At 71.4% G+C, this 114,168-nt stretch carries 100 protein-coding genes and 6 pseudogenes (2 of these 106 only partly in view); 41 read left to right on the top strand and 65 right to left on the bottom strand.

All coding sequences use genetic code 11. The features are described from left to right. The 11 genes from OG842_RS41290 to OG842_RS41240 all read right to left on the bottom strand — a co-directional run. Positions 1-1,910: the 5' portion of an FtsX-like permease family protein gene (locus OG842_RS41290; RefSeq protein ID WP_328512722.1), read on the bottom strand. The gene continues 658 nt to the left of window position 1, outside the view; 1,910 of the gene's 2,568 nt are visible here — the first part of the coding sequence; the start codon lies at positions 1,908-1,910; its stop codon lies off the left edge, out of view. Then, positions 1,910-2,695, bottom strand: a complete 786-nt coding sequence (locus OG842_RS41285; protein ID WP_266737799.1) for an ABC transporter ATP-binding protein — start codon at positions 2,693-2,695, stop codon at positions 1,910-1,912. The genes OG842_RS41290 and OG842_RS41285 overlap by 1 nt, the downstream gene beginning before the upstream one ends. A gap of 298 nt (positions 2,696-2,993) precedes the next feature. Beyond that, positions 2,994-3,782: a 4'-phosphopantetheinyl transferase family protein gene (locus OG842_RS41280; protein WP_328512721.1), complete on the bottom strand. Its 789-nt coding sequence runs from the start codon at positions 3,780-3,782 to the stop codon at positions 2,994-2,996. Between the two features lie 35 nt (positions 3,783-3,817). Continuing rightward, positions 3,818-5,194 (bottom strand): nucleotide pyrophosphatase/phosphodiesterase family protein, encoded by a 1,377-nt coding sequence (locus tag OG842_RS41275; RefSeq protein WP_328512720.1) that lies wholly within the window; start codon positions 5,192-5,194, stop codon positions 3,818-3,820. Beyond that, positions 5,191-6,372, bottom strand: coding sequence for a metabolite traffic protein EboE (eboE, locus tag OG842_RS41270; RefSeq protein WP_328512719.1), 1,182 nt, complete (start codon positions 6,370-6,372; stop codon positions 5,191-5,193). The genes OG842_RS41275 and eboE overlap by 4 nt, the downstream gene beginning before the upstream one ends. 12 nt (positions 6,373-6,384) lie before the next feature. After that, a complete protein-coding gene (locus OG842_RS41265) occupies positions 6,385-7,242 on the bottom strand; it encodes a TatD family hydrolase (RefSeq protein WP_266737803.1) in 858 nt (285 codons plus the stop codon). A 55-nt stretch (positions 7,243-7,297) separates the two neighbouring features. After that, on the bottom strand, positions 7,298-7,957 hold the full coding sequence (locus OG842_RS41260; protein WP_266737805.1) for an EboA domain-containing protein: 660 nt from the start codon (positions 7,955-7,957) through the stop codon (positions 7,298-7,300). Next, positions 7,954-8,844: a sugar phosphate isomerase/epimerase family protein gene (locus OG842_RS41255; RefSeq protein ID WP_266737807.1), complete on the bottom strand. Its 891-nt coding sequence runs from the start codon at positions 8,842-8,844 to the stop codon at positions 7,954-7,956. Before OG842_RS41255 ends, OG842_RS41260 begins: the two co-directional genes overlap by 4 nt. Continuing rightward, positions 8,841-9,872, bottom strand: a complete 1,032-nt coding sequence (locus OG842_RS41250) for an SCO3242 family prenyltransferase (protein WP_266737808.1) — start codon at positions 9,870-9,872, stop codon at positions 8,841-8,843. The genes OG842_RS41255 and OG842_RS41250 overlap by 4 nt, the downstream gene beginning before the upstream one ends. Beyond that, positions 9,869-11,056, bottom strand: a complete 1,188-nt coding sequence (locus tag OG842_RS41245) for an inositol-3-phosphate synthase (RefSeq protein WP_266737809.1) — start codon at positions 11,054-11,056, stop codon at positions 9,869-9,871. The genes OG842_RS41250 and OG842_RS41245 overlap by 4 nt, the downstream gene beginning before the upstream one ends. A gap of 79 nt (positions 11,057-11,135) precedes the next feature. Then, the gene (locus tag OG842_RS41240) at positions 11,136-11,927 is read right to left on the bottom strand and encodes a Tat pathway signal sequence domain protein (RefSeq protein WP_328512718.1); all 792 of its coding nucleotides are present in this window, start codon (positions 11,925-11,927) and stop codon (positions 11,136-11,138) included. Positions 11,928-12,195: 268 nt separating this feature from the next. On the opposite strand from OG842_RS41240, the gene OG842_RS41235 reads away from it, so the two are divergent. Next, the gene (locus OG842_RS41235) at positions 12,196-13,197 is read left to right on the top strand and encodes a hypothetical protein (RefSeq protein WP_266737811.1); all 1,002 of its coding nucleotides are present in this window, start codon (positions 12,196-12,198) and stop codon (positions 13,195-13,197) included. A gap of 83 nt (positions 13,198-13,280) precedes the next feature. On the opposite strand, the gene OG842_RS41230 is transcribed toward OG842_RS41235, so the two are convergent. The 6 genes from OG842_RS41230 to OG842_RS41205 form a co-directional block, all read right to left on the bottom strand. Further along, positions 13,281-14,681 (bottom strand): MFS transporter, encoded by a 1,401-nt coding sequence (locus tag OG842_RS41230; RefSeq protein WP_266737813.1) that lies wholly within the window; start codon positions 14,679-14,681, stop codon positions 13,281-13,283. Continuing rightward, a complete protein-coding gene (locus OG842_RS41225; protein ID WP_266737814.1) occupies positions 14,678-15,691 on the bottom strand; it encodes an ornithine carbamoyltransferase in 1,014 nt (337 codons plus the stop codon). Before OG842_RS41225 ends, OG842_RS41230 begins: the two co-directional genes overlap by 4 nt. Positions 15,692-15,695: 4 nt before the next feature. Continuing rightward, positions 15,696-22,316: a non-ribosomal peptide synthetase gene (locus tag OG842_RS41220; protein WP_328512717.1), complete on the bottom strand. Its 6,621-nt coding sequence runs from the start codon at positions 22,314-22,316 to the stop codon at positions 15,696-15,698. Further along, positions 22,313-27,388, bottom strand: coding sequence for a non-ribosomal peptide synthetase (locus OG842_RS41215; RefSeq protein WP_266737817.1), 5,076 nt, complete (start codon positions 27,386-27,388; stop codon positions 22,313-22,315). The genes OG842_RS41220 and OG842_RS41215 overlap by 4 nt, the downstream gene beginning before the upstream one ends. 72 nt (positions 27,389-27,460) lie before the next feature. Next, on the bottom strand, positions 27,461-27,679 hold the full coding sequence (locus OG842_RS41210) for an MbtH family protein (protein WP_266737818.1): 219 nt from the start codon (positions 27,677-27,679) through the stop codon (positions 27,461-27,463). A 349-nt stretch (positions 27,680-28,028) separates the two neighbouring features. Continuing rightward, complete coding sequence (locus OG842_RS41205) at positions 28,029-28,802, bottom strand: ferritin family protein (RefSeq protein ID WP_328512716.1); 774 nt, start codon at positions 28,800-28,802, stop codon at positions 28,029-28,031. A 3-nt stretch (positions 28,803-28,805) separates the two neighbouring features. On the opposite strand from OG842_RS41205, the gene OG842_RS41200 reads away from it, so the two are divergent. Beyond that, positions 28,806-28,967 (top strand): hypothetical protein, encoded by a 162-nt coding sequence (locus OG842_RS41200; protein WP_266737820.1) that lies wholly within the window; start codon positions 28,806-28,808, stop codon positions 28,965-28,967. Between the two features lie 11 nt (positions 28,968-28,978). On the opposite strand, the gene OG842_RS41195 is transcribed toward OG842_RS41200, so the two are convergent. Further along, positions 28,979-29,398, bottom strand: a complete 420-nt coding sequence (locus OG842_RS41195) for a hypothetical protein (protein ID WP_266737821.1) — start codon at positions 29,396-29,398, stop codon at positions 28,979-28,981. Here OG842_RS41195 and OG842_RS41190 point away from each other — a divergent pair. Next, positions 29,397-29,669 carry a hypothetical protein gene (locus OG842_RS41190; protein WP_266737822.1) on the top strand — a complete coding sequence of 91 codons (273 nt, stop codon included), beginning with the start codon at positions 29,397-29,399 and terminating at the stop codon, positions 29,667-29,669. The genes OG842_RS41195 and OG842_RS41190 overlap by 2 nt on opposite strands. Before the next feature lie 111 nt (positions 29,670-29,780). Next, a pseudogene (locus OG842_RS41185) lies at positions 29,781-30,086 on the top strand (PadR family transcriptional regulator). A gap of 15 nt (positions 30,087-30,101) precedes the next feature. On the opposite strand, the pseudogene OG842_RS41180 reads toward OG842_RS41185, so the two are convergent. After that, positions 30,102-30,338: pseudogene (locus OG842_RS41180) on the bottom strand (amino acid permease); the annotation flags it as partial. A gap of 405 nt (positions 30,339-30,743) precedes the next feature. Further along, positions 30,744-31,448: a pyridoxamine 5'-phosphate oxidase family protein gene (locus OG842_RS41175; protein WP_266737825.1), complete on the bottom strand. Its 705-nt coding sequence runs from the start codon at positions 31,446-31,448 to the stop codon at positions 30,744-30,746. 466 nt (positions 31,449-31,914) lie between these two features. Here OG842_RS41175 and OG842_RS41170 point away from each other — a divergent pair, with 466 nt between their 5' ends. From OG842_RS41170 to OG842_RS41140, 7 genes and pseudogenes are all read left to right on the top strand, one after another. Beyond that, complete coding sequence (locus tag OG842_RS41170; RefSeq protein WP_266737827.1) at positions 31,915-35,655, top strand: WD40 repeat domain-containing serine/threonine protein kinase; 3,741 nt, start codon at positions 31,915-31,917, stop codon at positions 35,653-35,655. 88 nt (positions 35,656-35,743) lie between these two features. Further along, positions 35,744-36,399 (top strand): annotated as a pseudogene (locus OG842_RS41165) (IS5 family transposase); the annotation flags it as partial. A 195-nt stretch (positions 36,400-36,594) separates the two neighbouring features. Further along, the gene (locus OG842_RS41160) at positions 36,595-36,951 is read left to right on the top strand and encodes a Pepco domain-containing protein (protein WP_266737829.1); all 357 of its coding nucleotides are present in this window, start codon (positions 36,595-36,597) and stop codon (positions 36,949-36,951) included. A gap of 10 nt (positions 36,952-36,961) precedes the next feature. Further along, positions 36,962-38,545, top strand: coding sequence for a caspase family protein (locus OG842_RS41155; RefSeq protein WP_266738127.1), 1,584 nt, complete (start codon positions 36,962-36,964; stop codon positions 38,543-38,545). 368 nt (positions 38,546-38,913) lie between these two features. After that, entirely contained in the window at positions 38,914-39,681 is a 768-nt protein-coding gene (locus OG842_RS41150) for an NPP1 family protein (RefSeq protein ID WP_266737831.1), read from the top strand. A gap of 115 nt (positions 39,682-39,796) precedes the next feature. Then, positions 39,797-39,905 (top strand): annotated as a pseudogene (locus OG842_RS41145) (GNAT family N-acetyltransferase); the annotation flags it as partial. A gap of 356 nt (positions 39,906-40,261) precedes the next feature. Further along, on the top strand, positions 40,262-41,467 hold the full coding sequence (locus OG842_RS41140) for an IS256 family transposase (RefSeq protein ID WP_266738129.1): 1,206 nt from the start codon (positions 40,262-40,264) through the stop codon (positions 41,465-41,467). A 201-nt stretch (positions 41,468-41,668) separates the two neighbouring features. On the opposite strand, the gene OG842_RS41135 is transcribed toward OG842_RS41140, so the two are convergent. The 8 genes from OG842_RS41135 to sbnA all read right to left on the bottom strand — a co-directional run bounded on the left by OG842_RS41135 (position 41,669) and on the right by sbnA (position 49,775). Continuing rightward, positions 41,669-42,844 carry an FAD-dependent monooxygenase gene (locus OG842_RS41135; protein WP_266737832.1) on the bottom strand — a complete coding sequence of 392 codons (1,176 nt, stop codon included), beginning with the start codon at positions 42,842-42,844 and terminating at the stop codon, positions 41,669-41,671. Further along, complete coding sequence (locus OG842_RS41130) at positions 42,841-44,304, bottom strand: condensation domain-containing protein (RefSeq protein ID WP_266737834.1); 1,464 nt, start codon at positions 44,302-44,304, stop codon at positions 42,841-42,843. Before OG842_RS41130 ends, OG842_RS41135 begins: the two co-directional genes overlap by 4 nt. Further along, entirely contained in the window at positions 44,301-45,017 is a 717-nt protein-coding gene (locus tag OG842_RS41125) for a 2-hydroxychromene-2-carboxylate isomerase (RefSeq protein ID WP_266737836.1), read from the bottom strand. Before OG842_RS41125 ends, OG842_RS41130 begins: the two co-directional genes overlap by 4 nt. A gap of 35 nt (positions 45,018-45,052) precedes the next feature. Then, positions 45,053-45,796: a 3-oxoacyl-ACP reductase FabG gene (fabG, locus tag OG842_RS41120; RefSeq protein ID WP_266737837.1), complete on the bottom strand. Its 744-nt coding sequence runs from the start codon at positions 45,794-45,796 to the stop codon at positions 45,053-45,055. Between the two features lie 57 nt (positions 45,797-45,853). After that, complete coding sequence (locus OG842_RS41115) at positions 45,854-46,948, bottom strand: beta-ketoacyl synthase N-terminal-like domain-containing protein (protein ID WP_266737839.1); 1,095 nt, start codon at positions 46,946-46,948, stop codon at positions 45,854-45,856. Between the two features lie 35 nt (positions 46,949-46,983). Beyond that, positions 46,984-48,276 carry a beta-ketoacyl-[acyl-carrier-protein] synthase family protein gene (locus tag OG842_RS41110; RefSeq protein ID WP_266737841.1) on the bottom strand — a complete coding sequence of 431 codons (1,293 nt, stop codon included), beginning with the start codon at positions 48,274-48,276 and terminating at the stop codon, positions 46,984-46,986. Beyond that, positions 48,273-48,536: an acyl carrier protein gene (locus OG842_RS41105; protein ID WP_189544967.1), complete on the bottom strand. Its 264-nt coding sequence runs from the start codon at positions 48,534-48,536 to the stop codon at positions 48,273-48,275. The genes OG842_RS41110 and OG842_RS41105 overlap by 4 nt, the downstream gene beginning before the upstream one ends. A 189-nt stretch (positions 48,537-48,725) precedes the next feature. After that, complete coding sequence (gene sbnA, locus OG842_RS41100) at positions 48,726-49,775, bottom strand: 2,3-diaminopropionate biosynthesis protein SbnA (RefSeq protein WP_266737844.1); 1,050 nt, start codon at positions 49,773-49,775, stop codon at positions 48,726-48,728. Between the two features lie 211 nt (positions 49,776-49,986). Between sbnA and OG842_RS41095 the strand changes: the two genes are divergently transcribed. The 3 genes from OG842_RS41095 (at position 49,987) to OG842_RS41085 (ending at position 53,550) form a co-directional block, all read left to right on the top strand. Then, a complete protein-coding gene (locus OG842_RS41095; protein ID WP_266737846.1) occupies positions 49,987-51,600 on the top strand; it encodes a tryptophan halogenase family protein in 1,614 nt (537 codons plus the stop codon). 86 nt (positions 51,601-51,686) lie between these two features. Further along, a complete protein-coding gene (locus OG842_RS41090) occupies positions 51,687-52,223 on the top strand; it encodes a flavin reductase family protein (RefSeq protein ID WP_266737848.1) in 537 nt (178 codons plus the stop codon). Further along, on the top strand, positions 52,210-53,550 hold the full coding sequence (locus OG842_RS41085; protein WP_266737850.1) for a cation:proton antiporter: 1,341 nt from the start codon (positions 52,210-52,212) through the stop codon (positions 53,548-53,550). The genes OG842_RS41090 and OG842_RS41085 overlap by 14 nt, the downstream gene beginning before the upstream one ends. Positions 53,551-53,641: 91 nt before the next feature. Here OG842_RS41085 and trpD read toward each other — a convergent pair whose 3' ends face one another. From trpD to OG842_RS41045, 8 genes are all read right to left on the bottom strand, one after another. Next, positions 53,642-54,769 carry an anthranilate phosphoribosyltransferase gene (gene trpD, locus OG842_RS41080; RefSeq protein WP_266737851.1) on the bottom strand — a complete coding sequence of 376 codons (1,128 nt, stop codon included), beginning with the start codon at positions 54,767-54,769 and terminating at the stop codon, positions 53,642-53,644. 19 nt (positions 54,770-54,788) lie between these two features. Next, positions 54,789-55,211 carry a hypothetical protein gene (locus OG842_RS41075; protein WP_266737853.1) on the bottom strand — a complete coding sequence of 141 codons (423 nt, stop codon included), beginning with the start codon at positions 55,209-55,211 and terminating at the stop codon, positions 54,789-54,791. A gap of 199 nt (positions 55,212-55,410) precedes the next feature. Next, the gene (locus OG842_RS41070; RefSeq protein WP_266737855.1) at positions 55,411-56,001 is read right to left on the bottom strand and encodes an anthranilate synthase component II; all 591 of its coding nucleotides are present in this window, start codon (positions 55,999-56,001) and stop codon (positions 55,411-55,413) included. After that, complete coding sequence (locus OG842_RS41065) at positions 55,998-57,533, bottom strand: anthranilate synthase component I family protein (protein ID WP_266737857.1); 1,536 nt, start codon at positions 57,531-57,533, stop codon at positions 55,998-56,000. Before OG842_RS41065 ends, OG842_RS41070 begins: the two co-directional genes overlap by 4 nt. A gap of 12 nt (positions 57,534-57,545) precedes the next feature. Continuing rightward, on the bottom strand, positions 57,546-58,580 hold the full coding sequence (sbnB, locus tag OG842_RS41060) for a 2,3-diaminopropionate biosynthesis protein SbnB (RefSeq protein ID WP_266737858.1): 1,035 nt from the start codon (positions 58,578-58,580) through the stop codon (positions 57,546-57,548). A 154-nt stretch (positions 58,581-58,734) separates the two neighbouring features. Beyond that, positions 58,735-61,743 carry an AfsR/SARP family transcriptional regulator gene (locus OG842_RS41055; RefSeq protein WP_266737860.1) on the bottom strand — a complete coding sequence of 1,003 codons (3,009 nt, stop codon included), beginning with the start codon at positions 61,741-61,743 and terminating at the stop codon, positions 58,735-58,737. A 345-nt stretch (positions 61,744-62,088) separates the two neighbouring features. After that, on the bottom strand, positions 62,089-63,708 hold the full coding sequence (locus OG842_RS41050) for an acyl-CoA carboxylase subunit beta (RefSeq protein ID WP_266737862.1): 1,620 nt from the start codon (positions 63,706-63,708) through the stop codon (positions 62,089-62,091). A 10-nt stretch (positions 63,709-63,718) separates the two neighbouring features. Then, entirely contained in the window at positions 63,719-63,916 is a 198-nt protein-coding gene (locus OG842_RS41045) for an acyl-CoA carboxylase subunit epsilon (RefSeq protein WP_266737863.1), read from the bottom strand. Between the two features lie 452 nt (positions 63,917-64,368). On the opposite strand from OG842_RS41045, the gene OG842_RS41040 reads away from it, so the two are divergent. The 3 genes from OG842_RS41040 to OG842_RS41030 all read left to right on the top strand — a co-directional run bounded on the left by OG842_RS41040 (position 64,369) and on the right by OG842_RS41030 (position 67,102). Next, the gene (locus OG842_RS41040) at positions 64,369-64,590 is read left to right on the top strand and encodes a hypothetical protein (protein ID WP_266737865.1); all 222 of its coding nucleotides are present in this window, start codon (positions 64,369-64,371) and stop codon (positions 64,588-64,590) included. Positions 64,591-64,764: 174 nt separating this feature from the next. Continuing rightward, positions 64,765-65,421: an acyl-CoA-like ligand-binding transcription factor gene (locus OG842_RS41035; RefSeq protein ID WP_266737867.1), complete on the top strand. Its 657-nt coding sequence runs from the start codon at positions 64,765-64,767 to the stop codon at positions 65,419-65,421. 136 nt (positions 65,422-65,557) lie between these two features. Beyond that, positions 65,558-67,102 (top strand): FAD-dependent monooxygenase, encoded by a 1,545-nt coding sequence (locus OG842_RS41030; RefSeq protein WP_266737869.1) that lies wholly within the window; start codon positions 65,558-65,560, stop codon positions 67,100-67,102. A 10-nt stretch (positions 67,103-67,112) separates the two neighbouring features. Here the strand turns inward: OG842_RS41030 and OG842_RS41025 are convergent, their stop codons facing one another. Both OG842_RS41025 and OG842_RS41020 read right to left on the bottom strand, forming a co-directional pair. Next, positions 67,113-68,012, bottom strand: a complete 900-nt coding sequence (locus OG842_RS41025) for an alpha/beta fold hydrolase (RefSeq protein ID WP_266737871.1) — start codon at positions 68,010-68,012, stop codon at positions 67,113-67,115. Between the two features lie 59 nt (positions 68,013-68,071). Next, positions 68,072-68,512, bottom strand: a complete 441-nt coding sequence (locus OG842_RS41020; protein WP_266737873.1) for a nuclear transport factor 2 family protein — start codon at positions 68,510-68,512, stop codon at positions 68,072-68,074. 96 nt (positions 68,513-68,608) lie between these two features. On the opposite strand from OG842_RS41020, the gene OG842_RS41015 reads away from it, so the two are divergent. Together OG842_RS41015 and OG842_RS41010 are read left to right on the top strand one after the other, a co-directional pair. After that, a complete protein-coding gene (locus tag OG842_RS41015) occupies positions 68,609-69,178 on the top strand; it encodes a PadR family transcriptional regulator (RefSeq protein WP_266737875.1) in 570 nt (189 codons plus the stop codon). Then, on the top strand, positions 69,165-69,980 hold the full coding sequence (locus OG842_RS41010) for an SGNH/GDSL hydrolase family protein (protein WP_266737877.1): 816 nt from the start codon (positions 69,165-69,167) through the stop codon (positions 69,978-69,980). Before OG842_RS41015 ends, OG842_RS41010 begins: the two co-directional genes overlap by 14 nt. On the opposite strand, the gene OG842_RS41005 is transcribed toward OG842_RS41010, so the two are convergent. From OG842_RS41005 to OG842_RS40995, 3 genes are all read right to left on the bottom strand, one after another. Next, positions 69,977-70,927 (bottom strand): peptidoglycan recognition protein family protein, encoded by a 951-nt coding sequence (locus OG842_RS41005; protein WP_266737879.1) that lies wholly within the window; start codon positions 70,925-70,927, stop codon positions 69,977-69,979. The genes OG842_RS41010 and OG842_RS41005 overlap by 4 nt on opposite strands. Before the next feature lie 178 nt (positions 70,928-71,105). Continuing rightward, complete coding sequence (locus tag OG842_RS41000) at positions 71,106-71,324, bottom strand: DUF4287 domain-containing protein (protein ID WP_266737881.1); 219 nt, start codon at positions 71,322-71,324, stop codon at positions 71,106-71,108. 78 nt (positions 71,325-71,402) lie between these two features. Next, positions 71,403-72,203 carry an alpha/beta fold hydrolase gene (locus OG842_RS40995; RefSeq protein ID WP_266737882.1) on the bottom strand — a complete coding sequence of 267 codons (801 nt, stop codon included), beginning with the start codon at positions 72,201-72,203 and terminating at the stop codon, positions 71,403-71,405. Positions 72,204-72,358: 155 nt separating this feature from the next. Here OG842_RS40995 and OG842_RS40990 point away from each other — a divergent pair, with 155 nt between their 5' ends. The 4 genes and pseudogenes from OG842_RS40990 to OG842_RS40980 all read left to right on the top strand — a co-directional run. After that, on the top strand, positions 72,359-72,967 hold the full coding sequence (locus tag OG842_RS40990; RefSeq protein ID WP_266737883.1) for a TetR/AcrR family transcriptional regulator: 609 nt from the start codon (positions 72,359-72,361) through the stop codon (positions 72,965-72,967). A gap of 47 nt (positions 72,968-73,014) precedes the next feature. After that, the gene (locus OG842_RS40985; protein ID WP_266737884.1) at positions 73,015-73,854 is read left to right on the top strand and encodes an alpha/beta fold hydrolase; all 840 of its coding nucleotides are present in this window, start codon (positions 73,015-73,017) and stop codon (positions 73,852-73,854) included. 26 nt (positions 73,855-73,880) lie between these two features. Continuing rightward, a pseudogene (locus OG842_RS45460) lies at positions 73,881-73,997 on the top strand (epoxide hydrolase); the annotation flags it as partial. Further along, positions 73,961-74,067, top strand: a pseudogene (locus OG842_RS40980) (arginine deiminase family protein); the annotation flags it as partial. The pseudogenes OG842_RS45460 and OG842_RS40980, both read left to right, overlap by 37 nt. A gap of 47 nt (positions 74,068-74,114) precedes the next feature. Here the strand turns inward: OG842_RS40980 and OG842_RS40975 are convergent. Continuing rightward, on the bottom strand, positions 74,115-74,699 hold the full coding sequence (locus OG842_RS40975; protein WP_266737885.1) for a GNAT family N-acetyltransferase: 585 nt from the start codon (positions 74,697-74,699) through the stop codon (positions 74,115-74,117). A gap of 163 nt (positions 74,700-74,862) precedes the next feature. Between OG842_RS40975 and OG842_RS40970 the strand changes: the two genes are divergently transcribed. The 5 genes from OG842_RS40970 to OG842_RS40950 all read left to right on the top strand — a co-directional run bounded on the left by OG842_RS40970 (position 74,863) and on the right by OG842_RS40950 (position 81,771). After that, entirely contained in the window at positions 74,863-75,333 is a 471-nt protein-coding gene (locus tag OG842_RS40970) for a hypothetical protein (RefSeq protein WP_266737886.1), read from the top strand. Between the two features lie 157 nt (positions 75,334-75,490). After that, a complete protein-coding gene (locus OG842_RS40965; protein WP_266737887.1) occupies positions 75,491-78,424 on the top strand; it encodes an AfsR/SARP family transcriptional regulator in 2,934 nt (977 codons plus the stop codon). Positions 78,425-78,612: 188 nt separating this feature from the next. Next, positions 78,613-79,677, top strand: a complete 1,065-nt coding sequence (locus tag OG842_RS40960) for a HesA/MoeB/ThiF family protein (RefSeq protein ID WP_266737889.1) — start codon at positions 78,613-78,615, stop codon at positions 79,675-79,677. Then, a complete protein-coding gene (locus tag OG842_RS40955; RefSeq protein ID WP_266737891.1) occupies positions 79,674-80,903 on the top strand; it encodes a hypothetical protein in 1,230 nt (409 codons plus the stop codon). The genes OG842_RS40960 and OG842_RS40955 overlap by 4 nt, the downstream gene beginning before the upstream one ends. A gap of 262 nt (positions 80,904-81,165) precedes the next feature. Next, complete coding sequence (locus OG842_RS40950) at positions 81,166-81,771, top strand: amidase family protein (protein ID WP_266737893.1); 606 nt, start codon at positions 81,166-81,168, stop codon at positions 81,769-81,771. 8 nt (positions 81,772-81,779) lie between these two features. Here the strand turns inward: OG842_RS40950 and OG842_RS40945 are convergent, their stop codons facing one another. Further along, positions 81,780-82,451, bottom strand: coding sequence for a TetR/AcrR family transcriptional regulator (locus tag OG842_RS40945; RefSeq protein WP_266737895.1), 672 nt, complete (start codon positions 82,449-82,451; stop codon positions 81,780-81,782). A 189-nt stretch (positions 82,452-82,640) separates the two neighbouring features. Between OG842_RS40945 and OG842_RS40940 the strand changes: the two genes are divergently transcribed. Then, positions 82,641-83,276 carry an SRPBCC family protein gene (locus OG842_RS40940; protein ID WP_266737897.1) on the top strand — a complete coding sequence of 212 codons (636 nt, stop codon included), beginning with the start codon at positions 82,641-82,643 and terminating at the stop codon, positions 83,274-83,276. On the opposite strand, the gene OG842_RS40935 is transcribed toward OG842_RS40940, so the two are convergent. The 6 genes from OG842_RS40935 to OG842_RS40910 form a co-directional block, all read right to left on the bottom strand. After that, a complete protein-coding gene (locus tag OG842_RS40935; protein WP_266737899.1) occupies positions 83,261-83,932 on the bottom strand; it encodes a hypothetical protein in 672 nt (223 codons plus the stop codon). The two genes, OG842_RS40940 and OG842_RS40935, sit on opposite strands and share 16 nt — an antisense overlap. A gap of 98 nt (positions 83,933-84,030) precedes the next feature. Continuing rightward, on the bottom strand, positions 84,031-85,068 hold the full coding sequence (locus OG842_RS40930; protein ID WP_266737901.1) for an aminoglycoside phosphotransferase family protein: 1,038 nt from the start codon (positions 85,066-85,068) through the stop codon (positions 84,031-84,033). Between the two features lie 55 nt (positions 85,069-85,123). Next, positions 85,124-85,780 carry a glyoxalase gene (locus tag OG842_RS40925; protein WP_266737903.1) on the bottom strand — a complete coding sequence of 219 codons (657 nt, stop codon included), beginning with the start codon at positions 85,778-85,780 and terminating at the stop codon, positions 85,124-85,126. A 79-nt stretch (positions 85,781-85,859) separates the two neighbouring features. Next, entirely contained in the window at positions 85,860-86,270 is a 411-nt protein-coding gene (locus OG842_RS40920) for a VOC family protein (protein ID WP_266737905.1), read from the bottom strand. An 86-nt stretch (positions 86,271-86,356) separates the two neighbouring features. Continuing rightward, complete coding sequence (locus OG842_RS40915) at positions 86,357-87,106, bottom strand: dienelactone hydrolase family protein (protein WP_266737906.1); 750 nt, start codon at positions 87,104-87,106, stop codon at positions 86,357-86,359. A 24-nt stretch (positions 87,107-87,130) separates the two neighbouring features. After that, positions 87,131-89,263 carry a serine/threonine-protein kinase gene (locus OG842_RS40910; RefSeq protein ID WP_266737907.1) on the bottom strand — a complete coding sequence of 711 codons (2,133 nt, stop codon included), beginning with the start codon at positions 89,261-89,263 and terminating at the stop codon, positions 87,131-87,133. A gap of 272 nt (positions 89,264-89,535) precedes the next feature. Here OG842_RS40910 and OG842_RS45455 point away from each other — a divergent pair, with 272 nt between their 5' ends. The 4 genes from OG842_RS45455 (at position 89,536) to OG842_RS40900 (ending at position 93,008) form a co-directional block, all read left to right on the top strand. Continuing rightward, the gene (locus OG842_RS45455) at positions 89,536-90,300 is read left to right on the top strand and encodes a L,D-transpeptidase family protein (RefSeq protein ID WP_443064089.1); all 765 of its coding nucleotides are present in this window, start codon (positions 89,536-89,538) and stop codon (positions 90,298-90,300) included. Positions 90,301-90,622: 322 nt separating this feature from the next. Next, positions 90,623-91,081 carry a hypothetical protein gene (locus tag OG842_RS45450; RefSeq protein WP_353962617.1) on the top strand — a complete coding sequence of 153 codons (459 nt, stop codon included), beginning with the start codon at positions 90,623-90,625 and terminating at the stop codon, positions 91,079-91,081. A gap of 6 nt (positions 91,082-91,087) precedes the next feature. Next, positions 91,088-91,330: a hypothetical protein gene (locus OG842_RS45445; RefSeq protein WP_353962618.1), complete on the top strand. Its 243-nt coding sequence runs from the start codon at positions 91,088-91,090 to the stop codon at positions 91,328-91,330. A gap of 565 nt (positions 91,331-91,895) precedes the next feature. After that, positions 91,896-93,008: a magnesium transporter CorA family protein gene (locus OG842_RS40900; protein WP_266737911.1), complete on the top strand. Its 1,113-nt coding sequence runs from the start codon at positions 91,896-91,898 to the stop codon at positions 93,006-93,008. 35 nt (positions 93,009-93,043) lie between these two features. Here the strand turns inward: OG842_RS40900 and OG842_RS40895 are convergent, their stop codons facing one another. Next, positions 93,044-93,652: a TetR/AcrR family transcriptional regulator gene (locus tag OG842_RS40895; RefSeq protein ID WP_266737913.1), complete on the bottom strand. Its 609-nt coding sequence runs from the start codon at positions 93,650-93,652 to the stop codon at positions 93,044-93,046. A gap of 52 nt (positions 93,653-93,704) precedes the next feature. Here OG842_RS40895 and OG842_RS40890 point away from each other — a divergent pair, with 52 nt between their 5' ends. Next, on the top strand, positions 93,705-94,691 hold the full coding sequence (locus OG842_RS40890; RefSeq protein ID WP_266737914.1) for a GNAT family N-acetyltransferase: 987 nt from the start codon (positions 93,705-93,707) through the stop codon (positions 94,689-94,691). 54 nt (positions 94,692-94,745) lie between these two features. Here the strand turns inward: OG842_RS40890 and OG842_RS40885 are convergent, their stop codons facing one another. The 3 genes from OG842_RS40885 to OG842_RS40875 all read right to left on the bottom strand — a co-directional run bounded on the left by OG842_RS40885 (position 94,746) and on the right by OG842_RS40875 (position 97,646). After that, positions 94,746-95,975 (bottom strand): PQQ-binding-like beta-propeller repeat protein, encoded by a 1,230-nt coding sequence (locus OG842_RS40885; RefSeq protein WP_266737915.1) that lies wholly within the window; start codon positions 95,973-95,975, stop codon positions 94,746-94,748. Between the two features lie 128 nt (positions 95,976-96,103). Next, positions 96,104-96,976, bottom strand: a complete 873-nt coding sequence (locus OG842_RS40880) for a DUF3626 domain-containing protein (RefSeq protein ID WP_266737917.1) — start codon at positions 96,974-96,976, stop codon at positions 96,104-96,106. A gap of 79 nt (positions 96,977-97,055) precedes the next feature. Then, positions 97,056-97,646, bottom strand: a complete 591-nt coding sequence (locus OG842_RS40875) for a cysteine hydrolase family protein (RefSeq protein WP_266737919.1) — start codon at positions 97,644-97,646, stop codon at positions 97,056-97,058. A gap of 213 nt (positions 97,647-97,859) precedes the next feature. Here OG842_RS40875 and OG842_RS40870 point away from each other — a divergent pair, with 213 nt between their 5' ends. Further along, positions 97,860-98,888 carry a GlxA family transcriptional regulator gene (locus OG842_RS40870; RefSeq protein WP_266737920.1) on the top strand — a complete coding sequence of 343 codons (1,029 nt, stop codon included), beginning with the start codon at positions 97,860-97,862 and terminating at the stop codon, positions 98,886-98,888. A 95-nt stretch (positions 98,889-98,983) separates the two neighbouring features. Here the strand turns inward: OG842_RS40870 and OG842_RS40865 are convergent, their stop codons facing one another. The 4 genes from OG842_RS40865 to OG842_RS40850 form a co-directional block, all read right to left on the bottom strand. After that, positions 98,984-99,715, bottom strand: coding sequence for a GntR family transcriptional regulator (locus OG842_RS40865; RefSeq protein ID WP_266737922.1), 732 nt, complete (start codon positions 99,713-99,715; stop codon positions 98,984-98,986). Positions 99,716-99,860: 145 nt separating this feature from the next. Next, a complete protein-coding gene (locus tag OG842_RS40860; RefSeq protein WP_266737924.1) occupies positions 99,861-101,177 on the bottom strand; it encodes an amidohydrolase family protein in 1,317 nt (438 codons plus the stop codon). A gap of 257 nt (positions 101,178-101,434) precedes the next feature. Beyond that, on the bottom strand, positions 101,435-102,244 hold the full coding sequence (locus tag OG842_RS40855; RefSeq protein WP_266737925.1) for an alpha/beta fold hydrolase: 810 nt from the start codon (positions 102,242-102,244) through the stop codon (positions 101,435-101,437). Between the two features lie 44 nt (positions 102,245-102,288). After that, positions 102,289-102,957, bottom strand: coding sequence for a DUF4097 family beta strand repeat-containing protein (locus tag OG842_RS40850; protein ID WP_266737927.1), 669 nt, complete (start codon positions 102,955-102,957; stop codon positions 102,289-102,291). Positions 102,958-103,183: 226 nt separating this feature from the next. On the opposite strand from OG842_RS40850, the gene OG842_RS40845 reads away from it, so the two are divergent. After that, positions 103,184-103,939: a helix-turn-helix domain-containing protein gene (locus OG842_RS40845; protein ID WP_266737928.1), complete on the top strand. Its 756-nt coding sequence runs from the start codon at positions 103,184-103,186 to the stop codon at positions 103,937-103,939. A gap of 62 nt (positions 103,940-104,001) precedes the next feature. Here OG842_RS40845 and OG842_RS40840 read toward each other — a convergent pair whose 3' ends face one another. Beyond that, a complete protein-coding gene (locus OG842_RS40840; protein WP_266737929.1) occupies positions 104,002-104,382 on the bottom strand; it encodes a winged helix-turn-helix transcriptional regulator in 381 nt (126 codons plus the stop codon). Between the two features lie 123 nt (positions 104,383-104,505). Here OG842_RS40840 and OG842_RS40835 point away from each other — a divergent pair, with 123 nt between their 5' ends. Then, on the top strand, positions 104,506-105,441 hold the full coding sequence (locus OG842_RS40835; protein ID WP_266737931.1) for an NADP-dependent oxidoreductase: 936 nt from the start codon (positions 104,506-104,508) through the stop codon (positions 105,439-105,441). A gap of 38 nt (positions 105,442-105,479) precedes the next feature. Here OG842_RS40835 and OG842_RS40830 read toward each other — a convergent pair whose 3' ends face one another. Beyond that, entirely contained in the window at positions 105,480-106,859 is a 1,380-nt protein-coding gene (locus OG842_RS40830; protein WP_266737933.1) for an MFS transporter, read from the bottom strand. A gap of 317 nt (positions 106,860-107,176) precedes the next feature. Between OG842_RS40830 and OG842_RS40825 the strand changes: the two genes are divergently transcribed. The 3 genes from OG842_RS40825 to OG842_RS40815 all read left to right on the top strand — a co-directional run bounded on the left by OG842_RS40825 (position 107,177) and on the right by OG842_RS40815 (position 109,058). After that, on the top strand, positions 107,177-107,755 hold the full coding sequence (locus OG842_RS40825) for a YdeI/OmpD-associated family protein (protein WP_266737935.1): 579 nt from the start codon (positions 107,177-107,179) through the stop codon (positions 107,753-107,755). 48 nt (positions 107,756-107,803) lie between these two features. Then, a complete protein-coding gene (locus tag OG842_RS40820) occupies positions 107,804-108,202 on the top strand; it encodes a hypothetical protein (protein ID WP_266737936.1) in 399 nt (132 codons plus the stop codon). Between the two features lie 82 nt (positions 108,203-108,284). Next, positions 108,285-109,058, top strand: a complete 774-nt coding sequence (locus OG842_RS40815) for a class I SAM-dependent methyltransferase (protein WP_266737937.1) — start codon at positions 108,285-108,287, stop codon at positions 109,056-109,058. Between the two features lie 40 nt (positions 109,059-109,098). Here the strand turns inward: OG842_RS40815 and OG842_RS40810 are convergent, their stop codons facing one another. The 3 genes from OG842_RS40810 to OG842_RS40800 are packed head-to-tail and all read right to left on the bottom strand — an operon-like array spanning position 109,099 to position 111,612. Then, positions 109,099-109,668, bottom strand: coding sequence for a transcriptional regulator (locus tag OG842_RS40810; protein ID WP_266737939.1), 570 nt, complete (start codon positions 109,666-109,668; stop codon positions 109,099-109,101). Beyond that, positions 109,669-111,228 (bottom strand): helix-turn-helix transcriptional regulator, encoded by a 1,560-nt coding sequence (locus OG842_RS40805; RefSeq protein WP_266737940.1) that lies wholly within the window; start codon positions 111,226-111,228, stop codon positions 109,669-109,671. Between the two features lie 51 nt (positions 111,229-111,279). Beyond that, positions 111,280-111,612: a hypothetical protein gene (locus OG842_RS40800; protein ID WP_266737941.1), complete on the bottom strand. Its 333-nt coding sequence runs from the start codon at positions 111,610-111,612 to the stop codon at positions 111,280-111,282. Positions 111,613-111,751: 139 nt separating this feature from the next. On the opposite strand from OG842_RS40800, the gene OG842_RS40795 reads away from it, so the two are divergent. Further along, entirely contained in the window at positions 111,752-111,958 is a 207-nt protein-coding gene (locus OG842_RS40795; RefSeq protein WP_266737942.1) for a DUF5988 family protein, read from the top strand. Positions 111,959-111,986: 28 nt separating this feature from the next. Here OG842_RS40795 and OG842_RS40790 read toward each other — a convergent pair whose 3' ends face one another. From OG842_RS40790 to OG842_RS40780, 3 genes are all read right to left on the bottom strand, one after another. Beyond that, positions 111,987-112,982 (bottom strand): AraC family transcriptional regulator, encoded by a 996-nt coding sequence (locus OG842_RS40790; RefSeq protein ID WP_266737944.1) that lies wholly within the window; start codon positions 112,980-112,982, stop codon positions 111,987-111,989. 89 nt (positions 112,983-113,071) lie between these two features. Further along, positions 113,072-113,863, bottom strand: a complete 792-nt coding sequence (locus OG842_RS40785; protein WP_266738131.1) for an NAD(P)H-binding protein — start codon at positions 113,861-113,863, stop codon at positions 113,072-113,074. Between the two features lie 172 nt (positions 113,864-114,035). Beyond that, positions 114,036-114,168: the 3' end of a sigma-70 family RNA polymerase sigma factor gene (locus OG842_RS40780; RefSeq protein WP_266737945.1), read on the bottom strand. The gene runs 491 nt beyond the window's last position; only the last 133 of its 624 coding nucleotides appear in the window; its start codon lies off the right edge, out of view — the gene reads right to left on this strand; it ends in the stop codon at positions 114,036-114,038.

Here is a 114,168-nt window from a genome sequence, read left to right as displayed (position 1 = left end):
TTGAGCGTGTCGCCGGGCTTCTTGCCGAGGTGGTCGGCGGAGACGTCGCTCATCGCGACGCTCTTGTCCCCGAAGCCCTTGAGGCTGCCCTGCGAGACGTCGGGGTCCCAGTTCGTGGTGAGGCCCTGCGCGGAGATGCCCTGCGCCGGGTACTTGTCGAGGCCTATGCGGACCTGGGTCCGGACGATCTCGGTGACCTGGGTGACGCCCGGTACGGCGCGCAGCGCGTCCGTCGCCTCGGCGGGGACGCCGGGGCCGTTCGAGGCGACCACCCAGTCGGCCTTGTTGCCCGCCTTGGCCTGGGCCGAGGCGGCGTCGCCCATGGTGGTCTGCACGAACAGGACGGTGCAGGCCATGCCGATGAGCAGGACCAGCGGGGTGACGGCCGCGGCCATCCGCTTGGCGTTGGCGCGGGCGTTGGCGGTCGCGAGGTGGCCGCCGACGCGCGAGAACTTCAGCGGGATCCCGAGGATCGCAACGGCGATGCGGGCGATGACCGGGCCGAGCAGCGAGACCGCGACGGCGAGGACCACGACGGACAGGAACGTGACGGGCTGCGAGGCCGGCTCGGTGCGCAGGAAGCCCAGCAGGACGACCACACCGATGCCGAGGGCCAGGACGAGCATCCCCACGCCGAGCCGCCCCCATGCGAAGTGGCGCTGTTCCATGGACGCCTCGGACAGGGCCTCGGCCGGGCGGATGCGGGCGGTGCGGCGGGCGGAGATGCGGGCCGCGACCCACGCCCCGAGCAGTGCGGCGCCGACGGCGGCGGTGAACGGCACGAAGCTGAAGGTGAGTTCGAGGGTGTCGGGGATGGCCTTGAAGTCGATGAACTTGCTGTGCAGCCAGTACGCGATGGGCAGGCCCACGACCGAGCCGAGGCCGCCCGCGAGGCCGCCGATGATCAGGGCCTCGCGGCCGATCAGCTGACGGACCTGCTTGGGGGTCGCGGCGATGGCGCGCAGCAGGGCGAGTTCGCGGTAGCGCTGCTGGATGGAGAGCGCGAAGGTGCCGACGACGACGAGGATCGCGACGAGCAGCGACGTACCGCCCATGGCGCCGCCCATGGAGACGAGCTTGACCCGGGCCTTGCCCGCGTCGAGGAACTCGATGGGGCCGCGCTCGCCACCGGTGGCGATGGCGTACTTGCGGCCGTCGCCGTCGAGGGCCTTCTCGGCCTGGTCGGCGAGTTCGCTCGTGGAGACGCCGGGCTTGGGCAGCAGGCCGATGGTCGCGACCTGGCCGGCCCGTCCGGAGAGCTCGCGGGCGGTCTCGTCGGAGAAGAACAGCGAGGTCTGCTGGTGCAGGTCACCGCCCTGGGCCGCGGCGATGCCGCTGACCTTGTACGTCGTCGGGGCGCCGGTCGACTGGACGACGACGCTGCTGCCGGTCTTGAGGCCGGTACGGGCCGCGAGTTCCCGGTCGAGGACGACCTCGTCGGCGCCCGCGGGTGCCTTGCCGTCGGTCAGCTCGAACGGGGTCAGCGCGGCGGAGGTCCAGGCGTGGCCGTAGGACGGCTTGCCGTCGATGCCCGGCACGATCTGGCCCTGGGGGCCGACCGCGTACGCCGGGAAGTTCGTCTCGGGGACCGCCTTGCGGACACCGGGTAAGGCGGCGAGTTTCGTGGTGGTGCCCTCGGGCAGCCAGACCCGCTCGGCCAGCGGCTTCGCCTTGTGCTTCTCCTTGACCTTGCCCTTCTTCTTCTTGATGGTGGTCTGGTGGACGTTCTGGTCGGCGCCGACGACGACCGGGGCGGCGGCGTAGCGCTCGGTGGCGATGGTGCCGCGCAGCCCGGTCTCCAGGAGGATGCCGCAGGCCGTGACCAGGGCGGCGGCGCAGAACAGGGCGAGGAAGGCGCCGATGAAGCCGCCCTTCCTGGCCTTGAGCGTCTGCAGTGCGTAGCGCAGCATCAGGCCCACGCTCCCAGGTGTGTCATGCGCTCGGCGACGCGGTCGGCGGTCGGGGAGTCCATCTTTCCGGCGATCTTGCCGTCGGCCAGGAAGAGGACGGTGTCGGCGTACGAGGCGGCGACCGGGTCGTGGGTGACCATGACGACGGTCTGGCCGGTCTCGTTCACGCAGTCGCGCAGCAGGGAGAGGATCTCCTTGGCGGTCACGGTGTCGAGGGCGCCGGTCGGCTCGTCGCCGAAGATGACGTCGGGCCGGGTGATGAGGGCTCGGGCGATGGCGACGCGCTGCTGCTGGCCGCCGGAGAGCTCGGCGGGCCGGTGGGCGGCCCGGCCGCCCAGGCCGACGCGGCCGAGGATCTCGTCGAGCCAGTTGTTGTCGAGGCTCTCGCCCGCGAGGCGCAGGGGCAGCTCGACGTTCTGGCGGACCGACAGGGACGGGATGAGGTTGAACGCCTGGAAGACGAAGCCGATGCGCTGGCGGCGCAGCTTCGTCAGCTGGGTCTCGTTCATGTCGTTGAGCTGGGTGTCACCGATGTAGGACTGGCCGGTGGTCGGCTTGTCGAGGCCGGCCGCGCAGTGCAGGAACGTCGACTTGCCGGAACCCGACGGGCCCATCACAGCGGTGAAGGAGCCGCGCTCGATCCCCACGGAGACCCCGTCCAGGGCACGCACGCCGCGGCCGTTCTTGCCGTACACCTTGGTCACGTCGGCCAGACGAAGGGCGTGCCCCCGGTTGACCGTGTTGTAGCCGTTGTCGAGGGAAGGGCGGCTCGTCTCGGTCACCATGTTGCGACCTGTCCTCTCCGTAGTGCGGTTCCGGGTCTCAAGGGGATGATTTTCGAGCGTATATGGCATCGGGTCGAGCGTGGCCCGTAGTTCTATATTCGATCTACTTAGTGTCTTTTTCGGCCAGTTGACCAGGCAATCGTCGCCGGGCCGGGGCCGCCGCGCCGGCCCGCGACGCCGGTGCGAGTGTGTTGTGTCCGGTGCGGGCCACCGGGACTCCGGGGGCGGGGAGGGCGCGGCGGGGTCCGGGCATGGCTTCGCGCCGCAAGAAGGGGATCTTGCGGCGCGAAGCCCGTCGTCACGCCGGGGCGTGGGTGTGGACCGGGCCCGGGGGGCTGGTCTCCGGGCGGGCCACGGAGGCCGCCCAGCGGTCGCCGATGTCGACGTCCGTCACCTGCCACCGCGTTTCCTCACCGCGGTAGCGGTGCACCACCCGCACGGGGCCGTCCTGCGCCGGAGCGACGTCCAGCGTGTTGAGCGGCATGCCCAGCAGGCCGAGGCCGACGGCCTTGACCACCGCCTCCTTGCGGGTCCAGGCCCGGTGGAAGGCGGCGTCCCTGGCCGGGCCCGGGGGCAGGCCGAGGACGTACGCGCTCTCCGGGTCGGTGAGGACCACCTCGGCCAGGCCGGCCGGTTCGACCGGCCGCAGGGCCTCCACGTCGACGCCCACCCAGTTGCCCGCCCGTACCGCGAGGGCTCCGGCCCCCGCCGTGCGGGACAGGCTGACCGCGAGCGGGACCGGCGGGTCGGTGACGGCCGGCGGGCCGTGCTCCCGGTCGCCGCAGCCGGGGCAGATCCGCCGGCCGAAGCCGACCTCTCCCGGTTCGACGCCGAGCAGCCCGGCCACGGCCCGCCGGGCACCGGCCCGGGTGGCGGTGAACGCGGCGGCGTCCGCCTCGGCGTGGAAGCGCTGGGCCCGGCCCCGCTCCACCTCGTCGAGAACGGCGTAGTCCGCCGGGTCGGTCCGTGCGCCGAGCGGCCACCACCACACGTGGATCTCGCCCGACTCCTGCATCCGGCGAACCGCTTCGAGCGCCGGTCGGGGTATGCGCACCTCGCTGATCGCGGTACTCCGCCGAGGTGTCATCTGGCCTCCTCTCGATCCTTTCGATACGGCCGGTCTCAGGCCAGTCCGTTGAGGCGCAGGAGCAAGTCCTTCACCTCGGTGGCGTGGTAGCGGTCCCGTTCCTGCCCCGGGTCGGAGCACAGCAGCAGCGGCCCGTCCCGGTGGTCCTGGGGCAGCCGTCCGTGGCTGCCTCTGACATGGGCCGGGTCGAGCGGCACCACGGTGAGCGGTGCGCGCATCCCGGCCTTCTTGCGCAACAGGGTGAGTGCTGCCTTCGCCTTCACCGCCTTGTCGGCGGGGTCGAAGAAGAGTTCGGCCGGGTCGTAGCCCGGTTTGCGGTGGATCTCGACGCCGCGGGCGAAGTCGGGGGCGCGGGTGTCGTCGAGCCAGTAGTAGTACGTGAACCAGGCGTCCGGTTCGGCGACGGCGACCAGCTCGCCCGCGTTGGGGTGGTCGATGCCGTACGTGGCCTGCTCGGTGCGGTCCCAGATCTCGTCGACGCCCTCGGTGCGCTTCAGCACGTCGCGGACGCGCGGTATGTCGGCGGGGTCGGCGACGTACACATGGGCGGCCTGGTGGTCGGCCACGGCGAACGCGCGGGAGGTGCAGGGGTCCAGGTACTCCATGCCGCGCTGGCTGTAGACGGAGAGGAGCCCCTCGCGGCGCAGGGCGCGGTTGATGTCGACGGGCCTGGAGACGGGGCTGATGCCGTACTCGCTGAGGGCGACGACGGTGGTCCCCCGGTCGCGCAGGTCGCCGAGGAGCGGGGCGAGCGCGGCGTCGGCCTCGCGGGCGGCGCGCACCGCCTGGGGGCTGTCGGGGCCGTAGCGCTGGAGGTCGTAGTCGAGGTGGGGCACGTAGATGAACGACAGGTCGGGGCGGCGGGTGTCGACGACATGGCGGGCGGCGCCGGCGATCCACCGGGTGGAGGCGATGGAGGCGGTCGGCCCCCAGTAGTTGAAGAGGGGGAACTCGCCCTGGCGGGCGGTGAGTTCATCGCGCAGCCCGGCGGGTTTGGTGTAGCAGTCGGGGGACTTGCGGCCGTCGTAGTGGTAGACGGGTCGCGGCGTCAGCACGGTGTCGACGTCCGCGCCCATGGCCCACCACCAGCACAGGTAGGCGGTGCTGTGTCCGGGGTCCTGCTTCCGGGCGGCCTGCCACACCTTCTCGCCCTGGACCAGGGCGTTGTGCTGGCGCCACATCATGACCTCGCCGTGGTCGCGGTGGTACCAGCCGTTGGCGACGGCCCCGTGGTCGCGGGGTAGCAGGCCGGTGGTGAGGGTGGCCTGGACGGTGGCGGTGACCGCGGGGAAGACGGTGTCGAGCCGGGCGGTGAAGCCCTCCTGGCCGATGGCCGCGACGTGCGGCATCTCGCCGATGAGGCGGGGGGTGAGGCCGACGGTGCACAGGACCGCGACCTGGCGGTCGGTCATGGGGTGCCTCCCCCGTGCTCGGTGAGGCCGAGCCGGATCAACTCGCCGTGTGTCCATTCGAGTTCGGTGGCGATCCCGGCGGCTATGCCGGCCGCCCCGGTGGGCCGGAGCCCGGCGGGCAGGACGTCCCAGGTGTATGTCTCGACCTCGACGTGGTCGGTGAGGGGGTGTTCCCCGCCGAACGTCGCCCGCAGGGTCTCCTGGAGGGAGTCGCTGGTGTTGCGCAGCGGCGGCTCGGGCTGGTCGTGCAGGGGTACGTGGTAGTGGATGCGCCAGGGCGCGTCGCCGGGCAGGGCGCCCGCGAGGGCGGGGGCGAGGTCGTCGGAGCCGTGCAGGGTGCCGTCGGGGCGCTGTTCGCGGACCTGGTGCAGGAAGCGGGGTTCGGCGAAGGGGCGCAGCGCCTCGCGGGACTCGGCGTCGGCGGGTGTGTCGGCGACGAGGGCGGAGGACGCCTGGAGCTTGACGATGGGCACGCCTTCGGCGACGAGGGCGGCGACGGCGCTCGACGGGTCCTCGTGCTGGACGGCGAGGTGGCAGGCGTCCAGGCACAGGCCGATCCAGTCGTGGTCGGCGCCGGCGATGGCCCGGGATGCCTGGGCGGTGGTCTCGGCGACGCAGCCGGGTTCGGGTTCCAGGCCGACGCGGATGGTGCGGCCGGTCTCGGCCTCGATCTGCTTGAGTCCGGCGGCGAGGTCGTCGAGGTGCCGGGCGGCGGTGGAGCGCTGCACGCCGGTCCAGGGGGTGCGCCAGGCCAGCGGCAGGGTGGATATGGAGCCGCGGGCGGCGTCGTCGGGGAGCAGTCCGGCGAGCACCTTGGCGAGGTTGAGGGTGTAGGTCAGGCGGGACGGCTCGGACCAGTCGGGGAAGTACACGCCGCGTTTGACGACGGGGGTGTGGAAGCCTCGGTAGGGGAAGCCGTTGAGGGTGACGGTCTCCAGGCCCCGGGTGGTCAGGGCCCGGCGCAGCGCGGCGGTGTCGGCGGGGTGGTCGGCGAGGTGGTGGGCCACGTCGGCGGGGAGCCAGAGGCCGAGGCCCACGAGGTCGGTGCCGAGGTGCTGGCGCACCTGTTCCGCGTGGTCGGTGAGCTGGGCCGTGATTCCGTCGAGGGTCTCCGCCGGATGCACGTTGGTGCAGTAGGCGAGGTGGATGGTGGTGGAGTCCGAGTGGTGCAGACGCATGATGTATCGACCTCAACTGCCGCCGCGGGCGATCGAATTTCCGGCGTACAGCCCCGCGGCCTGCACATCGTTGTAACCGTCCAGGTCAAGCCTGCCCGACTGCCCGTAGAACGTGACCGGGTTGCGCCACATGACACGGTCGACATCATCCTCGTCGAAACCGGCTTCGAGCATGGCTTCCGCGGTGATCCTCGTGAGCAGGGGATCGCTGTGTCCCCAGTCCGCCGCCGAGTTCACCAGCATGTGCTCCGTTCCGTACTTTTTGAGGATGTCGACCATCCGCTGCGGGGTCATCTTGGTGTCCGGATATATGGAGAACCCCATCCAGCAGCCGGTTCCGACGACCTCGGTGACGGTGACCTCGTTGAGGTGGTCGAGGACGACGTGGCCGGGTTCGATCCCGGACTCCTCGATGACGGCCAGGGAGCGGGCGGTGCCGCCGGCCTTGTCGCGGTGCGGGGTGTGGACGAGTGCGGGCAGCCCGAACTCGACGGCGAGGTCGAGCTGCGCGGCGAACGCGTGCTCCTCCGCGTCGGTCATGGTGTCGTAGCCGATCTCCCCGACCGCTACGACGGAGTCCTTGGCGAGGTAGCGCGGCAGCAGGTCGAGCACGGGGGTGCAGCGCGGGTCGTTGGCCTCCTTCGGGTTGAGTCCGATGGTGCAGTGGTGCCGGATGCCGAACTGGGCGGCGCGGTAGGGCTCCCAGCCGAGCAGGGCGTCGAAGTAGTCGGCGAAGCTGGCCGGGTGGGTACGTGGCTGGCCGAGCCAGAAGGCCGGTTCCACCAGGGCGCGTACACCTGCGTCGTACATGGCCCGGTAGTCGTCGGTGGTCCGGGACGTCATGTGGATGTGCGGGTCGAATATACGCATGGCCAATCTCCGTCGGGGTGTGTGGCCCGGCTCCGTCGCGGGCCGGGGGCGGTGCTCAGCTGTCGTGGGTGGCGACCAGCCACAGGTCGGCGGGTACGGTGCGGCCGGCCGCGCGGCGCTCGGTCGCGAAGCCGACGGCCATCCGGGCCAGTTCGGCGTCCCGGCGTTCGTGCAGTCCGGCCACCTTGGCCAGCGGGATTCCGGTGAAGAGGCACTTGAGGACGGCCTGGCGCCAGCGGTACTGGTCGAGGTGGACCCGTGCGTAGGGGCCGAGTGCGGCGGCGATGAGCCGGTTGTCGTTGGTGCGCAGGGCGTCGTCGGTGAGGTGGACGGCGTGCGGTCCCAGCGGCAGGAAGGGCAGGGCGCACAGGACGCCGCGCCGCTCCGCCGCGTCGCCGTTGCGGTAGCGCTCCGTGATCTCCTGCGCCAACTCCTCGCCTTCGGCCTTCAGTTGGGCGAGGAGCCTGGTGCGTACACCGTCCTCGACGCTCCAGCCCGCCCAGCCGGGCAGCCTGCCCCGGCCGTAGACGCGGCCGGCGGCGGGGAAGCGGCTGTCGAGGGCGGCCGGGCCTTGTTCGGCGACGGCCGCGAGGTCCTGGGCGAGACGGGCGCGGTGCTCGTGGCCGAGGGCGGAGCCCAGCCCCTCGGTGAGGGCGCGCAGGGTGAGGGTGTGGTGCACGGTGGTCGGTGCCGCCGTGACGGTCGGTGCTGTCATACGGGTTCGGCCTCCTTCGACAGGGCTGCTGCGGTACGCAGGAATTCGATGCTGTGGCGGGCGGTCGCGGTTGCCGCGTGGCTGTGCCGGGGCAGTTCCACGGAGACCAGTCCCTGGTACCCGGCCGCACCGAGGGCGCGCAGTACCGGCGGGAAATAGATCTCGCCCTCGCCGAACGGCAGGTGTTCGTGGACGCCGCGCCGCATGTCCTCGATCTGGACATGGGCGAGGCGGTCGGATGCCAGTTCGACGCAGCGGGGAACGCTGTGGGGTTCGAGGCACCGGCAGTGGCCGATGTCGAGGGTGAGGCGGAAGCGGTCGGGGAGGCCGAGTTCGCGGTGGAGCCTGCGGTAGCCGGCGAGGTCGGCGACGAGCATGCCGGGCTCGGGTTCGAAGGCGAGGTCGATCCCGGTGGCGTCGGCGTGCGCGACGGTCTCGGCGCAGCCGTCGACCAGCCGCTGCCAGGCCTGTTCCGGGGTGGTGCCGGGGTCCGGGGTGCCGCTCCAGAAGTGGACGGCCCCGGCGCCGAGTTCGGCGCCTATGCCGATGGCGCGGCGCAGCAGCCCGAGGCGCAGCTCACGGCCCTCGGGCTCGGCGGAGAGCAGGGTGGGGCGGTGCTTGCGCCAGGGGTCGAGGAGGTAGCGGGCGCCGGTCTCGACGACGACGGCGAGGCCGGTGGCGGCCAGGGCGCGCCGGGTCTCGGCGATCCGCCGGGGCAGGTCGTGGGCGTAGGGGTCGAGGTGCTGGTGGTCCAGGGTGAGGGAGACGCCCTGGTAGCCGAGGTCGGCGAGGACGCGCAGCGCGTCGGGCAGCCGGTGGTCGGCGAAGCCGTTCGTGCCGTACGCGAAGCGCAGTCCGGGGGGCGGGGCGTCCGGGCGGTGGCTCATGTCGAGGACACCTTCCGGGCGAGCCGGCCCACCAGGGGCAGGGCGGCGACGAGCGGCAGGGCGAGCAGGGGTGCTCCGGCGCGGGCCACCAGGGTGGCCTGGAGGGGCAGCAGGGCGTGGATGCCCGCGCCGACGGCGGCGCGGACGCGCGGGGCGGAGGGGTCGCGGACGACGGCGGTCTGGGCGCGGGTGCAGGTGCCCGCGTAGGTGGCGAGGGCCGCTCCGGTGACCAGGGCGCGGGCGGACTTGCGGGCGGCGGGGGCGTCCGGTGTCCCGGCGGCGGCGAGCAGTGCGGCGACGGAGGACGCGGCGGGGGCGCCGAGGTGGGCGCCGTCCGCCGCGGCGGAGAACAACCGGGCGGGGGTGGGCAGTTGGGCGGTGTTGGCGGTTGCGGCGCGCGGGCCGGCGGTGGCCAGCAGGTGGGCCGCGCCCGCTCCGGCGATCGCGGTCGTCGTCGCGAGGGACAGCTTCGGCTCGCTCGTGGGCGCGCCGTCGACCTCGTGGCGGCTGAGGCGGGTCACCGCGAAGGTGTGCGCGGCGACCGCGGTGGCGGCCGGGAGGGCGGCGGCCACGCGTCCGGGACCGGTGCCGTGCAGGACGTCCAGGGCGCGGGCGGCGGCCATGGCGGCCGGGCCGAGCGGGGTCGACTTGAGGCCGAGGTCGTACGCCCAGACGGCGGCGGCCAGCGGCAGGGTGCGGCGCAGCAGGGTGCGCCGGCCACCGGCGAGGGCGGCGAGGCCGAGGCCCGCGCCGGTGAGGCCGATGGCGGTGGCGAGGGCGGCGCGCGGGGTGAGGCGGCCGGACGGGATGGGGCGTTCGGGGCGTTCGGTGGCATCCTCGGCACGGTCCGCCCAGTCGTTGAGGGCCATGCCCGCCCAGTACAGGGCGACGGAGGACGCGGCGAGGCCGGTGGTGCGGCGGATGCCGGGGCGGCCCGCCGCGAGTGCCCCGGCGACGACGTCGCCGGGGACCGTGATCGCGGCCGGGGCCCGGACCAGTTCCGCGTAGGTGCGCAGGGTGGTGTTCATCGCGGGATGCCGATCGCGGCCGGGACCGGGGTGTTCGCCCAGGCGGTCAGGGCCTCGTACTGGAGGGTGAGGTTGTGCTCGCGGGAGCCGGCCGGGTCCTTGAAGAAGAAGCCGAGCGCGGTGAGCGCCCCGGATTCCCCGCGGCGGCGGCCGTGGGCGGCCAGCCGTACGAGGTCGAGGACGAGCGGGGCGGCGAGGGCGGAGTCGCAGCCCTGCCAGGTGAACTGCATGGACATCCGGACGCCGAGGAAACCCTCGAAGGAGATGTGGTCCCAGGCGGTCTTCCACTCCCCCATCTCGGGGACGTTGTCGATGTGGACCTGGCCCTGGACGGGGTGGCCGACGGTCTCCTCCAGGCTGCGCTGCTTGGACTCGGTCTTGCTGCGGGCGGCCTCGGGGTCCTGGAGGGTGGCGCCGTCGCCGCCGCCGAGCAGGTTGGTGCCGGACCAGGAGCGCAGGCGCAGGGCGCGCTGCGTGAACATCGGGGCGAGCGCGCTCTTGACGAGGGTCTCGCCGGTCTTGCCGTCGCGCCCGGCGTGCGGGACGCCGCAGGCGCGGGCGAGCTGTTCCAGGGCGGGCAGCGAAGCGCCCGCGGACGGGGTGAAGTTGACGTAGGCGCAGCCGGCGCGGAAGGCGGCGTACGCGTACAGGGAGCTGGGCGGCAGCAGGTCGGTGCTGGTGGCCAGGACCTCGTCGAGCTCCGTGAGGTCGAGGAAGGCCGGGTCGGGGTCGGGCAGCGGCTCGGTGGAGGAGACGTTGACGACGACGACCTGTTCCAGGGCGTGCCGTTCGCGGAAGGAGACGATGTCCGCCGCGAAGCGCGCCGCGGCCTCGGCCTGGGGCTCGCCGGGCCGCTGCGAGCCGTCGCGGATCTCGCGGTCGGTGGCCTCCAGGGCGCCGCGCACGCCGTCGAGGAGGTTGGCGGGCAGGACGCCCGCCAGGGCGAGTTGCCCGGCCCTCGCCGTCAGTGGGACGGACACGATGTCGTGCCCGCCGAACACGAGGTCGGCGAGGGCCGGGAGCGATGCGTCACGGAACGGGGGAAGGTCCGTCACGCATCCGTCACAGGAGGCGCTGCCCGCGGCGATCGCGGTGGCGCCGACGGTCGCGGCCGTGGCGACCGAGCCTCGTGCGCCGATCATCCAGACGCCGATGCGGGGTGAAGTTCCGGTCGTGGCTCGCATGATGGGCTGTGCCTCCTGAGTCTTACGGGGGTGAGCTGCGGTCCTGTGGCCTGTCCGGCGGATCAGGGTCGGGCAGGCTCTAGAACTTGCCCAGGTCGACCGGGTACGGGTAGGTGTCGAAGGCCTTGTCGAGCTGGTCCGGGCTGCGGTGCAGCCACTTGCGGGTGACACCGCGCACGGTCCGCGGGGCCAGGCGCTTGTTGTCGTTCGCGTCGATGGCCGGCTGGCCGATGGACTGGAGCTCCCAGGAGACGCCCGCGAGCCGGTTGATGTGCGTCCACCACTTCACGTCGATGTCCAGGAGCCGGAAGCCGGCCAGGAAGGGGTGCCAGCGGTGGTAGGCGTGGGTGAAGTCCGGCGGCGTGAAGTTCATCATGTGGACCTTGTTGCCGTCCGAGCGGCGCGGGTCGAACAGGACGCCCTGGCCGAAGTCCTGGAAGGCGCGGACAAGTCCCACCGGGTCGTTGCCGTAGAACTCGCGGTAGACGTCGCGCTGGGCGTCGGAGAGCAGTACGAAGGCGTCGCGGTTGGGCTGGATGAGCTCCAGGAAGCTGCGCGGGTAGCGTCCGCCGGAGCGGGTGGCGGCCCAGGCCGAGTCGACCTTGGTGAAGCCGCCGAACGGCTTGACGATGACGTCGACGGCCTCGACGAGTTCGGGCGTCGGGTTGAAGTAGAAGCGCTCGTCGTACTCGTACCAGAACTCGTTGGCGCGACGGTCGCCGACCATGCCCGGGATCTCGGGGAACTCGCTGCGGGACCGGCCGTGGGCGGCCGCCGGCAGAGCGCCGGCCACCGTCACCGCGGCCGCCGCCCCGGCGATACCGGCGGCGGCCCTGAGGACGCCCCGGCGGTCCATGGTGTTCTGCGGCATCGGTGGATCTCCTTCGTCAGTGGCGGTGCGGAGGACTTCGGTGATGGGACGACTCTCGCGGCCCGGACTATGTGCGTCCTATAACGCCGCTTGCAGGGCGTATTGCCTGGTCAAAGGGGATGCGAGAGGCACCGAAACCGCTGCGATGCCGGGACGATATGGCAACGGATTACGTTCTTCCGGAAACGGATGTACGAATCCCTACATCGTTTTTCGGCCATACAGGCGGCCGGTACCGGTCACTGCCCCCACCAGTGAAGGAGTCACTGTGGTCACGATCACAAGCGCCCGGGTCGAACGGAAGGACACCAACGACAACGGGGGCATCCCCCGATTACACGGCCCCCTCACCTGGTGCGCGGGGGCCATGGCACTGCTCGCGGTGACAGCCGCGGGCGGCCTGTTCCTCGACGGACGCACCGTGCTGGGTGAGGGGGTGTGGCTCAAACCCCTGAAGTTCGCGGTCTCCTTCGGCCTGTACACGATCACCCTGGCGTGGATGATCGGCCGGACGGAGCGCTGGCAGCGCACCTTGCGCAGACTCGGCACCGTCACCGTGGTGCTGTTCATCGTCCCGGAGATATCGATCATCACGTTCCAGGCCGTACGGGGCGAACGCAGCCACTTCAACGTGTCGTCCACGTTCAACGACGTACTGGTCAAGGCGATGGGCGGCGCGGCGTACATCGGCTGGACCATGACGCTGCTGCTCGGGGTCTTCCTCCTGTGGCAGCGCAAGGTGGACCGGCCGCTGGCCTGGGCCATCCCGATCGGACTGTTCGTCTCCCTGGCGGGCATGTCGATCGGCTATCTGATGACCACCCCCACGGCCGCGCAGCAGCGGGCCATGGACGCCGGGGAGCATCCGTCCACGCTCGGCGCGCACAGCGTCGGGGTGCTGGACGGTGGTGCAGGTCTGCCGCTGACCGACTGGGCGACCGGTGGCGGGGACCTGCGGGTGGCGCACTTCGTGGGCCTGCACGCGCTGCAGCTGCTGCCGCTCGCCGCACTGGGCCTCGGGATGCTCGCGGGACGGCTGCCGCTGCTGCGCGGCGAGGGTACGCGTACGGCCCTGATCGTCGTCGGCGGTGCCGGCCATGCCGGGCTCACCGCCCTGCTGCTGTGGCAGGCGGAGCGGGGTCAGCCGCTGCTCGAACCCGACCGGCTCACGCTCACCACCGCCGCCTGGCTCGTCGGCGCGGTCGCGGTGGCCATCGCCGTGGTGCTCGCGACCGCGTCGCGCGACCGGCGTGACTCACCCGGGGGCTGATGCTCCCGACGCACACGGAGGAGGGGGTCACCGCGGCTGCGGTGACCCCCTCCTTCGTATGCCGGACGCCCGGGAGCGTAACGTCAGTCGGCCGCCGGGAACGGGCCACGGCGCAGGGCCGGGGAGATCAGCGCGGCGAGGGCCGTCAGGGCCATCGCGAGGCTGAGCCCGAGGACCGTACGGGTCGGGCCGAGGCCCTCCAGGGCGAAGCCGGCCGCGACCGGGCCGGCGGCCATCGCACCGCCACCGACCAGCATGGCCAGGGAGTTGGCCCGGCCCCGCATGCTGTCCGGTGCGATCCGGACGAGATAGACGCCGCCCGCCACGTTGAACACACCGCCCACGTAGCCGCTCAGCGCGAAGATCGCACCCAGCGCGTAGGGGTCGCGGAGCACGGCGACGGGCACCATCAGCACCGCCCACACCGCCAGCCCGCCGATCACCAGGGCACGCATCGACAGGCGTTCGGTCCACCGCCCGCCGCTGAGCGCCCCGACCAGGCCGCCCGCCCCGCTGAGCGAGAGCACGACGCCCACCTGGAACTCGGTGCCGCCCGCGGACTGGATGCCGGACATCACCGCCAGGTTCAGGCCCTGGAAGAGGATGTTGGAGACGGCGACGGCGGCCATCACGGCCCGCAGGAAGTGCTGGCGCCACATCCAGACGAGACCGGCGCGGACCTCGGCGGCGAGCGCCGTCCGGGGCGCGTCCTTCCGGTCCTGCTGAAGCTTCCCACGTACCCCGAACAGGCAGGCCACAGCAGCGAGTTGACCGGCTGCCGCCGCCACGAACGGCAGCGCGGAGCCGAGCGTGACCAGTCCGCTGCCCAGCGGCTGGCCCGCGATGGCGGCACCACGGGTACGGGCCTCGTTGCCGGTCATCGCGGCGCCGATCTGCTCGGACGGCACCACGGCGGGCACGGCGGCCCGCTCGGCCAGCTGGAACAGCACGCCGAGGGTGCCCTCGACGAACGCGGCGGCCAGCAGCGCCCACAGCCAGATGTGGCCGCTCAGCAGGAGCGCGGCGATCACACCGGCCACCACCGCCTGGCCGAGTCCGGTCCCCAGCATGACGCGCCGCCGGTCCCAGCGGTCGACGAGCGCGCCGCCGGGCAGCTGCACCACGAGCTGCGGGAGCAGCAGCGCGGTCCCGACGAGCCCGGCGTCGCTGGGTGACCTGGTCGCCCACAGGACGGCGAGCGGATACGCGACGGCGGTGGCGCGCCCGGCGAGCAGCGAGAGGCCGGCGCCGCCCCAGAGCAGGCGGTAGTCACGGTTGCGCCGCAGCGGCACGGGCGGCGCCGCGGCCTCGCCCTCAGGATCCGTCACCGGTTCGGCCACCGGTTCGGGTTGCGCGGTCGTCCGGTGCGTCTCCTCCGGTACGGCGTCGTCCCGTTGCTCGGCGGCCAGCAGCCACGGCAGTGCCGCCGGGTCGGTCACCGAGTCGGGCGCGGAGTCTGTCGCGGTATCGGTCGCGGGTCTCATCGCGCGGCCACCAGGGTGCGGTCCCCGGACGGGGTCGCCCCGAGCTCCGCGGACTCCGCGGGCTCCTCGGCCTTCGCGGGCTCCTCGGCCTTCGCGGCGGTGCGGACGAACTCCAGTACCGCCATCGCGCTGTGCATCTTGTTGGTGGCCTGGGCGAAGGCGATGCTGTGCGGTCCGTCCAGCACCTCGGCCACGACCTCCTCGCCCCGGTGGGCGGGCAGGTCGTGCATGAACACGGCGTCCGGGCTGGTCTCCCACAGAGCGGGCGTGATCCGGAACGGGGCGAAGACGTTCCGCCAGTCGGGGTCGGGCTTGCTGGTGCCGGTGGTCTGCCAGCGGGTCGTGTAGATCACGTCGTAGCCGCCAGTCAGCCCGTCCATGTCGTGCCGCTCGACCAGGGTGGCGCCGGTGCGGGCGGCCTGGGCGCGGGCCCGGTGGGCGATGGATTCGCCGAGGCCGTAGCCGGGCGGGGTGCGGACCTCGAAGTGGACGCCGGGGAAGCGGGTGAGGGCGAGCGCGAGCGCCGCCGCCGTGTTGTTGCCCTCGCCCGCGTACAGGATGCGCAGCCCGTCGATGCGGCCGAAGTGACGTACCAGTGTGGTGAGGTCGGTGAGCGCCTGGGTGGGGTGTTCCTCGGCGGTCATGGCGTTGACCACGGACATGGTCCCCTGCTGTGCCCAGCCGCGCAGTTCGGCCTCGGGCCCGGCGGTCCGGGCGACGAGGACGTCGAGCATCCCGGACAGCACCCGGCCGGTGTCCTCGGTGGTCTCGCCGGTGTTGAGCTGGAGGTCGCCGGGTCCGTAGGCGATGAGGGAGCCGCCCAGCCGCAGCGAGCCGGAGGAGAAGGCGGTACGGGTGCGGGTGGAGGTCTTGGCGAAGTAGACGCCGACCACCTGGCCGTCCAGCGGTGCGGGCCGCCGGGCGAGACCGGCGGAGAACTCGGCACCGCGGTCCACGATCCGCCGCAGCTCCGCGTCGGTGAGGTCGTCGATGGAGATCAGATGACGCATGGGGTCAGCCTTCCTGGGCCGGTTCGTGGGCCGTACGGACGTCGAGTGCGGCGGCCAGTTGCTCCACCGTGTGGTGGCGCAGCGCGGTCGCGAGGTCGAGCGGGAGCCCGGCCCTGCGGGCGGCGAGCAGCAGGGGCGGTACGAGCAGGGAGTCGCCGCCGAGGTCCCTGAAGTCGTCGTGCACGCCGACCTGTTCGAGGCCGAGCACCTCGGCCCAGACGGCGGCGAGCCGTCGTTCGGTGTCGGTGCGCGGCTCCACGTAGGGGGCGTCGGCGGCGGTGGCGGCGCGGGCCACGAGGGCGAACCGGTCGCGTTTGCCGTTCTCGCCGAGCGGGAGCGCGGGCAGGGCCGTGACGGTCGCCGGGATGACGGCGGCGGGCACCACCGCGCGCAGGCGGTCGCGCAGGGCGGGCACGGAGACGGTGTGCCCCTCGGCGGGCACCACCCAGGCCGCGAGGCGCTTGCCGCCGTCGGCGGCGTCGACGGCCGCCACGAGGGCTTCGCGTACGGAGGGGTCGGCGGCGAGCACGGCCTCGGCCTCGCCGGGTTCGACGCGGTGTCCCCGGATCTTGACCTGGTCGTCGGCGCGGCCGAGGAACTCCAGGGCGCCGCCGGGGAGCCGGCGGGCCAGGTCCCCGGTGCGGTAGAGGCGGGCGCCCGGCAGTCCGTAGGGGTCGGGCAGGAACGCGGCGGCGGTCAGGTCGGGGCGTCCGGCGTAGCCGCGGGCGAGCCCGTCGCCGCCGAGGTACACCTCACCGGCGATGCCGTCGGGGACCGGCCGCAGCGCGCTGTCCAGGAGCCGCAGGGTGACGCCCGGAAGCGGGGAGCCGAGGGCCACGAGGGTGCGCGGGGCGCGGGGCCGTTCGGGGGCGTGCAGGGTGTCGGCGTGCTGGAGTCCGGCCCGGACGCCGGCCGCTGCCGCGACGGGGCGCGGTGCGCTGCGGTGCCTGGGCAGGACGCGCAGGGCGGTGGCGGCGACGGTGGCCTCGGTGGGGCCGTACTCGGCGGCGAGGACCATGCCGCCGGACCCGATGCGGGCGGCGACGCGGTCGGCCTGGGCGGCCGGGTAGGCGTCGCCCGCGCAGACGGCGAGCGCGGCCAGGGAGCCGAGTTCGGCGTCGGTCAACTGGGCTTCCAGGAGCGTCAGATGGCCGGGGGTGAGCCCGACGAAGGAGTAGGGCGCGCCCTTGAGGAGTTCGGCGCCGAACTCCCCCGGTCCGTACGACTGCGGGAGCAGCCGCACGGTCTGCCCGGTCATCAGGGGTGCGTACAGCGCGGGGATTCCGAGGTCGAAGCCGACGGAGGTGAACCACGGCGCGCCGCCGGTGCCCGCCGCCGCGTACTGCTCGACCGCCCAGTGCAGGTAGTGGGAGAGGGAGCGGTGGCTGATCTCGACGCCCTTGGGAGTGCCGGTGGAACCGGAGGTGTGCAGGACGTACGCGAGCCGGTCCGGATCGTGGACGGTGGCGGGCCGGGCGGGTACGGGGGCGTCGGTGAGGTCCTCGGCGACCACGAGCGGGACGTCGCCCAGGCGGGCGGCGTGACGGCGTTCGGTGACCGCGAGCGTGAAGTCGGTGCCGGCGATCCGGGCGTCGGGGGTGCAGGGGTCCACGGGCACCTGCGCGGCGCCCGCCTTCCAGACGCCCAGGAGCGCGGCCACCAGGTCGGGGCCCCGGTCAAGGAGCACGGCGACACGGGTCTCGGGCCCGGCGCCGAGGGCGCGCAGCCGGTGGGCGACGGCCTCGGCGCGGGCGTCGAGCGCGGCGTAGGAGAGGGTGGTGGAGGAGTGGGTGGTGGATCCGAAGGAGAGGGCGGGGGCCGTCGGGGTGCGGGCGGCCTGTGCCTCGAACGCGCCGAGCACGTCGGTGGGGGTGTCGGAGTGCGGCAGGGCGGGTGCGGCGAGGGCGCCGCGCTCGTACGCGTCGGGGTAGGCACCGCGGGTGTCGCCGTCGGCGCCGGTGCGCGCCATGTCGGCGAAGACGGCGGTGTAGAGCGCGGCGAGGCGCTTGGCCCGGCCCCGGGAGAGGGTGCGGGTGCGGGAGGCGATGGACAGGTGGCCGCGCACGGGGGTGCCGACGACGAGCCGGAACTCGTTGGGGCTGTCGTCGCGGCTGGCCATGATGTCGATGAGCTCGGTGTCGACCTGGTGGAAGTCCAGGTAGTGGAAGAGGACGTCGATGAGGTGGGATTCGCCGCCGGGTCTGCGCATGGCGGGCATCGGGTAGCGGCGGTGCGGCCACAGCTCGACCTCGCGGGCGAAGACCTGCTGGGCGAGTTCGCCCCAGGTCGCGGCGGTGCGCTCGTAGGGGAAGGGCACCGAGTTGAGGTACATGCCGGAGACGCGTTCGGCGCCCGCCTCCTCGGGGCGCGCGTCGGCGACCATGCCGCCGCGGAACCGCTCGGCGCGGGTGAGCAGCGAGAGGACCTTGCTGTGCGCGGCGTGCAGGACGCTCTTGTAGGGGACCTCGGCGGCGGTGGCGAGGGCGCGCAGGCCCGGTTCGACGTCGCCGAGCGGGATGTCGATGCGGTAGCGCTCGTCGCCCTCGTCGTCGCCCTGCCATCCGGCGGGGACGCTGAACCGCTCGTAGGTGTCGACGATGTGGCGCCAGTGCTCGCGGTCGGCCGGGTCGTCCAGGGAGCGCAGTTCGCCGGCGACGAAGTCGGCGTAGCGGACGGCGGGCACGGGCGGTGCGGGCTCGGGCTCGGCGCCGGAGCGCAGCGCGCGGTAGGCGCGGAGCATCTCCATCAGCTGGGAGTGGTAGCTCCAGCCCTCGATGACGGGGTGGCACTCGGTGATGGAAAGCCACCAGCTCTCGTCGTCGAGGAGGTGGACGGCCATCCGCATGAGCGGTGCGCGGGTGAGGTCGAAGAGCTCTTCGCGGTCGCGGTCGGCGAACTCCCAGAGGGCCAGTTCGCGGCGGGCGGCCGGCAGGTGGCGCAGGTCGTCGAAGACGCAGGGCATCCGCGAGGCGGCGTGGACGAGCTGGAGCGGCCGGGAGTAGCCGTCGAGGGCGAAGGAGGTCCGCATGACCTCGTGGCGTTCGACGATCAGGTCGGCTGCCCGCTGGAACGCCTCCTGGTCGAAGGGGAGTTCGTCGCGGATCCGGAAGGACGTGATGTTGTGGTAGCGGTTCTCGGTGCTCTCGCCGTACATCTCGACGAGCATCCCGGCCTGGGTGAGCGAGACGGGGTAGGCGTCGGTGACGTCGGCGGGCAGCGCGGCCCGGTCCGCCTCGCCGATGAGGGCGAACCGGGCGACGGTGCCGCCCGGTCCGGCCCCGTCGGCGTCGCCGAGTGCGGCGCGCAGCCGGGCCACGGTGCGGTGGGCGAAGATGTCGCGGACGCTGGTCTCCCAGCCGGCCTCGCGCAGCGCGCCGACGAGGGTGACGGCGCGGATGGAGTCGCCGCCGAGTTCGAAGAAGTTGTCGTGGACGCCGACGGTGTCGCGGCCCAGGACGGTGGCCCAGATCCCGGCGATGGCGCCCTCGGTGGCGTCGCGGGCCTCGACGTACGCGCCAACGGCGGTGGCGTCGCGGCCCGGGGCGGGCAGCGCGCGCCGGTCGAGCTTGCCGTTGGCGGTCAGCGGCAGGGCGTCGAGGGTGAGGTAGGCGGCGGGCACCATGTACGACGGGAGGGTCTCGCCGACGCGGGCGCGCAGCGCGGCCGGGGTGAGGTCGTCGGGGCCGGCGCCTTCGGCGGGGACGACGTAGGCGACGAGTTCCTTGGCGCCGGGGCTGTCCTCGCGGACCAGGACGACGGCTTCGGCGACGGCCGGGTCCGCGGTGAGCGCGGACTCGATCTCGCCGGGCTCTATGCGGTAACCGCGGAGTTTGACCTGGTGGTCGGCGCGGGCGACGAAATCGAGGTTGCCGTCGGGCAGTACGCGGGCGATGTCGCCGGTGCGGTAGAGCCGGGCGCCGGCCGGGCCGTAGGGGTCGGGCACGAAGCGCTCGGCGGTCAGGTCGGGGCGGCCCGCGTAGCCCCGGGCGACACCGATGCCGCCGATCCACACCTCGCCGGGCACGCCGACCGGCAGCGGGCGCAGGTGCTCGTCGAGGACGTACATGGTGGTGTGCGGGACGGCGCGGCCGATGGGGACGAGTTCGGTGGTGACGGGCCCGTCGAGGAAGTACGCGGAGTTGCCGACGGTGATCTCGGTGGGTCCGTACTCGGCGGCGAGGCGGGTGCCGTCGGGGCCCGCCGAGGTCGTCCAGCGCTCGGCGAGCCGGGCGGTGAAGGAGTCCCCGGCGGCAATGACGAGACCGGCCAGGCCCTTGATCTGCTCGTCCGTCAACTGCTGCTGGAGCAGGTCGAGATGGCCCGGGGTGAGTTTGATGAAGGCGTACGGGGCGCCTGCGGCGAGCAGGGCGCCGAGGTCGGCGGTGTCGAAGTCCTGCGGGAGCAGGTCGACGCTCCGGCCGGTCATCAGCGGCGCGTACAGGTCGGGTACGCCGAGGTCGAAGGCGACCGACGAGAACAGCGGGGCGCCGCCGGGGCCGGCGCCCGCGTAGGCCTGGACGGTCCAGCCGAGGTAGTTGGCCAGACCGCGGTGGGTGACGAGGACGCCCTTGGGGCGGCCGGTGGAGCCGGAGGTGTAGATGACGTAGGCGAGCGCGTCGAGGTCGTGGCCGGTGGGCAGGGCAGCGGTGGCGGCCGCGCGGGCGGCCTGCTCGGCCGAGTCGTCGGTGACCAGGACGGTGGGGCCGTTCTCGTCGGCGACCAGGGAGGCGGAGCCGTCTCCGTCGGTGCCCAGGACGGCGGTGCCGTCGAAGCGGTCGGCGTAGCGGGTCTCGGTGAGGACGGTCCTGGTGTCGGTGGTGGCCAGCATGTGGCCGATGCGCTCGTCCGGGTAGCCGGGGTCGATGGGTACGTACGCGGCGCCCGCGCGCCAGATGCCGAGCAGGGCGGCGACCAGTTGCGGCGAGCGGTCCAGGAGGACGGCGACGGTGTCCTCGGGTCCGACGCCGAGTCCGGCGAGCCGGCGGGCGTGGCGCTCCGACTCCTCGACGAGCCGGCGGTAGGTGTACGCGGTGTCGCCGTGGCGCAGGGCGGTGGCGTCGGGGGTGGCCGCGGCCTGTTCCAGGATGGTCTCCAGGACGGGGCGCAGGGCGGTGGCGTCAAGGGCGTGGTCGGTGCCGACGGGGGTGGCCGGCCCGTCGAGGAGCAGGGCGCGCTCCTCGGGGCCGATCGGGTCGAGGGTGGAGAGCGGGGCGTCGGGGGCGGCGGCGATCTGGGCGAGGAGCCGGGTGTAGTGCCCGGCGATCCGGGCGGCGGTGGCCGCGTCGAAGAGGGCCGTGGCGTATTCGAGGCTGCCGTGCAGGGTGCCGTCGGCCCGTTCGGTGAGGTGCAGCGTGAGGTCGAAGCGGGCGATGGCACCGGCGGCCGGGACGGGCTCCGCGGTGATGCCGGGCAGATCGGGTCCGTCCGCCCCCTCGCCGGACGCGAGGTCGAACATGACCTGGAAGAGCGGTGTGGTGGACAGGTCGCGCTCGGGCTCCAGCTCATCGGCGATCCGGTCGAACGGCGTCTCCTGGTGGTCGAAGGCGTCCAGCACGGTGGTGCGGTTGGCGGCGAGGACGTCCCGGAAGTCCGGGTCGGCGCCCCAGCGGGCCCGCAGCACCAGGGTGTTGTACGCGTATCCGGCCATCTGCCGCAGTTCGGGGCGGGTGCGTCCGGAGACGGCGGTGCCGACCGAGACGTCCCGCTTGCCGGTGTATCGGCCGAGCAGGGTCTGGTAGGCGGTGAGCAGGACCATGAAGAGCGTGGCGTCGCCGTCGCGGGCGACCCCGCGCAGGGCGGTGGCAGTGGCGGCGGGGACGTCGAAGCCGTGCGTGGCACCGCCCCAGGTGCGTACGGCGGGGCGGGGCCGGTCGGTGGGCAGGGCGAGCGGTTCGACGCCGGCGAGCTCCCGTCGCCAGTGGTCGAGGCCGCGGTCGGCTTCGGGGCCGCTCTGCCGGCGGGCGGCCCAGGCCGCGTAGTCGGCGTACTGGACGGGCAGTTCGGGCAGTTCCTCGCCCCGGTGGAGGGCGGCGAGGTCGGCCAGGAGCAGCGGGCGGGTCAGCGCGTCGCAGGCGATGTGGTGCATGACGACGAACAGGACGTGGTCGTCGGGGGCGAAGCGCAGCAGCCGTACCCGCAGCGGGTGGTCGGCGGCCAGGTCGAAGGTCTCGGCGGCGCGGGCCTCGGTGAAGGCGACGGCGGCCGCGTCGCGGGCGGCGGCGTCCAGGCCGGGCCGGTCGGTGACGGCGAGGTCGACGGGCCCGGCCGGGTCGACGACCTGGCGGGGGTCGGCCGCGTCCAGGACGTAGCGGGTGCGCAGGATCTCGTGGCGGGCGGCGAGCGAGTCGAAGGCCTGCTGGAGAGTGCCCGGCGAGAGCGGGCCGCGCAGCCGGTACGCCATCGGCAGCAGGTACTCGGGGCTCTGCGGGTCGAGCTGGTGCAGGAACCACAACTGGCGCTGTCCGGCCGAGAGTTCGAGGGGCTTCGTACGGTCGGCGCGCGGGATCGCGGCGCTGCGGACGGGGGTTTCGGCGCCTCGCCCGGCGCGCCCGGCGAGGCGGCGGCGCAGGAGCTCGGCGCGCAGCTCCTCCTGCGTGGGCTGCGTCGGCGCGGTGGGTGCGGTCACGACTGGTACTCCCTGTGGGCGAGGGCGAGTTCGGCTTCGGTGAGCGTCTCTATCTCGGCCGTCACGGCCTCTTCCACGGCTTCGGCGAGCCGGGCGACGGTGGGGCGTTCGAAGACGGCGCGCAGGGGCAGTTCGACGTCGAACTCCTCCTGGATGCGGGCGATGACCTGGGCGGCGCGCACGGAGTTCCCGCCGCTGCGGAAGAATCCCTGGCGGGAGCCGATCCGGTGGCCCGCGACGGCGTCGGGTCCGAGCAGCACCTCGGCCCAGATCCCGGCGATGATCTCCTCGACGGGGCCTTCGGGCGCGGTGTACGGCTCGTCGGCGAGCGCGGCGGCGAGGTCGGGCGTGGGCAGGGCCGCGGTGTCGACCTTGCCGTGCCGGGTGATCGGCACGGTGGTGATCGGCACGAGCAGCGCGGGGACCATGTAGTCGGGCAGGCTGCGGGCGCAGTGGTCCAGGAGTGCGCTGTCGCCGGGTACGGGCATGTCGTCGGCGGCCACCCAGTAGGCGACGAGCGCGGCGTCGGGGCCGGTGCCGTGGACGGTGACCACGGCCTGGGCGACGGCGGGGTGCTCGGCCAGGACGCCCTGGACCTCGCCGGTCTCCACTCGCCTGCCGCGGATCTTGACCTGGCCGTCGGCGCGCCCGGCGAACTCCAGTGTGCCGTCGGGCAGCATGCGGGCCATGTCGCCGCTGCGGTAGAGGCGGGCGCCGGGCTCGCCGTACGGGTCGGGCACGAACACGGCGGCGGTCAGGTCGGGCCTGCCGTGGTAGCCGCGGGCGAGGGCCGTCCCGCCGATGCACAGCTCGCCGGTCACCCCGTACGGCACGGGCGTGAGGTTCTCGTCCAGGACCCGGACCGTGCAGTGCGGGTAGGGGCGGCCGATCGGGGTGGACTGCGCGGTGTCGTGCGCGTCCCACCGGGTGGAGGCGATGGTCGTCTCGGTGAGCCCGTACTCGTTGATGAACCGTCGCAGTCGGCGCGAGAGCTCGCGGGCAAGGGCGGGCGGGCAGTCCTCGCCACCGGTCTTGCCGACCAGCGGGCGGCGGCCGAATCCGGCGTCGATCAGCATCTGCCAGTGCGCGGGGGCGGCCTGGAGGTGGCTGACGCCGTGCTGGTCGAGCAGGGCCAGCTGGGCGCGGTGGTCGCGCAGTTCGTGGTCCTGGGCGAGGACGACCCGGCCGCCCGCGACGAGCGGCATGACGAGCTCGGTCCAGGAGATGTCGAACGTGGGCTGGGCCAGGGCGAGGTAGGCGTCGTCGGGGCCCTGCCCGAAGTCCAGGTGGGCCTGGAAGGCGCGCAGCGTCGGCAGCAGGGTGCGGTGCTCGACGGCGACCCCCTTGGGCCGGCCGGTGGAGCCGGAGGTGTACATCAGGTAGGCGAGGCGGGTGCCGTCCCCGGCGGGCAGCGGCTCGGCGTCCGCCGACGGTGCGGCGTCCGGTTCGGTGTCCAGGGTGAGGACGGCGCCGCGGTGGATCCCGGCGAGGCGTGCGGCGCCCGCCGTGTCGGTGACGAGGACGCCCGCCCCCGAGTCGGCGAGCACATGGGCGATCCGGTCGTCGGGGGCGCCAGGGTCGAGCGGCACATGGGCGGCGCCGGCGTGCCAGCTGCCGAGGATCGTGGCGAGCAGGTCGGGGGTGCGGCCGAGCAGCACGGCGACGGTGGTCTCCGGGCCGGCGCCGAGGTCGCGCAGCCGGTGGCCGAGGAATTCGGCGCGGCGGGTCAGCCGTTCGTACGTCCAGGTCTCGTCGCCGCAGACGACGGCCGGGTCCTGCGGGGAGCGCCGGGCCACCTCCGCGATCGCGGTGTGCACGCCGCCTTCGGACGTTCCGGTGATCGTGTCCCCCGCACCGGCGGGGCCGGGGCCGTGGGCGACGAGTTCGGCGCGCAGCGCGGCGGGCAGGATGTCGGCGGTGCCCAGCCGTACCCACGGGTCGTCGGTGACCGCCTCCAGCAGGCGGGTCCAGCAGTCGGCGAACCGTTCGACGGTGGCCGGGTCGAACAGGGCGGTGGCGTACTCGGCCATCCCGAGCAGGGAGCCGTCGCCCTGGCGCTGCACGACGAACGTGAGGTCGGTGCGGGCGGCCTGCCAGGCGCCCCGGAAGGCGTCGAGGTCGCCGGAGGAGGTCGCGGTGCCGGTGCGGCCCTCCTCGTGCAGGTCGAACATCACCTGGTAGAGCGGGGTGCGGGCGGCGTCGCGGCTCTCGTCGAGCTCGGCGACGAGCCGGTCGAACGGCAGCTCCTGGTGGGCGAAGGCCTCGCGGGCGGTGTCGCGGACGCGGACGACGGCGTCGCGGAAGGTGTCGTCGGCGGCGGCGTCGCAGCGCAGCACGAGGGTGTTGAGGAAGAACCCGACGACATCGGCGGTCTCGGGCCGCTCACGGCCGGCCACCGGGATGCCGACCGGGACGTCCCAGCGGCCGGTGAGGCGGGCGACGAGCGCGGAGAACGCGGTGAGCAGGGTCTGCTGGAGGGTCGCCCCGCAGCTGCGGCCGAGGGCCGCGACTCGCACGGTGAGCGCGGCCGGGACGGTGAAGAGGTGGACGGCGCCGTGCGCGTCGCGCACCGGGGGCCGGGGCCGGTCGGTGGGCAGGTCGAGCGGGACGATGCCGTCCAGCACCCGCTTCCAGTGGTCGAGTTCGCGCGAGAGGAACGTGTCGGTGAGCCGGGCGCGCCGGTGGGCGGCGTGGTCGGCGTACTGCACCGGGAGCTCGGGCAGCCGGGCGTCGGTGCCGGTGTGCGCGGCCTCGGCGAGCGCCTTGAGGTCGCGCTCCAGGACGACGGAGGACCAGCCGTCGCAGGCGATGTGGTGCAGCGAGAGGATCACGTGCAGGTGCTCGGTCCCCCGGCGTACGGTCAGGGCCCGCCAGACGGGGCCGTTCTCCAGGTCGAAGGGGCGGGCGAACTCCTCCTGCACCAGTACGTTCAGCTCGTCGGCACTCGCGGCGAGCGCGGTGCGCAGCCGGGGCGGTCGGGTGCCGGGCGCATCGGCTATCTGAACGGGCTCGGTGCCGTGCAGGACGTAGCGGGTGCGCAGGATCTCGTGCCGGTCGGCGAGTGCGCCGAGGGCGGCGGCGACGGTGGCGTCGCTGTACTCGGCGGGCAGGGTGAGGAAGGCGGGGGCGTTCCACTCGCTGCTGCCGGGGCGCAGCCGGTCGAGCAGCCACATGCCCTGCTGGCCGGGCGAGAGCGGCAGCCCCTCGGGCTTGCGGGGTACGGGAAGGACCGTTTCGGCAATGTGCTCGTCGCCGGTCGGGTCGACGGGGCGGCCGACCAGCGCGGCCTGGGTCTCGACGGTGGTCGCGGTGAACAGGGCGCGCAGCGGTACTCGGGTGCCCGCCGTCGCGGACAGCAGCTCGGAGAGCCGGGTCAGCATCAGGGAGGAGCCGCCGAGCTGGAAGAAGTCGTGGGTGGCGCCGATCTCCCCGGCGGGGATGCCGATCAGCCGCGCCCAGATCTCGGCGACGGCCCGCTCGGTGGCGTCGCGCACCGGTACGTACGCGGTCTCGGTGCGGCTCTCGGCCGGGTCGGGCAGCGCGCCCCGGTCGATCTTCCCGCTGGCGGTGAGCGGCCACTCGTCGACGGTCACGAACACCGAGGGCACCAGGACGTCGGGCAGGGTGCGGCGCAGGAAGGCGCGCAGCTCGTCGGGGCGGGGCGCCTCGCCGCGCGGCTGCACCCAGGCGGCGAGGCGGTGGCCGCCGCCGGCGGGGTCGGGCACGGCGGCGGCGACGGCGGTGCGCACCCAGGGGTGGGCGGCGAGCGCGGCCTCGACCTCCCCGGGCTCGATCCGTACGCCGTTGACCTTGACCTGCTGGTCGAGGCGGCCGAGGTATTCGAGGACGCCGTCGGCGCGCCAGCGCACCTTGTCGCCGGTGCGGTAGAGCCGCTGTCCCTCGTTGTGCGGGTCGGGCACGAAGCGTTCGGCGGTCAGGTCGGGGCGGCCGAGGTAGCCGAGGGCGAGCCCGATGCCGCCCGCGTGGAGTTCGCCGGGGACGCCGACGGGCACGGGCCGTCCCGCCGGGTCGAGGACGACCACGCGCATGTTGCCGATGGGGCGTCCGATCGGGACGGCGCCGGTGTCCTGGGCCGGGTCCCACTGGTGCTCGGTGATGTCGACGGACGCCTCGGTGGGTCCGTAGGTGTTCCAGATCCGTACGCCGGGGGCGCGTTCGAGGATGCGACGGCACAGGTCGGCGTGGAGGGGTTCGCCAGCGCTGAAGACCAGGCGCAGGGCGGTGGCACGCTCCCAGCCGGGTTCGTCGACGAGGCGCCGGTAGACGGAGGGGACGCCCTGCAGGACGGTGACGCCGTGGTCGGCGACGGCGGCGAGCAGGGTCGCGGGGTCGCGCTCGGCGCCTTCGGGGGCGAGCACGAGGGCGGCGCCGCTGATGAGCGGGGAGAACAGCTCCAGTCCGGCGGCGTCGAAGCCGACGGTCGTCTTGAGCAGCACCCGGTCGGCGGGGCCGAGCCGGTGGCGGTGGGCCAGCCAGCGCACCCGGTTGGCGATGCCCTCGTGCGGGACGAGGACGCCCTTGGGGCGGCCGGTGGAGCCGGAGGTGTGCAGGACGTAGGCGGGCCGGGCCGGTTCGGCGACGAACTCCGGTGCTGCTGCGGTCTGTTCGCCGGTGACGTCCTCGGCGAGCAGTACCCGGGTGGCCGCGGGCAGCTTGTCGGCGGTGGACCGCTCGGCGAGGGCCACCGGCGCCCGCGCGTCGTCGAGGACGAGGGCGATGCGGCTCTCGGGGTGGTTGGGGTCGAGCGGTACGTAGGCGCCGCCCGCCAGCCAGACGCCGAGGAGCCCGGCGACCAGGTCGGGCCCTCGGCGCAGGCACACGCCCACGAAGTCGCCGGGGCGCACGCCCAGGGCGTGCAGCCGGGTGGCGAACAGGGCGGCGCGCGCGCCGAGTCCGGCGTACGTGACCACGCTTCCATCGGCGCCGATCACGGCGGGCGCGTCGGGCGTACGGGTGCGCTGGGCGGCGAACAGCGCGGGCAGCAGGGGCGCGGTCCTGGGCCGGGCAGTGGTCGCACCGGCGTACGAACCCGACAGCGTGCGGTCGTTCACAGTCTCTCCTCCATCGGGATCGGGCGGCGCGGTGGGGGTCGGGCCCGGCCTCGGATCCGGCGGCCAGTTCGGTCAGGCGGCGGTGGCGTCCATGCGGCGGCGCAGGCTCAGCGGGCGCAGGTCGGTCCAGATCTCGGTGATGCGCGCGAGGCACTCCTCGCGGGTGCCCTCGGTGCCCTCGGCGTGCCAGCCGGCCGGCAGGGCGCGGTCGGCCCACCAGATCGAGTACTGCTCCTCGTCGTTGAGCACGACGCGGTACAGGGTCTCTTCAGCCCGTTGCTGCTCGCTCATCAGTTCGACGCCCCTTCGTGTGGTCGGTTATGGCCATGTTTGAAGGGCGGCCTATCCGGGCCCTATGCCGGTCATGTATTCACCGGGCCCGGGGCATGGGGCCCGTCCGTCCGGCGAAACGACCGCCGCCCCGTGCCTCCCACTTGGATGCCGTGCGCGTCGGCGTCGGCCCGCCGCGCGGATGCGCCCTGCACGGCAAAGCGAGCAATGCTCGGAACCTGTGGATCGGCTGGGGAGGACGTGCCGTCCCTGGTGATCGTCAACGCCTGCATGGCCGAGTCAGCCGACCAGCGGGACGAGAGCGGCCGCCGTCTGGTGGTGCGCATCGGCTGCCACCGGCCGCGGAAGATCACCACCGCGGCCGGATCGGTGCCGTGCCTCTTGCCGGCAGGCCCAGCCGGGATCTGCGGTGGTCCGGGAAGCGATCGGCGTTTGGGTCGAGGAAGTCGATCAAGTCCATGAGTGCAGCCTGAAGTCGCACGAGCCTGGGATGTGGCCGCGTCGAGGAAGCCAGTTCGCGGATGCCGTCCGATAGCGGCTCGAACCACCCGGCGAAGTCAGCGTCGGTGTCCAGACGCCGGCAGAACTCCGACGGTGACGCGGCAGCGGTGTTGCGCCAGTAGCGAGCGGCGGCGGTGTCGCCGACGGCGGTGGCCCGCTTGGCGAACCCCGGGTACGCGGTGGTCGCCTCGTTGTGCTCCCCGATGATGGCCCTGCGCAGGTTCTCCCTCGTCGTGCGGACCAGTCCGGCCAGGACCGCCTCGCCGGCAAAGTGCTCGTTCAGTTCGACCTTGGCCGCGCCCTCCCACAGGCGGGCCAGCGGGGTGTTGCCGGTCTGCCGGGCGTGGGCGTGCGCCTCGCCGTGCAGGGCGGTGTCCAGGTTGGCCTTGGTGCGGGCGGCCTTCACCTTCGGCAGCCCGGCGGGCACCGGCACCACGTCGGCCTTCGGCGGCGCCGGGATGGCGCCGTGGCCGGTGGTCACGGCCGTGAGGGCGGTGCGGAAGGCGTCGCGGTGGCGGCCCTCGTCCGCGGCGATCTCGCTGAAGAGTTTCGCAGCCCGAAGGTCCCCGTCGGCGCGGGCCTGCTCGGCGAAGCGGCGGTACATCTCGCCGCCGAGGGCCACATCGTGGGCCCCGACGACCTGGCCACCATCAGCCCGCTGATCACACGCACGATACGCCGCTTCGGCGACTGGCACCTGGACCTCACCCCGCCCAAGGACGTCATCGCCACCAAGCTGGACCTGGCCCCCGGAGCGCTGATTCCCACCACGCCGGTGGTCGCGTGACCCGGCATCGATCAGACCACAGAGCGCCGCCGCGTCCTCATGCCGAACTCAGGGCGGACTGGTGGTCCCAGCCGCAGAGGAAGAGGATTGTGCAGCCTGGCCACGTACCGCCGGTACGCCCGCGCCTCGGCCGAGGTGCCCTCGACCTCGTCATCACGGTCAGGGAACGCCACGCTTCCCGCGTCCAGTACACGGGCGTTCGTCCCGAACTGGTTGCCCTGCAGGCGGCCGGTTACCAGTCGGTGCCGGTTCGAGGGAATCAACTTGGACCGGCCGGTTACCACGGGGCCGCGGTTGACCTGGAACCGGGCCTCGCGGTCGTTGCGGAACAGCACGACGCTCTCACGGAGATCACGCACGTGGGTGTACACGTCGAAGGCCCAGTCACCCGGAGCTCCCCCCGAGGCGTAGTGCGCACGGAAGTAATGCATGAACCGGGCGGGCGCAGGCCGCCGGGCAGTTCGGGGAGCCGGAAGGAGTACCGGCCGAGCATGCAAGGCCCGGGGCGAGGCCGCGGGCTACCGCACCCGGCTGCGCGACGCGGAGACGCGCCTCGATGGCGCCAAGAGCGCCGAGGAGTCCGAGGACTCCACGCACGAACTCGGCATCCAGCCCGAGGCGTACGACCCCAAGCTGGACGTCGACTTCACCCCGCTGCGCGGGCAGGACCCGGCCGCCGGCGGCTTCGTCGCGGCGGCCTGATCCCCGCCCCTGGGCGGGGTGATGGTCACGTCGGCTGGACGAGGCGGCATCCGGCACGGGCGCAGGATCGGATGCCGATATCGGTTTCGTCACTGCCGGAGGTGGGCCAGAATGCGGGAGTTCCAGCGGGGTGCGGTGCGGCTGCACATCCTGCACCACGCGGCCGAGGAGGAGATCCAGGGCGCGTGAATGGCCGAGGAGCTCGCCCGCCACGGCTACCAGATCAGCCCCGGCACCCTGTACCCGACGCTGCACCGGCTGGAGACCGACGGGCTGCCGGTCTCCGAGCAGCAGGTGGTCGATGGCCGTACCCGGCGTGTCTACACGGCGACGGAGGCGGGGAGGAAGGCCCTGGCCGAGGACCGCAGGGCGCTCGTGGAGCTGGCTCGCGAAGTCCTCGGTGACGACGCCCCGTAGCGGCAGCCGCGGGGGTTACGGCCTGCGGGCGGTCAGAGCGCGGCGGAGTCCGTAGGCGGCGGCGCCGAAGGCCAGCACCGCGGCCCCGGAGACCACCGAGGACAGGGGCAGGGCGAAGACCAACACCAAACATCCGGCCAGCCCACCGGCCGGGATCAGCCGGTTCGACCGTCCTTCGTCCTCGGTGAGCGTCCAGGCGGAGGCGTTGGCGTAGTACGCCAGGACGCCGAAGGAGGAGAACTCGATGGCCCCGAGTGAAGGTGAGCAGGCGCGGCTTGTCGGCGCTGACCGTGGTGCGGGACCTGCGCGAGTGCAGGGAGCCGGTCTCGGCGGAGGAGCTGGAGCAGTTCGAGACCGACGTGCTGGCCGGGTTCGTCTGGCCAGGGCCCCGGCCGGGCTACGGACGGCACGATCACGGTGACGTCGGGCATGGGAACCGTTCGAATGCCAGCGGTTCTGAGTCATTGTGCCGCTCCGAACCTGGAGTCAGCCGCCGTGTTCATGTTGACGTTCCTCGTTCGTGGATCCGATGTTGCGGCCCTTGATGAAGCAGGCGGAGGACTGAGCGACTGCGAAGAGGATGCACTCTGCGAGCGACTGCGCCATGAAGGCATCCCTGGCCTCGCGCGGTGTGGCCTCCCACTCTCGGAGAGCGGATCAGCGTGAAGTGCGGCGGCTGACGAGCGGGACGGCTTGAGTGGCGAGATGGACGATGTGGGGCGGTACGGGGACGTGCTCCGAGAGCGCCGGGTCCGGTTCCGGCTCTCCCCATTCCGTACGCATGGGGAGAACGCCCGCCCACAGGCCCAGTTCGGCATCGGGTCCGTCGCCGTCGTCCGGCGGGCCGGTGCGCACCTTGACGGAGGCCTCGTCGAGAGGGAGTGCCAGCAGTGCAGTCGCCGCAAGTTCCTTGCGGTTGGGGAGGCGTGTGTAGCCCCACTGGCCCGCGGCGACGTGCTCGGTGAGGCACCGCAAGCCGTAAAGCTTCTCCTCAGGGTCGGTCACGGCTCGCGGTATGCCGTAGATCATCGCGCTGCGATAGTTGACCCCGTGCTCGAACACCGAGCGCGCCAGGACGAGGCCGTCGACGTGCGTGACGGTCAGGCACACCGACTCGTTCGGTGCGGCAAGCAGGCTCCGGCTTGCCACCGAGCCATGAAAATAGACCGTGCTCTCATCCGCTCCGTACACGGTTGGGACCACCATCGGGCCGCCGTCGACGACCACGCCGAGATGGCACAGGAACCCCGTGTCCAGGATGGCGTCGAGATCCGCCCGGCTCCGGCTGCCCTGCTCCCGCAGGCGTCGATGACGGGTGCGCTCCGTGACGGGCAGGAAGGTGCCTGGTGTCTCCTCAGTCATGCTGGCAGACGCTATCGATGTTGGCGATTTCAAGCTACTGATCTGACGATATTCGTTGGAAGTGACGTGTTTCGCAACGGATACTGTTGCCCGGGATAGGTCCGGCGTCGACCCCTTGGCCGCGGCCGGGGGTTGAGGAACGCGCGAAGCCTTCGCGCGGGCCCGTACTCCTGTTCGCAGGACGCCACTGGCTGCTCGCTGCTCGCCTGACGTGGATGCTCCTCGACCCCCAGTCCGCGCTCGTGAGCGCGTTCGACCCGGGCCTACCGCTCCTCGACAGTGCGGGCCTGGTAGCCGGTCCGCTCGCTGATCTCCGCCCGGTCGACCCCGGCCGCCAGGGCCTGGACCAACGATCCCATCCCGACCCGGCAACCGAACCCACGCCCTCAGGCGTCTCACAGGCACGGCCGAGTTGATCTCACCGGTCTCACGGTCCGGACCATCAACAGTCAAGGAGGCATCCGAGTTGACGACTCCACTCACGCCGGAGGACCCGGATCGGCTCGGCAACTACTGGATCGCCGCGCGGCTCGGCTCCGGCGGGCAGGGCGTGGTGTACGAGGCGTATGACCGGGACGGTACACGGGTCGCCATCAAGGCGCTGCGCCGCGACGCCGAGTCGCTCGTGCGGGAGCGGTTCGCCAAGGAGGTCGAGGCGGCGCGGAAGGTCGCCCCCTTCTGCACGGCCCGGATCCTGGACGCGTCCGTCACTGCGGCGAATGATGCGGGCCCCGAGAACACCGTGCCGTACATCGTCAGCGAGTACATATCCGGGCCAACCCTCGCCGCCCAAGTCCACGGGCACAGGCCGCTCGACCCCGATGCCGTACTGCGCCTGGCGATCGGCGCGGCAACGGCTCTCGCCGCGATCCACAACGCCGGCATCATTCACCGCGACCTGAAGCCCGGCAACATCCTCCTGGGTCCCGACGGGCCGCGCATCATCGACTTCGGCATCGCCCGTGCCCCCGACATGTCCCTCACGGCCACCGGCGCACTTATGGGCACCCTCGGCTACATGGCGCCCGAGGTCCTGTCCGGCCGGCGTGCAACCACCGCATCCGACATATTCGCGTGGGGCGCGGTCGTGCTGTTCGCGGCGAGCGGCGACGAACCGTTCCGTGGCACCCACATCGGTGAGGTCGCCCACCGCACCGCGTCTGTCAACCCCGAACTCAGCACGATTCCCGCCCGGGTCCGCCCACTGATCGCTGCGGCCCTCGCCAAGGACCCCGAATTACGGCCTGACGCACAGGCGTTGCTCACTGCCCTGGTCGGCGGGCCGAGCGAGGCCGCCGATCCGCGCCGCGCCCTGCTCCGAGCGGGCGCCCGCCGCGCCACCGCGCCCGAGGACGCGCACCCGCCGACCGAGACCGTCGCCCCGCTGGGCGAGCGCGCGGAGGCCGCGTTCACCTCGCTCCCACCAGCATCCCAACTCGCCGCGCACGAACTGTTATTGCGCCTCGTCCACCCTGGTGAAGCGGTCGACGGCACTCAGGACGCCGTGCGCACCGCGAGCCATGACGAGCTGTACGCCGGGCGCCCGGACAGTGAGCGGCAAGCCATCGACGCTGCCGTCACGACACTGGCCGAGGCCGGGATCCTGGAGTTCACGTCGGACGACGGTTCCGTACGACCCGTCAGCTCCGCGCTCGTCCCCGCCTGGCGCAGGCTGCGCGACGCCGTCGACGCCGACCGGCCTCGCCTCCTGGTCCACCGCGACCTGGGCCGCGCCGCCCTCCAGTGGCAAGCACATGGTGAACGGCCCGAAGACCTGCCACATGGCACTGCCCTGCGCACCTTCATGGACTGGCTGGCCGTGGCACCCTTCCAGTCACGGCCTAGTCCCCTGGAGATCCGCTTTCTGGGCGCGGCCCGGGAAGCGTCTGCCCGCGCCGGCCGCCGCAGACGTCACCTGCTTCTCTCTGTCGCTGTGCTGATGGTCTTCGCACTGCTGGCCGGAACGATCGCCTGGTTCCAGAGCAGGGAGAGCGCACGGCGTGGCGCCGAGGTGGAACTCCGTCGCGACCAGGCCACTTCCCGCTCCGTGGCACAGGCGGCCGACAATCTTCGCGGCAGCAGTCCGGACACCGCGCTGCTGCTGAGTCTCGCCGCGTGGCGTATCGCGCGGACACCGGAAGCGCGGTCGTCGCTGAGCGTCGCGGCGACGCAGCAGGAGACGGGCGTGCTCGACGCCCCCTCGCCCAGCTCGTCCGCGGACAACGGTGAGGCGCTCCTCGAACGCGGGCGCACGTTCATGACCTATACCGAGGACAAGACCATGTTCTGGGATCTGACCAAAGGCCAGGAGGGGGTCGCGATGCCTCGGCTCACCGTGGCCGGCGCCATGGTGAATCCACCCACTCCGCCTCTGGTCAGCACGGACAGCGGGCTGCTGCTGAAAGAGGGCGCGTCCGGCACCTACCAGCTCGTGTCCACCCGCGACGGCAATCCGTTCGGCAAGCCGATCCCCCGTCAGCCCGGCTTCCGCCCGGACCAGCTGTCGAACCAGGGACACGTTCTGTTCAGCCAGGAGAACCCGCCGACCGGCGCGCCGGTCACCCATCGGTTCTTCTCGCCCGCCACCGGGACCGTCTCCTGGACGACAGAGAAGGGAAGCTGGGTCCAACTCTCTCCGGACGGGACGCACTTCGCGTCCTGTTCACAGAAAGATCCGGGCAGCGCCGGCGAGCCCCTGACCGTGTGGGCGATCCGCCCGGGAGACACCGAGCCCCGGTTCGTGTTCTCCAGCACCACCCCTGCAAGCCGCTTCGACGACGAACGCGTCACCTGCGGCGGAGAGTCCACCTTCAGCGCGGACGGTAGCCTGCTGGGTCTACGGGACGGAGAGAGCTTCTTCGTCTGGTCCACCGCCGACGGCCGTCCGCGAGCCGACACCCCGATCCAGACACTCGGCGAGACGAATGCCGGCGTGTATCTGAGCGCCGATGGCAACTACGCTCTGGCTTCCTCACGGGAGCACCCCATCGCCGTCTGGTCACTCGACGGCTCCGCCGTCCCGCTCTTCCGCCTGACCGACCGCTCCGGGACCAATGACGGCAATGACAACGGCATACCGGGCATGGGCTTGGACGAGAAGTCCAAGACACTGACCTACCTGACCAGCGGATCCGAGCAGGTCCATCGCCTCGACCTGACAGCCGCCTTGTCCGGCGGCGGGCAGGGTCCGGCCGCCGAGGGCGCGGCGCTCTCCGCGGACGGCCGGACCGGTGTCTACCACCAGGGCGTCGACGCTCCGGTCCAGCACTTCTTCGACGTACGCACGGGCAAGGAGACCGGTACGCCGCTTCCGCAGCGGGCCGGGCCCGGCGAGGCCTCGGGGACCCGGGTCAGTGCACTGTCGCCGGACGGCCGCATCGTCGCCTTCACCGACTTCCGGCCGTCCGACAGCAGCCTCAACCTGTCCGTGAGCGTGTGGGACCTGCTCGCTCACAAGGAACTGCTGCGCGCGCCCGTCCCTGAGCAACGCAACGTCTTCGACATCACGATCTCCCGCGATAACCGCTATCTCGCCTTCGAGAACGACTATGCGGGTGTCCCCTCGGGCGAGGGCGGCGCCATCGACGTATGGGATATACGGGCCCGGAAGCGAGTGCACCGCTACCCGCAAGGGCAGAGAGGCTTCGGCCAGTTCAGTCAGGACAGCCGCCGCCTGGTCACCATGGAGGGCGATGTGCTCGACCTGGCGACCAGGACCAGCCGCCGCGCCGGTTTCGGCAACGAGGACGTCATCGGGTTGGCCTATTCACCCGACGGCGCGCTCCTCGCTGTGGTGCGCGCCACCGGCTGGGTCGACCTGTGGGACAGCGAGGCCCGCCACCGCCTGGCCCGCATGCCCAGCAGCACCGTGCGTGGCGGCACACGCACCGGCGCTTATCTGTCGGACGCCGTCTTTTCCTCCGACGGCGGTCTGCTGGCCGCCACCGTTGGCAGGGACGCCGTACAGCTGTGGGATGTCAACGCCCGTCTTTCCCTGGGCCAGCCGCTCGACCTGGGCGGTCGGGAGATCGACGCCATGGCCTTCGACGGCAGTGTGCTGCGCGCCCTCAGCGGCAGCCGCGCCCAGTCCGTCGACCTCGCCCCCGACGCGTTGGCCACCACCGTCTGCAAGAAAGCCGGCCGTGACATCACCCGTCAGGAGTGGCGCACGTATGTCCCGGACCTGCCTTACCGCAGTCTGTGTTGACGAGTGTCCTGCAATTCGGCGCCAAGGTCACCGAGCCTTTCTGGGGCTAAGACCGTGTCCTATGTGGGGTTCGCTCGTTGGGCTGTTCATGGGGCGGGATACGTGGAGTTGGATTGTTCCGGACGGGCTGTGGGAGATCGCGAAGCCGCTGATCCCGCCGCCGAGGGTGCGGCCGCAGGGCGGCGGGACGCAGGACACGCCTGATGAGACGCTGTTCGCCGCCATCATCTACGTGCTGGTGAGCGGGTGTGCCTGGCGGGCCCTGCCGCCGTGCTTCGGGATCTCGAAGTCCACCGCCCACCGGCGCTTCGTCATCTGGTCCAGAGCCGGTGTCTGGGGCCGGCTGCACGAGGCGGTGCTCGACCGCATCGATGAGTGCGGACTACTCGACCTCTCCCGCGTAGTCCTCGACTCCGCCCACGTACGGGCCAAAAAAGGGGCGAACTCACAGGTCCGAGCCCCGTGGACCGGGGTAAGCCCGGTTCCAAGATGCACGTCCTGTCGGACGCGCACGGACTGCCCCTGGTCGTCGGCGTCTCCGCCGCCAACACCCACGACAGTCAAGGTCTGAAGCCCATGGTGGCCGGTCTCCAATCGAGACACGACCCCCACCGCGGCTGGAACCACAAACCCGGCAAGCTCCACGCCGACAAGACTTACGACATACCTGACCTGCGGAGATGGCTCCGCGGCCGGTTCTCGACGCTCCGTGTTGTTCCACCTGCTCTGGCGTCGGCAGTTCGTCGCTGCGGGGTTGAAGGGGGAGCCGATCCCGTCCCGGGCCACCGGCATGTCAGGCACCTGGCCGACAGCGGGTGACGAACGCCGCTGGTGGATGCCAGCCTCCAGAGATTGACCGGCACCGGATTCTCGCTCCTGACCATGAATCGCCCTCCGTCTTCGTACAGTTGACTTGCCTTCACCGACCTAGGGGGATTCGTGAGTTCAGCTGCCGATGCGTCCGAAGTAACGACCTTGCCCTTCTGGGTTTCGTACGACGATCAAGGCGATCAAGACGGTCCACTCGACGACGGCGGCGACTCCATGGGCCTGTTCGGCGGTGGGGACGGTGAGGTGCGGCTGAGGAGCGTACCTCTGGGGCCCTTGCGCAAGAACCTCGCCGAGGCCGTGGACGCGTTGCAGCAGGTATTCACCGAGGCCGCCGCCCGAGGCGGACCGCTGCCGTTGCGGGAGGCACACCTGTCCTTCCAGGTAACGGCGAGCGGCGGTGTGCAGTTCGTCGGTTCTGCGCAGATGCAGCGCAGTCACGGCATCACACTGGTCTTCAAGAAGTGACCGGCGTGTGATGGCACGTCACAGAGCCCTACTCATAGGGGCCAGCGACTACGAGATGCGCGGTGTGCCGCCCCTCCCCTTCATCCCAGCCGACCTCGCCCGGCTCGGATCGGCGCTCGAAGACCGTGGTTTCGACGACGTGCAGGTCCTGGCCGGGCGCGAAGGCGGCAAGCAGGTTTCGGCGAACTACGTGAACGCCCGGGTGGCCGGCTTCCTCAGGCGCGCCCGCCCGGGCGACACCTTGCTCATCCTGCTGAGTGGGCACGGCGTGCATGTCAAGGGTCGCGACTACCTCGTACCTGAGGACATCGACGAGGACACGCATCCCTTCGAGTCGGGGTGCGTGGCGATCGACTGGCGTGGGCACCTCGACGAGACGCCTGCCGAGCACGTGGTCTTCCTGATCGACGCCTGCCGGGAGGGCATCGATCAGGACTCGATGGGCGTCGCGAGTGTCAAGCAGTGGAGCCGACAGAAGATCAGCGCCGCGCTGCGCCGCAAGGTGGCGTACATGTACGCCTGCTCGCCGGGACAGTACGCGCTGTTCGTGCGCCCGCACGAATCCCCCATCAACCCTGTCACCGGGGTCCGGCCCGGCGATTCGTTCAGCATCTTCTCCCGGTCGGTATCCGACGTCATCGCCGCGAATCCCGGTGCCGCCGCGCTACCCCTCGGTCGGTTCCAGGACGCCGTCCAGGACCGGATGACCGAGTTGCACCGCAGGTACCGCAAGAGCGGGCAGCCGCAGTCCCTGCGGGTCGTGACCGACATCCCGTCCGACGGTTTTCTCTTCCTGCCGTCGCCGAGCGGGCGGTCGGGGCGTGTCCGTGAGCCCTCCGCCGTGATCCGTGAGCCCTCCACAGCGGGAAGGGACGCCGATACGACGGCGTATGCGAGCGCCGGGATGGGTGTCGAGGCTGGCACTCCCCGACCGGCGCATCCGCAGCACGGTGTTCGGCTGGGCCGACGGGTGTGCTCCGCGCTAACCCTGCTCGGCCTGCTCGGCGTCGCGGCCTGGGCCGCGGCCACCTACAACGGCGATGGCAAGGGCGGTGACGCGAAGTCGAACAAGCCCGGATCGGAGACCTCGCTCACGCCCAGCTCCTCCGGGGCGCGGCCTTCCAGCACGAACAGCAAGAAGGACAAGAACAGTTCAGGATCAGGGGAGCCCAGCGCGTCCAACTCCGCGCTGCCCAACTGCACTCCGAGCGCTGCCGAGTTGACCGTGCGCAGCCTTCTCAACGCATACGGACCCGATGACACCCCCACCCTGCTGCTGACCGCGAAGAACATCAGCGGCAGCGATTGCAAGGTCGATCTCGGGCCTACGAAGACGGTACTGACTCTCACGTCGGCCAACAGCGCCGACGTCTATTGGTCCTCTGCCGACTGCCCCAGAGATGCTGGCAGTCAGCTCTTCCTAGCGCCCGCCCACGGCGACGTCACGTACACCGTGGAGTGGAACCGCAGGCCAAGTGCTCCGCAGTGTGCAACGCCTCCGGAAGGGTACGCAGGCTTCGGCACCTTTCTAGCGGAGGCGACAGCACCAGGCTTTGGCAAGGCGCGGACATCATTCGTGCTGTCCAAGCATTGAACTGGGAGATGCGGCAGACGCTGACGGGCTTGGACTACCCGGCATCGCGGATGCACCGGGATGTCGAACCATGCGGGTGCTCCCCGCGTGAGGCGCGACTTGCGCTTCACGGGCCGCCACTTGGCACTTGAGGTCACGTCACCTGCACGAGCGGATGGCGGGCCGGTGGTGGGGTGCCGGTACGCGGAAGCGGGGCAGCGGCCAGGCGGACCTGGCCGCTGCCCCGCCGCCGCAGTGCTCGTCCCCGTGGGCGTACGCACGTCCGGCAACCTCCTTTCAGCGCGGAGAAGATGGCGGTTCCAGGGATATGATATGGGCATGCCAATCCCGTCGCGTGCCCCACGCCGCGGCCCATCAGGAGGACGCAGTTGAACACGAGTTCGCGCATTCGAAGAGTGTCGCTGACCCTGGGCAGCGCACTCGCGCTCGTCATCGCTTTCCCGGGCGGCGCCTTCGCTGCTCCGCCCTCGGCCCTGCCCGCTGCCGCGGAAGTGCTGGAGCAGACGTTCCAGCCGGCTCTCGACTACGACACGGACGGCTGCTACCCCACTGCCGCCATCGGATCCGACGGGACGATTGCCCCCGGCCTCAACCCGAGCGGTGCGCTCAACGGACAGTGTCGTGACGCAGGGGACCTGGACAACACCAATGGGTACGCCCGCTACACGTGCAACAACGGTTGGTGCGCGATCATCTACGGCCTCTATTTCGAGAAGGACCAGGCCGTGGCGGGCAGCGGGCTGGGCGGGCACCGTCATGACTGGGAACACATCGTCGTCTGGGTGCAGAACAACCAGGCCCAGTACGTCTCCACTTCCGCTCACGGAAACTTCAACATCTACGGCCGCGACCAGATCCGGTGGGACGGTACACACCCCAAGATCGTCTACCACAAGGACGGCCTGAGCACGCACTGCTTCCGTCCCGCTAACACCAACGACGAGCCGCCGGAGAATCACGAACACAGCTGGCAGTACCCCAGCCTCGTCGGCTGGAACGGCTACCCGGCGGGCCTCCGCGACAAGCTGAGCCAGGCCGATTTCGGGAAAGCAGTCTTCGGTCTCAAGGACGGCAACTTCAGCGCCCACCTGGCGAAGGCGAAGCCGGCCGGCATCTCGTTCGACCCCAACGCCTGACGGTGCGGCGCCGTCCGTGTCGCGCTCTTCGGCAGGGCGGGGGAGCGACACGGCGCGGCGCCGGTCCAGCCGGCGGCATCGGCAGCGCCTCGGCTGCCCGTGCGAGGATCGCCACGTGAATGATCTGCACTTCCGCCGTGCCGACGACGCCGACCTCATCCACTCTTGTCCGCCTGCGCGACGACGCGGCCCGCTGGATGCTCGCCCAGGGCATTACCGGCCAGTGAGCCTTTTCCAACCTGACGGTGCTGGCCGCGTGTTGGACGGTTCTGCGGAACGACGAAGCTCCCTGGTAGACGAGTTCTCGACCAAGATCGCCCGCTTCCACCAGGAGTTTCAATGACGAAGTCAAGCCACCTGTGCGAGCGGTGGAGCGGGGGTGAAGACCCGGTGGTCGCGCAGGAGGGCCCATAGCACGCTGGCGCGTCGGTGGGCCAAGGCAGGGAGTGTCTAATCAACGGCGGATCTGCTGATCAAGGAGAGACGCCAGGTTAGCGGGACAAGGATCGAGCACGAGTCCGTCGAGGAGCCGGGCGGTGGTGCGGTGCCGTCGGCCGCATCGGACGAACGGCTCGTCGCGATGCTGGTCGACCGAGCCCGCAACGAGGGCCTGCAGCTGACCGGTGAGGGTGGGCTGCTGCAGCAGCTGACCAAGCGGGTGGTGGAGTCGGCCCTGGAGGGCGAGATCACCGACCATGTTGGCTACGAAAAGCACGATCCGGCCGGGAAGAACAGCGGCGACAGCCGCAACGGAACTCGTGCGAAAACCGTGCTGACCGACGTCGGCCCGGTCGAGGTCAGGGTGCCCCGGGACACCGCCGGCAGCTTCGAGCCGCAGATCGTCAAGAGGCGGCAGCGCCGCCTGTCCGGCGTGGACGAAAGGGTGCTCTCCCTGTCCGCGAAGGGCCTCACCCACGGGGAGATCTCCGCGCACCTGGCCGAGGTCCACGGGGCGGAGGTGTCCAAGCAGACCATCTCCACGATCACCGACAAGGTGATGGAGGGGATGACCGAATGGCAGAACCGGCCACTCGACCGTGTCCATCCGGTTCTGTTCGTGGACGCCATCAACGTCGAGATCAGGGATGGGCAGGTCGCGAACCGGCCGGTCTACGTCGTGATGGCGGTGACCGTCGAAGGCACCCGGGACATCCTGGGGATCTGGGCCGGCGACGGTGGTGAGGGCGCCGAGTGCTGGCTGCACGTGTTCACCGGGCTGAAGAACCGCGGCCTGGACGATGTGCTCATGCTCCTCTGCGATGGCCTCAAGGGCCTGCCCGAGGCGGTGGAGGCCGTTTGGCCTCGAACGATTGTCCAGACCTGCGTGGTTCACCTCCTGCGCAACAGCTTCCGTCACGCGGCCCGCCAGGACCGGGACAAGGTCGCCAAGGCCCTCGAGCCCGTCTGCACCGCACCCAACGAAGACGCGGCGGCAGAGCGGTTCGGGGAGTTCCAGGAAGCCTGGGGCCGGAAGTATCCGGCGATCATCAAGCTGTGGGAGAACGCCTGGGCCGAGTTCGTGCCCTTCCTCTCCTTTGACGTCGAGATCCGAAAGGCCACCTGCTCGACGAACGCGATCGAGTCCGTGAACGCCCGCATACGCAAGGCCGTACGGGCCCGCGGACACTTCCCCAACGAGGCCGCCGCCCTCAAGTGCGTCTACATGGCGCTGATGAGCCTGGACCCGACGGGGAAGGGCCGCAAGAGGTGGGCCATGCGCTGGGAGGCACCCCTCAACGCGTTCCAGATCACCTTCGAGGGCCGGCTCACCCCGGCCAACAACTGAACCTCAACAACCAAGATCAGCCGTTAAATTGACACACCCGGCCCAGCCTGCACCACAGCCAGTTGCTCTTGTGCGACCTGAAGCCGACCCCGACGATGCTTCGCGGCCGCTTCGGGAGAACGGGGCCAAGACGCGAGGGACCCCTGGCGCGGGGAGAGCGCCAGGGGTCCCTGGTTCGGTGGAAGGCCACCGGACGGTGCGTCAGACCGCCTGGGGAAGACGGTCCCGCGCCCCGCCGAGGGCCGCCTCGACGTCGTGGTCGAGGACCCAGTCGACGCTCTCGGCGTCGATGCGGCGCTGCGCGGCGGCGTCCTTCGGCTGCTGCCCGGTCCGGGAGCCGAGCTGCACGCGGGTGGTGTGCGGCCGGCGCGCCGCCTCGTAGCGGCGCAGTGCGGCGGCGACTCCGTCCGCGCCGGGTGCCGCCCCTTCGAGGCAGACGGCGAGCGCCACGGCGTCCTCCACGGCCTGGTTGGCGCCCTGTCCGTGGTGCGGGAGCATCGGGTGGGCCGCGTCGCCGAGCAGGGTGGTGCGGGTGGTGCTCCACCGCTCCAGCGGCTCGCGGTCGTACAGTGCCCAGCGGCGCACCTCGCCCGCCGCGTCGGCGAGCGCGCGCACGGCCGGGTCCCAGCCCGTCAGGACGGCGTCCAGGTCGGTGCGGTCGCCCGCGCTGGTCCACGACTCGGCGGCGCCCTCGGCGGCCGGGGTCACCACGACGTAGGTGAACTGCCGGCCCCCGGTGACCGGGTAGAGCAGGACGCGCGCGGAGGGGCCCGCGTACATGTACATCAGCGCGGGGTCCAGGTCCGGCAGGTCGGCGGCGTCGACCACACCGCGCAGGGCGCTGTTGCCGGAGTAGACCGGGGTGTCGGCGCCCGCGACCGCGCGGCGGACCGCCGAGTGCACGCCGTCCGCGCCGATCAGCACGTCGGCGTGGGCGTCGGTGCCGTCCGCGAAGTGCAGGACGACCCCGTACACGGTCTCCTCGTACCGGACCAGCTCCTTGCCGGTGTGCACCCGATCGGCGGGGACCCGCGAGGACAGCATCCGGTGCAGGTCACCGCGGTGCACGGTGTAGTACGGGGCGCGGAACCGCTCCTGCCACGCCCCGCCCATCTCCTGGCGGGCCACGGTGGCGCCGTTGTGGAAGGCCCGGACCTCCAGGGCCTCGGGGCGCACCGCGCAGCGCTCCAACTCCGGCCCGAGGCCGAGGCGTTGGAGCAGCCTGGTGCCGTTGGGGCCGAGGTGCATGCCGACGCCCTGCTCGCGCAGCTCCTCCCCCCGCTCGTAGACCTGGACGTCCAGGCCCCGGTGGTGCAGTGCGGCGGCGGCCGTCAGACCGCCGAGTCCCGCACCCACGATCGCGATGCGCATGGTCATCGGTGTTCCCAGGAGTTCTCGAAGGATTCGAAGTCGTCGAAGTCGGCGACGTCGTCGAATGAGGTGGAGCCGAGGGCGAGCAGTGCGGCCGTCTCGTCCTGTCCGGCCAGTTCCACGTCGGCGATCCGGGTGCCCGGGTCGGCGACGGCCGCGGCGAGCATCCGCTCGTAGCCGTCCGCGAACCGCTCGACCGTGGCGCGGTCGAGCAGATCGGTGTCGTACGAGAAGACGGCGGTGACACCGTCGGGGGTCTGCTCGATGCGCAGCAGCAGGTCCAGCTGGCCCTCCTGTTGCGGGACGTCGATGAGGGCGATGTCCAGCCCCTTGTACGCGACGGACGGGCCGATGACCTGCCCCGGCGGGACATTGGGCACCGGCGGGTCCATCCGGTCCATCTGGACCAGGAACAGCGCGGTACGGAAGACGGTGGCCTGCGCGAAGGCCAGGGCGCACGGGTAGCGGACATTGACCATGCCCCGCATCACCCGCTCGCCGGCCAGCGCGGCGGTGCCCCGGAAGGTGCTGGTGGCGTCGAACTCGGCCCGTACCGGCATGGTGTTGAGGAAGCAGCCGATCACGTCCCGCTGTGCCTTGCCCATCCGGCTGGTCGCGGGCACCCCGAGGACGAATTCCTCCTGGCCGGTCCAGCGGTGGGTGAGTGCCTGGAAGACGCCGAGCAGATACGCGAACGGGGTGACGCCCGCGTCGTCGGCCGCCGCGTCGAGCCCCTGAGCGGTGGCCGGGGCGAGCACGCGGACCACGGTGCCGCCCCGGAGCGAGCGCACGACGGGTCGCGGCCGGTCCAGCGGGAGCTCCGCGGCGGGCGCCCCGGCGACCGACTCGCGCCACCGGTCCGCGCCGCGCCGCCCCGCCTCGGAGGCGATGTGGCGCAGTTCCTCGGCGGCGTGGTCGGCGTACGAGCCGGGGATGGGCCGCCAGGCCGGAGCGGTGCCGGTGGAGATGCCCGCGTAGGCATCGAGCAGGTCGCGGACGAGCAGCCAGCGCGAGGTGAAGTCGCTGACGATGTGGTGGGCGGCGGTCACCAGTGCCCACTCCTCGTCGGAGCGGCGCAGCAGCACGACCCGGAAGGCGCCGGACTCCAGGCGGAAGGGGCGGGCGCCCGCCTCTTCCGCGGCCCGTCGCAGGCCCTCCTCGTCGATGCCGTCGAGGTCCCTGGACTCCATGCGGACCAGGGCCCGTTCGGCGGCGGTGCGGACCGGGGTGCCGTCCTGCTCGGTGAATACGGAGCGCAGCAGCTCCTGCCGGTCGCCGACGGCGGTGACCGCCTCGGCCATGGCGGCCGGGTCGACGGGTCCGCGCAGCAGCAGCGGCATCACGATGTTGTAGGAGGCGCTCTCCGGTGCGACGCGGTACGCGGTCCACATCGCTTCCTGGATGGCGGTCAGCGGCAGGGTTCCCCCGGCCGTGGCACGCTCGTCGGTGCCGGTCGCGGTGGTCATCCGCAGCCTCCCGCGTGGCTCATGTCGGTGGTCCGGCCCGCGGCGGGCACGGCGGGCGGCTCGGCGGCGGTGGGCGCGGGGACGGTGGCGGGGCCGAAGGACGCCGCGAAGTCGGTGACGCGGTCCAGGCCCCAGTACGGCTCGCTGCCGTTGATGAAGTACGGCACGCCGAAGACGCCGTCGCGGTGCACGTCGAGCAGTGCCCGTACGCCCTGTTCGCGCACGAGCGGGTGGTGGGGGACCTGGGCGACCTCCGCACCGTCCAGGCCGATCTCCTCGGCCAGTTCGCGCACCACGTCCGGGTCGCAGATGTCTCGCCCCTCCAGCCAGCGGGCCCGCCCGGCGCGCTCGACCCAGGTGCGGCCGAGCCCCTCGCGCTCGGCGAGGAACCAGGTCAGGTGGGCCGGCTCCCACCAGGGCTTGCGGTCCACCGGCCAGGTCAGCGCCAGGCCGCGGTCGGCGGCGAGCCTGCGCACGTCGCGCAGGATGTAGAACTGCTTGGCGCGGGACATCGGGTGGAACGGGAACTCGGCGCCGGGCGAGGCTTCGGCGAGGAGCTTCTCGCTGGTCGGGTCCGGCTCCCAGAACGGGCGCCATTCGACGCGGTCCAGCAGCTCCGGGTGGTCGCGCTCCAGGTCGGCGAGGGCGAAGAAGTTGTAGGGGCTGCGCAGGTTGAAGTAGAACCGGGGCGGCTTGGTGGTGCGGGCGGTCATGGCGAACTCCTTGGGATGACGGGAGGACCGGGGTGTCAGACGACCAGGCCGCCGTCGACGGAGAAGACCTGTCCGGTGATGTAGGAGGCGCGGTCGGAGGCGAGGAACGCCACCAGCTCGGCGACCTCCTCGGGCTCCCCGAACCGGCCGAGCGGGATGCTCCTGGTCATGTCCTTGGCGTACTTCTCGGAGAGTCCGCCGGTCATGTCGGTACGGATGAAGCCGGGGGCCACGGTGTTGGCGCGCAGCCCGGCCCGGCCGCCCTCCTTGGCAAGGGCCCTGGTGAAGCCGATGATCCCGGCCTTGGAGGCCGAGTAGTTGGTCTGGCCGGCCTGCCCCTGGGCCGCGACCGAGGAGAGGGTGATCACGGTGCCCCGGCGGCGCTTCATCATCGGGAAGACGAGCGCCCTGGCGAAGTTGTACGTGCCGTCGAGGTTGGTGCGCACCACGGCGTCCCAGTCGTCGTCGGTGAGCGTGGCCAGGTTGCTGTCCCGCACGATTCCGGCGGCGGTGACGAGGGTGTCGACCGGGCCGAGGGTGTTCTCGGTCTCGGCGACGAAGGCGCGCACCCCGTCCCGGTCGGTGACGTCGACGCGGCCGGTCAGCGTGCGGGCGCCGTGCTCCCGGGCCGCCTTCGCGGCGAGCTCGGCCGCTTCCGTCCGGGACTGGTAGCACAGGGCCACGTCGTATCCGTCGCGGGCCAGGACCTCCACGACGGACCGCCCGATACCGCGCGATCCACCGGTGACGAGGGCCACCGGCCTGGGAGTGTCGGACATGGTGCGTGCCCTTTCTGCGAGTGCTGCGCGGGAGGGTGGGGGTCTTGCGGAGGGCTCTCAGCCGAGGCGGAGCAGGGCCGCGCCGACGGTGCCGTCCCGGTCGACGGCGGTGACCAGGGCGAGCCGGTCCACCAGTTCGGGGCGGGCGGCCGACTCGGCGAGTACGGCGGCGAGCTGGAAGGCGGCACCGGCCGCGGTGGCGTCGCCGATGAGGGGGCGGACGGCGAGGCGCGGCGCGGCGAGGCCGTCCAGGGCCGCCGTCTCCTCCTTGCCGAAGACGCCGGGCGGGGTGCCGGGGGCGACGATCGCGATGTCGTCGGGGGTCGCCCCGGCGGCGGCCAGGACCTCGTCGACGCAGCTCTTCAGCACGGCGGAGGCACGGCCCGTGTTCCTGAAGGCCCGGAAGCGGCAGCCGAGCACCGTGGCCAGGACGGTGCGTCCGCTGTCGCGGGCCGCCGCCCCGCTCTCCAGGAGGAAGAGCGCCGCGCCCTCGCCGAGCGGTTCGGCGGCGCTGCCGCCGTGGTCGGCGACGTGCTCCAGCCGGGCGCGCTGTACGGAGAACTCCTCGGCGGCGCCCGCGAGGAGTGCGGTCGCGTGGCCGCCGCGCAGCAGCCGGGAGGCGTAGTTGAGGGCGAGCAGCCCGGTGGCGGCGCCGCCGGAGACGGTGACGTTGGGGCCCTTGAGCGTGTGCCGGATGGCGCTCTGCCCGGTGGGGCAGTTCATCACGGTGTTGGGGAACCTGGCGGGGTCGACCAGGTAGGGCGCCTTGCCGGTGAGGGCGTCCCGGGTGAAGTCCATGATCGACTGGACGCTGCCGGAGGTGCCGAGCACCAGGCCGGTGCTCTCGGGGTCGGCGGCCAGGCCGGCCCCGTACTCCTCCAGGAGCATGCCCACGGTGGTGGCGGCGATGGCGGTGACCCGGTCCATGGAGCGGGTGCCCTTGCGGCCGAGGACGGCCTTGATGTCGAAGCCGGGTATGAGTCCGGCCTCGTCGTAGGGCACCGGCCACTGTTCGCTGTCGAGGGCGGCGACGGCGCGCCGCCCCTCGCGCAGTCCGGCCGTGAACCCGTCCCGGCCCAGCCCGTACGGGGAGGACACTGCCCAGCCCGAAACGACCAGGTCCTGCGCGGTGGTGACCGCGTCGGCTGACATTCCGTCCAACTCCTCTCAGGCCGCGTCGGGCCGGTTCAGGCCGCCGCTGTCGCGTCGGCGGGCAGGGTTTCGGCCGCGTTCTCGTCCCAGTGGCCGAGCATCAGGACCGCGTTGTTCCCGCCGAAGGCGAGGCCGTTGTTCTGCACGACCCGCAGCCGGGCCTCGACCGCCTCGTTGGGTACGCAGTCGACCGCGCACTCGGGGTCGGTCGTGCGGTGGTTGATGGTGGGCGGGATGAAGCCCTCCCGCAGCGCCAGAGAGCAGGCCGCGGCGGCCAGCGCGCTCGCGGCGCCCATGGTGTGGCCGATCATCGACTTGATCGACACGGTGCGCGGCAGTTCGTCGCCGAAGACCTGCCGGATCGCGCCGACCTCGGTGACGTCGTTGGCCTTGGTGCCGGTGCCGTGCGCCGAGATGAAGTCGACGTCGGACGCCTCGATGCCGGCGTTGCGGTGGGCGGCGGTGATGCACCGTGCGATGGAGTCCCGGTCGGGCGCGACCGGGTGGCTCGCGTCGCAGGACAGCCCGTACCCCAGGACCTCCGCGTAGATGCGGGCGCCGCGCCCCAGTGCGGACTCCAGGGACTCCATCAGGAGGATCCCGGCGCCCTCGCCGGTCAGGATGCCCTGCCGGTCGGCGTCGAAGGGGCGGCACACGTCGGGGGCGATGGTGCCGAGCCGGTAGAAGCCGGTGAAGGTCTTGCGGCACAGGGCGTCGGCCCCGCCGCAGAGCGCCATCTCGACGTCACCGGAGCTGATCGCGTCGTAGCCGGAGCCGACCGCGTAGTTGCCGGCCGCGCAGGCGGTGGGGACGGTGACCGTCTCCACGTCCTCCAGGCCGAGTTCGCGGACGATGCCTGCGGAGAGCCGACCGGGCCACACCCGGCGGGCGACGGTGGCGTCGAGCCGGTCCTCGCCCTCGGCGACCTGAAGGCCGATCAGGTGGTCCAGGTCGCGGGACTCGCCGTCGGTGGTGCCGACCGAGACCAGGGTGCGCCTGGCCCGTACGTCGTCCTCGGTGAGTCCCGCGTCCGCTACCGCCATCCGGCTGCCGGCCACCGCGAACTGCGCGGCCCGGCCGAGCTCGTCGGCGGCCATGTCGCGCAGCCACGCCTCGGGGTCGAAATCGGTGATCTCGCAGGCGTTGGAGTACGCGAATCCGGTGGTGTCGAAGGCGCCGATCGGTTTGGCGCCGCTGCGCCCGGCCCGCAGGCCGTCGGCGAAGGCGTCCACTCCGGTGCCGATGCTGGTCACCACGCCGAGCCCGGTGATCACCACCCGGTGCCGGGGGGCCGTGCGCGGCGCCGTGCCGCCCGTCGCTCCGCTCACTTTCCCTCGGCCTCCGCGACCACGGCGTACACGCCCGCCAGGTTGACCATGCGGCTGAGCTCGGCCTGCTCCAGGACGAGACCGAAGTTGCGCTCCATGGAGGCGAGGATCTCGATGGTGCGCAGGGAGTCGGCGTCGTGCTCCTCCTTGAAGAGGCTGGTGTCGGTGACCTCGTCGAGTTCGAGTTCGAGGATGTCGCAGACGATCTCCTTGATCTCGGCCTTGCGCTCGGTGCTGAGGTCGGCGATCTGGGTGGTCATGTGGTGCCTCCGGGTCTCGGTTCGGGTTTCCCTGTCCGGGATTGCTCCGGTCGGGTTTTCTCGGATCTCTGGTGCTGTGCGCTGGTGGTGCTCTCCGGTGCTGTTCGCCGGAACTGCTCCCGGGCGCTGCTCCCGGTTGCTGCTCGCCGGAACTTTTCGCTGGTGAGGAAAGCCTGCGGTGACGCGCTATTACTGGGCTATATCGGCCAGTTGGCCCACGAACCCGGCGTCGGACGGTCCGTCCCACAGGTGGGCGACGTCCCCGAAGTGCTGCTGCACCCAGGCGTCGTCGTAGATGGTGTCGAGGTAGCGGTCGCCGCCGTCGGGCAGCACGATCACCACGTTGGAGCCGGGCGGTATGCCGGGGGCGAGCCGGGTCAGGGCCGCGACGACCGCGCCCGACGAGCCGCCGGCGAGGATCGCCTCTCGGCGCACCAGGGTGCGGCAGCCCACCACGCAGTCCAGGTCGCCGACGTGCACCACCCGGTCCGCGTCGGACCGCCGCAGCAGTTTGGGCGCTACGGACGCGCCGTGGCCGGGCACCAGACGGGCGCAGTCGACGGGTGAGTCGAACAGCACGCTGCCGAGGGCGTCGACCGCGTTGACGGTCGTGCCGAGGTGGTGCCGGCGGATGTACTCGGCGCAGCCGCCGAGCGTGCCGCTGGTGCCCGCGGCCACGACGAGCTGGTCGACCTTGCCGTCGAGGGCTTCGGCGATCTCCTCCATCGTGGTCTCGTGGGCCCGCCGGTTGAGCGGATTGGCGTACTGGTCGGGCCAGTAGGCGTCGGGGGTGGTCGCCACCAGTTCGGCGACCCGGTGCAGCCGGGCGGACAGCAGCTCGCCGGTGGCCGGGTCGGGCTCGGTGATGATCTCGACCTCGGCCCCGTAGGCCCGCAGGATCGCGATGTTCTGCCGGGTGGTGCGGGTGTCCACCACACAGACGAGCCGCAGGCCGTAGTAGCCGCAGATCTGCGCGAGCCCGATCGCGAGGTTCCCCGAGCTGGACTCGATGACCGTCGAACGGCCCGGGACGAGCTCCCCGGACCGGATCTTCGTGGCCACCATGTTCAGCGCGGAGCGGTCCTTGACACTACCGCCGGGATTGAAACGCTCCACCTTGGCGAACACCCGCGAGGTGAACCCCGGCATCAACCGTTCGAGCTCTACGAGCGGGGTTCCTCCCACAGTGGAAAGGATGCCTTTCAGCCCCGTCTCCGGCTCCCGTTCTGTGCTCGCCATGTGATGCGGCCATCCTCTGCTGGGAGATACGAGTGCGGAATCAACAGGCCCCAGGCTGTGCCCGCGCGCTATACGCCCTCCATAAATCCCGACACCCAGCGATCTCATTCGGCCTTTTCCGCCGGGTTATAGAAGTGCCGTAGGGCAGCTGCCGATTCTGGCCATCCCCACAGTTCCGCCACCACAACTCCGCAAGAAGAGGGAATTCGATATGACGGGCACCTCCACCGCAACAGACAACGCCATCAAGAAGGTCGTGATCCTCGGCGGCGGTACGGCCGGCTGGATGACCGCCGCCTATCTCGGCAAGGCCCTCCACAACACGGTCGACGTCACGGTCCTGGAGGCGCCGAGCATTCCGCGCATCGGTGTGGGCGAGGCCACCGTGCCCAATCTGCACCGCGTTCTCTTCGACTTCCTCGGAATCGAGGAGGAGGAGTGGATGCGCGAGTGCAACGCCAGTTACAAGATGGCGGTCCGCTTCATCAACTGGCGTACTCCGGGCAAGGGCCAGAGCAGTCCGCGTGAGCTCGACAAGGGCGGTCCGGACCACTTCTACCACCCGTTCGGCATCAGCCCGGAGCACGACAACGTTCCGATGTCGCACTACTGGTTCAAGAACAAGTTCGAGGGGAAGACGGACGAGCCGTACGACTACGCCTGCTTCCGCGAGGCGCCGCTGATGGACGCCAACAAGGCGCCGCGGCACCTGGACGGCACCTCGCCCACCCGGTACGCGTGGCACTTCGACGCGGCGCTCGTCGCGGACTTCCTGCGCCGGTTCGCCACCGGGAAGCAGGGTGTGCACCACATCCAGGACGAGATGACGCGCGTCGAGAAGGACGAGCGGGGCTTCGTCAAGGCCCTGCACACCAAGGAGGGCCGGGTCCTCGACGCGGACCTGTTCGTGGACTGCTCCGGCTTCCGCAGCCTGCTGATGAACCAGGCGATGGAGGAGCCCTTCGTCGACATGAGCGACCAGCTGCTGTGCGACCGCGCGGTCGCCACGGCCGTGCCGCACGACGACGAGGCCAACGGCGTGGAGCCGTACACCTCGGCGATCGCGATGTCCTCCGGATGGACCTGGAAGATACCGATGCTGGGCCGCTTCGGCACCGGCTACGTCTACTCCAGCCGCTTCACCACGCAGGAGGAGGCCACCGCCGAGTTCTGCGAGCTGTGGGGCCTGGACCCCGAGACCACCCAGTTCAACCACGTGAAGTTCCGGGTCGGCCGCAACCGCCGCGCCTGGGTGAAGAACGTCATCGGCATCGGCCTTTCCAGCGCCTTCCTGGAGCCCCTGGAGTCCACCGGCATCTACTTCATCACCGCCGCGGCCTACCAGCTGGCGAAGCACTTCCCGGACAAGACGTTCAACCAGGCCCTGGTCGACAACTTCAACAAGGAAATAGAGGTGATGTTCGACGACACCCGCGATTTCATCCAGACTCACTTCTACTTCGCGCCGCGCACCGACTCGCCCTTCTGGCGGGCCAACAAGGAACTGAAACTCGCCCCGAGCATCCGCGAGAAGATCGACGCGTACAAGGCGGGTCTCCCGGTCAATCCCGCGGCCACCGACGACACGACGTACTACGGAAACTTCGAGGCGGAATTCCGTAACTTCTGGACCAACGAGCGCTATTACTGCATCTTCGCCGGCCTCGGTCTGGAGCCGGACGCACCGCTGCCGATCCTCTACCACAAGCCGGAGTCCGTGGCCGCCGCCCAGACCATGTTCACCAAGGTCAAGAAGGAGCAGCAGGAACTCCTCAACTCCCTGCCGAGCACCTACGAGGCGCTCCGCCAACTGCACGGCAAGTAGTCGTGCCGCACCGCGCCGCCCGGCAGCCGGGACTCCTCTCCGGCCGGCTGCCGGGCGCGCGGCACACGTCTTCGACAGGAGAAACCATGACCGACCGGCCCGTTCCGGAAGCCGACATACGTCCGCTGATGGGCAGTTTCCCCTCCGGCGTCTCCGTGGTGACGACGCTCGACGCCGACGGCACGCCCCGCGGGATGACCTGCAGTTCACTGGCGAGCGTGGCGCTCTCCCCGCCGACGCTCGTGATCTGCCTGCGCACGGCGAGCCCCACCACCGAATCCGTGCTGTCCAGTGGGCAGTTGGCCCTCAACCTGCTGCACGAGGACGCGCACGCCACCTCCGACCTCTTCAGCTCCGGCAACCCCGACCGGTTCGCACTGAGCGAGTGGCGGCTGCCGCTGGGCGCGGGCGGCCCGCATCTGACGGAGGCCGCGCACGCCATCGCCGACTGCGCGGTGGTCGGCACTCGGGAGGTCGGGGACCACACCACCGTCTTCGCCCAGGTACGGCGGTTCACCGCCGACGAGTCCGCCCAGCCGCTGTTGTACGGGCGGCGCCGTTACGCACGCTGGTCGGACGCCACGGCGACCGCCAAGGAAGGAGCCGGCCGTGTCGGCACGTGACCCCCTGCCCGATCTCCTGATCGCCATCCCGGTGGTCATCCTGGTGTGCCAGGCGGGCGCCCAGCTGTTCCGCAGGTTCGGCCAGCCGCCGGTCATCGGCGAGATCACCCTCGGCATCATGCTGGGGCCGTCGCTGCTGGGCTGGATCTCGCCCGCGGCACAGACCTGGCTGTTCCCCGAGTCGGTGCTGCCGTACATCAGCGCCTTCGGCAACATCGGCCTGCTGGCCTTCATGTTCCTGATCGGCCTCGAACTGGACCTCGGCACATTGCGCGGCCATCGCGGGACCGCGGTCGCGGTCAGTCAGGCCAGCATCGTCCTGCCACTGGTCCTGGGCTCGCTGCTGGCCCTCGCGATGTTCGGCTCGTTCGCGCCGCCGGGCGTGGGCCGGTTGCCGTTCGTGCTGTTCATCGCCGTGTCGATGAGCATCACCGCGTTCCCCGTCCTGGCCCGGGTACTCACCGACCGGGGTCTGATCGGTACCCGGATCGGCTCGCTGGCCATGGCGTGCGCGGCGGTCGACGACGTGACCGCCTGGTGCCTGCTGGCGGCGGTGGTCGCGGTGTCGACGAGCGGTTCGCCGGCCGAGGCGCTGACGACGGCGGCTCTCGCCGCGGTCTTCCTCGCCGTCATGGTCTACGCGCTGCGTCCGCTGCTCGCCCACTGGGCGAAGCGGGCCGAGCGGACCGTGGACGGTGTGGTCCTCGTCGTACTCTTCAGCGGCCTGTGCCTCTCCGCACTGGCCACCGACAGGATCGGTGTGCACGCGCTGTTCGGCGCCTTCGTCTTCGGTCTGGTCACTCCTCGGGGATCCAGGGTCATCGAGCGCTGCACGGCTCGGCTGCGCGCGTTCTCGGTTCCGGTGCTGCTGCCGCTGTTCTTCGTCGCCACCGGGCTGCGCACCGATGTCTCGCTGCTGGCCGGCGACCCGGTCCAGTGGCTGTGGGCGCTGGCGGTGCTCGCCGTCGCGATGCTCGGCAAGTGGGGCGGGAGCACGGCCGGGGCCCGGCTGTCGGGTCAGTCCTGGCGCGACTCCCTGGCGATCGGGGCCCTGATGAACTGCCGGGGCCTGACCGAGCTGGTGGTGCTGAACCTGGGGCTTGAACTCGGTGTGATCGGGCCCGATCTGTTCACCATGCTGGTGCTGATGGCGCTGATCACCACGGGCCTCACGTCGCCGGCCCTCTCCTGGATCCGGCGCGAGAAGTTCCGCGGTTCCCGGCGGACGGGGTCCGAGGCGGCCGCGCGGGACGACGCGGAGCCGGCGGCGGCCGGCGGAGCGGACCTGGAGCGGGACCAGGCCCTCGAACCCACCGCTGCCAGGTGACCGCGCGGACGCGCCATGGCCGTACCCACCGGTCTCCCGGGAAGTACCGCCATGGCGCCGTCCACGGTCCGCGTCCGTCCCGGGTGCCCGGTCACGCCGCCGTGGCGACCCGGGTGACCGGGGCTTCGGCGACCGGGGCTTGCGGGGTCTCGGCGACCGGGGCGTGCGGGGCCGAGGTGGCCCTTACCCACCGGTCGAGGGTGTCGGCCGCGGCGCCGGAGTCGATCGCCCGGCCCGCCGCTTCCACCGCCCAGCCCAGGCGTTCGGTGACGGTGCGTCCCCCGGTGGGTTCGCCCGCCACGAGGGCGGCGCCCGCGGAGAGCAGCACCGCGTCGCGCACCGGGCCGCGCTCGCCGTCGAGGATCCGCCGGGCGACGGCCGCGTTGTACGCGGCGTCCTCCCCGCGCAGCGCCTCCAGCGGTGCGAGCGCGATCCCCACGTCGCGCGGGTCGAACCGCTCCTGCCTGATGTCGCCGTCGTCCACGGTCAGCACGGTCGATGTGGTGGTGACGGTGAGCTCGTCGAGCCCGTCGTCGCCCCGGAAGACCAGGCCCCGGCCGCCGGCCCGGGCCAGTGCTCCGGCGATCAGCGGCAGCAGCCGGGCGTCGGCGACCCCGACCGCCTGGGCGGTGGGCGTCGCCGGATTGGTCAGCGGGCCCAGCGCGTTGAAGACGGTCGGGATGCCGAGCTGTTTGCGCGGCCCCGCCGCGTGGCGCATCGCCGGGTGGAAGTCCGGCGCGAAGCAGAAGGTGATGCCCGCCTCGTCGACCACGGCGGCGATCCGCTCGGGCGGCAGCCGCAGGGTGACGCCCAGTGCTTCCAGGACGTCGGCGGAGCCGGAGGCCGAACTCGCCGCACGGTTGCCGTGCTTGACGACCCGTGCCCCCGCTCCCGCCGCGACGATCGCGGACATCGTGGAGATGTTGACCGTGCGTGCGCCGTCGCCCCCGGTGCCCACCACGTCGACGGTCCTCCCCGGCACGTCGATGTGTACGGCATGGGCCAGCATCCCGTGCACGAGCCCTTCGAGCTCGCCCACGGTCTCGCCCTTGGCCCGCAGGGCCACCAGGAAGCCGGCGATCTGTGCGTCGGTCGCGCGGCCCCGCATCACCTGGTCCATCACCCAGGCGGTGTCGACGGCGGTGAGATCCCGGCCGTCGAGCACGTGCCCCAGCAACGGGGGCCAGGAGCGGTCCTGTTCGGGTGTCGTGGCGCTCACTGGTCTTCTCCTTCTTCGGTCAGGCGCTCGGCGCCGGGTGCCACGGGTCGTCCAGAACCGGTCCCTGGACGGCGACGGGGCTCGGGTGCCACGGGTCGTCCAGCGCCGATGCCTGGACGGTCATGGAGCTCGGGTGCCACGGGTCGTCCGACGTCGATGCCTGAACGGCCACGGGGCTCGGGTGCCACGGGTCGTCCGACGTCGATGCCTGAACGGCCACGGGGCTCGGGTGCCACGGGTCGTCCGACGTCGATGCCTGGACGGCCACGGGGCTCGGGTGCCACGGGTCGTCGAGCGGCGTGGCGGCGGCAGTGATGTAGGAGCCGACGCGGTCCGCCCGGCCGGCCTCCGAGACGGTCTGCACGGTGGCGAATATCGCCGCACCGGCGAGCGTCACGACGACGGTCTGCTGGATCTTCCCGGTGATCGCCTTGAGCTTCATGATTCCTTTTCCCCCTATGAACTGTTGCGGTTCGTTCCGACATCCAGAACATTAGGAAGGACCTGTTTCGAATCATTATCACCAGGACTTCCGCCCATCAGACGCAGCAATATATTTGATATAACCGCTGATCAGCGCCATCCGGACGCGAATATTCCAGCCATCTGGAGGGTGTGTCCCACGGGACACACCCTCAGTCTCAGGGGATCGATTTCAATTTCCGTCCGGCGGCCGTCAGGAAGTTGTCCAGGAGCCGCAGGCCGCCGACGGTGGTGATGGACTCGGGGTGGAACTGCACCCCTTCCACGGCGAGCGTGCGGTGCCGCAGCCCCATCACATAGCCGTCGTCCTGGGCGTGCGCGGTGGCGATCAGCGGGGGCGGCAGCGGTTCGTCGGCGATCAGCGAGTGGTAGCGCGTGGCGGTCATCACCGGTTCCAGCCCTTCGAACACCCCGGCACCGTCGTGGCGAACAAGGCTGGTCTTGCCGTGCTTGAGCCGCTCGGCGACCGTGACCCGGCCTCCGTAGGCCAGGCAGATCGCCTGGTGCCCCAGGCAGATGCCGAGCAGCGGTACGGACCCGGCGAAGGTGCGCACCAGCTCGACGTGGCCCGAGTCGGCCGCGTGGCCGGGCCCCGGGCCGAGGACGACCGCGTCGGGCCTCATTTCGGCGAGCTGCTGCGGGGTACGGGTGTGCGACCGGACGACGTCGGTGTCGGCGCCCAGGGTGCGCAGGTACTGGTCGATGATGTGGGTGAAACTGTCGTACGCGTCGACGAGCAGGACCTTCACGGCAGCAGTTCCTCACCGGTCAGCGACCAGTAGGCCGCGCCCATCTTGTGCAGGGTCTCCCGCCACTCGGCCCCTGGGGACGAGTCGGCGACGATGCCCGCGCAGCTCTGGGTGGAGTAGGTGCCGCTGCGGCCGTCGTGCACGATCGTGCGGATGCACAGGGCGAGTTGGCTCCAGCCGCGCAGGTCGACGAGGCCGACGGCGCCCGCGTACATGCCGCGCGGCTCGCTCTCCAGCTCCTCGATGATCTCCATGGCGCGGATCTTGGGCGCGCCGGTGACGGTGCCCGCCGGGAAGGTGGCGCGCAGCACGGACCAGGTGTCGTCCTCGGGGGCGAGGGTGCCCTCGACGGTGGAGACGAGATGGAAGACGTGCGAGTACGTCTCGACCGTCATCAGCCCGTGCGCCTCCAGCGTGCCGGGCAGGCAGACCCGGCCGATGTCGTTGCGGCACAGGTCGACGAGCATGACGTGCTCGGCCCGTTCCTTCTCGTCGGCGACGAGGCGGGCGACCCGGGGCTCGTCGATACCGGGGTCGCCGCTGCGCGGCGCGGTCCCGGCGATGGGCCGCATGACGACCTTGCCGCCCTCGGTGCGGAAGAGCACTTCGGGGCTGGCGCCGATGACGGTGCGCCCGTCGCGCGGGACGAGGTACATGTACGGGGACGGGTTGCGGCCGCGCAGCCGCCGGTAGACCTCGAAGGGTTCGAGGTCGGATTCGACGTCGATGCGGTGGCCGATCTGGATCTGGTAGATGTCGCCGACGCCGATGTGCTCCAGGCAGCGCCGGGCCCGCGCGAGGAAGGTCTGCTCGTCGCAGGTGTCCCGTACGGCGTGCGGCCGGGGCGCCTCGGGCAGGACCTCGGGTACCCGGCCGACGGCGGCGACCGCCGCGATGGTCTCCTCGGTCAGGTCGAGGGGTTCCGGGTCGGGGAAGGCTTCGCTGTGCGCGGTGAGTCTGCGCACGGTGCCCGGTTCGGGGCCGTACCAGACGGTCTCGCGGAACAGGCCGAGCACGATGTCGGGTTCGCCGTGGTCCCGCTCGCCGCGGTCGGGCAGGGTCTCCATGTGCCAGGCGGAGCCGTAGCCGAAGGTGGCGAGGAAGCCGAAGGCGTAGCTGTCGTGGGGCCGGCCGGTCTCCACGGTGAACAGGTCCTGGACGGTGCGCAGCAGTTGCCAGAGCTGGTCGCCGTGGAGGAGACCGCGTTCGTTGCCGGGCCGGGGGGCGAGGCCGAGTCCGTCGGCGGCCGCGAGGGCCGCGGCGACGACGGCCTCGGCGCCGTCGACCGAGATCCGGTCGGCGTGCACCCGGATCTCGGCGAGCAGTCCGTGGCCCACGACGGTGGCTCCGGGAGACTGTCCGGGGCCTTCGCGGCTCTCCAGCAGGAAGACGTCGTGCGCCGACTGCTCGCGCAGCGCGGCGTAAAGGTCGAGCGGTTCGTGCGGGGCGAGGGCGGTCTCCTCCACACGTACGGTGATGGAACCCGGGCCGGGCCCTGCGGGCCGGGGCGGGCTGTCGAGCAGAGTGGTCACGGTCGTCTCATCTCAGCCGTATCGGCGCATCTCGTGGAAGAAGTCGTCCACGACGGCGAGTTGGCCGTCGGCGCGCAGGGTTTCGTAGATGTGTCCGCCGACCGCGAGGTCCAGGACGCCGAGCCCGAAGGGTGAGAAGACGACGGGCCGGTCGTCGGGGATCTTCAGGTCGCCGGTGAGTACGTCGTACAGGGTGCCGTCGATGAAATCCCGGTTCCCGCTGAGCTGTTCGGCGAGGTGCGGGGAGGTGTCGGCCTTGAGGCAGTGGTCGATGTCGTCGACGACGTTGGTGGCCGCGAGGATCACCTCGGGCGACAGGTCGCGCAGCGACACGTGCAGGACCAGCGGGTTGTGGGTGAACCACGCCGGGTCGGTGACGTGCGGGGCTCCGGCGACGGTCGCGAAGACGACGACGTCGCTGGAGCGGATCAGCTCTTCGGGGCCGGTGTGCAGGGTGACCGTGCCGTTGTCGCCCTCGCGCTCCAGGTGTTCGGCGAAGCCCCGGGCGTGCTCCTCCGACAGGTCGTACACCCCGGTCTCCTCGAAGCTCCACCCGGTTCCCACGAGGTACTGGTGGATGAACCGGGCGATCAGGCCGGTGCCGAAGAAGCCGATCCGGCGCGGCCGCTCACGCCCCTCGGTGAGCCGGTCCGCGGCGAGCGCCGCCGAGGCGGCGGTGCGGGCCGCGCTGATGATGGAGCTCTCCAGACAGGCCAGCGGGTAGCCGGTGGCCGGGTCGTTGAGGATGAGCACGGCGGAGGCCCGGGGAATCCCGGCCGCCACGTTCTCGGGGAAGCTGGAGATCCATTTGATGCCGTCGACGGGTGCGGCGCCGCCGAGGGAGGCGGGCAGCGCGATGATGCGTGAGGTGGGACGGTCGGGGAAGCGCAGGAAATAGGAAGGCGGGTTGACCGTGTCACCGCCACCGTGCACGCGGTAGGCCGACTCGATCAGCCGGACCACTTCCTCGTGCCGGCCGTCGAGGACTCGGTGCACCTGCGCGCCGGGAATCACGGCGAACGAGGGCACCCCGGGGGTAGGCGGCATCACAGACTCCACAGCTCTCGGGAAACCGAATTTCTGTGATGACGCTAGCCATCGGCCTTATCGGCGTGATATCGCCGGATTAAGCCCGTCCGCAAAGCGGACCCCGTCCCACCGCCCGTGGCCGGCCCCGGAAAAATGGCCGGCCCCTTTCTTCCTATTCGCCGATTCCCACCTCCGGGGCGACTTCCGGCGAGACCGGCGGGACCTCCGGCGGGACCTCCGCGGAGACATCCGGGGATCCGCTGAGTTCCCGGGCCACCTCCTCCTGCCAGTGCGTGGCCCCTCTCCGGGTGAACAGCTCCTTGGCGCCCAGGAGTTCGGCGCGGGCCTCCTCCTCCCGGCCCAGCTCCCGCAGGAGTACGCCGAGTTTCAGCCGGATCGATCCCTCGACCACGGGGCTGCCGAGCTCGCGGGCGACCTTGCGGCCCTGGACGTACGCGGTCTCGGCCGATTCGAGCGCGCCGAGCGCCACCCGGGCCTGGCCGAGTCCGTACAGGGCGTGCGCGAGGCCGTGGGTGTCGGCCTTCGCCCGGGACAGCTCCTCCACCCGCAGGTACGACTCCTCGGCCTCCTCCGCCCGCCCGGACAGCAGCTGCGCGCTGCCCAGCCGGTACAGGCACTGGGCGAGGCTGCGCGAGGCGCCGGGATCCATGGACTCCGCGACCCGTACCGCGTCCCGGGCGTGGCCGAGGCTGGCCTCGTAATTGCCCCGGTCCAGCTCCAGCTGGGCCATGTTCTGGAGCACGGACGACTCCGACGAGAGGTCGCCGGCCTCGCGGAAGATGGGCAGGGCCCCGCGCAGCCGGTCCGCCGCCGCGTCGGGGTCGCCCTGAAGACGGTGGACGACCGCGAGGTTACGCAGAACCAGTGCTCGGCCCAGCCGCTCGTCCAGATCTCCGTACAGCTCAAGCGCCTCCTCGGAGCGCGCCTTCGCCTCGTCCATGCTCTGCCGCATCAGCGCGGCGGCCCCGGTGTGGTGCAGCATGACCGCCTGGCCCAGGCGGTCGTCGGCGACGCGGGCCGCGTCCAGGGCGTGCTCCGCGCAGCTCTCCCAGTTCTCCACGTAGCTGCGCGTCTCGAAGAGCACGGACGCGGACCCCGTGAGGTCCCAGGCGAGATCGGCCATGCCCATCCGGGCCGCCTGCTCGACCATGCCGACCAGGCAGAGCCGCTCCGCCTCGAACCAGGCCAGCGGGTCCGAGAGCAGCTCCTCCAGCAGGTCCGTGTCGATGGTGGCCGGCTCGGTGCCGCTGTGCACGATGCTGAACTCCCCGCCGCTCTCCCGGCGGTGGGCCTCGCGGGCAATGGTCAGGGCGGTGTGGAAGACCCGGCGGCAGGCCTCCCGCCAGGCGTCGTCCGACTCCTCGTCCCGGGCGCGCTCCCCCGCGTACAGACGCAGCAGGTTCTGGAAGCGGTAGCGCAGCCGGCCGGTCGCATCGACGCCCACGACCTCCAGGAACTGGGTGTCCACCAGGTCCTCCAGGAGCAGCTCCGCGTCGATCACGTCGACATCGAGCAGCGCGGCAGCCACCCAAGAGGTGAAGTCCGGTACGTCGGCGAGGCCGAGGCGCCGGTAGAGGCGGGCCGCGTCGGGGGAAAGGTAGCGGTAGCTGAGCTCGAACCCGGCCCGTACCCGGGACTCCCCCTGGCTCAGCTCGTCGAGCCTGCGCCGCTCGTCGCTGAGCCTGGTCACCAGGTGCCGTACCGTCCAGTGCGGCTTGGACGCGAGGCGGGCGGCGGCGATGCGCAGGGCGAGCGGCAGCCGGTCGCAGAGCTCGACCAGCCGGCTCGCGTCCGCTCGGGCGGCTGCGATCCGTTCCTCACCGGCGATCTTGGCGACGAGTTCGACGGCCGCGTCGGGCGGCAGGACACCCAGGTGGACGCGGGCCTCCTTCGGCCAGGTCACCAGCTGCTCCAGCTGGTCGCGGCTGGTGACGACCACACAGCTGGCGCCGCTGCCCGGCAGCAGCGGGGCGACCTGGGCGTGGGTGCGCACATTGTCCAGGACGATCAGCGCGCGGCGTTCGGTGAGCAGGCTGCGGTAGAGCGCGATCCGCTCCTCCAGCGCCTCCGGGATCTGCTGCCCCGGCACGCCGAGCGAGCGCAGGAAGCGGCCGAGGACGTCGGCGACGGATGCGGGCTCGTGCTGTTCGTCGTAGCCGCGCAGGTCGGCGAAGAGCCGCCCGTCGGGGAAGTCGTCGGCGACCCGGTGCGCCCAGCGCAGGGCGAGACCGGACTTGCCGACCCCGGCGACACCGGTGATCAGGCCGACGGTGGGGGTCTGGAGCGTGGCCCCGGATTCGATCATCAGCGCGTCCAGGGCCGCGAGTTCGCTCTCGCGGCCGGTGAACCCCGGTACGTCCGGCGGAAGTTCGGAGGGGACCACGACGACCTCGGGCACCGCGGCCTCGGCCGCGACGGAGACCGGTCCGTCGGCCGGGGTCAGCGAGGGGTCGTCGCGCAGGATCAGGTCGTGCAGTTCCTGGAGGTCCGGGCCCGGTTCGAGCCCGAGCTCCTCGATGAACTGCTCGCGCGCCTCCCGGTAGGACTCCATGGCCTCGGCGCGCCGTCCCGCCCGGTACTGGGCGAGCATCTGGTGGTACCGGGTCCGTTCGCGCAGCGGGTTCTCCTGCACGACCCCGCCGAGCTCGGGCAGCAGCTCGTAGTGGCGCCCCAACGCCAGCTGGACGGCGGTGGCGTCGTCGTAGGCGTTGAGCCGGTACTCACCGAGTCGGCCGGCCTCCTCCTCTACGAGCAGCCCGGACACCCCGGCGAGCGCGGGCCCGCGCCACAGGTCGAGGGCGCGCCGGTACCGGCCCGCCGCGTCCTCCAGGCGCTGCTCCCGCACGTCGGTCTCCGCCTGCGCGACGAGGGCGGTGAACTCCACCGAGTCGATGTAGTGGCTCTCGGCGTCGAGGAGGTATCCCGGATGCGTGGTCACGATGGTGTCGTCGGCCGCGCCCTGCGCCTTGAACGTCTTGCGGAGCGCGGCGATGACGATGGCGATCTGGGTACGGGCGGTGGCGGGCGGGTTCCCGTTCCACACTTCGTGCACCAGAGTGTCCACCGGCACGGTTCGACCGGGATTGAGCAACAGCAGAGCGAGCGTGGTCCGTTGACGTGCCCCGCCGATGACCACCTTTCGCTCGCCCGACGTCACCATGAGTGGGCCAAGGATTTTGAATAAGAACCGTTCCCCCACCGGGCCTCCCGTTTCCCCCACCCCGAGGAATTCCGGGATCACATTACCCGTCCAGGAGTTCGAAACGGGTGATCGGGGACGAACTCTCGATGACCGATTTCCGGTGCCGGGCGCGGACATACCGCCGGGGACCGGTTACCTGTCATATGCGGTCACATCCGTACGGGTCCGATCGGCGGCGATCGGACCCGCCACGGGCGGGACCACCGGCGGGACCAGGACCGGAACGGGAGCCGGACCAGGACCGGGGCCAGGGTCGCCGGGGCTCGGCGGGATCCCGTCTCCCGCACGTTCCGGCGCTTGCGTCTACTGCGGCGGGTTCCCGTGCTTGCGGGACGGCAGGTCGGCGTGCTTGTTGCGGAGCATCGCCAGGGACTTGACGAGCACCTCCCGGGTTTCGGCCGGGTCGATGACGTTGTCCACGAGCCCGCGCTCGGCGGCGTAGTACGGGTGCATGAGCTCGGCCTTGTACTCCTCGACCATGCGGGCGCGCATCGCCTCCGGGTCCTCGGCGGCGGCGATCTGTCGGCGGAAGATGACGTTGGCGGCACCATCGGCGCCCATCACCGCGATCTCGTTGGTCGGCCAGGCGTACGTCAGGTCCGCACCGATGGACTGGCTGTCCATCACGATGTACGCACCGCCGTAGGCCTTGCGCAGAATGAGCGAGATCCGTGGCACGGTCGCGTTGCAGTACGCGTACAGCAGCTTGGCACCGTGCCGGATGATCCCACCGTGCTCCTGGTCGACGCCGGGCAGAAAGCCGGGTACGTCCAGCAGCGTGATGATGGGGATGTTGAAGGCGTCGCACATCTGCACGAAGCGCGCTGCCTTCTCTGACGCCCCGATGTCCAGCACCCCGGCCAGCGACTGGGGCTGGTTGGCGACGATGCCGACGACCTGTCCGTCGAGCCGCGCCATCGCGCAGATGATGTTGCGGGCCCAGCGCTCGTGGACCTCCAGGTAGTCGCCGTCGTCGACGAGTTCCTCGATGACCTGGCGCATGTCGTACGGCCGGTTGCCGTCGAGGGGCACGAGATCGAGGAGACCGTCGTTGCGCCGGTCGGCGGGGTCGCGGGTGGGCTGGACCGGCGGGTCCTGCCGGTTGTTGGAGGGCAGCATCCCGATCAGGTAGCGGACCTCGGCGATGCAGGTCTCCTCGTCGTCGTACGCGAAGTGCGCGACGCCCGAGGTCTCGGCGTGCACGTCCGCGCCGCCGAGCCCGTTCTGGGTGATCTCCTCACCGGTGACCGCCTTCACGACGTCCGGTCCGGTGATGAACATCTGCGAGGTCTCGCGGACCATGAACACGAAGTCGGTCAGCGCCGGGCTGTACGCCGCGCCGCCCGCGCACGGGCCGAGCATCACACTGATCTGCGGGATCGCACCCGAGGCCCGGGTGTTGCGCTGGAAGATCCCGCCGTAACCCGCGAGCGCGCTGACGCCCTCCTGGATACGGGCGCCCGCGCCGTCGTTCAGCGAGACCAGCGGGGCACCCGCCGCTATGGCCATGTCCATGATCTTGTGGATCTTCGTGGCGTGGGCCTCGCCCAGCGCACCGCCGAAGATCCGGAAGTCGTGGGCGAAGGCGAAGACGGTCCGGCCGTCCACGAGCCCCCAGCCGGTGATGACGCCGTCGGTGTACGGCCGCTTGTCCTCCAGCCCGAAGCCGGTGGCCCGGTGCCGCCGCAACTGCTCGACCTCGCAGAAGGTGCCCTCGTCGAAGAGGAGCGCCAGCCGCTCGTGCGCGGTCAGCTTGCCCTTGGCGTGCTGGGCCTCGGTCGCCTTGTCGCTCGGCCCGCTGCGGGCCAGCTCACGCAGGGCGTGCAGTTCCACGACACGCCCCCGGACGTCGGCCGGGGCGCCTGCGCCATTGGCAGAAGCGGAGGCGGAAGCAGAAGCGGAGGGATCGATCGTCGTCGTCATGGCGTCCCCCTCACTGCCAGCTGAGCGGGGCGTCGTACCGGTCCGCGTGCCGCCACCACCGCGACCCGGCGACGGACTGCCGCTGCGGCGGCTCCGCACGATCGGCCCGCAACGCGAGCAACACCACGGTGAGCGCGGCCAGTTCCTCTTCGGTGGCCTGCCCCCGCTCGACACTCAGCGCGATCCCGGAGCTCTCCGGACTGCCCATCTCACCCTCCTTCGCCTCCGGGGAGCTCACTGCGGAGAACCCCACGGACCCTCATAGGACGACGAATTCCTTGCGAGGGACTACGCGGCTCCTATGCCGGGGCCGTGATCGACCAGCGGGTCGCGGGCCGGCACCACCACGTGCCGGAGCACGTACCAGCTGTCGTCGACGGCAGCCGGCGGCGGACTGTCCAGGGCGATGGCAGCTGGTCGGCCGGAGCCGCCCCGATGCCTGCTCCAGCGACGCCGGCCCCGACGTTCGGGGTTTCGGCCGAGTCGGCGCCACCTCTCACTGATTCGTCAACTCGCTTGCCAGCAAGCCAAGTTGGACCTGTCGCAACCAATTGATACGAGGATCACGCATTCCTCGAAAGTGCTTGCGGACCAGAAATCCGTCCAGCAGGATCCCTGCCTGTCCCACCCCGCCCGTCCCCCTGCAGAAGGAAATCCTGAATGCGCAAGCGTGGAGCACTACTGTCCCTGGGCGTCGCCGCAATGGCCGTCATCGGCCTGAGCGCACCGTCCGCCCAGGCGGCGGACTGGACGTACATCGGCATGTACGCGAGCAAGACCCGGTGCGTCGACGCCGGTCAGCAGTACCAGCGCGAGGGCTGGTCCGAATGGAAGTGCGTGAACACGCCGCTCACGGGCGAGTACGGACTCTACATCCGCTGAACCCGAGCAGCGCCGGGGGCCGCAAGCGGCGCGTCAGCCACCGCTTCCGGCCCCCGGCGCTGCCGAGGCGGCACCATCACCACCCCGGGGCAACTCGGGGAATCTTTCCATTTTGGCAATCTTTCTCTTCTTGCATCATTGCCGCGACGGCAAGATTTGCTCTACGCTGCTCGCATGACACCTGCAGACGAGGCCCGTACGGCCGGGCAGCCCGGACTCCGTGAGCGCAAGAAGCGGGAGACCCGGGTAGCCCTGAGCCAGGCGGCGATCCGGCTCTGCGTCCTGCACGGCTGGGCTGATGTGACGGTCGATCAGATCGCGGCCGAGGTCAATGTCTCCGTCCGCACCTTCCGCAACTACTTCGCCGGCAAGGCCGAGGCGATCGCCGCCAGCCACCTGGAGAGGATGCTCCAGGTCGCCGAGGACCTGCTCGCGCGCCCGGCCGGCGAACCGCTCTGGGACTCGCTGCTGCACGCCGTCGTCGGCCGGTTCGTACCGCCGGAGACCCCCGCGTCCCGGAACGCACCGCAGAACGAGCGGTGGCGCGAGGGGGTGCGGCTGATGCTGGGCGAACCCGCGCTGGCCGGTGAGATCGTCAAGGCCAACGCCGCCGCCCAGCAGGCGCTGGCCGAGGCCGTCGCGCGACGCACCGGCACCGACGCCGAACGCGACGTCTACCCGAAGCTGGTGGCCGCCGTGGTGGCGGCCGGCAGCGCGACGGCCGTCGAGCACAGCCTGCGCGCCGACGAACCCGCGCCGCTCGGCGCGGTCCTGGCCCAAGTCTTCGAGCAGCTCGCCGCCGGCCTGCCGGTCCCGGGCGAAGAGCGGTAACCGCCCACCGCACACCCGGCGCCGCCCTCTCCGCTTCCGCAACGAGGAGCGGCAGCCGCCGCATGCCCGGCGTCGCCCCTTCCCTCCCTCTCCCCCTCCCCTCCCTTTCCCCTTTCCGTACCAAGGAGGCACGACCGTGACAGCCGACGTGATCATCGTGGGAGGCGGCCCGAACGGGCTGATGCTGGCCTGCGAGCTGAGCCTGGCCGGCATCAGCCCGATCGTGCTTGAGCAGCTCCCGGAGCCCAGCACCGAGCCCAAGGCCAACGGCCTGCTCGGCCAGGTGGTGCGCCTGGCCGACCACCGCGGTCTGTACGAGCCGCTCAGCGGCAGCCCGGAGCCCCCGCAGCCGAACACGGCCTACTTCATGTTCGCCGCCATGGGGCTGGATCTCGGCCTGCTGGACGCCAGCCCGGTCTTCGGCCTGGCCGCCCCGCAGCACCGCATCGTCCAGGTCCTGGAGGAGCGTGCCCGCTCGCTCGGCGTCGATCTGCGGCGCGGGCACCGGGTCGGTGCCGTCGCCCAGGACGAGGACGCCGTCACCCTCGACGTCACCGGCCCCGATGGCGACCGGCAGCTCCGCGCCCGCTATGTGGTCGGCGCGGACGGCGCGCACAGTGTGATCCGCAAGCTCTCCGGGATCGGGTTCCCCGGCGTCAGCCACGACCGCCGAACCAACCGCACCGCTCACGCCACCGTCCCGGCCGACTGGGTCGATCCGGGCAACGGCGCCCTCACCGTTCCCGGCCACGGGCCGGTCCTGCCATTCCTGCCGCACCGCACCGACCGCGGCGGCTTCTCCTACGCGCCGTTCCCCGGGCAGCCGCCGCTGGTCAGCACCACCGAGTGGGACCAGCCCGCGACGGACGAACCGATGACCCTGGCCGAGATGGAGGCGAGTGTCCGCCGGGTCCTCGGCGTCGACCTGCCGCTCGGCCCACCGGACGGCACGGGCCCGCATGTGCTGCGGCGGCTGGCCGGCGGCAACACCCGGGTCGCCGACCGGTTCCGCGACCGCCGGGTCTTCCTCGTCGGCGACGCCGCCCACGTGTACGCCTCCGGCGGCGGTCCCGGGCTGAACCTGGGCCTGCAGGACGCCGCCAACCTCGGCTGGAAGCTTGCCGCCGCGCTGAGCGACACCGCCCCGCCCGGCCTGCTCGACAGCTACGACACCGAGCGCCGCCTGGCCGCCCGCCGCATGGTACTCAACTCCGAGGCGCAGTCCGCGCTCACCGCACCGGGGAGCGACACCACGGCCCTGCGCGAACTCTTCACCGAGCTGCTCAGCGGCAAGGAGGTCGTCCAGCGCCTCGCCGACCTCACCGCGGGCACCGATGTGCGCTACGAGATGGGCATCACCGATCCCCACCCCGCGGTCGGCCACTTCGCACCGGAGCTGGAGCTGATCACCGGGACGGAGAGGGTCCGGCTCGCCGAACTCGCCCGGAGCGCCCGGCCGTTGCTGATCGACCTGACCGAGGACCGGTCGGCGGCCGCCGTACTGGCGAAGGACCAGGACACCGTCGATCCCGTCGTCGCACGGGGTGGCGCCCCGGCCGGCCTCTCCGCCCTGCTGATCCGCCCCGACGGATACGTGGCCTGGGCCAGCGGCTCACCCGTCCCGGACCCGGCCGAACTGGCCGGGCTGCGGGCGGCGGTCGAGCGCTGGTTCACGGTCTGAGCACGGCCGCTCAGGGGGTGTCGGCGTCTGCGCGGGTGTGGGTCTCCAGGGCGTCGATGATCTCGGGCCAGAGTTCGCGGGGGCGATCGTGCCCCATGTCGGCGAGCAGCAGGAGCTTCGCGCCGGGCACCAGCTCGGCGGTGCGCCTTCCCCCGCTGGGGTCGGTCAGCGTGTCGTCGAGACCGTGGATCACCAGGGTCGGCACTCGGAGCCCGCGCAGTGCGTCGGTGCGCGGGCCGCTGAGGATCATTGCCGCGAGTTGCCGCCCGACTCCGGCCGGGTAGTGGGCGCGGTCGTAGCTCCGGGCAGCCAGTTCACGCAGGACTGCCGCGTTGCCGTACCGCTTGGAGGCCCAGACCAGGTCCCTTTCCGCCGCCGCGATGTACCCCTCGCGGTCCGATGGTTTCGGGCTGGAGACCACGGCCTGGGCCTCGGGGCTGGGGTGGCCGTAGTCGGGCTCGCCGGTCGAGGACATCATCGACGTCAGGGTCAGCACTCGCTCCGGCCGGCTGATGGCCATCGTCTGGGCGATCATGCCGCCCATCGAGGTTCCGACCACGTGGACCCGCTCGATGCCGAGCGCGGTGAGCAGGCCGAGGCCGTCGTCGGCCATGTCCTGCAGTGTGTAGGGCGCCATCGCCAGGGCGGACGGGATGTCGCCCGAGCTCACGGCGTCGATGAACCGGCCCGTGTCGACGGGATGTTCGTCGAACTTGGTGGACAGCCCGCAGTCGCGGTTGTCGTACCGGATCACGTAGCGTCCACGTTCCGCGAGCGTGCGGCAGAAGTCCTCGTGCCAGGCGATCATCTGGGCGCTGAATCCCATCACGAGCAGGACCGGCGGATCTGAGGGGTCGCCGAAGGTCTCGTACTCGATGGACACTCCGGGCAGGGCTTCGGCAAGCGGCATGCTGGAAGTCTCCCAGCATCGACCGTCCGCGCGCATCCCGGTTCGGCGCCGGACAGTCCTCAGCGGTCGACGGCCGCGGGGACGAGGCCGTCGGCGACCAGTCCGTCGAGTACCGCCTGGCCCAGAGCGTGCACGGCGGACTGGGGGCGGACCATCACGGTGAACTCCTTGATCCGGCCCGCCCCGTCGAACTGGAGCAGGTCGATGCCGTGGATCTGCTTGCCGTTCACGGTGGCCCGGAAGAGCAGGACCGTCGACGGGGCTTCTTCGCCGTCGGCACTCGTCTCGGCCGTGCCCTCGAAATGTCCGACGTAGCGGAAGTCCTCGAAGGTGCGCAGCAGTACGCCGAAGAGCCCCAGCACCATGGGCCTGCCCTCGAAGGGGGTGAACTTCACGGGGCTGTAGAGGCGGATGTCCTCGGTGAACAGGTCGCTCAGCAGGGCCAGTTCGCCCCTCTCCACCGCGGCGCGGAAGCGTTCGGTGGTCTCCACGGTCTCCATGACTCCTCCTGATGCTCAAGAATACTCAAGAATGTGATTAGTCATTTTCTTGAGTATGATGCAGTGGCGGACGAGGAAAGGGAAGGGGTCGCTCCGATGGCCTTGCGACATGCCGTGCTGGCGGCGCTGCTGGACGGTGAGTACAGCGGATACCAGCTGGCGAAGGCGTTCGACATCGGCGTCGCGAACTTCTGGCACGCCCTGCCGCAGCAGCTGTACGCGGAGCTGGCCAAGCTGGAGAAGGAAGGACTGGTCACGGGGCGGCAGGTGGTCCAGGAGACCCGGCCCAACAAACGTCTGTTCCAGGTCACCGACGCCGGTCGCGCCGAGCTGGAGAAGTTCGCCGCAGCCGTGTCGAAGCCCTCGTTCATCCGCGACGATCTGCTCGTCAAGGTCCAGGTCGCCGACCGCATCGGCACGGATTCGGTGATCGAACAGCTCCAGGAGCGGGCCGCCGCGGCCGAGGCCAAGATCGAGCTTCTCGGCAAGGTGCTGCGGCAGCTGCGCGGCGACGCGGACGAGGAGGAGTTCCTCCTCCGGGGCGAGCGGATCGGGCCGTATCTGACCTGTCTGCGCGGGCTGGCCTTCGAGCAGGAGCACCGTGACTGGTGCCGGCGGATCGCGGCCGTTCTCCAGGAAAGGCAGTCGACGCATGCCGAGCGGTGAGTACCTGCGCTACGTCGCCCTGGGCGACAGCCAGACCGAAGGGCTCGGCGACGGTGACGACACCGTCGGGCTGAGGGGCTTCGCCGACCGGCTCGCCGAGCACCTGGCGGCCGTCGACCCGGGCCTTCGGTACGCCAACCTTGCCGTACGCGGCCGTGTCGCCGAACAGGTCCGCGCCGAACAGCTGGGGCCCGCCCTGGCTCTGCGCCCCGACCTGGCCACCGTTGTCTCCGGGGTCAACGATCTGCTCAGGCCCCGGTTCGACGCCTCGGCGGTGGCCGGGCACATGGAGGAGATGTTCGCCGCGCTCACCGCGGCCGGGGCCCATGTGGTGACGCTGACCTTCCCCGACGTGGGGAAGATCGTGCCCCTCGCCCGGCCGATCAGGTCACGCGTGTTCGACCTCAACACCCGCATCCGTGCCGCGGCCGCCCGGCACGGGGTCGCGGTCGCCGAAACCGGCCGGGCGGCCGTCGCCACCGATCCCCGGCTGTGGAGCGTGGACCGGCTCCACGCCAGTCCCCTGGGCCACGAGCGGATCGCCGCAGCCGTCGCCGAGGCGATCCACCTGCCCGGCAGCGACGACGCCTGGACTCTCCCCCTGCTGCCGCGGAGGGTCCTCACGGGCGGTCAGGCCGCGGCGGCCGAACTGCGCTGGGCGGCCGCGTTCCTCGGCCCCTGGCTCGGACGCCGCCTTCGCGGCCGGTCCTCCGGCGCAGGCCGCACCGCGAAGCGTCCCCAGCTGCTGCCCGTGAGCGCCCCGCCCGGCTCCACGACGGGAAGCCGACCGGCGGGAGCCTAGGCGTCGCCGGTTTCGGTGTCGGTTTCGATGACGGCCCGTTCGATCGCGGCCTCGACCGCGGCGACGACGGTCCGTGTGTCGGCGCCCGTGCCGACCTGACCGGCGAGCGCGGTGATCGCGGCGGTCTGGGCGGCCAGCCGCTTGTCCATGGACCGGATGCGGGCCTGCATGTCCTTCAGGATGGACTGCGGCTGCCATGTCGGGTTCGTCGAGTGGTCCGCCGCGTCCGCCGGGCCGCCGATCGCGTCGGTCTTCCACACGGCGTCGAAGATGTCGCGCTTGGTGATGCCTGCCATGGGGTCCTCCTCCTGGTCCGAGCCGGGGTTCCAGCTCGCGGGGTGCTTGAGCCGCTCGGAAACATCGGCGCGGAGCTTGGGCATGGTGAAGCCGCGGGGGTCGACCTTGTCGTTCGACCATTCCAGGTGGCCTATCACGGACTTCGCCGACCATTTGTGCGCCCGGCACAGGGCGGCCTGGACGCGGACGATCGCGTCGTACTGGGTCTTGGGCCAGGGGTCCTTGCCGTCGCCGAGGTTCTCGCACTCCCACCCGTAGAACCGCGCGTTGCCGTCGACCCCGTCGCTGTTGCCGCGGGTCGGCGGAGTCGGCCGGGTGCCGTACGACTCCGCTATGACCTGCTCCAGCACCTTGGGGTCGCCGCCACCGGCGTGATTCGCGCGGCCCCAGCCGACCATGTGCACCCGGCCGTCCTTCGCGATCATCCCGTGGCACAGCGGGCCGGGCAGGTCCGCGTAGCCGTCGCGGACCATCCGGACCGTCGCCGCGGTGCCCTTGGTCACGGTGTGGTGCACGATGCTGCCGTTGACCGGGCCCCATGGACCCTTCGAATTGCGGTTGTGGGTACGCCAGTTGCCGACCTCGACCACGCGCACGCCCTCGGCGCGCAACGCCTTGAGCACAGCGGAGGCGGACAGAGGACTAGCCATTCGTTTCCCTTCAGCCCGAGGTGTACGGGACGTCGCGGACCTTACGTACGGTTCGCCACCGTCCGCCGCGGTCCGCGTGAACGCGAACCGGGTTGCGGTGACGACCATTTCATAAGAGATCCTTACCCCCGCAACGGCAGCCGGACTCGACCGCGCGACCGGCAGTGTGCACGGACCGTCACTCGGCGCCGGACTTCGCCTCGGCCAGGGTGTGTGCGACGAGGGCGTTGGCATGGCCGTGGCCCAGGCCGTGCTCGGTCTTGAGCCAGGCGACGAGCTCCATGTGCTTGGTCAGAGGCGATGTGCGGATGAGGTTCTTCCAATCCTCGATCGGGCGGCCGTACTTCTTCTCGATCGAGGGGAAGTAGCTGGCGGGGCCGTTCACCGGGGCGGTCATGTCGTTGTCTCTCCTCATGTGCGTGCGTGGTGGTCGTGGAAGCCCGTACGGTCACCCGCCGGGCCGGCGGGGCCTTGCTCAGGCCTTCTGCCCGGCGGCGAAGAAACCGTCCAGGACGGGAGCGAGGGACTTCGGGTCGATGTTGTGGTCCTGGCCGGCAATGGTGTGCAGGGTGAAGTTGTCCGCCAGCGCGGCGAGTTCCCGCGCCCCCTTCAGCATGTGCTCGTCGGCATCACCGCTGCCGACGAGGACGGGGACCGTCACGGACTGCCAGCGGTCGGCGGGCAGCGGGCGGCCGGACATGGTGTCGCCCATGACCTGACCGTCGTACGGCAGGGTGCGGGCGGTGGCCTCCATCCCGGCCCAGAAGGGGGCTTGCCGCATCCCGGCGACGGCCTCGGCGGGCATGCCCACGGCCGCGGTCATGAAGTAGGCGACAGCATCGCCGAATGCCTCCCGGGCCACGAGCGCCTTCAGGTGGTCGACGTAGTCGGCGGGCAGCGGAGGGCGGGTGGTGTCGACGATGAACGGCGGTTCGTACAGGGCCAGGCGGGAGACGGCACTGCCCCGGGCCACGGCCTCCAGCGCCAGAACCGCACCGGAGGACATGCCGAAGACCATCGCCTCGCCGCCCACGCGCTCGATCAGCGCGTCCAGGTCCTCGACCTCGCGCTGCACGTCGTACGCCGAGCTGTCCCCGCTGTCTCCGCGGCCCCGGCGGTCGTACGTGATCACGGTGAACCGCTCGGCCAGCAGACCGGCAAGTGCGGCGGAGTCGCCACGGGTCATGAAGGCGCCGCCGACGAGCACCACCGCGGGGCCCGAGCCCTGCTGCTCGTAGGCGATGGCCGTGCCGTCGGACGAGAACACCTTGTCCATGCGAGATCCCCAATTCTCTTCATACACAGTGCACACGCACCGGGAAGGGAATCCCCGGCGCTTTCGGAACTGGACGGTACAGTACCCACATGAGTACTGGTCAGTCCAGTACTCTTCGGTGGGGGCGAACCGAGACAGGAAGGGAGTTGTTGGCAATGGACAACCGTTCAGCGCGCAAGCACCAGGCGATCCTGGAGGCCGCGACCACGGTGTTTCTGAGCAAGGGCTACTCGGGAACGAGCATGGACGACATCGCGAAACTGGCCGCGGTGTCCAAGCAGACGGTCTACAAGCACTTCGCGGACAAGGAGAAGCTGTTCTCCGAGATCGTCCTGGCCACCACCGATCGCATCGACGGCATGATCGACCTGGTGGCCGCCGTCCCCGCGGACGCCGATGCCCTGGAAGAGAACCTGACCCGGTTCGCCCGCCAGTTCCTGGCCGCCCTCACCCGGCCCCAGGTCCTTCAGCTGCGACGTCTGATCATCGCCAATGCCGATGCCTTCCCCGAGCTGGGTGCCGCCTGGTACGAGCAGGGCTTCGAAAGGGTCCTGGTCACCCTGTCGGAAACCTTCCGGCATCTCGCCGACGAGGGTCTGCTCCGGACCGACGACACGATGCTGGCGGCCCATCACTTCGCCGGTCTGTTGCTGTGGATCCCCGTGAACAAGGCCATGTTCCACGGCAGTGCCCAGCACACCGAGGGAGACCTCGACCACTACGCCGCCGCCGGCGTCCGCGCCTTCCTCGCCGCCCACCGCTGATCCGGCGGAGCGCCTGGCCCGACCGTCTGCGAACCGGGAGAAGACACATGAACTGGTCCGAACGCACCGTCGTACGCGAGGATGTCCGCATCTCCTGCCGCGACTGGGGCGGGACCGGACACCCTCTCGTCCTTCTGCACGGTCTGGCCGGCCACGCGGGCGAATGGGACGTCCTGGCCCGTGCCCTGAGTCCTCGGTACCGGGTCATCGCCGTCGACCAACGAGGCCACGGCGCCAGCGAACGCCACCCGAGCGACGTCTCCCGCGCCGCCTACGTAGCGGATGCCGTCGCGGTCATCGATCAACTGGCCCTCCGGCAGCCGGTTCTGATGGGGCAGTCGCTCGGTGGCCACACCGCCATGCTCACCGCTGCCGCGCACCCCGGCCTGATCCGCGCGCTCGTACTCGTCGAGGCCGGGCCCGGCGGGGCGGGGCCGAAGGTTCCCGCCGAGATCGGCAGATGGCTCGACACCTGGCCGACACCCTTTCCCACGAGGCAGGCAGCCGTACGGTTCCTCGGCGGCGGACCGGTCGGCGAGGGCTGGGCATCCGGGCTCGAGGAACGCGACGGTGGATGGTGGCCGCGCTTCGACCGCGATGTGATGGTCGGCTCCCTGGCCGAGAACGTCCGGCGTTCCTACTGGGACGAATGGGCAGGCGTCGCATGCCCGACCCTGACCGTCCTCGGCCAGTCCGGAATCATCACGCCGCAGGAGGCCGACGGCATGTTCCGGCAACGGCCGCATACTGTCGCCGTGAGCATCCCGGGGACGGGACACGATGTCCATCTGGAGCAGCCCGACGTCCTGCGGCAGGTACTCCAGGGGTTCCTTTCGGAGGTCCTGGCAGCGGCCCCTCCTCAGTCGGCGCGTGCGGAACGGGCGTAGCGCTCCGCGAGCCGCACGTGGTCGACCAGTCCACCCGCCCGCAGACCGTCGCCCACGGACTGCACGACTCGCCGGTCGGCCAACTCGCCTGGATCGCCGAGAAGTTCGAGGCGGCGTGGAGGTCATCACCATCGTCGGCGCCGAACTGGGCCGCGGCGGGGCGGTAGCCACTGCATGACCTGCCCGATCATCCGCGCACCCGTGTCGTACTGACTGCCCTGCTCCTGCTCCTGCTCCTGCTCCTGCTCCTGCTCCTGCTTTCAGCGTGGGCCGGACAGCGGAGACCGGGACTTGAACGAGTGCAGGTCGACCACTGCGAGGGTCTGCTCCGCGTCATGCGCCTCGAAGGTTCCCCTGTACTGGAAGCCGAGACGGGTGGCGAGCTTGAGGGAACGCTCGTTGGCCGTCTGAGTCACCACCAGGACCGGCTGGTCGGGCAGTTCGCCGGCGGCGGCGCGCAACACAGCCGTGGCGGCCTCGAATGCCAGACCCGCGCCCCAGCTTCCGCGCCGGAGCAGATAGCTCAGCTCCAGCTCCCCGCCTTCCTCGGTGACGTGTCCGGGCAGGTCGGCGGAGCGGCGGTCGAGCGCGAGTGTCCCGATGAACCGGTCGGTTTCCTTGTCGGCGATGACGTAGGTACCGGGTCTGCCCGCGATGGCACCGATGCCGTGCGCGTCGAAGTACTGCTCGACGACGCTACGGGGCCGCGGGCCACCGAGGTGCTCACGGAGTTGTGGATCGGTCTGGAGCTCGATGAGGCCGTCGATGTCGGCGTCGTGCGCTTTTCGCAGCCGGAGGCGATCCGTGATGATCTCAGTGGCGGACAGCGTGGGCGATGCGTTCATGAGATCCATTGTCCAGCTCGCCTTCATGTCCAGCTCGACACGTGCGGGCGCCGCGCGTCCGGCGTAAGCAGTGTCGTTTCAGCAATGAAGTCGCTGGGCCGTCCGGGTGGGTTCAGGGCCGCGGGGCTGGCGCGGGCACTGCGGGCTGCCTAAAACCGGGGTTGTGATCAAGAACCTCGTGCGGCGCGGACTTCCCGCGCTCGCCCTCGCAGCCCTGCCCGTCCTGGCCGCCGTTCCCGCCGCTGACGCCGTGGGAACCGGCCATGCCGTCCGGAGCACGCAGACCCACGCGCTGCGGAGCGACGCCCACTTCTACCCGCCCGCCACCCTCTTCAGGAACCAGGCCTGGACCTCCGGCAACGGCCGTACCATCCTGCGTGTCCAGAGCGACGGCAACGTCGTCGTCTACAAGGACGGCCGTCCCGTCTGGCAGGCCCCGGGCGTCTACCCCAACGCCGACCGCCTGGTCATGCAGGAGGACGGCAACCTCGTCGTCTACAACCGGTCCGGCAATCCGCTCTGGGCCGCCGGCACCTGGCACAAGGGCCGGTACCTTGCCGTCCAGGACGACGGCAACGTCGTCGTCTACGACAGCGCGAACCGCCCCGTCTGGGCCACCAACACCGGCGACTGAGCGGCGTTCCGCGTACGGCAGGGGCCCGGACGGCTGTCCGGGCCCCTGCCCGTGTCGTCCCGTGCCGTCCACTGGTCCACGCGTCGGGAAGGGGCTGGCCACCTGCCCCCGCCAGTGGCAGGATCACCTGCCACAGGTCCAGAGCACGGGGGGTGCGATGCGCTTTCGGATCCTCGGGCCGCTCGAAGTGTTCGACGGCACCCACTGGCGGGGGATCTCCGCCGCCAAGCCCCGCGCGCTGCTCGCCACCCTGCTGGTGCAGCGCGATGTCCCCGTGCCGGCGGACCGGCTGGGGGCGGAGCTGTGGGGTGAGCGCGAACCCAAGGCCGCCACCAATCTGATTCAGCAGTACGTGATGCGGCTGCGCCGTGAACTCGGGGACCGGCAGGGCCGGTTGCTGGTAACCCGGCCGCCCGGCTACCAGATGGTGCTGGCCGGCGAGGACGATGTGGACGCCGCCGCCTTCACTCGGCTCGGCGACTCGGGCCGGGCGGCGCTCGCGGTCGGCGATGCGGAACGGGCGGCGGGTCTGCTGGCCCAGGCGCTCGCGCTGTGGCGCGGCCCCGCGCTCGCCGATGTGCCGACCGGGCCGCTGGTCGAGGCGGAGGCCGCGCGGCTGGCCGAGCAGCGGCTCGACGTCCTTCAGTCCCGCGTCGAAGCCGACCTGGCCTGCGGCCGGCACGCCGCGCTGGTGCCGGAGCTGCGGCAGTCGGTGCGTGAGCACCCGCTCCGGGAGGGGTTGTGGGGTCAGCTGATGCTGGCGCTGTACCGGTCGGGGCGGCAGGCGGAGGCGCTCGACGCCTACCGGGAGGTGCACCGGCTGCTGGCCGGCGAGCTGAGCATCGAGCCGTCCACCCCGCTGTGCGATCTGCAACTGCGCATGCTGCGTGGCGACCCCCGGCTCGACCTCCCTGAACCTGAACCTGAACTTGAGGCTGAGGCCAAGGCTGAGGCTGAGACCGGGACCGAGGCCAAGGCCGGGGCCGGAGCCGGGAACCGACCCGAGCGCGGGGCCCGGCGCCGGCACCGGCCCGAGTCGCAGCCGTCCGAGGGAGCCGCCCAGGACGGGCATCCGTCGACCGCACCACGCCAACTGCCCGCCGCCGTCGGCGGGTTCGCCGGGCGCCGGGGCGAGCTGCGACTGCTGGACGGGCTGCCCGGTGACGCGTCCGCCGGGCCGGGCCCGGCCGTCTGCGTGATCGCCGGCACCGCGGGCGCGGGGAAGACCACCCTGGCGCTGCACTGGGCGCACCGCGCGGCGCCGCACTTCCCGGACGGCCAGCTGTACGTGAACCTGCACGGTTTCGCCCCCGCCACCGGGCCGATGCCGCCCGGCGAGGCGATCCGCGGCTTCCTGGAAGCGCTGTCGGTGGCGCCGGAGCGGATCCCGGACGCGCTGGAGGCGCGGGCGGCGCTGCTGCGCACCGAGACCGCCGGTCGCCGCCTGCTGTTCGTACTCGACAACGCCGCCGACGCCGCCCAGGTCCGCCCGCTGCTGCCGGGCAGCGCCGGCTGCGCCGTGGTCGTCACCAGCCGCAGCCAGCTGGCCGGTCTCGCCGTCACCGACGGCGCCCTGTTGCTCTCCCTCGACGTGCTGCCCCGGGAGGAGGCGCGCGAACTGCTGGCCGCCCGGCTCGGTACGGACCGGGTGGCCGCGGAGCCGGAGCCGGTGACCGAGCTGATCGACCTGTGCGCCCGCCTGCCGCTGGCGCTGGCCGTGACCGCCGCCCGCGCCGCCGGCCGGCCCGGGTTCCCGCTGAGCGCCGTGGTGGCCGAACTACGCGACGTCAGGGGGCGGTTGGAAGCGCTGGATGCCGGTGAGGGGGTGAGCAGCGTACGGGCGGTGTTCTCGTGGTCGTACCGCCGGCTGGACTCCGGCACGGCCCGGGTGTTCCGGCTGCTCGGGCTGCACCCCGGCCGGGATGTCGCAGCGCCCGCGGTGGCGGCGCTGGCCTGTCTGCCCGTACGGGAGGCCGCCGCGGCGCTGACCGCGCTGGCCCGCGTACATCTGATCACCGAGCACCGTCCCGGCCGGTACTCCTTCCACGACCTGCTGCGCGCCTACGCCACCGATCTGACGGTGGCCGAGGATCCCGAGGACGGACGCACCGCGGCGCTGCACCGCCTGCTCGACCACTGCCTGCACTCCGCGCGCGCCGCCCGCGGGCACCTCGCCCCGGCCCGCAGCGAGGTGCCGCTGCCGCCACCGGTGCCCGGCTCCGTGCCCCACCGCCCGGAGGATCACGAGCAGGCGATGGCGTGGTTCGAGTCGGAACACGCCGTGCTGCTCGCGGTCGCGGACGCGGCGGGCCCGGCCGGATTCGACGGCCATGCCTGGCAACTCCCGCTCGCCATGGCGGACTTCCTCCATCTCAGCGGCCGCTGGCACGAGTGGGTGACCTCCCAGCGGACGGCCATCGTGGCGGCCCGTAAGCAGGGCGACCGCGCCGGGACGGCCCTGTGCCACTGCGAGTCGGGCCGGGCCGCGATCCGTATGAGACGGTACGCGGAGGCCGACCAGGAGCTGTTGCGGGCGCTGGAGCTCCAGCGCGGTCTGGGCGATCTGACGGCGCAGGCCGACACGTTACGGACGCTCGCCTGGTCGTCCGAGCAGCAGGGCGACTACCGCGCCGCCCTCCACCGCGTCGCGCAGGTGCTGGAACTGCAGCGGGCGGTCGGCAACCTGGCCGGGCAGGCCGGTGCGCTGAACAACCTCGGCTGGTGTCTCACCCACCTGGGCGAGCACGAGAAGGCGCTCGCCCGCTGCCGCGAGGCGCTGCGGCTGCACCGTGCCGGGGGCACCCTGCTGGGGGCGGCGTACGTCTGGGAGACCCTCGGCTTCATCCATCACGCCATGGGGCAGTACTCCGAGGCCGTCGACAGCTACCGCCAGTGCCGGAACGGGTTCCGCCGGTTCGGCAACCGTTACGGCGAGGCGGATGCGTTGCGCAACCTCGGCGAGAGCCTCCGCGAGGCCGGCGACCCGGAGGCCGCCCGGGAGGCCTGGCGCGACGCCCTCGTCATCCTCGGCCAGCTGGATCACCCGGACGCGGACGTGGTGCGCGAGCTGCTGCGGACGACGGCGGGCTGAACCCGGCGCACGGGCAGCAGGTGGGTGGGGCGGTACGCGAACAGAAGCGGTACACGAAACAAAAGCGCCGTTAAAGCGAGAGTTCAGCATCGTCCCGCAAGGTTTCGGCCACACCCGGACGTCCGGTGTCTGCTGAGGCCGAAAGCGAGTGGTTGATGCGTGTCGCGCTCAAGGAGTGTTCCTGGCAAGTGGTGGGAGAGGACCTGGTCATCGTCTTCGACCCCCGTGAGTCGATCACTCTGGAGGACCCCGAGGGGAAGATCGGCGCGCTCCTCGCCGCGCTGGGAGATGAACCGCGGAGCATCCCCGAACTGCGCGCCGCACTCGCCGCCCGGGGCGTCGACGTGACCGAGGACGAGCTCGGCAAGGGCGTCGAGGGGCTGGCCGGCCTGGGGCTGATCGAGCGCGCCGAGGGCAGGCGCACCGACGATCCGGCGGTGGACGAGCGGCACTTCTCCAACCTCGCGTTCTTCGGCACCTTCGCCGGCCTCGACCGGCACCGCACCGATTTCCTGCGGCGGGTGCGCGACGCGCATGTCCTGGTGCTCGGCGTGGGCGGCGGCGGTTCCTCGCTGGTGCAGTGTCTGGCGGGTCTCGGTGTCGGCAGGTTGACGCTGCTGGACCACGACCGGGTCGAATCCCGCAACTTCGCCCGGCAGTTCCTCTACCGGCACGAGGACATCGGCCGTTCGAAGGTCGAGCGCGCCAGGGCCTGGGTGCGGGCGTACGACCCGGACATCGAGGTGCGCACCGTCGACCGATGGGTGGCCGGTCCCGAGGACCTCGCCGACGTCACCGACGGCATCGATCTGATAGCGGGCGGCCTGGACGGACACCCCGACGCCGGTCTGTGGGTGAACGAGGCCGCCGTCCGGGCCGGTGTGCCGATGGTCGCCGGCGGTGCCACCCGCACGCTGCTCTCGTACATCTCCGTGAACCCCGGCGTGAGCCCCTGCCTGGCGTGCGAGTTCTCGCAGCGACCGGTGGAGGGCACCGCGTCGGCGGCCGCGGAGGACATCGTGTACGGCATGCGGACCACCAACCCGCTCATCGGTCCGGTGGCCATGCAGGTCGGCTCGCTGATCGCGCTGGAGAGCCTGCGTTACCTGACCGGGTTCCAGGAGCCGCTGGCCGCCGGTGCCCGGATCCGCCTCGATCTGCGCGACGGCCTCGCGGGCACCCGGGTGCCGTTCCCCGATGTTCCCGACTGCCCGGTGTGCGCGCTGGCTCCGGTACGGGTGGCCGCCGCATGACCGAGGTGTCCGGGACCGCGGGGACGACCGTGCGGCTGCGACCGTTGAGCATGGTGCCCGAGGGCGAGGACGAAGTCCTGGTGGGCGACCCCGCGACCGGGCAGTTCATCACCGTCCCGAGGGTCGGCGGCGTGGTCATCGAGGCCCTGCGACGCGGCGCGACGACCGCCGAAGCCGCCGCCGAGGCCGAGGAGTTCACCGGGCAGCCCGTCGATGTGCCGTCCTTCGTCGACACCCTGCGCGAGCTCGGCTTCCTCGACGAGGGGCAGCGGGGCGAACCGGTCCGCTCGGCCCCCGTCCAGGGCCGACGGTGGCTGAGCGGCATCCGGCAGGAGACCGTGCGGCCCTTCTTCGGACGGGTGGCCTGGAGCTGTTACGCCGCGTGCGCGGTGTTCGCGCTCGCCGTGTTCGCGTTCCGGCCGGGCCTCTTCCCGGACCCGTCCACCGACGCGTTCGTCGTGGACGACATCGGGCTCGGCAGCCTGATCCTCATCCCGCTCGCCACGGCCGCCACCGCGATCCATGAGCTGGGGCACTGGTGTGCGGCCCGTTCCCTCGGGCTTCCGGCCCGGTTCGGTATGGACCGGCGCATGGTGTTCCTACTGGTCTTCGAGACCGACCTGACCCAGGTGTGGACCGTACCGAGGCGCAGGCGCTACGGGCCGCTGCTCGCCGGTCTCGCCCTCGACGCGGTGCTGCTCGCCGTGCCGCTGGCGGTACGGCTGCTGATCGACACCGGCGCGTGGGCGGCACCGGACCTGCTCGACGCGGTCCTCGCCACGTGGATCTACGTGAAGCTCACCGCGATGCTCTGGCAGTGCATGGTCTTCCTGCGCACGGACCTGTACGCGGTGCTGGTCAACGCACTGGGCTGCCGCAATCTGTGGCGGGTCTCGACCCTGATGCTCCGGCGCGCCGTCCACCGGCTGGACGCCGCCGGTGCCGCCGAGCTGGCCGACGCGCATCCGGCCGATGTGCGGGCCGGGCGCTGGTTCCGCTGGGTGCGGTTCCTCGGGGCCGTGGTGACGCCGGCCTGGGCGGCCCTCTTCCTGGCGCCCTTCGCATGGGAGGTGCTGGTCTGGGCCGCCGACCGTCTGGGAGACGGCCCGGCCACCGGCCGGTTCTGGTGGGCGCTGCTGTGCACCGGGGTGTATCTGACCCCCTTCGTTCTGCCCGCGGCTCTCTCGGCCCGTGAGTACGCACGGCGGCTCACGGCGAGAGCCTGACCCGCGGGTCACAGTCCGCCCTGCCCGGAGCACCACCGGCGCGGGGGATCAAGTCCGGCTACGAGGAGGTGAATCGCATGGAGATCAAGGTCCGCAAGGTCGAGGACGTGAAGGCCACGGGGCTCCAGGTCTGATCGGGTCCGTGAGGGAGGGGAAGGGCTCAGGGGTCGTTCCCCTCTCCCACGGTCGTGAGAGGTCATTCTCTGCGAGCAGATCGTCCGGCCGGACGGCGGTCCGGCCGGGCCGTGGCCCGGCCGGCGCCATGGCTCGCGGGCCACAGGCGCCTGCCGGCCCCGGGCGCGGCACCGGGCGCCTCGACTGCTTCCGGCACGGCCTGCTGGACGACGAAGCGGTGCTGCCCGGGGCCGAGGACTTCCCCTCCCCCTTCCAGCTGCGGCAGAAAGTCCTGGCCCACAGCCGCCTCCTGACCGTCCTGGACGACTTCACCGCCCGGCGCGCCGACTTCGAACCGTGGTTCGCCGACCTCCTGGACGGTGCCCGCACCGTCACGGCCGCCGACCTCGCCGCCTACTGGACGCACCGCTCCCGGCTGGACCACTGGACGGCCGAACTCTTCGAGCGCTACGACCTGCTGCTGATGCCCACCGTGCCGACGACGGCATGGCCCGCACAGGGCCCGGACGTGGCGAAGGCGGTGGCCGAACGGACCGTCCCGATCTCCTACACCTCGGTCTTCAACGACACCGGCCACCCCGCGATCAGCGTGCCCGCCGGCCTCGCCCCGGACGGACTGCCCTGCGCGGTCCAACTCGTCGCGCCGCACCACCGCGAGGACCTCGTACTCGCCGCCGCCCGGACGATCGAGACGGCCCACGGTCCGCTGCGTCCACCGGTGCCGGCGGGCTGACCACAGGCTCAGCGTGCCGGCAGGTCGTCCAGTTCGGCCTCGAAGAACAGATCGGGATCAAAGCCCATTGCGGTGAAGTGGCCGGCCAGTTCCAGGGACAGGACGCCGTGCAGCCGGGTCCAGAAGGTCAGGGCCCGGTGCAGCGCCGCGGGCGGGGCCGGGTGGTCGCCGGCCCAGGCCCGGTGGTCTTCCAGATGGGTGCGGAACGGTGTCGCGGGGATGTCCAGGGCGTCCGGGGCGAGCGGTGTGCAGGCGTCGAGGAGGGTCGCCATGATCTCGTTGGAGATGCCGGTGATGTCGTCGGGCGCGTGGTAGCCGGGGACGGGGGTGCCGTAGATGAGGAAGTACCGCTGAGGGTCCTCCAGGGCCCAGCCGCGCAGGGCGTGGGCCAGTCCGGCCAGGTCGGCACCGGCGGCCGAGGCCGCGCCGACGGTGTCGGCGAGGCTTCGGTAGGCGTCCCGGATGAGCTCGGTGATCAGCTCGTCACGGCCGGCGAAGTATCGGTAGAGCGCGGGTCCACTCATGCCCATCTGCTTGGCGATGGCGTTGAGGGAGAGCGCGGACGCCCCCGCCGTGGCGATCTGCTCCCACGCACGTTCCTTGACCTCCGCGCGCACCTGGGTGCGGTAGCGCTCACGCGGGGTCTTCGCGTCCGCCTTGTCCTTCTTCGCCTCCGTCATGGTCTGCCACCTTCCCCGCCCACATAGCTACAGCTTCAAGATTTAGTTAGAGGCTATCACGCAACCTGTTGACCTCTCGACCCATGTCGCGTTACAACTTCTAACGAACACGAGAGGTCATAGCTCAATGCGGCGGCGCTCTTGAATGCCGGCACGCAGTCAGACCGTCACACCGACAAGGAGAACGCCATGCCCCGGATCCGCAGCACCAGCAACCGCGCCGCCCTGTTCACCGTCCCGCTCGCCGTCGCCGGTGTCCTCGGCATCGCCGCCGTGCCCACCGGAGCGACCCCTCGCCTCGACAAGCCCCTCACCTGCCGCGGAGAGGGCGTCGATCCCAGGGCACGAGTCCACGCCAGGACCGAGACCGTGATCCACGCGCCGCTGAGCACCGTCTGGAAGCTGCAGACCGACGTCGAGCGCTGGCCGTCCTGGCAGACCCCGGTCAAGAGCATGGAACGCCTCGACCACGGCCCCCTCCGGAAGGGCTCGACGTTCCGGTGGACGACCCCGGTACCCCCCAATCCCTCGACGCCCGCCACCAGCCTGGACATCACCTCGACCGTCGAGCAGCTCAAGCCCAACTCCTGCATCCGTTGGACCGGCCCCGCGACCGGTGAGGGACTACGCATCGACGGCGTCCACGTATGGCAGTTCACCAAGGTCGACGGCGGTGTCCTCGTACGCACCGAAGAGACCCACACCGGAGAACAGGTCGAGGCGGACGTCCCCACCGCGACCAAGATCCTCCGCGAGGGCCTCGACGGGTGGCTGGGCGATCTGAAGACCACCGCCGAGGCCCGAGCCGGTCACCACCGGCGCTGAACCGCCCCAGGCGTATTGCCCCGGTCCGGCGCGCCCGCGCGTCCGACGGGCCGCCCGTCGGCCCTCGTGCTCCTGGTGGCCCGGAAGCGGTGGACGGCCCAGCCGGCGCCGATCACCAGGGCCGTCCAGATGAGGGCCTCGGCCAGAACGGTTTCCCGCTCGAAAGCGAGGCCCGCCCGGGGCGGGAGCATGATCATCTGCGCGGCGCCACCCACGGGCACCGTCAGCCCGGCGAGCAGACCGGTCACGCCGGGGCGCCCGATGGCAGCGCCCACCACGCCCAGGACGGAGCCGAACAGCACGCTCGCCGTCCACCACATGAGCATCTCCGGCCAGTACAGGGCGAGTGGTTCGCCCCGTACCGACGCGTCCGTCGGGTAGTACGCCGCCGTGGCCGCGACCAGTACCACCGCCCCGGCCACAGCACCTCGCGTCCATGTCCTCGCCCGCCACCCCATCACCACGGCCAGCGCGGCCCACGCCCAGCCGAGCCCCACCAGGAGGCTGAGCACCTTGGCCGCACTGCCCCAGACAGTGCCTGCCAGTGGGGCGCCGAGTGTTGTGTACGGCGAGGAGAGCGCGTTGGCGAGCGAGACGGCCGCGCCGAACCCGGCCCCTGCCACAAGGCTCACGAGGCCCGGAATCATGATCTTCATTTCATGAGCATACTCAGTATGCTCATGACGCTCGCAGCGCTCACGGCGCCCCGGCTGCCGAGGGCGGCTGTGTACACGGCCACCTGGGCAGAAGTCGTCTACCGGCGCTTCGACGGGACCGGCCGGAGCCTGGGCCAGCGGGCGAGCATGCAGCGGCGCATGTCCGTGCTGAGCCTGCTCAGGCCCGACAGGTCGGCGCGGTCGGCGGTCAGCCGGCCGACGACTCCGAGCCGGTGGACGAGGCGCTGCCGGGCGGTCGCGTTGCCCCACTTCCAGTTCCGGTCCGGGATCCGGGCCAGGTGGTCGGTGGTTCCCCGGTGGGCCCTCTGAACCAGTGCGTCGCCCCGCAGCAGCCAGCCCGCGCACGCGTCGGCGAGGTCGTCGTGGAGTTCGGTGCCGGTCGCGGTGTGCCATGCCGTGCGGTAGGCGGCCTCGGCCCGGTCCAGCAGCGGGGCGGGGGCCGCGGTGACACACCAGCACGTCGGGAAGCCGATGCGCAGGTAGGCGAGCTCCATCAGTCCGCTGCCCAACGAGGCCTGTTCGAGGTCGATGAACCTGACCCCGTCGGCGGTGTGCAGGTCGTTGCCGGGGCACGGATCCCCGTGCAGAAGGGCGTGCCCCGGGGCCCGGTCGAGCCGGTGCACGAGCTCGTCGAGCTCGCCGGACACACCGGGCGCGACAGCCGCGACGGGGACCCCGAGCGCCTCGGCCAGCCCGAGGAAGGACTCGACGTCGGCCCGGTCCGGACCCTGCCAGCGGGGAAGTGATCCGGCGTCCTCGGGGCGGGCGACGGCATGCAGCCGGGCCAGTGCCGAGGCGTAGTCGACGATCCAGTCGCCGGACGGGCGCCGGTGGTCCAGCTGCTCCAGGACCATCACCCGCTCGCCCGGATCGGTGCCCAGCAGAGCGGGCACCACGGGTGCGTCGGACCGGGCGGCGAGCCGCAACGCGGTCAGCTCGCGGGCGTACCGTTCCTCGGCGTCGGAACCGCCGACGATCTGTTTCACCACCGCCGGTCCCCCGGCCAGCTTCACGCGCCACACACGTGAGCGCGGGCTGCTTTCCAGACGCCGGGAGCGCCCGGGAGCGCCCAGCTCTGCCCGTAATCCGTCCCCGAACGGGAGTCGCGACCACATGGGGGCTCATCCTTCCACGCGGGGGGCGCGGCGGGCAGGCCCCCGGCAGTCGAAGTCACGCCCGGTGATCGGCCGAACCGGCCAGCGAGGCGGCCTCCCATGCGAAGCCGTCCGGGTCGGTGAACGAGCCGGCGTCGCCGCCGATCAGGAGCCCGTGCGTTCCGGTGCCCTCGGGAGAGACGCCGAGGTCCTTGGCCAGGGCGCGGCGCCGGTACAGCGCCAGCTTCACGGGACTCTCGCCGGTGACGGGGCTCTCCCCGGCCGCGAACTCGACGTACACACGGCTGAAGCTCTTCGCCACGGCGAGGCCCCGGCCGACGTAGAACCGCTTGCTCGCGATCACGTCCGCGACTCCCAGCAGGAGCACGATCTCGTCGATCTTCCGGGTGGCGGGGCCGGTGTCCTTCTTCGCCGAGGTCGCGATCTTCCAGATCGTCCCGTCCGGGGCCTGCACGACGCCGCCGTAGCCCCAGAAGGACTTCGCGGCAGGCTTCAGCGACGTGGCACCCGCGTCGAGTGCGGCGTCGATGAAGCCGTTCACGTCGGCCGGCTGGGACACCGTGAGCGCGAGCGTGAATCCTCGGAAGCCGGTGGTGGGGGCCTCCGAGGCGCGCAGGCGGATTCTGGTGTCCAGGCCGAAGGCGGTGACGTGGAAGCGGTCGGCGGCCGCGGGGTCGGCCACTTCAAGGGTCACGGTTTCAATGGTTGCCATGTCCGTCACGCTAGTTACGGCCCGGCGACCGGTGCTTCTCGATTCCTGATCGGTTCGGTCCGGGCCGCCGCCGGACGGCTCAACGCACTTCCTGGATGCGCACCAGGTTGCCCGCGGGGTCGCGGAAGGCGCAGTCGCGGATGCCGTACGGCTGCTCGGTCGGTTCCTGGACGACCTCGGCGTCGGCGGCCCGCACCTGCTCGAAGGTGCCGTCGAGGTCGCGGGTGGCCAGCAGGATCCAGCCGTACGTGCCCTTGGCCATCATCTCGGCGATGGTGCGGCGCTCGTCCTCGGTGACCCCGGGGTCGGCGGCGGGCGGTGCCAGCAGGATGGAGGTGCTGGGCTGATCGGCGGGACCGACCGTGATCCAGCGCATCTTGCCCTGCCCCACGTCGCCGCGTACCTCGAAGCCGAGGACGTCGCGGTAGAAGACCAGGGACTCTTCCGGGTCGTCGTGCGGAAGGAAGCTCGTGTGAATGGAGATGTCCATAACGATCATGCTAGGCGCGGCTCCGCGAACCGCACCTCGCAATTCCCGCCCGGCCCGGCCGCGCCGCTCGTCCCCGGGCCTGAGCCTCAGCCCTTGGTCAGGGTGCGGTCGAGGAGGGGGAGGAGGCGGTCCCAGTGGCGTTGCAGTGCGGCGGGGTCGAAGGCGGCGGTGTCGGCCATGGTGAAGCCGTGGACGGTGCCGGGGTAGATCTCGCAGGTGTGGGCGACGCCTGCGGCGTCCAGGGCCTGTTCGAACTCACTGATGGCCTCGGGCGTCATGTCGCCCTCGGCGAGTCCGAGGTGGACCTGGGCCTTGAGCCCGGGGACGAGGCGGTGCGGGCTGTCCGGCGCGTCGGTGACCAGCGCGCTGGGGTGGAATCCGGCGGCGGCGGCCACCCGGTCGGGGTGGGCCGCCGCGGTGCGCATCGCCAGGGCGGCCCCCATGCAGTAGCCGATCGTGGCGACCGGTCCGGCGCCGACCTCGGGCCGGTCGGCGAGGAAGCCGAGGTAGGCGTCGGCGTCACGCAGGACGCGTTCGGGGGTGTGCTGCTCCATCAGGGGCTTCAGTCGGCTGAACACCGTGGGCCGGGCCTCTGCTCCGATGTGCTCGGGAAGTTCGACCACCGGTGCCGTGCCGTTCCGGTAGAAGACGTTGGGGACGAGCACGTAGTACCCGTGGCCGGCCAGTTCGCGGGCCATCTCCTCAAGCACCGGACGCACTCCGAAGATGTCCATGTACAGCAGCACTCCGGGGTGCTGCCCGCCACCGTCGGGGTAGGCGGCGAACGCGTCGGCCTGGCCGTCTTCGGTGGGAATCTGCAGTGTCATGGTGGGCATGGGTACGAACCGTAGCAGCGGTGATCAGTCCGAACGCGGCTGCGCCCGGCCGTCTTTGGCGGTGGTGGCTCCGAGGGCGTACACGTTCTTGTCGTCGCTGCCCACGTACACGACTCCAGCGGCCACCGTCGGGGACGACTTGACCAAGTCGCCGGTGGCGTACGCCCATTTCCTCTTCCCGGTGGCCGCGTCCAGGGCGTACACGTTCTTGTCGTCGCTACCGATGTACACGACCCCGCCGGCCACCGTCGGGGACGACGTGACCGCGTCGCCGGCGTCGAACTCCCATTTCTTCCTGCCGGTGGCCGCGTCCAGGGCGAATACCCTGCCCTGCCAGCTGTCTCCCGCGCTGTCGTAGTTGCCGACGAACACGGCTCCATCGACGACCGCCGGTGCCGAGCAGCCGCTGAATTGATTGGACTCGATGCCGTGGACCCATTTCTGTCGGCCGGTGGCGGCGTCCAGGGCGTACACGGAGTGGACGCTGCTGACGTACACGACCCCGTCCACCACCATCGGCGACGAATAGGTGCCCTCGGATCCGGTGCCGAAGATCCATTTCCTGGCCCCGGTGGCCGCGTCCAGGGCGTACACGGAGTGGATGTTGCCGACGTACACGTCCCCGCCTGCCACCGCCGGGGACGAGAAGAGACTGCCGCCGAGGGTGTCGAAGCGCCACTTCTGGTCCCCGGTCGCCGTGTCCAGGGCGAGGACGCCGCTGTCGCTGCCGACGTACACGACCCTGTCGGCCACCGTCGGCGCCGAGCGGACCGCGTGACCGGCGGCGTAGGCCCACTTCTTCTTGCCGGTGGCCGCGTCCAGGGCGTACACGCTGCTGTCGAGGCTGCCGGCGTACAGGACTCCGCCGGCCACCGTCGGCGCTGCTTCGACCTTGCGGCCGGTGGCGTAGGCCCATTTCTTCTTCCCGGTGGCCGCGTCCAGGGCGTACACGTTCTTGTCGTCGCTACCGATGTACACGACTCCGCCGGCCACCGTCGGGGACGACGTGACCGCGTCGCCGGTGGTATACCGCCACCGGAGCGAGGCGGCGTCGCCGGAGGTGGCGCCGGGGGATTCGTGGTCGGAGGCGTTCTGGTCGAACAGGGTGAAGGCGGCGGCGATTCCGGCACCGGCGGCGGCGCCGATGCCGAGCCGCAGCGCCATGCGGCGGCTGAGGGCCCTCGTCGGCGCCGGTGTGCCTGTGGACGGGCCCGGACCCGGCTCGGGGGGTGGGACGGCATCGGGTGCTGTGGCGGTGACCGTGGCCAGGGCCGTGGTGCCGGAGTTCGCGTCCGTGTCGGGCGGACGGGGCGCGGCCACGGGGGCCGGGGTCGGAGGCGGGGCCAAGGTCTCGGCGGAGCGTTCGCGAAGGCGTTCGTGGACCTCGGCCGCAGCCGCGGGACGGTCGTCGGGGTTCTTGGCCAGCAGGGCCATGACGAGGTCGTCGAGTGCGGCGGGAACACCGGGCCGCGTCCGGCCCGGTGGTTCGGGGACGCTGTTCAGGTGTGCGGCCATCAGCGCGACCGGGTCGGTGGCCTGGAAAGGAGCCTTACCGGTGAGCAGCTCATGGAGCACACAGCCCAGCGAGTACAAATCCGAGCGGGCGTCCGCCGGGTGGTCCCCGAAACGCTCGGGGGGCATGTAGGCCAGCGTGCCGATGACCTTGCTCGACTTGTGCGTGGACGCTATGTATCGGGCGATCCCGAAGTCGAGGACCTTCACCCGGCCGCCCCGGGTGAGCATGAGGTTCGCCGGTTTCAGGTCCCGGTGCACCACCCCGGCGGTATGCGCGGCCTGTAACGCCTCGGCGGTCTGGGCCACCCAGTCCACGGCGGCGGCCACCTCGGGCAGACCGTCCTCGCGGAGCACTGTGTCCAGGTCCCGTCCGGCGAGGAACTCCATCACCAGATAAAGGGTGCCGTCGTCGGGGTCCTGCCCCAGGTCGAAGATCGTCACCACGCCCGCGTGGCTCAGACCGCCCGCGGTCCGCGCCTCGCGGAAGAACAGCTCCGCGCCGGAGGTGTCCCGCCGGTCGTGCGGCAGCAGCTTGACCGCGACGCGGCGCTCGATCACACGGTCGTGCCCCTCCCAGACCTCCCCCATTCCTCCCCGGCCGATGAACGCGACCAACTCGTAACGGCCACCCAGAACCCTCACAGCCACCCCACCCCGCTCGGACACCCGCCACGCCACCCGCGTCGGGCCGGCCTCGCCCTCGCGGGACCGTATCGAAGATCCCACGCCTGCGCCGCGCCCACCGACAGCAGAGCGGAATCGACTCGAACCCGAGATGCCCGGCACCGGGTGCGCGGTCCTGCTCCCGCTCCGGACCCGCCCCGTGCCCACTGCCTGCCCACGGCTCGACCGCACCGCGTCCGATATTCATCCGGCATGCATAAGCGCAGGTCGGAGCGGTGCATGGGGTGCGCATGAGGGCATGTACGACCGCCCATCGGCGCATCGCCGCCGGGCGTTCCGTACCGCCTCCCCGAGGGCTCATGGTTGGTCCACGGCGCCCCGGACGCCCGGGGCCTGCCGCTCCACCACCCGTCGAAGGAGCAGTCACCCATGTCCGCAACCTCAACCTCTACCTCAGCCTCTGCCTCTCCCCTGCGTGTCCGTGCCGCCGCCATCGGTCTGAGTGCCATGGACCTGATGACCGTTGCCGCCGTCACCGCCCCGAGCGGTCAGGCCGCCCCGCGGCCGGCGGCCGGCCGGCTGCTGCCGCCGCCGTCACCACCTTGAAGTTCGTACGGAACTCCGCCGACCCGCAGAACTCCCGGCTGCTGGTGGTACGCGACAACAAGACGCAGGCCGTGTCCCGCGCCGGCTCCGGACTCGGCCGCAACCACGCCAAGGGGCGCGACGAGTGCGCCTCGGCCAAGGGATGGCTGCCCGCGGGCACCTACACCGTCGGCGCCCGTCAGACCCGCTACAACGGCAACCTCATCAAGGGCTATGCCATCCCCCTGAGCAACAAGACGTGCAAGAACGGCCGGACCACGCGCACGGAACTCTTCATCCACAGCGAGATGACCCGTACCGGAGGGCAGGGCAGCACCGAGAGCAGGCGCTGGGACGGCGTGGGCGACTACAAGTCCGCGGGCTGCATCAAGCTCGCCCCGGAGGACATCAAGAAGCTGTTCCGCAACCTCGACCGGGACGCGGCCCCCAAGCATCTCGTCGTCGTCTGACACCGGGGAGTGGGCGTGCTCCGGGCCTCGGCCCTGGGCGCGCCCACCGCTGTCAGCGCCCCGGCAGCTTCTCCTGCAACCAGTGAAGACGACATCGCAGTGCTGCTGCGGAGCCATCGGGGAACAGTGCAGCTGCGCTCCGGTGGCCGCGGTGAGTCTCACGTAGTCCTTGGGGGACGTCAGCCTGTCGAACATCCGGCGCGGCTGTCCGGGATAGAACTGCTCGTACTCGTAGTCGAGGACCAGGGTCGGCATCGTGATGCGGTCCACGACGCTCGTGAGCGTCAGTGACTCGATGCGTTTGGCGGGGGTGTAGAAGTCGGTGAAGACCTTGCCCTCGCGGGCGGCGAGCATCGCCGGTACGGAGAAGGGTTCGAAGCGTTTCTTCATCGTCGCCGCATCGGCTGCGGACAGTCCGGGGACGACCTCCTTGTTCCAGATGTCGTTGGTCTCCGCCTTGCTCGGGGCGAGGATCTTCCGGATCTCCGGCGGGAAGCCCAGCCAGGGTTCCAGGCATCCGGGCATCGCCACCAGAGCGGCGATCCGCTTCTCGAAGGCCGCGGCACGGGGAGCCAGGTTGCCCGCCATGCTCAGCCCGGTCAGGACGATCCGGTCGGCGTCCACGTCGGAACGGGCGACCAGCCAGTCGACGAGCGGGGTGACCACCGTCTCCCAGCGCGGCGTGAAGACCACACGGTTCACGAAGAGCAACTGCCCCTGGCCCGGCCCGTCGTACACGAGGGCGTTCCAGTCACGTTCCAGCGCGGCCGCGACACCGTAGGCCCACATGTCGACGTTCTGCCCGTCGCTGCCGTTGGTGAGGATCATGGTGGGGCGCTGCTTGCCGGAGTCGTCGGGGCGGAAGAACCACACCGGCAGCGGGGTCTGCCCGTACGGAACGTCCGACGTCACCGGCGCCGGGTCGGACAGCTCGCAGAACGTGTCCCAGGCGCCGCGCCCCGACTTGTACAGCTGCTCCTCGCCGGCGGGCGCGTCGGAGCCGAGTACGAAGAACAGCGCCTGGGCGTAGTACTGCGCGGCGCGCAGTGCACGGAAGCGCCTGGTCCGCCGGTCGGGCCGGCTGCCCCGGGGTGCCCCCATCAGCCGGTCGCCGAGCTTCTTGAAGGTCTCGACGTACGTCTGCGCGGAGAGGCCGGCCTTGTTGATCGTGTTCACGGCGGTGAGCACCTCGCCCACCTCGCTGCCGCCGAACCCCGCCCCGCCGAGGGCCCACAGGCCGTTGAAATTGAACGCCGGGTCCTGGAAGAGCGTCATCGCCCCGGGTGTGGTGCCGGCCGGCGAACGGGTGGCCGACGCCGTGGGCGCGGGCGAGGGCCCTTGCGCGGAGGGGGCTCTGTTCGCGGGAGTGCAACCGGCGGCCAGCGCGGCCCCGCCCCAACCGACGAGCCCGGTGAGTCCGGTGAGCGCGGTGCGCCGGCTCGGCCGGGACTCCTCCTGCGATACGTACGTCATACCGGCGACCGTAGGAGCCGGGACGCCCGCACCTCCCCGCACGACACAGGCCGTTCCCTCGAACAGCCCGGACGCCCGTCCGCCGGGTGGGAAGCGGTGGTTGCGCGGGCGGGAGTCGGTCCGTGGTCCGCGTCATTCCCGTGGTCCGCGTCATCCTCGTGGTCGGCGCGTACGTCCGGCCCGGCGTGCTTCCCGCCCCGAAGATGGGTCCGAAGGCGGGCGGAATACGGATTCGGCGAGGGACGATGATCGTATCGATGGTGTCGATGCCGGAAGGCACCGTCACCCACGCCCATGTGTCGGAGGCACGTGAGCGACTGGCGACATCCCGTTTCCTGCTCGTGGACATCGAGCTGCCCGAGGAGGTACCGCCCGGCGAACAGCCGGTCGCCCACCTGCTCGGGCTGGAGACCGAGGACGTGGCGTGGCTCGGCAGGGCGGGCGAATCCGCGCGGGTCGAGTTCCTCGGGGACAGCGCCGCGTTCGTCGTGCCGATGGTCCAGGCGGCCCGAATCACGCATGTCCACGCCTTCGTGACCGAGCGGTACCTGATCACGGTGCACCGGGGTCCGACCGAACCGATCAGGAGCCTCATCGCCAGGTTGCCGCGCGAAAGGCCGCCCGACAGCGTGGCCATGCTGTTCCTGCTGCTGGAGGAAGCCCTGGACACCTTCCGCAGGTCCGCCGTGCAGGCCCTGCTGGAGGTGGAGGACCTGGAGGACGAGATGTTCCAGCACCGGGTCCCCCAGCACGTCTACCGTCTGGCGCAGCTACGTCGGCGCGGGGCGCTCCTGCACCACGCGCTGCTGCCCTACCTCCAGGTGACGGACGAGATCTTCACACGCCGGATGATGAACCCCGGGTTCCCCGAGGAGCGCCAGAAGCTCGCCCGCGACTACCAGCACACGGCGAGGCTGGTGCTCACGGACATCGAGTCGCTGCAGGACTCCGCCCGCCGCGCCTTCGCCAGTTACTCCTCACTGGTGTCGGGCGAACAGAACAGCGTGATCAACCGGCTGGCGATCGTGTCGACGATCTTTCTGCCGCTGACCTTCCTGACCGGGTTCTTCGGCATGAACTTCAGCTACTTGACCGACGAGCTGGAGAGCAGGGACGTCTTCTGGCTGCTCGCCGTGGGACTGCAGGCGGTGTTCCTGCTCATCGCCCTCTACGCGCTGCACCGCACCCGCATCTGGCGGAAGCTGCGCGACGGCGAGGGCGTCGACGACCTATAGCTCGATGCGCGCGCCCGGAACCACCGGGCATGGGCTCATCGCCGTGCGGGCCCGAGCGGTGCGACCGAGGCGAGGAAGCCGTCGAGCATGGCGATCTGTACGTCCTCGGGGAAACGGCCGGGGTCGAAGAGGGCCTGGACGACGAGCCCGTGGGTGAACGCGACCGCCGTGGCGGCGAGTTGCTCCGGGTCGGCGGCTTCGGGGACTTCGCCCAGACCCCGCGCGGCCTCGAAGTGCGGACTGAGCGTCGAGCGCAGCCGGGTGTAGCGGCCGGCCTGGTCCGTGGCCAGCCCGTCGTCGGCGAGGGCCAGATCCCAGGAGCTGACCCAGATGCGGTTGCGGGCGGTGTCGCCCTCGGTCAGCGGCAGGATGTCCAGCAGCATGGCCCGCACGGTGGCCAGGCCCTCGGCCGGACGCTCGCGGCGCGGACGTTCCGCGGTGCGCTTCTCCAGCAGGTCCAGGGCATGCGCGATCAAGGCCCGCTTGGTCGGGAAGTAGTGCATGAGCATCCCGGTCGAGACGCCCATCGCTGCTGCGACGGCACGCAGCGTCAGCCCGCCGAACCCCTTGTCGGCGAGTACGTCCCACACCGCCCGGGACACATCGTCGCGGCGGGCTTCACGGTCTCCGGGTGCGGGCGGCATGCTGCTACCTTACGTACCGAACGCTTGTTACGTACCCAGGGACGAGGTATCCGTGTTCACACTGCCGCTCGGCGACACCGCTCGACTCCGCCCTCTGGAACCCTGGCACGCGCCGGAGTTCCTCGCCCACATCGACCGTGCACGGCCCCATGTGGACCCCTGGATACCCTGGGCGACCTTCAGCACGGACCGCGCCTCCGCCACCGCCGTCCTCCAGCGCTACGCCGACAAGCAGGCCCAGGACGCCGCCCGGATCTACGGGATCTGGCTGGACGGCACGCTCGTCGGCGGCGTCATGTTCACGCGCTTCGACAGCGCCTCCGGAGTGTGCGAGGTCGGCTGCTGGCTGGAGGCCGCCGGGGAGGGCCGGGGGCTGGTGACCCGGGCGTGCGAGGCGTTGATCGACTGGGCTTTCGCGGAGCGCGGGATGAGCCGGGTCGAATGGTGGGTCGCGGCGGGCAACACCCGGAGCGTCGAGGTCGCGCGCCGGCTCGGGATGACCCGTGACGGGGTGCTGCGCAAGCACACCGAGTACCGGGGCGAGCGGCGCGACATCGAGGTCTGGTCGGTCCTCTCCGAGGAGTGGCCCTCGGAGGAAGCCAAGGCTGAACCCGAAGCCGAAGCCGCGTCCGACGTCAAGGCCGAACTCGACCGGCTGATGCACGCCTTCCTCGGCGCGTTCACCAACACCGGCGGCAGCCGGCCGAACCTCGACGCCGTCCGTGAGGTGTTCATCCCGCAAGCGACGATCATCGCGAACACCGGTGGCGCCGGGGCCGAGCCGGTGGTCTACGACCTCGACTCCTTCATCGGCCCCCGGGAGAAAATGCTCACCGACGGGACGCTGACCGAGTTCTCCGAATGGGAGGTCGCCGAGCGGACCGAAGTCCTCGGGTCCGTCGCGCACCGGTCCAGCGAATACCGGAAGTCCGGAATCCGCGACGGCGAGCGGTTCGAGGGCTCCGGCCGCAAGACGGTCCAGTTCGTACGGACGCCCACCGGCTGGCGGATGAGCTCGATGGCCTGGGAAGACATGTAGGTGCTTCGGAGCCATGGGCCCGGCCCCTGGGCGCTCCGGCCCGGGGGGTCCGGATCACACGGCGGGGAGCGCGTAGATCCGCTTCCCGTGCATCACTGCCAGCCGGTCGCCCCCCGCCACCACGTACCACTGCTGGATGTCGCCGGTCTTGTCGTTGTAGGTCCAGCGCAGCTTCCCGGTCGCCACGTCGAAGGCGTGCACGCCGCCGTCCTTGTCGAACTCGGTCGCGCCGTACAGGGTGCCTTTCACCTTGGCGAACTGCCACGCCTGCGTCGCCGACTCCCGCAGGTCCTCGTTGTGCCAGATCTGCTTGCCCGTACCGGGGTCCACCGCCCACAGGCCGCGCGCGCTGTCGGCCGCGTAGAGCACCCCGTCCAGGACGTGCGGGTCGTTGAACGAGCTGAACTCCTCCGTCCGCAGCGACCAGCGTTCCTTTCCCCCGGCCAGTTCGAAGGCCCGCAGCCGCCGGCCGTCCGCCACGATCACCAGATCCTTGTGCATGGCGAAGTGGCGGTTGTTGGACCGGCTGATCTTCTTCGTCCATACCTGCCGGCCGGTCGCCGTGTCGCGGACGGTCACGTTCTCCCGGTAGTCCGTGTAGACCAGGCGCCCGTCGACGGCCGCGGCGGTGATGCCGAACTCCTCGGTCCCCTCGTCGCGCTGCTCGCGCCAGGCGATCCTGCCGGACGTGGTGTCGATCGCGGCGATCACGTTGTTCGGCGTCGTGAAGTCCTTCTCCAGGATGCCGGCGATCACGTACACATGGCGGTCGTCGGCCGCGATCGGGCGCGGCTGCTCGTACTGCTTGCCCAGGCGGCTGCGCCAGGTCTCCTTGCCGGTCGCCGGATCCAGTCCCACCACGTCGCCGTCGTACTCGGCGCTGGCGAGGTAGAGCGTGCCGCCGCCGAGGACGAGCTTGGCACCGGGTGTGGTGACGCCGCGGCGCGACCACTTCTCCTTGCCGGTGGCCATGTCCCGTCCCACCAGCGGGTCGCCCGACACCAGGGCCACGTTCCCGATCACCGCGAGCGCCTCGTTGCCGGACAGGCTGGTGTTCGCGGCAGCCGCCCGCCACAGCGGCTCGGGCGCGGTGCCCGGCGGCGGGGTGGTGAAAGTGTCACCGCTCCTGCCCCCGCCCGGCTTCGAACCCCCGCCCCGGACATCCGCTTCCTCCTCGGGACCGCACCCCACGACACCGGCCCCGAACACGGCCAGCCCCAGCCCGGTCCCGGCCAGCCCGAGTATTCGCCTGCGTGACACCACGCGCCCGTCACGACCGCCCATGTCTGTTCCCACTTCCGTCCGGCTGTTCCGACGTCCCCCAGGGACCCCTTGAGCGCCGCCAGGCTAGCCATCGATTTTCGGCCGACCGACGGATGGCACACAGCCGGGACACAGCCGTGAAGGTCTCGTCACAGGGCAACCGTCGCCCCGCCGGCACCACCCGCACCGGGGGACCCGAAGCGGGCCAGGCAGTGCCACACCTTCTTGACCGCCTGGGGGTCGTGGCGTCCGTCGCGTGCCGCGTCCCCGACTATGCGGGGATCGAGTACGCCGCCGACGGCGATCCGCGTGCCCAGCTCGACGTACTCCTGACCCCGGTAGCCGGGGTGCAGGCGAAGCGTCTCGACCCCGAGGCGGAAACCCGGGTGCCACTCGACGGGGCAGCCGAGACGTCGTGCCGCGGCCTCGACAGCCGTGCCCCGGTAGCACGGGTCCAGAACCAGCGCCTCCACATGACGGTCCAGCAGGACCGGTCCGTGCACCTGGGCCTCGACGTAGTCGTCGAGCTCGTCCTGGCTGTCGGCCAGGGCAAGGGCCACGAGCCTCATGCGGGCCGCGACACCGAAGTCCGAGGGTTCGAGGAAGCTGTCCGGGTAGCAGAACGTGGTGCGCGCCAGGGTCCGTGCGGTCAGCCGGAAGTGGGCGGAGCCGAACCGCGGTGCACCTCCGACCGGCTTGCGGCGGAAGTTCAACGCCCCGTAGACGGGTCGCTCATGAGCGGACGCCGCGTCGTACGCCCCGCCGAAGATCCGGCTCTCCCAGCGCCACCGGTCCCCGCCGGGATGCGCGGTCAGTCCGCCGTTGCTGGTCCCCGTGACGAACTGGGAGCGGTAGGCACCGTCTTGGGCCAGGGCTTCGAGGATCGGCTTGCCGTGCAGCAGGCGGTCCGGGTGGAAGTTGAGGGTCACCCGCAGCGCCGGGTCCAGCGCAGGACCCGACGCAAGCCCCGCGACGTGGCGGATGGCCATTGCCTGCGGTGTCCGGGACGCGTCGGAGATCATCCGTGCAGTGTGCCCCGGGCCGCTCGACCGGCACATCCGGATTTCCACCGGCCGCGGTCCGTCGCGGCCGGCACAGCACTCAGACCAGGGACTTCCCGGTCTCGACGACGACCCCGTAGAGGTCGGAGACCGTGGCGAGCGCGCTGCGATGGATCTGGTCGGCGGTCAGCTCGGTGCCCACCGAACGCAGCGGGCGCGTCGCGCAGGCGTCGGCTACCACGGTGGGCCGGTTTCCCCGCAGGAACGCGCCCTCGGTCGTGAACGTCACGCACATGTGCGTCATGAAGCCCGCGACGATGACGTCCTTGTTGCCGGCGGCGTCCACGTGCTCGGCCAGGTCGGTGTCGACGAAGGCGTTCGGGGCCTTCTTCACGACGACGGGCTCGCCCTCGATGGGCGCCACGCTCGGGTGGATCCGGCCGATCTCCGCACGGATGTCGTACGGGGTGCCCTCGCCGCCGTCGTTGATGACGTGGATGACCTTCGTGCCCGCCTCGCGGGCCCGGCCCAGCAGTTCGGCGGCCGAGTCGAGCGCGGCCTGCCAGCCCTCCAGCTCCATCACGCCACCGACGTAGGTGTTCTGGTAGTCGACCAGGATCAGGGTCGAATCGGCGAGCGACGCGGGCGTCTCGTCGAAGCCGTTGAGTTCGCGCAGAGTCGTCGTAGCCATGGAATTACCACCTCGGGTCTTGTGCCGCATCGCGTGCCGCGCATCGGGCCAGGATCTGTCGCCCACCGACGCGGTGAGCCGACTCCAGAACGCTACGGTCGGCCGGAGCATGTCGGCAATGCCATCTAACATGCAGATACCGACATCGCAGATCGCAGATTCCGGCCGGGCCGAGGGCCGGCCGGACACGGACCCCATGAACGCGGAGACCCCATGAGCGCCGTCGAACGGCTCGTCGTCATCGTCCTCTTCGAAGGTGTCGACCTGCTCGACGTCACCGGACCGCCGGAGGTGTTCGCCCTCCTGCGGCGCGAGACGGACGACGAGGCGGGTTACACCGTCGTCCTCGCCGCCGAGACCATGGCCCCCGTCACCACCTCCGCCGGCGTGCGCATCCTCCCCGACGCCACGTTCCACGAGGTGTCCACGAGGAGCATCGACACCCTCCTGGTGCCCGGGTCGGTCGAGGTCGACGGCCGGCGCCGGGTGCACGCCCTCACCGACCCCGCCGTGGTCGGGTGGGTGAAGAAACTCGCCGCCAGGACACGTAGGGTCACCTCCGTCTGCGTCGGAGCACACATCCTCGCCGCCGCCGGGCTGCTCGACGGCAAGCGCGCCACCACCCACTGGTCGACCGCGCAACAACTCGCCGCCGACCACCCCGAGGTCGAGGTCGACGCGGACCCGATCTTCATCCGCGAAGGCGACGTGTGGACCGGCGCGGGCATCAGCGCCTGTCTCGACCTTTCGCTCGCCCTCGTCGCCGACGACTTCGGCGAGACCGTCGCGCTGCGCGTGGCCCGGCAGCTCGTGATGTATCTGAAGCGGCCGAGCGGACAGAGCCAGTTCAGCGTTCCCCTCGAACCCGTCTCCACGACACGCCGCATCGAGGACCTCCGCCACCACATCATGGGCAATATCGGCGCACCGCTCACCGTCGCGGACCTCGCCGCGTTCGCCCACGTCGGCGAGCGGCAGCTCACCCGGATCTTCAAGGCCGAGCTCGGCATGACGCCGAGCGCGTACGTCGAGTCGGTCCGCGTCGAAAGGGCGCGCAACCAGCTCGAATCCACCGATGCCACCCTCGAACGCATCGCGTCCACCTGCGGGTTCGGCACGACCGACACTCTCATCCGGGCGTTCCGCCGGACGCTGGACACCACACCGACGGAGTACCGGCTCCGGTTCCGGGCCGGCTCCGACGGCCTGTCACCACGGGGCGGCCGACGACGCAGGAGCTGAGAGCCGTCCCGTACGGCCCGTACAGGCTGACGTGCATGGTGGGGCGGGTAGCCGTATGCGGCACCTCCTCCGCCCCGGCTCTCACACCTCGGCCCTCACACCTCGGTCGAGCGGCCCACGTCCGGGCCCGTCTCCGTCACCGCGCGCAGTGCGAGCTCCCGGCTCTTGCGTACGTGGAGAAGGGTGATCGCCGCCGCCGCGTCCGCGTCTCCCGCGGCGATGCGTTCGTACATCTCACCGTGTTGGGCACGCATGGGGGCGGGTTCCGTGTTCAGGCCGAAGAGCAGTCGCAGCTGACCGTTCAGCCTCTGCATGAGCTGGGCCAGCAGCGGGTTGTCGGCGAGGGCCACGATCCCTTCGTGGAAGGCGGTCCCGGCACCGTTCTCCCGGGTCCGGTCCCCGGCCGAGGCGGCCGCCTCCGCCCGTTCCAGTACGGCCCGCAGCTCCGCCAGGGCGCCGTGCCCACCCGGTGCGGACAGGGCCACGCGGCGGGCGGCGAGGCGGGACGCCTGGATGGCCAGCGGCTCCCACACGTCGTACAGGTACTCGACGTCGGCGCGCTCCAGCCGGCGCACCCGTACGCCGCTGTGCGGCAACAGGTCGAGCAGCCCTTCCTCCACCAGGGCCCGCAGTGCCTCGCGCACCGGCACCCGCGACATCTGGAGGTCCTGGGCGATCTCGCGCTCCACCACCCGGGTGCCCTGGGCGTAGCTGCCGTCGATGATGCGGTCCCTGACGGCCTGGCGCGCGACCTCGCTCAGCGGGGTGCGCGTCGCCGGGGCGGACGGCTGTTCTCCGTCGCCCTTCCGGCCGGTGCCTGCCGTCACGTGTGCCGTCCTCCTTGTGCCTTCCCGGCCTGTCCCGGCGCCCGGTCCTGATCCGGGGCGTCCCGTCACCTTATGCGTACGCTGGGGCGACGGGACGCCACCCGGGTCACCCGGTCCGGGCTCGGGAGCCGAGAACCGGCACCTGTCAGGCCAGTCGGCCGTCGCGGGCGACCACGCGTCCGCCGTGCACCACCATGTCGCGCGCGGGCATGTCCACCACGACCTGCGGCAGGCACTCGGAGTGGAGCAGGACGAAGTCGGCCGGCGAGCCCGGGGAGAGGTCGGCGCGGGGCAGCCGCATGACGTCGGCACCGCCGTGCGCGCCGGCTTCGTAACAGGCGGACAGTTCCTTGTCGAGGCGGACGTCCGTGACCCAGCCGAGCAGGTGCGTCCGGTGGAACATGTCCGCGTTGCCGAAGGGGCTCCAGGAGTCACGCACCCCGTCCGAGCCGAGCCCGACCCGTACGCCGTGCTCGCGCAGCTTCTCGATCGGCAGGACCAGCGACGCGCTGGGCGCCACGGTGGTCAGGGCGATGTCCAGATCGCTCAGGTCCGCGGCGGTCTTCGCCAGTTCGGCGTCGGAGAGGCCGGGCAGGCAGAAGACATGACTGACGGTCACCTTCCCGTTGAGGGACAGGGCCCGGGTGCGGTCGATGATGGCGCGCAGCACCGTCGTGCCGTTCACACCCCGGTCGTGGAGGTGGATGTCGATGCCGACGCCGTACCGGTCCGCGAGACCGAAGAGCAGGTCCAGCTGCTCGTCCATGGCGTGGTCGAAGCTGATCGGGTCGAGTCCGCCGACCATGTCGACGAGTCCGCTGCGGGCGGCATCCCTGAGCAGTTCCGCGGTGCCGGGGGTGCGGATGACGCCGTGCTGCGGGAAGGCCACGATCTGTACGTCGAGCGCGTGCTTGAGCCGTTCGCGCGCCTGCCCCACGCCTTCCACGGAGGCCAGGCCGTAGGCCGGGGCGATGTCGGCGTGCGCCCGCATGGCGCGCGTACCGCGGGTCACGGCGTGCGACATGAGCGCGTACGCGCGCTCGGACACCGGTCGGCGCTGGCTGCGGAACAACTCCGCGTCCTGCTGGGCGAGTTCGGCGATGGTGTCGGCCGGCTTGCGCGACACCCATTCACCGCCCCACGTCGTCTTGTCGGGGTGGATGTGCGCGTCGACCAGGGACGGCAGGGCGATGCGCCCGCCGCCGTCGATCACCTTGGCGCCCCGGGGCGCCGGGTCGCGCGTGATGCGGCCGTCGACAACCGTGAGGTCCACCGGCTTCGCGGCACCCATGGGCCGCACGTCGCGGAAGACCACCGCGTTGCGGGGCTCACGGCGCGAATCGCCGCGGGGGTCGGCCACCGCGGGCGAAATACCGGCGGACATGGCGATACCGGCACCCGCCAGGGATGCGGCGCCCGCGAGGACACCGCGTCGGGACGGCGTGGAGGGAGGGGGCGTCATGGGACTCCTTCGGCTTGACGCGGGATGCAAACGGAAACCAGTTTGTATACCAACGCGGCGGGCCGGGCAAGGCTCTCGCGAGTCCATTGCATCATTCGTCCGGAATTCCCCCAATGAATCTCTCGCTGTACAGGTATTGGTATACGAATATTTCGTCCATCAAGTGCGCATCGAGCCGGGAGCACATCGACTGCCACCCGCACCTGGACCGGTCAGGGCGTCATCGGCCGGTCCAGGTGCTCGTTGGCCGGTCACGGTCAGGGCGCCGTGGGGCGGCCGATCGACTTGGTTTCGCGTACGGCATCGGCGATGGCCAGAAAGTCCTTCCTCAGGATCGCGCCATGATTGCTGGCGACCTTCGCACTGATCCTGATGTTCGGGTTGCGGGCGGTCACCCCGTCGAGGCTGGCCCGAATCCGCTCCTGCTCGTCACCGCGGCTTCCCAGCGACGTTCCCGAAGCGACCACGTACCGCACCGGAACGGTGATGCCGTCCAGCACGGGGCCCAGCTCGCGCTCGCGGGAGAGCCTGCCGAGCTCGATGTTGCTGTTCGCCTGCTGCTCGGCGGTCATCCGCGGAGTCAGGCCCGTCGGGCGCAGCAGCGGTGTGAACCAGCCCATCCGCCGGAACAGCTTCCGGATCCGCTGCTCCATGGCCTCGTCGAGCCAGTCGTGCGGGAAGGCGCCGTCGACCAGGACCGCGCCCTGGGCGCGGTCCGGGTTCCGGCCGGCCCAGTGCGCCGCGACGAACGCTCCGTAGGACCAGCCCACCACCAGCGCCCGGTCCACTCCCCTGGCCGCGAGAACTGCATCGACGTCCCTCACGGCGGCGGCGAAGGAGTAGTCCGCCGAACGCTTCGATTTCCTGCCGCGCGCCCGCTCGTCGTAGGTGATGTGCCGCCATCCCGTGCCCAGTTCGGCGATGGTCCGCCGCCAGTAACCCTGAGTGGCGAACTGACCGTTGAGGTAGAGCACGGGGATTCCGGGACCGCCGGTGTCTGTGACGGCCAGGGCTGTGTCGTCCACCGGCACCATGCCGGTCCAGGCGGACTGCTCGATGGTGGTCATGGTTCCTCTTTCTCCGGGCTGGAAGTGGATCGGGGACGGTGCTTTCAGAGGCTGCGGGCGTCGATGTTGCCGTGGTCGGTGGTCGCGTGGATGTTCAGGCCGGCGTCGCCGTCGGTGTTCTTGAGCGCGTTGTGGATCCGGCCGTAGCCGGTGCCCGCGTCCAGGGAGGCGGAGACCCCGGCGGCGGCTCCGACCGACACGTCGCCCATCTGCGTGCGCAGCACGACCGCGCCGCACACTGCCTCGGCGATCCGGATGTCACCGCGTCCGGTGCTGATCTCCGCCGGGCCGCCCAGACGGCCGATCGACACGTCGCCACCGGAGGTGGTGACACGGACGCCCGCGGCCTCGTCGACCTTGATCGCACCCTGCGCGCCCTCGAAGGCGACGTCGCCGAACCGTCCGACGCCCCGGAACTCGGCGCAGGACGACTTCACCTCGACCCGGGATCCGGCCGGCAGTTGGACGGTGACCTCGATGGATCCGGAGGGGCCGAAGTACTGGTTCTTCGCCGCCGGGGCGCCGATCCGCAGAACGCCGTCGGCGTAGGCGACCTCGGCCTGCTCCGCCGCCTTCACGTCGCGGCTCTTCGAGGCGCTCGCCGGCAGGACCTCGACGGTGGTGTCGGTCCGGTCGGCGGCGATGAACTGCACGCGCCCGGCGGGGATGTCCAGGACGGCGGAGATCGGGGTGGCGGTGTCGAAGTTCTGCATCGTGCTCTCCTTTTGCGTTCGTCGTTTCTGACATCGCAAACGCTACGTTGCGTTCAAGGATCGGGCAACAAGCTTGTTGCACTCGATAAGCATCAGTGCAGGTGAAGGGCCAATTATCGTTGCAACGATTCCGCTTTTAATGCAACGTCAGCCACCCCGTTCGTTGCATTGAATGGAGAGTGAACGCTATGCTGGGGGCATCGAGGAAGCGTGAAGGGAGATCGCGGTGCCGGGAGGCAGACTCACCCAGCAGGAACGCCAGCAGATCGCGCTGGGGGTGGCCGACGGGCTCGCCTACGCGGAGATCGCCAGACGCCTGGACCGCCCCACCTCGACGATCACGCGCGAGGTGATGCGTAACGGCGGCCCCACCGCCTACCGCGCCGACCTGGCCCACCGCGCCACCGAACGCCGCGCCCACCGGCGAAGGCAGGCCACCCCTCGCGGGCCGCAGCCGCCCGAGCAGGCCAACGGACGCGACACCGAGGCCGTGCGCGAGTACGAGGAGGTGTTCACCACCCTCCTGATGCAGCAGGGCCTGCCCCAGATGATGGCCCGGGTGCTGACCTGCCTGCTCACCAGCGACGCGGGCAGCCTCACCGCGTCCGAGCTCGTCCAGCGCCTCCAGGTCAGCCCGGCGTCCATCTCCAAAGCGATGGCGTACCTCGAAAGCCAGGGCCTCATCAGCCGCGAACGGGACGAACGCCGCCGCGAGCGCTACCTCGTCGACGACGAGGTCTGGTACCGGTCGATGATCGCCGCCGCGCGGGCCAACGCCCAGCTCGCCCGGACCGCCCGGCAAGGGGTCGGCGTCCTCGGCCCCGACACCCCGGCAGCCGTGCGCCTGGAGAACATCGCCCGCTTCGTCGACTTCGTCGGCGAGAGCATCGCCCGCGCCGCGGAGCAGGCCCGCGAGATCCTGTACACGAACCCCGAACCTGCTTCGGGCGACGCGGCCACGCCCCATGCGGACCGCGGATGAGCATCCCAGGGTCAGACCGTGGCGTCAGGCCCCGGGTCCGGCCTCCGGGTCCGGCCGTCGCGTCAGGCCTCCCCGTCATAGCCGGACCGGGCGGCCCGGACCTCGTCCATGCTCTCCTCCGCCCACGCCTTGATCGCCCGCATCACCGGAACCAGGCTCTCCCCGAGAGGAGTGAGGGCGTAGTCGACCCGGACCGGCACCGACGGTGTGACGGTCCGGGTGAGCAGACCGTCCCGTTCCAGGTTGCGCAGGCTCTGGGTGAGCATCTTCTGACTGACGCTCACCAGCCTCCGGGACAGCTCGGTGTAGCGCTGCGGCCCCTCGGCGAGGGCGTTGACGATCAGGCTGACCCACTTGTTGCTGATGCGGTCCAGCAGGTGCCTCGCGGGGCACTCGGCGAGGTAGGCGTCGTATTCGGCACGTGCCTCGGCTCGCGTTGCCATGACTCTCCTCGCGTTCCCTGGGCACCTTGAAGTGCCTTCTTCCTCATGGAGAGTAACTCCCCCTAGGGTCGCGCCCGTTGATCGAAAGCCAAGGGACCGAGGGACCGAGGAAAGGGGCGGCGCGTGCGCGCGATCGTGGTACGGGCAGTGGGCGGACCGGAGGCGCTGGAGCTGGTGGATGTGCCGGTGCCGGCCACCGGAGCCGGGCAGGTACGGGTGCGGGTCGAAGCAGCCGCGGTCAATCCGGTAGACGCGGCCACCCGCTCCGGGAATCTCCTCTCGGCGGGACTGATGTCGCCCAGGGAGGTCATCGGCCTGGGCTGGGACGTCGCGGGCCGGGTCGACGAGGTCGGTCCGGGGGTGATGACGTTCTCCCCGGGCGACCGGGTGATCGGGGTACGGGACAGGCTCGACCTCTCGCTCGGCACCTACGCGGAATTCGTCGTGCTGGACGCCACCGCGGTCGCGACGGCGCCCGCCGGGCTCTCGGCCGTCGAGGCCGCGACGCTGCCGCTGAACGGACTCACCGCCCTCCAGTCCCTTGACCTGCTCGACCCGGAGCCGGGCGCGACCCTGCTGGTGACCGGTGCCGCGGGTGCGGTGGGCGGTTACGCGGTGGAGCTGGCCGCCCTGCGCGGGCTGCGGGTGGTGGCAAGCGCCGCGGCCGGGGACGAGGCGTTCGTCCGGGCGGCGGGTGCCCGGTGGTTCGTGCCCCGCTCGGCCGACCTCGCCGAGGCCGTTCGCGCGCTGGTCCCGGGCGGTGTGGACGCCGCCCTGGACGCCGCCGTGGTCGGGATCCCGGCGCTGGGCGCCGTACGCAACCGAGGCGCCTTCGTCTCGGTCGTCGGCGGTGCCGCGCCGGTACCGCTGCGCGGTATCACCGTGGCCGAGCAGTGGATCGCAGCGGACGCCGATGCCCTCGCCCGGCTCTCCTCACTGGCCGGGACGGGGCAGCTCACCGTGCGGGTGGCCGACACCCTGCCCCTCCACGAGGCGGCGCAGGCCCACCGCCGACTGGCCGAGGGCGGCATCCGCGGCCGGCTGGTCCTGGTTCCCTGACGGGGACGTCGTGGCATCAGTGCTACATCAGCCGGACATCAGCAGAACGACAGTACGAGGGTCAAAGCTAGGAGCAGACCAACCGCCGCACCACATGCAGCAGCGCCCCGGGCACTCCCCCGTTCCGGGGCGCTGCGACGTGGTCCGCAACGGTGCGTGCCCGGGGCCGGAAGGGTCCGGCCCAGGCGGGCGAGCGGGGACAGGGCCATCAGGGCGGGGGACACCATCAGCCCCGCGGTCGTCACCAGGAGAGCCGTGCGCGGCGCCCACTCCTGCGCGAGGAAACCGCCGAGCAGCGAGCCGACCGGGGTGAGGCCCATGCCGGCGAAGGTGATCGTCGCTGCCACGCGGCCCTGCATCCCGTCCGGGGTGACGGCCTCCCGCACGGCCATGACCGTGACGTTCACCAACTGGCCAAAGGCCCCGAACACGAGGTTGACCGCGATGAGCGAAGGGACCGTCACCCCGGCGGGCCCGTGCAGCGCGGGCACGCACAGCATCACGCCGTCGCCGAGTACCGCCGCCGACACGAGCACCGGGCCGTGGCCGAACCGGGCCGGCAGCCGGGCGGCGAGCAGCGAGCCCAGCAGCGCTCCCGGTCCCGTCGCCGCGAGCGCCGGCCCGACGGCGGTGCCCGAGAGGTGGAGTTCGCGGGTCAGGAAGAGCAGATAGACGGTCATCATCGCGGCGAAGGAGAACTGGAAGGCGGCGGAGGCGAGCCCCACCGTCCGCAGCACTGGATCGCCGGCGACGAAGCGGAGCCCCTCGCTGATCCGCCGCCGGACCCGAGCGGGACGTTCCAGGCGCTGCGGGACGGGTTCGTCGCGCCGGATCCGCCGGATCGACAGGAACGACAGCGTGAAGAACAACGTGCCGGACGCGACGGCGACCGGCGCCGACAGCAGGGAGACCAGCATGCCGCCGAGGGCGGGGCCGCCGGTCTGGGCCGCTGAACGGCTGCCCTCCAGCGCGCTGTTGCCGCGTACCAACTGATCGCGCCCCACCAGTCGTACGAGGGAAGCCTGGTAGGCCACGTCGAAGAACACGGACAGGGTCCCGACGGCAAAGGCGGCCGCGTACAGGACCGGCAGCCCCAGCAGGCCCAGGAGACCGGACGCGGCGACCGGTCCCAGCGCCACGGCCCGGCCGAGATCGGCCAGGACCATGACCGTACGGGTCCGCCATCTGTCCACCCACGCGCCGACCAGGAGCGAGAACAGCAGGATCGGCATCTGCCCCACCGCGCGGAGGGCGCCCAGTCGGCCGGCGTCCGCGTCGAGGGTCAGAACGGCGATCAGCGGAAGGATCACCAGGCTTGCGTGCTCGCCGAGTTGGGAGACCGTCTGGCCCACCCAGAGCCTGCGGAAATCGGCGTCCCGCCACAGGCCTGGCGGATCGGAGCGCCCGGAATGGGACACGGAAACGGAAAGGGAAAGGGAAAGGGAAAGGGAAGTGGGAGAAGGAACGGAGGAGGAAGCGGACGGCACAGGAATCCCTCGGGTTGCCGAAGAAGGTGCCCGCCACCCGGCGTACGGCGGCTGCGCCGACGGTTCGGGCGGGGGAAGGCTCGCTGTGCCGCACATCGGAGGCAGCACGCGATGACAGGCCGGTCACGGCCTGCGGTGTCAACGCGTGCTCGGGCGACCGGGCATGTCCTGGCTCCTCGTGGGGCGTTCGATGCCCCGGCATCGGGCGGCCCCAACGGTACAGTCCGCCGGCCGATAATCTGAGCCGCATGGACGAGATCAACGGGGTGGAGGTCATCGCGTTCACGGACGCCGAGGCGTTCGAGAGCTGGCTGGCCGAGCACGGCACACACAGCACCGGCATATGGATCAAGGTGGCCAAGAAGAAGTCCGGCATCGCGACGGTCACCGACGACGAGATGGTCGACATCGGGCTGTGCTACGGCTGGATCTCCGGACAGCGCCGGTCGCTCGACGAGCAGTACTACCTCCAGAAGTACCTGCCGCGCCGCCCCAGGAGCCTGTGGTCGCAGGTGAACGTGGACAAGGTGGCGAAGCTGACGGCCGCGGGACGGATGCGTGAACCCGGGCTGGCCGAGGTGCGCAGAGCCCAGCAGGACGGGCGGTGGGCGGCAGCGTACGAGTCGCAGCGGACGGCGACGGCACCGCCGGACCTGGTGGCGGCGCTCGACGCGGATCCCGGGGCCAGGAAGGCGTTCGAGGCTCTCGACCGGTCGGGGCGCTACCAGCTGATCCTGCCGTTGCTCCAGGCGCTCACCCCGGAGACCCGGAAGGCCCGGCTCGACAAGGCCCTGCACCGGCTGGCGCACGCGGATCCGCCGGAATGAGCCGAGGGCGGTGTCCGGCTGAGCGGCGGCTTCGCCGATGATGACGGGATGATGGTCCGGACAGAGGCGGTGCGGCAGGTCCCGTCGAAGCCCGCGAGGGTCCGAGTGCGCTGCGCGGTGGGCACCGCCGTGGTGCTCTGGCACGGTGCCCCCGAGGACGTGGGCCGCGAGCACCATGTCGAGTGGACCGTCGACGAGGACATCGTCTGGGCGGCGAACACCCGGCCGGCCGCCTCCGGCCCGCCCGGATTCCGGGAGGACGGTGAACACATCGTCTTCCGGGGCCGGCTGAGTCCCACCGGGGACGGCACGGCACTGTTGGACGTGAGTGGCGCGCTGCTCCTGTTCGAACTCGCGGTTCCGCCACCGCCGGACGGCGTCGACGCGGCATGGGTCGAGGTCCGAGTCGGGAAGAAGAACGTCGGTCTGTGGCCGTATCGGCTCTGACCGCGTCGGCTCCGCCCGGTCCGACTCGGCAGCGCGATAACTCGGTGTTCATGGCGGACCCGTCGGAGCTAGCCTGCGCCGCATGACTGAGAACGATCTTCCGCCGCGCCTGACCCGGCTCACCTTCCACGGTCCGCTCTCCGAGGCGCGAGCCGCGCGGATCGTCGACCGGCTCGGCCGGGCCGCCCCGGCGCGGGTCCTGGACATCGGTTGTGGCTGGGGGGAGTTGATGCTCCGCGTCCTCGACGCGGTGCCGGGGGCGACCGGGATCGGCATCGACCTCAACGGCGAGGACCTCGCCCGGGGGCGCGCGAACGCCGAGGCCCGTGCGCTGACCGACCGTGTGGAGTTCGTCGAGGGGTCCGCCGCGGAAACGTCGCACGGGCCTGCCGACCTCGTCCTGTGTCTCGGGGCCAGTCACGCCCTCAGCGACGAGGAACCGCCCCGGCACAGCGCCGACGCGCTGCGCGCGCTGCGCGGGATCGTCGCGCCCGGGGGGCGGGTCCTGCTCGCCGAGACCTTCTGGCAGCGCTCTCCCACCTCCGCCGAACTGGCCGCGATGTGGCCGGACGCCCGTGCCGACGAACTCCACGACCTGGCCGGACTCGTCGAAGTCGCGGCGGCCGCCGGGTTCCGGCCCGCCTGGATCGAGACGGCCGGCGAGGACGAGTGGGAGGACTTCGAGTCCGGCTACCAGTCGGACGTGGAGGAGTGGCTCGCCGCTCACCCGGACCACCCGCTGTCGCAGGAGACGCGCGAGCGGGTCGACCGGCACCGGGCGAGCTGGCTGCGGGGCTACCGGGGAGTGCTCGGGATGGCCTACCTCACGCTGGTCCCCGTGGACCGAGCGGGCTGAGCAGGCCGAGCATTTCCCGCAAGGCGTCGGGGCCGGTCGGCTACGCCGCGAAGCCGATGTTGGTGACGTACTCGTACTGGCCCCACTGGGAGCCGAGGTCGACGATGACGTCCTCCCAGGCGTCGTCCAGGCCCTGCTGGTCGCCGGATGCCCAGGCCTCGACGATGCGGTCCCAGCGGCGAACGTTCATCGTGCGGTACTCAACCAGTCGCTGGAGCGGCCGGGGCACCTGCGACTGGTTCAGCGGGTGGATCTCCACCCGCGTCCCGCCGCCGGCGTTCAGGCGCCGCAGGAGATACCGGGCGACGTTCTGGCGGCGCACCTGACGGTAGGCGGCGTCGATGCGCTCCAGGTTGGCGTTCGACGGCCGGCGCCGTTCCTCCAGCCATGCCTTCAGCGTCCGGTCGGTCACCGTCAGCCCGGCGTCCCTGGCCGCCCTGCGGCTGTGTTCCGTCCTCGTCAGATAGTGCAGGCGCGCCATCAGACCACGCTTCACGGTCACCGGGGTGACGACGCCGTCCGCCAGCTCGTCGAGTTTGCGTGCGACGGCGTCACTGCCCTTGATGCCCCGGGCGCCGAACTTCCCGAAGTCGATGGTCCTCTCGGGCATCTACTCCTCCTCCCCCGACATGACCCCGGTGTCCTCGGAGTCGTCTCTGCCCGCGGTGTAGGTGTCCTTCGTCTTGACCTCGGTCACGCCTCGACCCTCGGGGAAGACACGGTGCCAGTCACCGATCACGTGGAGCTCATCGGTGCCCATCGCGCGTACGACGGTGAGTCCCTCGTCGTGGGCCTTGAGGGCCTTCATCCAGAGGTTGGCGAACGCCTGGCTGCGGATGATGTGCATCCAGTCCGGGCGGTAGAGCTCGCGGTTGTAGTTCGACTCCCCCATCGTGGAGACGAACTTCGAGTACATCGCCTTCACGTACTCCAGCGTCACCTCGTCGCCGTCGGCGATCGCCGTGTCCCTGGCCTCCTTGAGGGCGACGCGGAACTTCTCCAGCAGGTTCTCCGTAGCCCCGGACGTGTAGGACTCGTGGATCTCCGGGGGCGCGCACAGGGCGTGCTTGGGACCGGAGAGGCGCAGCAGGAGGCGCAGGGTCGGTTCGGTGACCCACAGCGGGCCGGGCTCGTCCCGGTTGCCGATCGGGTTGGGCAGCACCGCCCCGTGCTCCCACTCGGGCGGGGTGATGAGGTGGACGCCGGCGCGGCGGCGGTCGTGGGCGAATCCGGCGCTGTGTTCCAGCTGGCCGAGCGGGAGGTGGGTCTTCAGGGCGGAGAGGTAGGCGCCGTTGATGTCGAGTGCGGTCACCTCGTGGCGGCCGGGCGGCAGTTCATGGCGGGTCCACTTCGGGCGCGCCTCCCAGATCCGGTCCGCGCCCTTGGAGGTCTGCTTGCGCAGGATGTCCGGGATCCACGGGTGCGCGACGATGTCGTACCGCGCGCCCTTGCGGGTCTCGTCGAGCAGCCGCATCGCGTCCGGGATCGCCCGCTTCAGCAGCGCCGCGAGGGCCGCTTCGACGTCGCCCCGGTGCTCGGCGAGCACCGCCTGAACCGTCTGCCCGATCAGGTCCCCGGGCCCGGACTGCTCCTGGAACGCACGCTTGGCCGGGCCCCGGACGGGCCGGGCGGGGGATGGTGGTGGTGTGGGCTGCGTGGCGGTGGACGGCGCAGCAGTCGGCTCTGTGGAGGTCGGTTGCTCGACGGTGGACGGTGTCGCGGTCGCGGGTCGGCAGTCGGACGGGTCCAAGTGCTGGGCAAAGCCCGCCACCCGGTGCCTGGCCGGTGCTCCGCACAGCACACACGGCTCGGCGGCGGCGAGGGACTCCACCTCGTCCCCTGCCTCGCCCTCGCCCGCGCTCTCGTCCCCGGTCTCGCCCTCGACCTCGGCCTCGTCCTCCGCGGGCGCCGTTTCCTGCCCCGTCCCGGCGGGGAACTTGGCGGCCAGTCCGTCCAGCAGATACGCGTACTTGGCGCGGATCTCGTCCGACGGCTCACGGCCGCCCTCCCACGCGCCGACCGTACTGGGGCTCACGCCGAGCGCTCGGGCCACCTGGGCCTTGGAGAGCCTGGCCTGCTCCCGCAGCTCGCGCCGGACGTCCGGCGGCGGGAGTTCGGCCTGCGGACCGACGTCCGCGAGCAACGCGTCGATGGCGTCGAAGTCACTCACCGGAGCGTTCCTTTCGCGGCGACTGAGGTGTCATGAGGCCCGTCGGACGCATCAGATGTACGTGACGGGGTTGCGGGACAGATGCGGGCTACTGGTCGGGCGGCCGACACGGGGGTCGGCGCGCAGGAGTTCGCCTTCGAGAGCGTAACGGTCACCGTGTTTGGAGATGCCGATGATCCTGGCGACCGCGAGGACGGTGCCTTCGGTGTTGATGATCTGCACCTCGTCCTGCGACAGGGCCCGGTCGGCGTTGAACTTCCAGATGCCCCGGCCGACTTCCCATGCCTCGTCCTCGCTCATGCCCCGGCGCCACCCGAGGGTGGTCCGCAACAGGCGGTCGTCCGGGTCCGCCGCGCGCTCGGCACCGATCTGGATCTGCAGCACCCGCCCACCTCCCGGCGCCATACTGTTCAACTTGTTGGAAAGTTACCATGCACGCCGTCGGAGTGGGGCGCGGCAGGCTGCGGTGAGCCCTTCGGCGCGTCACGGAGGAGCCGGACCACCGCCCGGAGAAACTCTCGCCATGACCGACGCAGCGAAAGCAGTCCTCGAAGGCGGACCGGACGATCTCCCCGACCGGATCGTCCCCCTCACCGCGCCCGGGCCCGACATCAAGATCCCGTTCCGTGGCGGGTACGAACACTTCAGGGCCACGGCACGCCACCAGGAAACGGCCGAGGGGCAGTTGCCCGTCTACGAGTGGTGGGAGCGCACGGAGGTCCCCGGGTAGGGCCCCTCTCCTCGGGCGGATCGGGACGTCACACCCCGCCCAGCACCACGGTCCGGGACGGAGTCGCCGAGGGCAGGACGATCTGCGAGGCGCCGCTCCTGCGGTACTCCTGCGGACTGACCCCCCGCACCCTCTTGAACGCCGAGCTCAGCGCGAACGCGCTGCTGTAGCCGACCTGGTGCGCCACCGTGGCCACCGTGACGTCCGATTCGCGCAGCAGGTCGGCGGCCATGGCGAGGCGCAAGGTGGCCAGGTAGGTCATCGGCGGCTCCCCCACCACCTCGGTGAAGCGGCGGGCGAGGCCCGCCCGGGAGACACCGACCTTGCGGGCCAGCGACTCCACCGTCCACGCATGGGCCGGATCACCGTGCAGAAGTCGCAGTGCGGGCCCCACCCTGGGGTCGGACCGGGCGTGATGCCAGGCCGGCGCACCGGCGTCCGGCTCGGCGAGCCAGGCGCGCAGCACACTGACGAAGAGCAGGTCGAGGAGGCGGTCGAGGACCAGTTCCTGTCCCGGCTCGTCGCGGCCGATCTCCTCGGCCAGCAGGGGTACGAGCGGGCTGTCGTCGAGGGCGGCGGGCAGCACCAGGAGGGTGGGCAGGGCGCCCAGCAGCCGGCGTCCGATCTCGCCGGGCGCCTGGTACGTACCGCTGAGCATGACGGACGAGCCCTGCCCGAGCGGGTCCCCCCAGGTCCGCACCCCCAGGGCCATGGTGTCGGTGACGTCCTCGCCGACGGTGGTGCTGCAGCGCTGGTCGGGGCCGACGGTGACCTGGACGGGGGTGTCCTGCGCGTCGGCGACCGTGTAGGGGTCGGGGCCGCGCAGCACGGCGATGTCGCCGGGACCGATGAGGGCCGGAACACCGCCGTCGGGCATCACCCAGGCGCTGCCCCGGACCATGGTGGCCAGGGAGATCGGAGCCCGGTCCTCGACGCGGAGCGACCAGGGCGGGTCGAAGACCGACTTGAGCAGAAAGGCGCCGCGCGCCTTCGGCCCGTCCAGGAGTCCGGTGAGTACGTCCATGTGGTGATCCCCATTCGGCTCGAGGGCGCGGCGCCGGGCCGAATCCGTACCGGGCACTCTCAGATGCTGCCGGGTACTGCCGGGCGTTGTCAGACGTTCCAGACGCCGGTGGCGGCGGCATCCTTCGCAAATGCCGAGAAGTCGCGCGGCTCGCGGCCGAGGACCTCCTCCACGCCGTTGACGACGTCGGCGTTGCGCCCGTCGAGGATCAGGGCGAACAGGTCGGCGAACTCGACGGGCAGCTCATTCTCCCGCAGGAACGCCCGGTAGTCGTCGAGGGAGACCGGGGTGTACGTGATCTCCCGGCCGGTGACCTGCGACAGTTCGGCGGCCACATCACCGAAGCCCAGCGACCGGGGCCCGGACAGCTCGTACGTCCTGCCTATGTGCTTCTCGTCGGCGAGTACGGCGGTGACGACGTCGGCGATGTCTTCGACGTCCACGAACGGCTCCACCGCGTCGGCGGTCGGCAGCACGAGCTCACCGGCGAGGACGGGCTCAAGGAAGAAGCTCTCGCTGAAGTTCTGGTTGAACCAGCTGGCCCGCACGACGGTCCAGTCGGCGCCCGACTCCTTGAGCTTGTTCTCGCTGTTGACCGCGCCCTCTTCACCGCGTCCGGAGAGCAGTACCAGCCGGCGCGCGCCCTTCTTCACGGCGAGCTCGGAGAAGGCGCCGACGGCTTCCGCGGCTCCGGGGAACCCGAGGTCGGGGTAGTAGGTGACGTAGACGGCTCCGACTCCGTCGAGCGCCGCCTCCCAGGTGTCGGGGTCCTCCCACACGAAGGACGGTTCGGCGTTACGGGATCCCACGCGCACCGGCAGCCCCTGCGCGGTGAGCCGCTCCGCCACACGGCGCCCGGTCTTTCCGGTGCCGCCGAGCACGAGAATCGTCTTCGAGTCGGCCCGCTGAATGTCCTGCTGGATGTCCTGCTGAGTGCTCTGCTGGATGTTCTGTTCGTTCGTCATGCCGATCAGTCAACGCTGCCCCGGCGAGACGAACCATAGCCACAACGCTCAATTCCATACGCGTGCGTCCAAAGTCGGATCCCGTCAGTCAGGCGTCACCCCTGAGCCGGTCTCGCTGGATCCGGTGTGCGAGGGTGCGGCGCACGGAGGCCGATGTGGTGGTGGAGGCCGGGATGGCGGTGGTCGCCTTCGGGGGGACGTCGAGGCCTCGGCCGATCCTG

Source organism: Streptomyces sp. NBC_00376, from assembly GCF_036077095.1.
Taxonomy (GTDB): domain Bacteria; phylum Actinomycetota; class Actinomycetes; order Streptomycetales; family Streptomycetaceae; genus Streptomyces.
Note: the sequence above shows the minus strand (reverse complement) of the source record. Positions and strands in the feature narration are given on the sequence as shown.

Bases quoted from the DNA above. Each gene is read 5' to 3' on its own strand.
- OG842_RS41190 (WP_266737822.1), top strand. From the start codon at position 29,397: ATGAACCGGGCGGGCGCAGGCCGCCGGGCAGTTCGGGGAGCCGGAAGG.
- OG842_RS41040 (WP_266737865.1), top strand. From the start codon at position 64,369: ATGCGCAAGCGTGGAGCACTACTGTCCCTGGGCGTCGCCGCAATGGCC.
- OG842_RS41275 (WP_328512720.1), bottom strand. From the start codon at position 5,194: ATGACCGACCGCCAGGTCGCGGTCCTGTGCACCGTCGGCCTCACCCCC.
- OG842_RS40820 (WP_266737936.1), top strand. From the start codon at position 107,804: ATGATGGTCCGGACAGAGGCGGTGCGGCAGGTCCCGTCGAAGCCCGCG.
- OG842_RS41010 (WP_266737877.1), top strand. From the start codon at position 69,165: ATGCCGAGCGGTGAGTACCTGCGCTACGTCGCCCTGGGCGACAGCCAG.
- OG842_RS40940 (WP_266737897.1), top strand. From the start codon at position 82,641: ATGCCCCGGATCCGCAGCACCAGCAACCGCGCCGCCCTGTTCACCGTC.
- OG842_RS45445 (WP_353962618.1), top strand. From the start codon at position 91,088: ATGTCGACGTTCTGCCCGTCGCTGCCGTTGGTGAGGATCATGGTGGGG.
- OG842_RS41175 (WP_266737825.1), bottom strand. From the start codon at position 31,448: ATGACTGAGGAGACACCAGGCACCTTCCTGCCCGTCACGGAGCGCACC.
- OG842_RS40880 (WP_266737917.1), bottom strand. From the start codon at position 96,976: ATGATCTCCGACGCGTCCCGGACACCGCAGGCAATGGCCATCCGCCAC.
- OG842_RS41015 (WP_266737875.1), top strand. From the start codon at position 68,609: ATGGCCTTGCGACATGCCGTGCTGGCGGCGCTGCTGGACGGTGAGTAC.
- OG842_RS41125 (WP_266737836.1), bottom strand. From the start codon at position 45,017: ATGACCGCCCGCACCACCAAGCCGCCCCGGTTCTACTTCAACCTGCGC.
- OG842_RS40885 (WP_266737915.1), bottom strand. From the start codon at position 95,975: ATGGGCGGTCGTGACGGGCGCGTGGTGTCACGCAGGCGAATACTCGGG.
- OG842_RS40950 (WP_266737893.1), top strand. From the start codon at position 81,166: ATGGCTCGCGGGCCACAGGCGCCTGCCGGCCCCGGGCGCGGCACCGGG.
- OG842_RS40995 (WP_266737882.1), bottom strand. From the start codon at position 72,203: ATGGACAAGGTGTTCTCGTCCGACGGCACGGCCATCGCCTACGAGCAG.
- eboE (WP_328512719.1), bottom strand. From the start codon at position 6,372: ATGCGTCTGCACCACTCGGACTCCACCACCATCCACCTCGCCTACTGC.
- OG842_RS41245 (WP_266737809.1), bottom strand. From the start codon at position 11,056: ATGCGAGCCACGACCGGAACTTCACCCCGCATCGGCGTCTGGATGATC.
- OG842_RS41250 (WP_266737808.1), bottom strand. From the start codon at position 9,872: ATGAACACCACCCTGCGCACCTACGCGGAACTGGTCCGGGCCCCGGCC.
- OG842_RS40840 (WP_266737929.1), bottom strand. From the start codon at position 104,382: ATGGCAACGCGAGCCGAGGCACGTGCCGAATACGACGCCTACCTCGCC.
- OG842_RS41135 (WP_266737832.1), bottom strand. From the start codon at position 42,844: ATGACCATGCGCATCGCGATCGTGGGTGCGGGACTCGGCGGTCTGACG.
- OG842_RS41225 (WP_266737814.1), bottom strand. From the start codon at position 15,691: ATGCGTCATCTGATCTCCATCGACGACCTCACCGACGCGGAGCTGCGG.
- OG842_RS40860 (WP_266737924.1), bottom strand. From the start codon at position 101,177: ATGACGCCCCCTCCCTCCACGCCGTCCCGACGCGGTGTCCTCGCGGGC.
- OG842_RS41045 (WP_266737863.1), bottom strand. From the start codon at position 63,916: ATGGGCAGTCCGGAGAGCTCCGGGATCGCGCTGAGTGTCGAGCGGGGG.
- OG842_RS40975 (WP_266737885.1), bottom strand. From the start codon at position 74,699: ATGAACGCATCGCCCACGCTGTCCGCCACTGAGATCATCACGGATCGC.
- OG842_RS40945 (WP_266737895.1), bottom strand. From the start codon at position 82,451: ATGACGGAGGCGAAGAAGGACAAGGCGGACGCGAAGACCCCGCGTGAG.
- OG842_RS41280 (WP_328512721.1), bottom strand. From the start codon at position 3,782: ATGACACCTCGGCGGAGTACCGCGATCAGCGAGGTGCGCATACCCCGA.
- OG842_RS41005 (WP_266737879.1), bottom strand. From the start codon at position 70,927: ATGGCTAGTCCTCTGTCCGCCTCCGCTGTGCTCAAGGCGTTGCGCGCC.
- OG842_RS41115 (WP_266737839.1), bottom strand. From the start codon at position 46,948: ATGTCAGCCGACGCGGTCACCACCGCGCAGGACCTGGTCGTTTCGGGC.
- OG842_RS40925 (WP_266737903.1), bottom strand. From the start codon at position 85,780: ATGGCAACCATTGAAACCGTGACCCTTGAAGTGGCCGACCCCGCGGCC.
- fabG (WP_266737837.1), bottom strand. From the start codon at position 45,796: ATGTCCGACACTCCCAGGCCGGTGGCCCTCGTCACCGGTGGATCGCGC.
- OG842_RS45455 (WP_443064089.1), top strand. From the start codon at position 89,536: ATGAGGGCATGTACGACCGCCCATCGGCGCATCGCCGCCGGGCGTTCC.
- OG842_RS40955 (WP_266737891.1), top strand. From the start codon at position 79,674: ATGACCGAGGTGTCCGGGACCGCGGGGACGACCGTGCGGCTGCGACCG.
- OG842_RS41105 (WP_189544967.1), bottom strand. From the start codon at position 48,536: ATGACCACCCAGATCGCCGACCTCAGCACCGAGCGCAAGGCCGAGATC.
- OG842_RS40790 (WP_266737944.1), bottom strand. From the start codon at position 112,982: ATGGACGTACTCACCGGACTCCTGGACGGGCCGAAGGCGCGCGGCGCC.
- OG842_RS41240 (WP_328512718.1), bottom strand. From the start codon at position 11,927: ATGCCGCAGAACACCATGGACCGCCGGGGCGTCCTCAGGGCCGCCGCC.
- OG842_RS41055 (WP_266737860.1), bottom strand. From the start codon at position 61,743: ATGGTGACGTCGGGCGAGCGAAAGGTGGTCATCGGCGGGGCACGTCAA.
- OG842_RS40965 (WP_266737887.1), top strand. From the start codon at position 75,491: ATGCGCTTTCGGATCCTCGGGCCGCTCGAAGTGTTCGACGGCACCCAC.
- OG842_RS41210 (WP_266737818.1), bottom strand. From the start codon at position 27,679: ATGAGCGAGCAGCAACGGGCTGAAGAGACCCTGTACCGCGTCGTGCTC.
- OG842_RS40870 (WP_266737920.1), top strand. From the start codon at position 97,860: ATGAGCGCCGTCGAACGGCTCGTCGTCATCGTCCTCTTCGAAGGTGTC.
- OG842_RS41265 (WP_266737803.1), bottom strand. From the start codon at position 7,242: ATGCGTATATTCGACCCGCACATCCACATGACGTCCCGGACCACCGAC.
- OG842_RS40810 (WP_266737939.1), bottom strand. From the start codon at position 109,668: ATGCCCGAGAGGACCATCGACTTCGGGAAGTTCGGCGCCCGGGGCATC.
- OG842_RS41050 (WP_266737862.1), bottom strand. From the start codon at position 63,708: ATGACGACGACGATCGATCCCTCCGCTTCTGCTTCCGCCTCCGCTTCT.
- OG842_RS41140 (WP_266738129.1), top strand. From the start codon at position 40,262: ATGCTGGTCGACCGAGCCCGCAACGAGGGCCTGCAGCTGACCGGTGAG.
- OG842_RS41195 (WP_266737821.1), bottom strand. From the start codon at position 29,398: ATGCATTACTTCCGTGCGCACTACGCCTCGGGGGGAGCTCCGGGTGAC.
- OG842_RS41130 (WP_266737834.1), bottom strand. From the start codon at position 44,304: ATGACCACCGCGACCGGCACCGACGAGCGTGCCACGGCCGGGGGAACC.
- OG842_RS40915 (WP_266737906.1), bottom strand. From the start codon at position 87,106: ATGCCCACCATGACACTGCAGATTCCCACCGAAGACGGCCAGGCCGAC.
- OG842_RS41025 (WP_266737871.1), bottom strand. From the start codon at position 68,012: ATGCCGCTTGCCGAAGCCCTGCCCGGAGTGTCCATCGAGTACGAGACC.
- OG842_RS41000 (WP_266737881.1), bottom strand. From the start codon at position 71,324: ATGACCGCCCCGGTGAACGGCCCCGCCAGCTACTTCCCCTCGATCGAG.
- OG842_RS40985 (WP_266737884.1), top strand. From the start codon at position 73,015: ATGAACTGGTCCGAACGCACCGTCGTACGCGAGGATGTCCGCATCTCC.
- OG842_RS40825 (WP_266737935.1), top strand. From the start codon at position 107,177: ATGGACGAGATCAACGGGGTGGAGGTCATCGCGTTCACGGACGCCGAG.
- OG842_RS40895 (WP_266737913.1), bottom strand. From the start codon at position 93,652: ATGCCGCCCGCACCCGGAGACCGTGAAGCCCGCCGCGACGATGTGTCC.
- OG842_RS40935 (WP_266737899.1), bottom strand. From the start codon at position 83,932: ATGAAGATCATGATTCCGGGCCTCGTGAGCCTTGTGGCAGGGGCCGGG.
- OG842_RS41095 (WP_266737846.1), top strand. From the start codon at position 49,987: ATGACGGGCACCTCCACCGCAACAGACAACGCCATCAAGAAGGTCGTG.
- OG842_RS41020 (WP_266737873.1), bottom strand. From the start codon at position 68,512: ATGGAGACCGTGGAGACCACCGAACGCTTCCGCGCCGCGGTGGAGAGG.
- OG842_RS40815 (WP_266737937.1), top strand. From the start codon at position 108,285: ATGACTGAGAACGATCTTCCGCCGCGCCTGACCCGGCTCACCTTCCAC.
- OG842_RS41035 (WP_266737867.1), top strand. From the start codon at position 64,765: ATGACACCTGCAGACGAGGCCCGTACGGCCGGGCAGCCCGGACTCCGT.
- OG842_RS40855 (WP_266737925.1), bottom strand. From the start codon at position 102,244: ATGACCACCATCGAGCAGTCCGCCTGGACCGGCATGGTGCCGGTGGAC.
- OG842_RS40920 (WP_266737905.1), bottom strand. From the start codon at position 86,270: ATGGACATCTCCATTCACACGAGCTTCCTTCCGCACGACGACCCGGAA.
- OG842_RS40795 (WP_266737942.1), top strand. From the start codon at position 111,752: ATGACCGACGCAGCGAAAGCAGTCCTCGAAGGCGGACCGGACGATCTC.
- sbnA (WP_266737844.1), bottom strand. From the start codon at position 49,775: ATGGCGAGCACAGAACGGGAGCCGGAGACGGGGCTGAAAGGCATCCTT.
- OG842_RS40930 (WP_266737901.1), bottom strand. From the start codon at position 85,068: ATGTGGTCGCGACTCCCGTTCGGGGACGGATTACGGGCAGAGCTGGGC.
- OG842_RS41255 (WP_266737807.1), bottom strand. From the start codon at position 8,844: ATGAGCCACCGCCCGGACGCCCCGCCCCCCGGACTGCGCTTCGCGTAC.
- OG842_RS40990 (WP_266737883.1), top strand. From the start codon at position 72,359: ATGGACAACCGTTCAGCGCGCAAGCACCAGGCGATCCTGGAGGCCGCG.
- OG842_RS40875 (WP_266737919.1), bottom strand. From the start codon at position 97,646: ATGGCTACGACGACTCTGCGCGAACTCAACGGCTTCGACGAGACGCCC.
- OG842_RS40850 (WP_266737927.1), bottom strand. From the start codon at position 102,957: ATGCAGAACTTCGACACCGCCACCCCGATCTCCGCCGTCCTGGACATC.
- OG842_RS41155 (WP_266738127.1), top strand. From the start codon at position 36,962: ATGGCACGTCACAGAGCCCTACTCATAGGGGCCAGCGACTACGAGATG.
- sbnB (WP_266737858.1), bottom strand. From the start codon at position 58,580: ATGCCGCCTACCCCCGGGGTGCCCTCGTTCGCCGTGATTCCCGGCGCG.
- OG842_RS41230 (WP_266737813.1), bottom strand. From the start codon at position 14,681: ATGAGACCCGCGACCGATACCGCGACAGACTCCGCGCCCGACTCGGTG.
- OG842_RS41285 (WP_266737799.1), bottom strand. From the start codon at position 2,695: ATGGTGACCGAGACGAGCCGCCCTTCCCTCGACAACGGCTACAACACG.
- OG842_RS41090 (WP_266737848.1), top strand. From the start codon at position 51,687: ATGACCGACCGGCCCGTTCCGGAAGCCGACATACGTCCGCTGATGGGC.
- OG842_RS41260 (WP_266737805.1), bottom strand. From the start codon at position 7,957: ATGACAGCACCGACCGTCACGGCGGCACCGACCACCGTGCACCACACC.
- OG842_RS41075 (WP_266737853.1), bottom strand. From the start codon at position 55,211: ATGAAGCTCAAGGCGATCACCGGGAAGATCCAGCAGACCGTCGTCGTG.